This is a genomic window from Candidatus Aquicultor sp. (assembly GCA_036504445.1).
Classification (GTDB): Bacteria; Actinomycetota; Aquicultoria; order Aquicultorales; family Aquicultoraceae; genus DASXVE01.
Window position 1 is genome coordinate 173,015 of sequence record DASXVE010000024.1, and the last position, 95,785, is coordinate 268,799.

Annotated in this window: 99 protein-coding genes, 1 tRNA gene and 1 pseudogene (1 of these 101 only partly in view); 17 read left to right on the forward strand and 84 right to left on the reverse strand. The window is 50.2% G+C overall.

Annotated features, from left to right (window positions below; genetic code table 11):
• Nucleotides 1–738, forward strand: the 3' portion of a protein-coding gene (locus tag VGK02_06960; GenBank protein ID HEY3374785.1) for a hypothetical protein. 192 nt of this gene lie to the left of the window's left edge; only the last 738 of its 930 coding nucleotides appear in the window; its start codon lies beyond the left edge, outside the window; its stop codon occupies nt 736–738.
• On the opposite strand, the gene VGK02_06965 is transcribed toward VGK02_06960, so the two are convergent.
• The 3 genes from VGK02_06965 to VGK02_06975 form a co-directional block, all read right to left on the reverse strand.
• On the reverse strand, nt 701–2,248 hold the full coding sequence (locus VGK02_06965; GenBank protein ID HEY3374786.1) for a radical SAM protein: 1,548 nt from the start codon (nt 2,246–2,248) through the stop codon (nt 701–703). The two genes, VGK02_06960 and VGK02_06965, sit on opposite strands and share 38 nt — an antisense overlap.
• Nucleotides 2,249–2,569: 321 nt before the next feature.
• Entirely contained in the window at nt 2,570–3,847 is a 1,278-nt protein-coding gene (locus tag VGK02_06970; protein ID HEY3374787.1) for an ABC transporter permease, read from the reverse strand.
• Nucleotides 3,844–4,566, reverse strand: coding sequence for an ABC transporter ATP-binding protein (locus tag VGK02_06975; protein HEY3374788.1), 723 nt, complete (start codon nt 4,564–4,566; stop codon nt 3,844–3,846). The genes VGK02_06970 and VGK02_06975 overlap by 4 nt, the downstream gene beginning before the upstream one ends.
• A 434-nt stretch (nt 4,567–5,000) precedes the next feature.
• On the opposite strand from VGK02_06975, the gene VGK02_06980 reads away from it, so the two are divergent.
• On the forward strand, nt 5,001–5,360 hold the full coding sequence (locus VGK02_06980) for a hypothetical protein (GenBank protein ID HEY3374789.1): 360 nt from the start codon (nt 5,001–5,003) through the stop codon (nt 5,358–5,360).
• A gap of 102 nt (nt 5,361–5,462) precedes the next feature.
• On the opposite strand, the gene VGK02_06985 is transcribed toward VGK02_06980, so the two are convergent.
• Complete coding sequence (locus VGK02_06985; protein HEY3374790.1) at nt 5,463–7,049, reverse strand: PASTA domain-containing protein; 1,587 nt, start codon at nt 7,047–7,049, stop codon at nt 5,463–5,465.
• A 462-nt stretch (nt 7,050–7,511) separates the two neighbouring features.
• Between VGK02_06985 and VGK02_06990 the strand changes: the two genes are divergently transcribed.
• On the forward strand, nt 7,512–7,817 hold the full coding sequence (locus tag VGK02_06990; protein ID HEY3374791.1) for a hypothetical protein: 306 nt from the start codon (nt 7,512–7,514) through the stop codon (nt 7,815–7,817).
• Between the two features lie 237 nt (nt 7,818–8,054).
• On the opposite strand, the gene VGK02_06995 is transcribed toward VGK02_06990, so the two are convergent.
• Nucleotides 8,055–8,522, reverse strand: a complete 468-nt coding sequence (locus VGK02_06995) for a NapC/NirT family cytochrome c (GenBank protein ID HEY3374792.1) — start codon at nt 8,520–8,522, stop codon at nt 8,055–8,057.
• Nucleotides 8,523–8,937: 415 nt separating this feature from the next.
• Between VGK02_06995 and VGK02_07000 the strand changes: the two genes are divergently transcribed.
• The 3 genes from VGK02_07000 to VGK02_07010 are packed head-to-tail and all read left to right on the forward strand — an operon-like array spanning nt 8,938 to nt 13,368.
• Nucleotides 8,938–9,462 carry a MarR family transcriptional regulator gene (locus VGK02_07000; protein ID HEY3374793.1) on the forward strand — a complete coding sequence of 175 codons (525 nt, stop codon included), beginning with the start codon at nt 8,938–8,940 and terminating at the stop codon, nt 9,460–9,462.
• A 49-nt stretch (nt 9,463–9,511) separates the two neighbouring features.
• Nucleotides 9,512–11,302, forward strand: coding sequence for an ABC transporter ATP-binding protein (locus VGK02_07005; GenBank protein HEY3374794.1), 1,791 nt, complete (start codon nt 9,512–9,514; stop codon nt 11,300–11,302).
• Nucleotides 11,299–13,368, forward strand: a complete 2,070-nt coding sequence (locus tag VGK02_07010; GenBank protein HEY3374795.1) for an ABC transporter ATP-binding protein — start codon at nt 11,299–11,301, stop codon at nt 13,366–13,368. The genes VGK02_07005 and VGK02_07010 overlap by 4 nt, the downstream gene beginning before the upstream one ends.
• A 256-nt stretch (nt 13,369–13,624) precedes the next feature.
• Here VGK02_07010 and VGK02_07015 read toward each other — a convergent pair whose 3' ends face one another.
• The 3 genes from VGK02_07015 to VGK02_07025 are packed head-to-tail and all read right to left on the reverse strand — an operon-like array spanning nt 13,625 to nt 17,525.
• Complete coding sequence (locus VGK02_07015; GenBank protein ID HEY3374796.1) at nt 13,625–16,162, reverse strand: FtsX-like permease family protein; 2,538 nt, start codon at nt 16,160–16,162, stop codon at nt 13,625–13,627.
• Nucleotides 16,159–16,896 (reverse strand): ABC transporter ATP-binding protein, encoded by a 738-nt coding sequence (locus VGK02_07020; protein HEY3374797.1) that lies wholly within the window; start codon nt 16,894–16,896, stop codon nt 16,159–16,161. The genes VGK02_07015 and VGK02_07020 overlap by 4 nt, the downstream gene beginning before the upstream one ends.
• A gap of 41 nt (nt 16,897–16,937) precedes the next feature.
• Nucleotides 16,938–17,525: a PadR family transcriptional regulator gene (locus tag VGK02_07025; GenBank protein ID HEY3374798.1), complete on the reverse strand. Its 588-nt coding sequence runs from the start codon at nt 17,523–17,525 to the stop codon at nt 16,938–16,940.
• An 863-nt stretch (nt 17,526–18,388) separates the two neighbouring features.
• Here VGK02_07025 and VGK02_07030 point away from each other — a divergent pair.
• Nucleotides 18,389–18,880, forward strand: a pseudogene (locus tag VGK02_07030) (GGDEF domain-containing protein).
• 32 nt (nt 18,881–18,912) lie between these two features.
• On the opposite strand, the gene VGK02_07035 reads toward VGK02_07030, so the two are convergent.
• The 4 genes from VGK02_07035 to VGK02_07050 all read right to left on the reverse strand — a co-directional run bounded on the left by VGK02_07035 (nt 18,913) and on the right by VGK02_07050 (nt 25,529).
• Nucleotides 18,913–20,721, reverse strand: coding sequence for a glycosyltransferase (locus VGK02_07035; GenBank protein HEY3374799.1), 1,809 nt, complete (start codon nt 20,719–20,721; stop codon nt 18,913–18,915).
• 15 nt (nt 20,722–20,736) lie between these two features.
• Complete coding sequence (locus tag VGK02_07040; GenBank protein HEY3374800.1) at nt 20,737–21,948, reverse strand: glycoside hydrolase family 57 protein; 1,212 nt, start codon at nt 21,946–21,948, stop codon at nt 20,737–20,739.
• Nucleotides 21,941–23,197, reverse strand: coding sequence for a glycosyltransferase family 4 protein (locus tag VGK02_07045; GenBank protein ID HEY3374801.1), 1,257 nt, complete (start codon nt 23,195–23,197; stop codon nt 21,941–21,943). Before VGK02_07045 ends, VGK02_07040 begins: the two co-directional genes overlap by 8 nt.
• Nucleotides 23,198–23,570: 373 nt before the next feature.
• Nucleotides 23,571–25,529, reverse strand: a complete 1,959-nt coding sequence (locus VGK02_07050; GenBank protein ID HEY3374802.1) for an FAD-dependent oxidoreductase — start codon at nt 25,527–25,529, stop codon at nt 23,571–23,573.
• A 343-nt stretch (nt 25,530–25,872) separates the two neighbouring features.
• Here VGK02_07050 and VGK02_07055 point away from each other — a divergent pair, with 343 nt between their 5' ends.
• Complete coding sequence (locus tag VGK02_07055) at nt 25,873–26,460, forward strand: hypothetical protein (GenBank protein HEY3374803.1); 588 nt, start codon at nt 25,873–25,875, stop codon at nt 26,458–26,460.
• A gap of 41 nt (nt 26,461–26,501) precedes the next feature.
• Here VGK02_07055 and VGK02_07060 read toward each other — a convergent pair whose 3' ends face one another.
• From VGK02_07060 to VGK02_07090, 7 genes are all read right to left on the reverse strand, one after another.
• Nucleotides 26,502–28,124 (reverse strand): SpoIIE family protein phosphatase, encoded by a 1,623-nt coding sequence (locus tag VGK02_07060; GenBank protein HEY3374804.1) that lies wholly within the window; start codon nt 28,122–28,124, stop codon nt 26,502–26,504.
• A gap of 400 nt (nt 28,125–28,524) precedes the next feature.
• The gene (locus tag VGK02_07065) at nt 28,525–28,653 is read right to left on the reverse strand and encodes a cyclic lactone autoinducer peptide (GenBank protein HEY3374805.1); all 129 of its coding nucleotides are present in this window, start codon (nt 28,651–28,653) and stop codon (nt 28,525–28,527) included.
• Nucleotides 28,654–28,667: 14 nt separating this feature from the next.
• Nucleotides 28,668–29,318 (reverse strand): accessory gene regulator B family protein, encoded by a 651-nt coding sequence (locus tag VGK02_07070; GenBank protein ID HEY3374806.1) that lies wholly within the window; start codon nt 29,316–29,318, stop codon nt 28,668–28,670.
• A gap of 254 nt (nt 29,319–29,572) precedes the next feature.
• On the reverse strand, nt 29,573–30,328 hold the full coding sequence (locus VGK02_07075) for a LytTR family DNA-binding domain-containing protein (protein ID HEY3374807.1): 756 nt from the start codon (nt 30,326–30,328) through the stop codon (nt 29,573–29,575).
• A 69-nt stretch (nt 30,329–30,397) separates the two neighbouring features.
• A complete protein-coding gene (locus tag VGK02_07080) occupies nt 30,398–31,690 on the reverse strand; it encodes a GHKL domain-containing protein (protein ID HEY3374808.1) in 1,293 nt (430 codons plus the stop codon).
• Nucleotides 31,691–32,158: 468 nt separating this feature from the next.
• Nucleotides 32,159–33,484 (reverse strand): MFS transporter, encoded by a 1,326-nt coding sequence (locus tag VGK02_07085; protein ID HEY3374809.1) that lies wholly within the window; start codon nt 33,482–33,484, stop codon nt 32,159–32,161.
• A 460-nt stretch (nt 33,485–33,944) separates the two neighbouring features.
• Nucleotides 33,945–34,142, reverse strand: a complete 198-nt coding sequence (locus tag VGK02_07090; GenBank protein ID HEY3374810.1) for a ferredoxin — start codon at nt 34,140–34,142, stop codon at nt 33,945–33,947.
• A gap of 293 nt (nt 34,143–34,435) precedes the next feature.
• On the opposite strand from VGK02_07090, the gene VGK02_07095 reads away from it, so the two are divergent.
• The gene (locus tag VGK02_07095) at nt 34,436–34,936 is read left to right on the forward strand and encodes a MarR family transcriptional regulator (GenBank protein HEY3374811.1); all 501 of its coding nucleotides are present in this window, start codon (nt 34,436–34,438) and stop codon (nt 34,934–34,936) included.
• A complete protein-coding gene (locus tag VGK02_07100) occupies nt 34,929–35,804 on the forward strand; it encodes a DUF6544 family protein (GenBank protein ID HEY3374812.1) in 876 nt (291 codons plus the stop codon). The genes VGK02_07095 and VGK02_07100 overlap by 8 nt, the downstream gene beginning before the upstream one ends.
• A gap of 243 nt (nt 35,805–36,047) precedes the next feature.
• Here the strand turns inward: VGK02_07100 and VGK02_07105 are convergent.
• Nucleotides 36,048–36,119: transfer RNA gene (locus tag VGK02_07105), tRNA-Asn, on the reverse strand.
• Between the two features lie 360 nt (nt 36,120–36,479).
• On the opposite strand from VGK02_07105, the gene VGK02_07110 reads away from it, so the two are divergent.
• Nucleotides 36,480–38,153 (forward strand): 4Fe-4S binding protein, encoded by a 1,674-nt coding sequence (locus VGK02_07110; protein HEY3374813.1) that lies wholly within the window; start codon nt 36,480–36,482, stop codon nt 38,151–38,153.
• A gap of 133 nt (nt 38,154–38,286) precedes the next feature.
• Here the strand turns inward: VGK02_07110 and rpoD are convergent, their stop codons facing one another.
• Genes rpoD through VGK02_07130 form a run of 4 tightly spaced genes read right to left on the reverse strand, consistent with a single transcriptional unit; the run spans nt 38,287 to nt 43,001 of the window.
• Nucleotides 38,287–39,519, reverse strand: a complete 1,233-nt coding sequence (rpoD, locus tag VGK02_07115) for an RNA polymerase sigma factor RpoD (protein ID HEY3374814.1) — start codon at nt 39,517–39,519, stop codon at nt 38,287–38,289.
• Between the two features lie 35 nt (nt 39,520–39,554).
• Nucleotides 39,555–41,357: a DNA primase gene (gene dnaG / locus VGK02_07120; protein ID HEY3374815.1), complete on the reverse strand. Its 1,803-nt coding sequence runs from the start codon at nt 41,355–41,357 to the stop codon at nt 39,555–39,557.
• Complete coding sequence (locus VGK02_07125; protein ID HEY3374816.1) at nt 41,357–42,403, reverse strand: deoxyguanosinetriphosphate triphosphohydrolase; 1,047 nt, start codon at nt 42,401–42,403, stop codon at nt 41,357–41,359. The genes dnaG and VGK02_07125 overlap by 1 nt, the downstream gene beginning before the upstream one ends.
• Before the next feature lie 10 nt (nt 42,404–42,413).
• A complete protein-coding gene (locus tag VGK02_07130) occupies nt 42,414–43,001 on the reverse strand; it encodes an NAD(P)H-dependent oxidoreductase (protein HEY3374817.1) in 588 nt (195 codons plus the stop codon).
• 314 nt (nt 43,002–43,315) lie between these two features.
• On the opposite strand from VGK02_07130, the gene VGK02_07135 reads away from it, so the two are divergent.
• Together VGK02_07135 and VGK02_07140 are read left to right on the forward strand one after the other, a co-directional pair.
• Nucleotides 43,316–44,131 carry an amidohydrolase family protein gene (locus tag VGK02_07135; protein ID HEY3374818.1) on the forward strand — a complete coding sequence of 272 codons (816 nt, stop codon included), beginning with the start codon at nt 43,316–43,318 and terminating at the stop codon, nt 44,129–44,131.
• A gap of 148 nt (nt 44,132–44,279) precedes the next feature.
• Nucleotides 44,280–44,579 (forward strand): hypothetical protein, encoded by a 300-nt coding sequence (locus tag VGK02_07140; protein HEY3374819.1) that lies wholly within the window; start codon nt 44,280–44,282, stop codon nt 44,577–44,579.
• A 122-nt stretch (nt 44,580–44,701) separates the two neighbouring features.
• Here VGK02_07140 and ppdK read toward each other — a convergent pair whose 3' ends face one another.
• The 4 genes from ppdK to recO all read right to left on the reverse strand — a co-directional run bounded on the left by ppdK (nt 44,702) and on the right by recO (nt 51,407).
• On the reverse strand, nt 44,702–47,353 hold the full coding sequence (gene ppdK, locus VGK02_07145) for a pyruvate, phosphate dikinase (GenBank protein ID HEY3374820.1): 2,652 nt from the start codon (nt 47,351–47,353) through the stop codon (nt 44,702–44,704).
• Nucleotides 47,354–47,388: 35 nt separating this feature from the next.
• On the reverse strand, nt 47,389–49,470 hold the full coding sequence (gene glyS, locus VGK02_07150; protein ID HEY3374821.1) for a glycine--tRNA ligase subunit beta: 2,082 nt from the start codon (nt 49,468–49,470) through the stop codon (nt 47,389–47,391).
• Nucleotides 49,463–50,350 (reverse strand): glycine--tRNA ligase subunit alpha, encoded by an 888-nt coding sequence (gene glyQ / locus VGK02_07155; protein ID HEY3374822.1) that lies wholly within the window; start codon nt 50,348–50,350, stop codon nt 49,463–49,465. The genes glyS and glyQ overlap by 8 nt, the downstream gene beginning before the upstream one ends.
• 307 nt (nt 50,351–50,657) lie before the next feature.
• Complete coding sequence (gene recO, locus VGK02_07160) at nt 50,658–51,407, reverse strand: DNA repair protein RecO (protein ID HEY3374823.1); 750 nt, start codon at nt 51,405–51,407, stop codon at nt 50,658–50,660.
• 362 nt (nt 51,408–51,769) lie between these two features.
• On the opposite strand from recO, the gene VGK02_07165 reads away from it, so the two are divergent.
• Genes VGK02_07165 through VGK02_07175 form a run of 3 tightly spaced genes read left to right on the forward strand, consistent with a single transcriptional unit; the run spans nt 51,770 to nt 55,786 of the window.
• Nucleotides 51,770–53,728, forward strand: a complete 1,959-nt coding sequence (locus tag VGK02_07165) for a carboxypeptidase regulatory-like domain-containing protein (GenBank protein HEY3374824.1) — start codon at nt 51,770–51,772, stop codon at nt 53,726–53,728.
• Nucleotides 53,729–53,747: 19 nt separating this feature from the next.
• Nucleotides 53,748–54,356 carry a prepilin-type N-terminal cleavage/methylation domain-containing protein gene (locus VGK02_07170; GenBank protein ID HEY3374825.1) on the forward strand — a complete coding sequence of 203 codons (609 nt, stop codon included), beginning with the start codon at nt 53,748–53,750 and terminating at the stop codon, nt 54,354–54,356.
• Entirely contained in the window at nt 54,356–55,786 is a 1,431-nt protein-coding gene (locus tag VGK02_07175) for a hypothetical protein (GenBank protein ID HEY3374826.1), read from the forward strand. The genes VGK02_07170 and VGK02_07175 overlap by 1 nt, the downstream gene beginning before the upstream one ends.
• A 6-nt stretch (nt 55,787–55,792) precedes the next feature.
• Here the strand turns inward: VGK02_07175 and deoC are convergent, their stop codons facing one another.
• The 13 genes from deoC to mtaB form a co-directional block, all read right to left on the reverse strand.
• Nucleotides 55,793–56,512, reverse strand: a complete 720-nt coding sequence (gene deoC / locus VGK02_07180; GenBank protein HEY3374827.1) for a deoxyribose-phosphate aldolase — start codon at nt 56,510–56,512, stop codon at nt 55,793–55,795.
• 143 nt (nt 56,513–56,655) lie between these two features.
• Nucleotides 56,656–58,008, reverse strand: coding sequence for a magnesium transporter (mgtE, locus tag VGK02_07185; GenBank protein HEY3374828.1), 1,353 nt, complete (start codon nt 58,006–58,008; stop codon nt 56,656–56,658).
• A 12-nt stretch (nt 58,009–58,020) separates the two neighbouring features.
• Nucleotides 58,021–58,962 (reverse strand): GTPase Era, encoded by a 942-nt coding sequence (gene era / locus VGK02_07190; protein HEY3374829.1) that lies wholly within the window; start codon nt 58,960–58,962, stop codon nt 58,021–58,023.
• 2 nt (nt 58,963–58,964) lie between these two features.
• Nucleotides 58,965–59,423, reverse strand: a complete 459-nt coding sequence (locus tag VGK02_07195) for a GNAT family N-acetyltransferase (GenBank protein HEY3374830.1) — start codon at nt 59,421–59,423, stop codon at nt 58,965–58,967.
• 91 nt (nt 59,424–59,514) lie between these two features.
• A complete protein-coding gene (locus tag VGK02_07200) occupies nt 59,515–59,919 on the reverse strand; it encodes a cytidine deaminase (GenBank protein ID HEY3374831.1) in 405 nt (134 codons plus the stop codon).
• A gap of 26 nt (nt 59,920–59,945) precedes the next feature.
• Nucleotides 59,946–61,223, reverse strand: a complete 1,278-nt coding sequence (locus tag VGK02_07205; protein ID HEY3374832.1) for a hemolysin family protein — start codon at nt 61,221–61,223, stop codon at nt 59,946–59,948.
• A 132-nt stretch (nt 61,224–61,355) separates the two neighbouring features.
• Complete coding sequence (locus VGK02_07210) at nt 61,356–62,060, reverse strand: diacylglycerol kinase (GenBank protein ID HEY3374833.1); 705 nt, start codon at nt 62,058–62,060, stop codon at nt 61,356–61,358.
• A gap of 24 nt (nt 62,061–62,084) precedes the next feature.
• Nucleotides 62,085–62,546, reverse strand: coding sequence for an rRNA maturation RNase YbeY (gene ybeY / locus VGK02_07215; protein ID HEY3374834.1), 462 nt, complete (start codon nt 62,544–62,546; stop codon nt 62,085–62,087).
• Complete coding sequence (locus VGK02_07220; protein HEY3374835.1) at nt 62,527–64,650, reverse strand: HDIG domain-containing protein; 2,124 nt, start codon at nt 64,648–64,650, stop codon at nt 62,527–62,529. Before VGK02_07220 ends, ybeY begins: the two co-directional genes overlap by 20 nt.
• 3 nt (nt 64,651–64,653) lie before the next feature.
• Nucleotides 64,654–65,628 carry a PhoH family protein gene (locus VGK02_07225; protein ID HEY3374836.1) on the reverse strand — a complete coding sequence of 325 codons (975 nt, stop codon included), beginning with the start codon at nt 65,626–65,628 and terminating at the stop codon, nt 64,654–64,656.
• Between the two features lie 72 nt (nt 65,629–65,700).
• A complete protein-coding gene (locus VGK02_07230; protein ID HEY3374837.1) occupies nt 65,701–66,162 on the reverse strand; it encodes a GatB/YqeY domain-containing protein in 462 nt (153 codons plus the stop codon).
• Nucleotides 66,163–66,216: 54 nt separating this feature from the next.
• Nucleotides 66,217–66,564: a histidine triad nucleotide-binding protein gene (locus VGK02_07235; GenBank protein HEY3374838.1), complete on the reverse strand. Its 348-nt coding sequence runs from the start codon at nt 66,562–66,564 to the stop codon at nt 66,217–66,219.
• A gap of 18 nt (nt 66,565–66,582) precedes the next feature.
• Nucleotides 66,583–67,869 carry a tRNA (N(6)-L-threonylcarbamoyladenosine(37)-C(2))-methylthiotransferase MtaB gene (gene mtaB, locus VGK02_07240; GenBank protein ID HEY3374839.1) on the reverse strand — a complete coding sequence of 429 codons (1,287 nt, stop codon included), beginning with the start codon at nt 67,867–67,869 and terminating at the stop codon, nt 66,583–66,585.
• A 204-nt stretch (nt 67,870–68,073) separates the two neighbouring features.
• On the opposite strand from mtaB, the gene VGK02_07245 reads away from it, so the two are divergent.
• On the forward strand, nt 68,074–69,141 hold the full coding sequence (locus VGK02_07245; protein ID HEY3374840.1) for an amidohydrolase family protein: 1,068 nt from the start codon (nt 68,074–68,076) through the stop codon (nt 69,139–69,141).
• Between the two features lie 60 nt (nt 69,142–69,201).
• Here VGK02_07245 and VGK02_07250 read toward each other — a convergent pair whose 3' ends face one another.
• The 43 genes from VGK02_07250 to VGK02_07460 all read right to left on the reverse strand — a co-directional run.
• Complete coding sequence (locus tag VGK02_07250) at nt 69,202–69,630, reverse strand: MMPL family transporter (GenBank protein HEY3374841.1); 429 nt, start codon at nt 69,628–69,630, stop codon at nt 69,202–69,204.
• A 479-nt stretch (nt 69,631–70,109) separates the two neighbouring features.
• Nucleotides 70,110–70,445 carry an MMPL family transporter gene (locus VGK02_07255; GenBank protein HEY3374842.1) on the reverse strand — a complete coding sequence of 112 codons (336 nt, stop codon included), beginning with the start codon at nt 70,443–70,445 and terminating at the stop codon, nt 70,110–70,112.
• A complete protein-coding gene (locus tag VGK02_07260) occupies nt 70,354–71,019 on the reverse strand; it encodes an MMPL family transporter (GenBank protein HEY3374843.1) in 666 nt (221 codons plus the stop codon). The genes VGK02_07255 and VGK02_07260 overlap by 92 nt, the downstream gene beginning before the upstream one ends.
• 650 nt (nt 71,020–71,669) lie before the next feature.
• Nucleotides 71,670–72,413 (reverse strand): RsmE family RNA methyltransferase, encoded by a 744-nt coding sequence (locus tag VGK02_07265; protein ID HEY3374844.1) that lies wholly within the window; start codon nt 72,411–72,413, stop codon nt 71,670–71,672.
• A complete protein-coding gene (prmA, locus tag VGK02_07270) occupies nt 72,406–73,269 on the reverse strand; it encodes a 50S ribosomal protein L11 methyltransferase (GenBank protein HEY3374845.1) in 864 nt (287 codons plus the stop codon). Before prmA ends, VGK02_07265 begins: the two co-directional genes overlap by 8 nt.
• A 110-nt stretch (nt 73,270–73,379) precedes the next feature.
• A complete protein-coding gene (dnaJ, locus tag VGK02_07275; GenBank protein HEY3374846.1) occupies nt 73,380–74,534 on the reverse strand; it encodes a molecular chaperone DnaJ in 1,155 nt (384 codons plus the stop codon).
• Nucleotides 74,535–74,555: 21 nt separating this feature from the next.
• Complete coding sequence (gene hrcA, locus VGK02_07280) at nt 74,556–75,578, reverse strand: heat-inducible transcriptional repressor HrcA (GenBank protein HEY3374847.1); 1,023 nt, start codon at nt 75,576–75,578, stop codon at nt 74,556–74,558.
• Between the two features lie 208 nt (nt 75,579–75,786).
• On the reverse strand, nt 75,787–76,563 hold the full coding sequence (gene truA, locus VGK02_07285; protein ID HEY3374848.1) for a tRNA pseudouridine(38-40) synthase TruA: 777 nt from the start codon (nt 76,561–76,563) through the stop codon (nt 75,787–75,789).
• The gene (locus tag VGK02_07290) at nt 76,563–77,372 is read right to left on the reverse strand and encodes an energy-coupling factor transporter transmembrane component T (GenBank protein ID HEY3374849.1); all 810 of its coding nucleotides are present in this window, start codon (nt 77,370–77,372) and stop codon (nt 76,563–76,565) included. The genes truA and VGK02_07290 overlap by 1 nt, the downstream gene beginning before the upstream one ends.
• Nucleotides 77,363–78,220: an energy-coupling factor transporter ATPase gene (locus VGK02_07295; GenBank protein HEY3374850.1), complete on the reverse strand. Its 858-nt coding sequence runs from the start codon at nt 78,218–78,220 to the stop codon at nt 77,363–77,365. The genes VGK02_07290 and VGK02_07295 overlap by 10 nt, the downstream gene beginning before the upstream one ends.
• On the reverse strand, nt 78,214–79,032 hold the full coding sequence (locus VGK02_07300; protein ID HEY3374851.1) for an energy-coupling factor transporter ATPase: 819 nt from the start codon (nt 79,030–79,032) through the stop codon (nt 78,214–78,216). The genes VGK02_07295 and VGK02_07300 overlap by 7 nt, the downstream gene beginning before the upstream one ends.
• Before the next feature lie 197 nt (nt 79,033–79,229).
• Entirely contained in the window at nt 79,230–79,580 is a 351-nt protein-coding gene (gene rplQ / locus VGK02_07305; protein ID HEY3374852.1) for a 50S ribosomal protein L17, read from the reverse strand.
• Nucleotides 79,581–79,591: 11 nt separating this feature from the next.
• Nucleotides 79,592–80,524: a DNA-directed RNA polymerase subunit alpha gene (locus VGK02_07310; GenBank protein ID HEY3374853.1), complete on the reverse strand. Its 933-nt coding sequence runs from the start codon at nt 80,522–80,524 to the stop codon at nt 79,592–79,594.
• A 24-nt stretch (nt 80,525–80,548) separates the two neighbouring features.
• Nucleotides 80,549–81,166, reverse strand: a complete 618-nt coding sequence (rpsD, locus tag VGK02_07315) for a 30S ribosomal protein S4 (protein HEY3374854.1) — start codon at nt 81,164–81,166, stop codon at nt 80,549–80,551.
• A 4-nt stretch (nt 81,167–81,170) separates the two neighbouring features.
• Nucleotides 81,171–81,566 (reverse strand): 30S ribosomal protein S11, encoded by a 396-nt coding sequence (gene rpsK / locus VGK02_07320; protein HEY3374855.1) that lies wholly within the window; start codon nt 81,564–81,566, stop codon nt 81,171–81,173.
• Nucleotides 81,567–81,645: 79 nt separating this feature from the next.
• Entirely contained in the window at nt 81,646–82,017 is a 372-nt protein-coding gene (gene rpsM / locus VGK02_07325; GenBank protein ID HEY3374856.1) for a 30S ribosomal protein S13, read from the reverse strand.
• 197 nt (nt 82,018–82,214) lie between these two features.
• Complete coding sequence (rpmJ, locus tag VGK02_07330; GenBank protein ID HEY3374857.1) at nt 82,215–82,328, reverse strand: 50S ribosomal protein L36; 114 nt, start codon at nt 82,326–82,328, stop codon at nt 82,215–82,217.
• Nucleotides 82,329–82,475: 147 nt separating this feature from the next.
• Nucleotides 82,476–82,697 carry a translation initiation factor IF-1 gene (gene infA / locus VGK02_07335; GenBank protein HEY3374858.1) on the reverse strand — a complete coding sequence of 74 codons (222 nt, stop codon included), beginning with the start codon at nt 82,695–82,697 and terminating at the stop codon, nt 82,476–82,478.
• A 63-nt stretch (nt 82,698–82,760) separates the two neighbouring features.
• Entirely contained in the window at nt 82,761–83,507 is a 747-nt protein-coding gene (gene map / locus VGK02_07340; GenBank protein HEY3374859.1) for a type I methionyl aminopeptidase, read from the reverse strand.
• On the reverse strand, nt 83,504–84,151 hold the full coding sequence (locus tag VGK02_07345) for an adenylate kinase (protein HEY3374860.1): 648 nt from the start codon (nt 84,149–84,151) through the stop codon (nt 83,504–83,506). The genes map and VGK02_07345 overlap by 4 nt, the downstream gene beginning before the upstream one ends.
• A gap of 52 nt (nt 84,152–84,203) precedes the next feature.
• Nucleotides 84,204–85,472 (reverse strand): preprotein translocase subunit SecY, encoded by a 1,269-nt coding sequence (gene secY / locus VGK02_07350; GenBank protein ID HEY3374861.1) that lies wholly within the window; start codon nt 85,470–85,472, stop codon nt 84,204–84,206.
• Nucleotides 85,469–85,915 (reverse strand): 50S ribosomal protein L15, encoded by a 447-nt coding sequence (gene rplO / locus VGK02_07355; protein HEY3374862.1) that lies wholly within the window; start codon nt 85,913–85,915, stop codon nt 85,469–85,471. The genes secY and rplO overlap by 4 nt, the downstream gene beginning before the upstream one ends.
• A 113-nt stretch (nt 85,916–86,028) precedes the next feature.
• Nucleotides 86,029–86,211 (reverse strand): 50S ribosomal protein L30, encoded by a 183-nt coding sequence (rpmD, locus tag VGK02_07360; GenBank protein HEY3374863.1) that lies wholly within the window; start codon nt 86,209–86,211, stop codon nt 86,029–86,031.
• Between the two features lie 34 nt (nt 86,212–86,245).
• Nucleotides 86,246–86,755: a 30S ribosomal protein S5 gene (gene rpsE, locus VGK02_07365; GenBank protein HEY3374864.1), complete on the reverse strand. Its 510-nt coding sequence runs from the start codon at nt 86,753–86,755 to the stop codon at nt 86,246–86,248.
• 18 nt (nt 86,756–86,773) lie between these two features.
• Nucleotides 86,774–87,142 carry a 50S ribosomal protein L18 gene (gene rplR, locus VGK02_07370; GenBank protein HEY3374865.1) on the reverse strand — a complete coding sequence of 123 codons (369 nt, stop codon included), beginning with the start codon at nt 87,140–87,142 and terminating at the stop codon, nt 86,774–86,776.
• Between the two features lie 38 nt (nt 87,143–87,180).
• A complete protein-coding gene (gene rplF, locus VGK02_07375) occupies nt 87,181–87,717 on the reverse strand; it encodes a 50S ribosomal protein L6 (GenBank protein HEY3374866.1) in 537 nt (178 codons plus the stop codon).
• Nucleotides 87,718–87,732: 15 nt separating this feature from the next.
• Nucleotides 87,733–88,134, reverse strand: a complete 402-nt coding sequence (rpsH, locus tag VGK02_07380; GenBank protein HEY3374867.1) for a 30S ribosomal protein S8 — start codon at nt 88,132–88,134, stop codon at nt 87,733–87,735.
• 184 nt (nt 88,135–88,318) lie between these two features.
• Nucleotides 88,319–88,504, reverse strand: coding sequence for a type Z 30S ribosomal protein S14 (locus tag VGK02_07385; protein ID HEY3374868.1), 186 nt, complete (start codon nt 88,502–88,504; stop codon nt 88,319–88,321).
• 48 nt (nt 88,505–88,552) lie between these two features.
• Nucleotides 88,553–89,095: a 50S ribosomal protein L5 gene (gene rplE, locus VGK02_07390; protein HEY3374869.1), complete on the reverse strand. Its 543-nt coding sequence runs from the start codon at nt 89,093–89,095 to the stop codon at nt 88,553–88,555.
• A 251-nt stretch (nt 89,096–89,346) separates the two neighbouring features.
• The gene (gene rplX, locus VGK02_07395; protein HEY3374870.1) at nt 89,347–89,697 is read right to left on the reverse strand and encodes a 50S ribosomal protein L24; all 351 of its coding nucleotides are present in this window, start codon (nt 89,695–89,697) and stop codon (nt 89,347–89,349) included.
• Nucleotides 89,698–89,711: 14 nt separating this feature from the next.
• The gene (rplN, locus tag VGK02_07400) at nt 89,712–90,080 is read right to left on the reverse strand and encodes a 50S ribosomal protein L14 (protein HEY3374871.1); all 369 of its coding nucleotides are present in this window, start codon (nt 90,078–90,080) and stop codon (nt 89,712–89,714) included.
• A 57-nt stretch (nt 90,081–90,137) separates the two neighbouring features.
• Nucleotides 90,138–90,398, reverse strand: coding sequence for a 30S ribosomal protein S17 (gene rpsQ / locus VGK02_07405; protein HEY3374872.1), 261 nt, complete (start codon nt 90,396–90,398; stop codon nt 90,138–90,140).
• 78 nt (nt 90,399–90,476) lie between these two features.
• On the reverse strand, nt 90,477–90,686 hold the full coding sequence (gene rpmC, locus VGK02_07410; protein ID HEY3374873.1) for a 50S ribosomal protein L29: 210 nt from the start codon (nt 90,684–90,686) through the stop codon (nt 90,477–90,479).
• Nucleotides 90,687–90,688: 2 nt separating this feature from the next.
• Nucleotides 90,689–91,111, reverse strand: a complete 423-nt coding sequence (rplP, locus tag VGK02_07415; GenBank protein ID HEY3374874.1) for a 50S ribosomal protein L16 — start codon at nt 91,109–91,111, stop codon at nt 90,689–90,691.
• Between the two features lie 2 nt (nt 91,112–91,113).
• Nucleotides 91,114–91,890: a 30S ribosomal protein S3 gene (gene rpsC / locus VGK02_07420; GenBank protein ID HEY3374875.1), complete on the reverse strand. Its 777-nt coding sequence runs from the start codon at nt 91,888–91,890 to the stop codon at nt 91,114–91,116.
• Nucleotides 91,891–92,256: a 50S ribosomal protein L22 gene (rplV, locus tag VGK02_07425; GenBank protein ID HEY3374876.1), complete on the reverse strand. Its 366-nt coding sequence runs from the start codon at nt 92,254–92,256 to the stop codon at nt 91,891–91,893.
• Nucleotides 92,257–92,313: 57 nt separating this feature from the next.
• Complete coding sequence (gene rpsS / locus VGK02_07430; protein HEY3374877.1) at nt 92,314–92,595, reverse strand: 30S ribosomal protein S19; 282 nt, start codon at nt 92,593–92,595, stop codon at nt 92,314–92,316.
• Between the two features lie 92 nt (nt 92,596–92,687).
• Complete coding sequence (rplB, locus tag VGK02_07435) at nt 92,688–93,515, reverse strand: 50S ribosomal protein L2 (GenBank protein HEY3374878.1); 828 nt, start codon at nt 93,513–93,515, stop codon at nt 92,688–92,690.
• 121 nt (nt 93,516–93,636) lie between these two features.
• Nucleotides 93,637–93,924 carry a 50S ribosomal protein L23 gene (gene rplW, locus VGK02_07440; GenBank protein ID HEY3374879.1) on the reverse strand — a complete coding sequence of 96 codons (288 nt, stop codon included), beginning with the start codon at nt 93,922–93,924 and terminating at the stop codon, nt 93,637–93,639.
• Nucleotides 93,921–94,544, reverse strand: coding sequence for a 50S ribosomal protein L4 (gene rplD / locus VGK02_07445; GenBank protein HEY3374880.1), 624 nt, complete (start codon nt 94,542–94,544; stop codon nt 93,921–93,923). Before rplD ends, rplW begins: the two co-directional genes overlap by 4 nt.
• A gap of 2 nt (nt 94,545–94,546) precedes the next feature.
• Nucleotides 94,547–95,185, reverse strand: coding sequence for a 50S ribosomal protein L3 (gene rplC, locus VGK02_07450; GenBank protein ID HEY3374881.1), 639 nt, complete (start codon nt 95,183–95,185; stop codon nt 94,547–94,549).
• Between the two features lie 134 nt (nt 95,186–95,319).
• Nucleotides 95,320–95,628, reverse strand: a complete 309-nt coding sequence (gene rpsJ, locus VGK02_07455) for a 30S ribosomal protein S10 (protein ID HEY3374882.1) — start codon at nt 95,626–95,628, stop codon at nt 95,320–95,322.
• A gap of 22 nt (nt 95,629–95,650) precedes the next feature.
• Nucleotides 95,651–95,785 (reverse strand): elongation factor Tu (locus VGK02_07460; protein HEY3374883.1); only part of this gene is annotated, 135 nt, incomplete at its 5' end.

Here is a 95,785-nt window from a genome sequence, read left to right on the forward strand (position 1 = left end):
GGCTCAGTTATCGTGCGGCACGGTGATATGTTTGTCGAAAAGACCGGGTGCATCGGGCACGATGCTGTAGCAATTGGCGGAAAACTGCACATAGAGAAAGGCGCTCAGATTGGGGGAAAACGAGTTGTGGCCGAGCACTCCGTCTTCGGCGGTCCGCTTGGTGGCCACGGTCGGCTGAACGACCCTCACCGATCCGGTGTGAACGGTCCGCTTGACGGGCATAGACCGCCGCCAGGCTTTGGCCCGCGAGGTTTCGGCGTGAGCGGGCCGCCCACATTTATGATCATACAACTGCTTCTGCTCGGTATCTTTATTGGTATTGCCATGCTGCTGGTAAAAGGGAAAAATAGCCTTTTGGACAGTCTGAACACTACCATCGACGATAGAATGCTCGGCGTTATTCTTGCCGGTGTTGTTGCGCATTTCGTGTTGTTGTTCGCATTCCGCTCTGCCGGTGCTTATGTAGGCTTTCCCTTTGCGGCTATAGCCGGCCTTCTTTTAAACGCAATTATGTTGGCTACAGCCATTATCCCCGCCCAGGTGTTCGGGATGTACTTGTCGCGGCTGTGCCGGTTTGATGCAAGCCCAATTCAGAACATCGCGATCGGTGCTACTGCGATCGTCTTAGGCATCTTGCTTCCGTTTATCGGGCGATTTTTCCTCATCGGGTTCTCAACAATCGGCATTGGTAGTTTGATTGTTATGACATCGAGCCCAACCTCATCCGGTACTCACTAAAAGCAGGGTCCTTGAGAAAGTCCCGAACCCGCCTCCTGCCGACGGCGAGCAGGCTCCACTGCACCAATTTATATTCAAGATGGAAGCGCAGCCACCAGTAGAGCCGTTTGCCCAATACCAGCTGTCGCAAATACTGTTTCTGCCCGGGGTTTAAGAAGCGGAAACGAAACAGCAGCCCGGTTATAAACGCTTTTGCTACCCGGCCTGCTGAGTAGAACCGCCGGTACTCTCGAATAACTGCGTTTTGCATCTCAATCGGATCCGTATTGTCGGATCGCAATGTAATATGCATACCATCGTAATAAGATAGGTCTTTAAGATCGGTAAACATAATTCGATCCTCTGCTTCATGCTGCGCCGTCTTTATCGTTCCCGGTAGGGGTGTTTCAAACAGGTATTGAAGCGTCGACAGGTATCTTATCGCAAAATCGCCGTTCTTGCGTATTGTTTCAAGCGTATCATTGGCTAATGCAATGAGCATACCATGGATAATCAAACCGTAGCGGCGCATGATCTTTAGCGCCCGCGCCATCGTCTTAGAATCGATATTTTTATGCATATCATCGAGATTTCCGTCATCGGCAGACTCAACCCCTACACAGACTATCGTTGATGCGGCTACTTTCTTAAGTAATTTGAGCAGCTCCCGGTCGACACTGCCATCCTTATTAAACACAACGTCCGCCCTGAGCTGAACAACAAGATGCCGCATAAAGCCCGCATCAATCGCCATCCGAAGAAACTGCTTGAACGAGGTTTTGTTGCCGGCCGCATTATCATCTATAAGAAAAACGACCGGGCGTCCTGTTTCCTGGGCGTTCATCGCTTCCTGGACGGCCTGCTCGTCTTCCCGCACAACATAGCGCGGCCATATCTGCCAAACTTCACAAAAGTCACAGCGCTGCGGGCACCCGCGCGACCGCCATACCGACCCGACCGTGCATTTTTCCGCCTTGTGGACCAGGGAATGGTCGGTTATCGGGAGTTTGTTCACCGCCTCCTTGGTAAGCTGGACGCTTCGCTCGCAATTGTGCACAACTCCGTCTTCCAGCCAGCTTACTCCTCTAATATCTGAAATCGGACCGCTCTCCAGCGCCTCTAAAAACTCCAAAATCACCTGCTCGCCCTCACCGCGCACCACGTAATCTACGCCGAGCCGTAAGCTCCGTTCAGGGTTACAGGTTGGTTCCGGGCCACCGAGCACTATCACGGCCGATGGATTTGCTTGACGAGCTTTCTCAATAAGTAACGCCGTTCGGGGCAGCGTGCAGGTTATCGAAGAAAACCCGATAACCTGGGCTTCTTTTACATAATCCCAGTCAATAGAATCTTTACCGCTAACGTCTTCGATAAAGGCTTTGACGCTGTAGCCGGCGTTATTGACGACGGACGCCAGAACCGTGACGCCGCGGCCCATGGCAACGTGGGAATAAATGTTAAGGCCCGGGGAGCCTGCCTCGATAAGGGCTACTTGCTTGATGCGCGTTCCTGTTTCAGCTTGCAAGCTCATACTATCCTCCGACTGTATTCCGTAATAATTCGACAGTGATTTGAGTTGTTACTAATATAACCAAGCATCACGCATATTAATCTAATTATTGTAAGCATCTTACTACATGAGCGTATCTTATATAGATACCAGTGGCAAACGAGGGGCTCGAAATAGGATCTAGAGGGATTAAGACGGTGTTTATGGCACGCTCGAGCTATCCAACAGCCGTTCGCGGAACTGCATTGTGTGCAGGTTGAGGCGCACGATAATCGTGTAATGAAAACGCCCCGTGCACGCGCCGGGCTTTTTATTTTTATACGTTAAGCATTTAACCAGCTACTAACGACGTTTCAAAGAGAGCTTCATCGTCAAAATCATATCCGAAGCGAAAATACGGCTTGCGATGTAAACAAGTACGGCAAAGAAAGCCGCCTCGTAAGCAATCCCATATAGAACAGCTAGATAGTTCCCAAAGAAGAGGCTTGGTGTAGCAAGAAACGTATGACTAAATGGGATGGCGTAAACCAGGTACCTAAGCCATGGGGAGATTGTGTTGATATCCATGAAGAGCACTAAGACATAGGGCAGAACGACGACTATTATAAGCGGCATTACCAGAGATTGAGCGCTTCGGACGTTTTCGGCAAGCGCGCCAAGGATAAGGGCTACCGACAGAGCACAGAGTATGCTAAAGAAGAGGGAAACGCCGAGAAGCATATACCCGGTTGGCGTTAAAACAAGCCCCAGTTGTTCGATAGCACGGCTTGCCACCACACCCCCGGAGTTCGCGCCGACACTGCCGGCTATTCCCGTCATGTAGTACCTAAAGCTAAACATATAGATCACGGCAGCAACAAGAGCCAGCAGGCCGGATGCAACCATTTTTGCGAACGCCAGCGTCGCCCTGCTTATAGGCGCCGAAAGCAGTGTCTCAAGCGTCTTATTCTCTTTTTCGGAAGCAACCGCTGCCGCTATCATCTGAGCCGCAAGAATAATAACGATAAAGAGAATCACCGGGATGAAGGTGCTCTGCGACATTATGAAGCCGGTAACCTGCTCAAGGCCGATTGCGGCCGTTTTATCGCCGACAACCACACTCGGCATTACTTTTACCGGGTTCTTAAACCGCTGCGGATCGCTTCGCGGGGCAGCCGAAGCTATGATCTGGTCGCTAATATAGTTATTAATTACGGCCGTGGCTTGCGCTGAAGTACCGGCACCCAAGCGCACAAACGAGAGGCTGCCCACAATACTATAGACCTTAATTTGAGAAAACTTAGCACCGGCCACGTCTTTGCCGAACCCTGCCGGGAACACGATAACAACCGTTCCCTGGTTAGCTTGCGTTTCTTTGATGACCGAATTGACGTCCTGGTTTCTGTAAACACGCACGTTGAGATTCGATTCCGAAAGCGCAGCAATAGCCGCCTTGGAAGTGGCTGAATTATCCTGGTCAAGCACAAAGACGCTTTGTCTGGCTGCCGCCTTCTTTCCTTCTTGGCCGACGACGCTGCCCATAAACATGAAAAGAAGAACCGTAAAGAGCAGCGGAGCTATCGTCTGGAGGGTTAAAAGCTCTTTAACCTCTTTTTTTAAAAGCACTAAAAATTTTCTCATCGGGCAACCTCGGCGAAGACTTCCTCTAAGTTGTTCGCGTTATATTTTTCTTTGAGTTCTGTTGACGTTCCGGTGTCATGAATGATTCCACGGTCAATGATCGCAACCCTATCGGAGAGGTACTCTATTTCGAGCATATTATGGCTTGAGAGCAATACCGACATTCCCATCTGCGTAAATTGCCTGATGGTATTACGAATCTCTAGAGCGTTTATTACATCAAGACCGCTTGTCGGTTCGTCGAGAATGGCGAGCTTTGGCCTGGTCATCAGTGCCCTGGCCAAAAGCAGCTTGCGCATCATGCCTTTACTATACGTACCGATTTTGTTGTTTAGCCTATCACCGAGGCCGGTGATACCGGCCGCCATCTTCATCGCCTCATCCTGGGATTTCTTGTCGGCGATAAAGAGTTCGGACATGAAACGCAGATAGTAACTACCGGTAAGGTTTTTGTATGCCCCCGCGTCTTCGGGCAGGTAGCTTATGGCTTCACGAACCTGCTCGGCATTGTCCACGATATCTAGACCCGCTACCTTTACAGAGCCGGCCGAGGGGTGCAGGATAGTGGCGATGATTCGCAGCGTCGTTGTCTTTCCGGCGCCGTTCGGTCCTATTAAGGCAAAGATTTCATTTTTCTTGACATCAAAGCTAATGCCCATAAGAGCTTCAAACGCGCCGTAGTTCTTCTTTAGGTTTTCAACCTGTAAGACTTCATTCATGCTCTTCATCCTAATAACTGTAGGTTAGCTTTACTGTTAACGCCACGTGCAGTCTTCAATGCACTGTCTGTCTCTAGAAGGTTCTATACAGCACGTAACAATCCCTGTCGCAAATTATAGTCAATCCCAATTGCACGGAAAAGCCAACAGGATTAGGGCTGCAACCGGTAATTAGCCAGGCACCTTTGAGGTGATGGCAAGATGAGACACGGCTTTATGTATATCACGTTCCGGTTACGTGTTTCAGAGAGCCGGGTATCAAGAATGTTGTTGCTTAGCCTTCCCAGCATCGAGACCGGGGGCGGTAGAATCGGCGAATGATACAGGATTTTCACCTGTCTCTCGAATATTTATCGTGACTGCTAGTATCATAATCGTTGGAGCTGGCATTAAAGCTGCAAATCCGGTCCTAGCACCTATAGTTTGGCAGGTTTTTGGCGATTATTATTGCCGCCGTTCTACGCTGGCCGCAGAGAAAGAGCCTCTCATTCTTTGTTTCAGTGCTTCTCTTAATTCTTGGCATTATAATAGTAGGCGTTGTGCTCATATTGTTTCTTTATGCCGAGTTTAACCAAGTCCAGGCTAAACTGCTAAGCCTCACACCTCTTACGGTCATCGTCTCCTTTGTCGTGTGGGCTTACCTGTTTGGCATGCTCGGCGGTCTATTCTCAGTACCGCTTACGCTGGCGGTAGAAGCGGTTCTCGGGGCTTATCCAGGAACACGCTGGATTGCAGATGCGATGGTTGAGGAAGAGGGGGCCCCACACCCGGAAGCTCCTCAAGAAGCTGCGTAAATATGTAAATCGTCCTTGCGGTCTTCACTAGCTCAATCTCGATTATCCTTGCCTTAGCTCTTGCCCTGCAAAAGAGTACTTAGCCCATTATGTATGCTGCGTCTATGTGCTAGATGTTGTGCTCGTCGGGGCCGGGCCCCTCGATACCACTATCGTGGCGGTTGAACCGCTGTTAGCTAAGCTTCCCGCCGTCGGTGCTTGCGTAATAACTCCTCCTGCCGGAACCGTATCGTTAAAGGCTTGGTTGACCCTCACAATAAATCCCGCAGCCTGCAACGTCGACGTTGCAGCAGCCTGGCTCTGCCCGACCACATTCGGCACCGTTACTTGAAGGATAGTTGTGGACGTGGTGCTCGAGGTAGTTGTGCTCGACGGTGTTGGGCCTTCTGATACCGTAATGGTTACCATAGAGCCGGGGTTTGCCGATGCCCCCGCTATAGGCGACTGCGATATGACGCTGCCGGTCGGGACTGTGTCACTGAAGGCTTGAACCGTCTTCACGGTAAACCCGGCAGCCTGCAAACTCGTTGCCGCATCGGTTTCGGTTTGCCCGGTTACATCGGGAACAGCCACCGGTTGTGGCCCCTCTGAGACGGTTAGATCGATCGCTGAACCTAACCGCGCATTTGTACCCCCTCCGGGTGTTTGCTTTAAAACGATTCCCGGCTGAACCGTCGTTGTTGCAAGCTGCGATATGTTGCCAACGGAGAACCCGGCGTTATTGATTGTGCTTTCAGCCTGCGTTTGCGTTTCGCCGATAACGTTAGGTATGGTGCCGGTACGTCCGATTATTGCATACGCTGCCCCCGCGATAAGCAGCACCAGGGCGATTGCCCCAATGACCCACGGCCAGATAGGCCGCCTGGGTGGCGTGCTCGGAATTTCCTGCTCTTCAATAAACCTGTCAAGATCCTGGCGCATTTCCTCGGCCGACCTGTAGCGATCGGTTGGCTGCTTCGCCATGGCGCGCAGGATAATGGCTTCCAGCGTTGCCGGGATACCTGCGTTGATCTGCCGTAGCCTCACCGGAATAGTATCGACCTGCATAGCGGCAGTATCCCTGGCAGTATCTCCTCTAAACGGTACCGTGCCGGTGGTAAGTTCATAAAGCACGACACCGAGTGAATAGACATCCGATGCCGGGGATGGAAGGTACCCTTGTGCTTGCTCCGGGCTGATATAATCAGCGGTTTCTGGCAGTGCGCCGCCAGAAGCAATAGTGTCATATGTTATAGCCCCAAAACCAAAATCAACCACTTTGATATGATTCTGAGGCGTTCGTATGATATTTTGCGGTTTAATATCGCCATGCACAACATCTCTGGCATGCGTAGCGGAGAGGGCGTCACATGCCCGGGCGGCATATGAGGCGGCTGTGACGGGCCCGAGACGCCCATCGTCTACGAGAACCGTCTTTAAATCACTTCCCGGGACGTATTCTCGCGCCACCCAGCACTCAGCGCCTTCCCTGCCGGAACCATACACGCGACCCACGTTTGCGTGAGAAATCTCTGCTAGTACCGCGGCATCCCTCAAGAGCCGGTCCTGGACATCGGTCTGCATGAGCACTATCGTTTTGAGTACAATAGGCGCGCCGCTTTCATCGGCCCCCGTGTAGGTTTCCTTACCGTCAAAAACAGCAATTTTTTCAGTTGCACGGTATCTGCCACCGAATATCACATCATCCATGTGCCACTCCTTCCACCGGCCTCTATTCCACCAGCGCGCTGTGCCGGTCGCTTTTCGAGCGTTATTACTTATTACTACCCAAAAAGACCGTGGGGCCTTAATTGGGTTTGGAAGTAGAATCGAGGCGGAACAGTAGCTATTGGTTTTCTGGTGAGTTTAATTTGATTGACCGAGGTTACCGGCAGCGATCACCGGACTCAGCTACCTCCGATATTCCCATAAAAGGATGCACCTAGCCGCTTCCGCTGTACTCAAGCATAAGTCTGAATTCTTGTACCGATTGGCTACCAACTGTGCGCTTGATACTTAACCATGTGCTGGCTATTCAGTTATAGCTCTTGCCTGATGATCGCATAGAATTTATCTTTCGCCTCACGTTCAAGCCAGGGATAATGCCCGCACTTTTGCAGCAGAGGATAATCCTCTGGCCAGAAAATCATCTTCTACGGATCGGCAAATGAGATGTCCGTTGAGTTTGCGCAGCTCTCGGTCGTCCAAACTGCCGGGATGGATGCGCAGCTCAAGGCAACCGGTTATACGGCCGCAAAGCTGTTCAACGATAGCAAAGCCCAAGCCAAAACCACACAGGATATTCCTGGTATCGGGGATTCCGCTTACTGGTTCGGCAACCTCGAGCAAGAACCGGCCGGCGTTCATGTCCTTAAGGGAGACGTCGAGCTTAATGTAAGCGCAACCTTAAAAGACAAGCAGGCCACACTTGAAGCCGAGAAGAAACTAGCGGCAATAGTAGCCGGGCGGTTGCCGTAATTTGCGTTACAAACGGATAGTTTGCATAAATACAATAGAGACTTAATTAACACAGGGAGGCGTACGCCTCCCTGTGTTGCATCTAATCTTTATCTTACATCGGGTGCATTTGCCCCTGCCTTACGGTGGCGGCAGTGTGGGATGGGTTCGCACGAAATCCGCCGGATGGCACGTATTGCATTTCGTGGAAGCATCTTCGCTTCGTTTATGGCAATCAATGCAAACCGACATCTTGATTCAGGTCCGATATCCATTGAATACCCCGTGGCTGATCCTGTTGTGGCAATACGCGCAGGTGAGGCCCTCCTCAAGGTGTTGCGGGTGCACAAAGATGAGCGTTTTGGTCGTTACGCGTGCCGGGGGCTTATGGCATGGCGTGCAAACAGATGACGGCATCGTCTTACTAAGCTGACTGTCCTTGTTTATCGGTTTCTGGTATGTGTTCGTAAAATGATAGTAGACCTCGCTCAGCGCCTGTACCTTACTGATAACAAAATTAACCGGCCGCGGGTTAAGATAGCACGCTTCACAATCGACTTTACTGTGAAAGGAAACTCGCCAGGCATTATAGCCGCTGTTCATCTCGTGGCATGTGTTGCAAAAGCGTGGGTTCGATGTCGCAAACATAGCGGTGACAAGAAGCGCAACAACCACGACAATTACACTACCTACGATTACTAGTAGACGGCGTGAGCCAGATTTCATATAGCGACCTCACGGGATTAAAGTTACTTATTTTTTACCCAAAACTGCGAAACGCAAAGCGCTTGTATTGTTTGTTGCCGGGCGGAAAGCTAGGTGCCCGTCAAAGAAAAATGCTGGTAACCATGCTGTGTGCTAGAGGCACAAAGCATGGTCGTGGACACGACCATGACTAACAGCTTAAGCCTTGGATTCAATGCTCTACTCTTTTCATACTTCGTCAGTATGGTAATCATACGTGCTTCGATAGATAAAAAAAACGTCTAAAGATTCAATATATGTGCGGCCAGCTCATGCCTCTTGAGCTGATTTGTATCTTGACGAACCGTATCTCTTAAAATATTATTTAAAGACTAAATAGTTTATTTAGTAAATAATATATTAATGTTTCGCATGATATATCTTCAAAGGTAAAAGAGTGAATAAAGAACAGACTATGCAACACGCCTACGAACTTGCACACGCATTAAAAACATTTCGGCGTACAACCTTAATAGTAAGAGATAATTCGGGCTTGAAGAATGCCGAGAAGTTCTTTCTGTTGCTTCTAGCCAGCCTTAACAACGGGGCTCCGGTGAAGCCTTCAGAAGCCGCGAAAGAATTAAATGTGACCTTGGCGGCCGTGACCCATTATATTAATTCGCTCGAAGGACAAGGTTTAGTGGTTAGAACGCCATCGCCCGATGATAGGCGAGTCGTTCTTGTCAGCCTTTCCGAGCGGGGTAAGGAAACCGTCGATAGTCTTAGAAAAATCCACCTAGAAGAAATCCGTGGAATTGTGGAGTATCTCGGTGACAAGGATAGCGCTGCATTCGTCGCCTTAATTACAAAAATTACTGAGTACGTAAAACAAACCGGCGCTGCCAAAGAAAGTTTGGAGCATGAAGGCAAAGTTAAGCAGCACATATGCTCGCACAACAATGAAACCTCTACAATTGGATAACTTATTCGAAGTTGGTAAGCAAGGTTAATTAATAGGAGTAAAGCGCACAATGCTGAGATTAGTAAAATATCTGAAACCATACACAATGGCTGTTGTCGCACTTTTTGTTTTAGTGTTTGCCCAGGTAATGGCAGATTTACAGTTACCGGATTACATGGCCAAAATCGTGAACCATGGTATCGTCGGAGAAAATACAAGCCTTATCCTTACCACAGGCTTTTGGATGCTGCTCATCTCCCTGCTGGGCGCGGCATGTTCTATCGGTGTCGGTTTCCTGGCGGCGCGGATCGCAACCGGCTTTTCGATGAACCTGCGCGAGAAGGTCTTTTCAAGGGTAGAGAGTTTCTCGCTCACTGAATTTGATAAGTTCTCAACGGCGTCCCTTATAACACGCTCAACCAACGATATCCAGCAAATACAAATGGTGCTGATCATGTTGTTCAGAATGGTGCTTGCGGCGCCCATCATGGGTATCGGCGCCATATTTAAAGCGTACGGCATGGCTCCGTCGATGACCTGGATCATCGCTCTCTCGGTTACCATAATTATCGGGATGATGGTGCTTCTGTTCTCTATTGCCATGCCGAAATTTAAGCTCCTCCAAAAACTGGTTGATAAGCTTAATTTAGTGACGCGGGAAAACCTAACAGGGCTTCGCGTCATCAGGGCTTTTAATACCGAAGAACACGAGCAAGAAAAATTCGAGCGGGCCAATACCGAACTTACGAGAATCAACCTATTCGTAAACCGCTTAATGGTCGTTATGCAGCCGATGATGATGCTTCTGCTTAACTTTACCTCGATCGGCATCGTGTGGATCGGATCGCATATGATAGGTACCGGGAATCTTTTGATCGGCGACATGATAGCTTTTATGCAGTATGCCATGCAAGTCATTTGGTCCTTCTTAATGATTTCGCTCATATTTATAATGGTTCCGCGCGCCTCGGTGTCCGGGCAACGAGTGGCCGAAGTTATAGAGACCGAACCGGCCATTAACGACCCGTACAATCCGGTTGCTTTTGCTGAAGATAAAAAAGGCGTTGTCGAGTTTAACAACGTGACATTCTCGTATCCCGGCGCCGATAGCCCGGTTTTACAAAATATTTCATTTACGGCATACCCTGGGGAAACTACCGCATTTATCGGCAGTACCGGAAGCGGAAAGTCGACGCTGGTTAACCTTATCCCCCGTTTCTATGATGTAACCGCCGGCCAGGTGCTCGTGGATGGCGTCGATATCCGTGAAGTAAAGCAAGAACGTCTTCGCGAGAAAATCGGCTACGTACCGCAAAAGGGAGTTTTGTTCTCAGGAACGATAAGCAGCAATATCTCGTACGGTTCGCCGGAAGCTTTGGATGAAGAGGTACGCAAAGCTTCAAATACCGCCCAAGCCGATGAATTCATCGAGCAGCTTGAAGAGCATTTCGAAACGCCGATTTCGCAGGGTGGCATCAATGTCTCCGGCGGTCAAAAGCAGCGCCTCTCAATTGCCAGAGCGCTGATTATAAAGCCGGATATCTACATATTTGACGATAGCTTTTCGGCACTCGATTTTAAAACAGACGCCGCATTACGAGAAGCGCTCAGCGCTGAGACACAGAATTCGACAGTGCTCATCGTCGCGCAAAGGATAAGCACAATCATGAATGCCGACAAGATTATCGTCCTTGACGAAGGCAAAGTCGTAGGCATAGGCCGGCATAAAGAGCTGCTGAAAGACTGCAGCGTTTATGAAGAGATTGCATCGTCGCAGTTATCTGAAGAAGAATTAGCCGGCAGCATAGTTAATAGCGATAACGGCAAACAATCACAGCTTGTGGAGAAGGATTTAGTATGAGCGATAGAAACACTGAAACCACACAACAACCTTTAGGGCCTCGCGGCAAAGGCGGTCCGGGTAGTGCCGGGGCTGGGCCTGGCAGAGGACCATTTGGCGGAGGCTTCGGCGGCGGCCATATGATGGCGGGCGGGAAAGCCAAAGACTTCAAGGGCACTATGGGTAGCCTCATACAATATATGCGGCCATTTTGGGCTTCAATAATTCTTGTGCTCGTTTTTGCGATAGCAAGTACCGGCTTTGCAATTGTGAGCCCCCGAATACTTGGAGATATGACCAACCAGGTCGTCAAAGACTACACCAACATCGTCATCTACGATCAGGTTACCTCGAAGCTACCGAAGGGTGTGTCGATTCCCCCCGGCACAACCGGCGCGGATATCATAAAACAAGCACCACCGGCCGTGCTTAAGAAGATACCGGCCGACAAACTCAATAAAATTAAAACGCTCGATTTTTCCAAGCGTCCGAGTATCAATTTTAATAAAATTGCGGATTACGCCCTGCTTTTGATCGGCTTATTTGTGTTGAGCGCGCTCTTCGGCTACATCCAGGGTTGGATTATGTCGAGCGTGTCGCAGAAAACATCGTATAATTTCCGGCAAGACATATCCGCAAAAATTAACCGCATGCCGCTTAAATACTTCGACACACAAAAACACGGCGACGTGCTGAGTCGCGTTACGAACGATGTAGATACCGTGAACCAGACGCTCAATCAAAGCCTGACCCAGATCGTGACCTCGATCACCATGATTATCGGTATCGTGGGAATGATGTTCTCGATAAGCTGGCTTTTGACGCTGGTCACGTTCCTGATTCTTCCACTCAGCTTCGGCTTTATCGGCGCGGTTGTTAAGAGGTCGCAAAAGCACTTTAAGAATCAACAAGTAACGCTTGGAAAAATCAACGGGCACGTCGAAGAAATGTACGCCGGGCATAAAATCGTTAAGGCCTTTAACGGCGAAAAACGCTCCGTCGAAGATTTTCAGGCTATCAACAAAGAGCTTTACGGCAGCGCGTGGAAATCGCAGTTCCTCTCCGGTCTCATGTGGCCGATTATGAACTTTATCGGCAACCTGGGATACGTCGGCGTTGCCGTGCTGGGCGGCTGGCTTGCAGTGCGAGGCACTATCAATATCGGTGATATCCAGGCGTTCATTCAATACGTGCGTCAATTCAACCAACCGGTAGCACAGATGGCAAACGTTGCCAACGTGCTGCAATCAACCGCAGCTTCAGCCGAGCGCGTCTTTGAGTTCCTCGGCGAAGACGAAGAGATCCCGGAAACCGAAAGGCCTGTTGAGCTTGCAAAAGTTAACGGTGGCGTGGAATTCGACAACGTTGTATTTGGCTATGACCCGGAAAAAACCGTCATCAAAGGCTTCCGCGCAAATATAGAACCGGGTCAAAGAGTGGCGATTGTCGGCCCGACCGGCGCCGGTAAAACAACACTGGTTAACCTGCTGATGCGCTTCTACGATGTCGATAAAGGCTCGATCAAGATTGACGGTGTCGACATCCGCGACATGAAGCGTGCTGATTTAAGAAGTATCTTTGGAATGGTCTTACAGGATACCTGGCTCTTTAACGGCACCATCAAGGAAAACATCGCATATGGCAACCTCAATGCGACCAATGATGAGATTATTGCCGCGGCTAAGGCTGCCCACGTCGACCATTTCGTACATTCGCTGCCGAGCGGCTATGATATGGTTCTCAACGAAGAGGCGGATAATATCTCGCAAGGTGAAAAGCAGCTTCTCACGATAGCTCGAGCCATGCTAGCAGGTCCACCGATTCTGATTCTCGATGAGGCCACAAGCTCGGTCGATACGCGAACCGAATTGCTCATACAAAAAGCGATGGACAGTCTTATGAAAGACAGAACGAGCTTTGTTATCGCACACAGGCTGTCGACCATTAGAGATGCCGATTTAATACTCGTCATTGATGATGGCAATATCGTTGAACAGGGCAATCACGATGAACTGCTCTTAGCAAACGGGTTTTATGCTTCACTGTACAACAGCCAGTTTGCAGTAGCCTCTGTAGCGATGGCGTAACTGCCGTTTCCTGGTTTGTCCTAAGACTCCTGATATCTAAAACAGGCCAGCGACCAGAAAGAAGGCCCGAATACGGTCATATACAGCAGGTACAGCACGTTGTATGCCCGCTCGATGACGTAAATTCCATAAGCATAAGAAGCCGAGGATGCCGAAGATTGCAATTTGTTTCTAACGCAATGTCTCTTAATAAAAGAATAGCGGCTCTTTTAAGCCGCTATTCTTGATCCACCCGTATTTGCTTTTATGTAAACGTTTATTCGTACTGCAGCGCCGAGACAATATTGAGCCGTGCCGCATGCCGGGCAGGCCCGAGAGCCGCCACGACACCAATCAAAAGCCCAACAGCTACAGTAAGCAAAATACCGGCGTACGGAAAGAAGTACGGCAACTGAAAACCGCTGACGTTCATCGCGCTAACCAGTATATAGCCCAACCACAAGCCTGAAAGAATTCCGAACGAAATGCCGACAATCGAGAGCAAAATGCTTTCGGCGACAACCAGCTTCCGCACCTGGCGACGGGTGGCGCCAATAGCGCGCAGCATCCCGATCTCACGCGTGCGCTCCAGCACGTTGATACCCAGTGTATTCAACAGCGCGATGAGCGATGGGACTGCAAACATCAACATTAAAACGTAGAAGGACATGAGTGAGCCGTCTATAGTCCTCTTCTGAGTGGCGCGAAACTCCTTGATGGAGAACAGGGTGAACGCCGGATAATCTTTTACAGTACGCTGCAGGGAGGCCTTCACCTGCGCCGGGTTTGCCCCCGCTTTCCGGTTCGCCATGATGAGTAAATCGGTGATCTCGTTGAAATCGCGCTTAAGGTTAGCCTGCGAAATATAGCCGGTGGCGATCTTGGCATTAAGGTAGTCCATTCCGATTCCAACTACCTTGTACGTTTCGGGCCCCTGCGGCGTTTGTAACGTTACATTCTGGCCCACCTTTACACCCTTCCGGCTCGCAAAAATACCGTTTGCAATCATCGTGCGCCCCGTCGCCAGTTCATGATAGGCAGAGGCGGGGTCGCCTGCCGAAAATTCGAGACCCGACGATTTCGGATACTCAACCGGGTCGACGCCGATGACCTGAAGTTCGGCCGAACCGGCCTTCGCGGTCGCTACACGTATCGTGGTTACCGCCTCGATGCCGGGTACGCTTTGAATTTTCTTTTTAAGGCTGGGTCCGGCCCCAACATTGCCGCTTCCGAGCACCAGCGCTTGCGGCATTAGAATATAATCCGAGCGCAAGCTCTTATCGATATATGTCGTAAATCCCGCCGATAGCGTTGCTATCATGCCGGCAAGCGCAACGATAATCGCTAAACCTATCATCAGTGCCGAAGCCGTAATAGCGGCGCGTTTTGGATGTCGTGCCACATTGCCCTCGGCGATCTGCCCTTCCCGTGCAAAGGCGATTGCAAACAGCCGCGCAAAGAGCGATGAAATAGGCTTTACCAGTGCCGGTCCTACAAGCACCAGACCGGCAAGAAACAACAAGGCGCCTAACGATGCCAGACCGAGGTTCCGTGAAACCAGGCCCACTACGGCGATACCTATTAATACGATACCGGCAATAACGCCCCTGCTAATTTGCTTGCGCTCGGTCTCCGCCGTAGGCGGCCGCAATGCTTCGAGCGGCGCTACACGGCTCGCCGAACGAGCGGGCACGATCCCTCCAAGCACGGTCACACCGATACCCAAAGTGACAGCAGCTACAAACGTAGTCGCTGAAAAGACCGGTCCGCCTACCACGATATGCGTATAGCTCTCAAGGAGCGGCCGCATTGCGGCGAGAATCCCGACGCACATTAGATACCCGGCGACAATGCCGAGTGCCGTTCCGATTACACCCTGCAGCAAGCTCTCGGTAAGAATGAGCCCCAGCACCGTGCGGCGTGATGCGCCAATCGCGCGGAGCATTGCGATATCCCTGCGCCGTTCCGTAACAATCGTGCGGAAGGTATTGAAAATAATAAAGCCACCCATGGCAAGAGCCAGCACGCCAAACATGGTAAACAAGGTCTTACTCAGATTAGCACTGGACAAATACTGGCTACCCGTCTCAGCTCCGCCGAGCTTATACCCACCATCAAGAGCTTTAAGGACTGCTTTTTGCACCGTTTTGCGGTCGGCACCGGGGTTTACCTGGGCTTCGATCACATTGATCCTGCCGGGCTGGTCGAACAGCGCCTGCGCATCTTTAATGGGCACGTATAAATTTTCCGCACCGGGTGACGGAAGCGCCTCCACAAGCCCAACTATTGAGAACTTAGTTTCTCCCGCACCTGAGGGTAACGTGAGTGTATCGCCGGCCTTCAGACCGGTTGAGTCCGACAGGTTGGTTGAAATAAGCATACACTTTCTCGTACTGGACGAAAGGGGCCGGCCTTGCGTGATTCTTAACGGAAGCACGGCTGTAATGCTCTCCGGGTTGATACCGTTTAGCATGAACGAGGCCACCGGTTGTCCGTCTTTGGTGCGCGGCGCCTGAGCCGTGGGCACAATTACCGGCCTAACCAGCAATGACGTGACATGAGCGATACCGGAAACATCGAGAACCTTCTTTGCCACGCTGCTATCGAAGGCGCCCTGCGTCTCGCTCGTGACCGTTATATCCGCTTGATTCGCTGAAGCCGACATATTTTGTAGAAACGCCTGCTCGACGGCTGGCAGCACACCGTTAAGACCAAAAATAATCATTACGCCAAAAATGATTGCAAGCGTTGTCAAAAAGCTGCGTGCCTTGCGCGCAATTAGATACTTAAGTGCGAGTTTAACGGTAAAACTCATAGACGCCCCATCCTTTCACGCACAGTATTTTCATCGTCCTGCTCGTTATGCGACAACCGGGTCTCATCGACGATCGAGCCGTCTTTTAAGAAGATGATTTTATCGGCGTGGGCGGCAATGCGAGGATCGTGCGTTACCATAACGACCGTACGATTCCATTGCTCAGAAATTTGCTTGAGTAAGAGCGCGATTTCATCGGAAGCCCTGGTATCGAGGTTGCCGGTCGGCTCATCCGCTAATACCAGAGCTGGTTCGGCGACGAGAGCGCGGGCAATCGCGGCGCGCTGCTGCTGCCCGCCGGAGAGTTCATCCGGTTTATGGTTGATTCTATCCTCCAGTCCCATACGTGCGAGCCATTCAGCCGCTCGTGTAAGCGCTTCAGATTGCTTGACCCCATCGAGCGTGAGCGGCAACGCCGCATTTTCGAGTGCGCTCAACACCGGTATAAGGTTGAAATACTGGAATATAAAGCCCATCTTGCGACGTCGCAACTCGGTTAGCTGCGTATCATTCATCTGAGCTATGTCGTGCTCATCCACCGTTACCTGTCCCGACGTCGGCTTATCCAAGCCGCCGATGAGATGAAGCAGCGTCGATTTGCCGCAGCCGCTCGGCCCCATAACAGCGACGAATGTTCCCTGTTCTACCCGCAGATTTACTGCGTTAAGTGCAATTACGGCGGTTTCGTCCTTTCCATAGACCTTAGTAAGCTCTGTTGTTTCTACAATTGCCAAGGTATGCACCTCCAAAGAATGGTTGTCGGTTCGTAGAAGAATTATTGTTGCCTTTTACGCGGGCGCCCGCGCGGGCGCGGTTCCGGTTCGGGGAGCGGTTGCCGACGTATCTCTTCAATACGCGCCTCAATCATATCGAGCCACCGCAAATCCGCCTCAAGATGCATGACGGCCTTATCGAGCATCAATATATGCGCCAGCTCAGACGCTGGATCCGCCGTACCTCGTTGCGCGGTCACGTCGTGCAGCTCTTGGTAAAAGCTGGCGCGTTGCGTGTAGATGATCGTGCACGGGTCTACTGCCTTCGTTGCCAAGCCGATCATAAGCTTGACGAAGAATTCATCGCGTTGATGCTTGCCTATAACCGGCGTGGCGAGCCAATTGTTTAACTCCCACTGCCCCTCTGCAGTGATTTCAAAGACGCGTTTTTCCGGGCCTCCGTCTTGATCAATCGCCTTTTCAATAACCAGCCCTGCTTCCTTTAATCGCGACAGCGTCGTATAAATCTGGGCCGGTTTAACGTCCCAAATCTCCTCTCCACCCACCACGGCTTCGAATGCCGCATGAAGCTCGTAGCCGTGGCACGGTCGCTGTCCTAATAGCCCTAGCAGGGCATTTCGTACTGACATAATAAATATTCTACATGTTACTAGATTATAATGTAAGCATGAACCTAGCCCATATCCAAGTCAAGACCATACACTCATGTGCAAGCAGATTAAATATCTTTGGCGTGCAACTTCTCCAGGGATAGCTGAAAACGCCCTCTCGTTGCTTTTTGGATCACCGCGTCTTGACCAAAAGGCGCTTTTCGCTCAAGAAAAGGCAGATAATTAGTCCTCTAGGCTATAGTATTGATAATAAGTTGACGATAAGTATAATACGTAGATAATGTTTGGGACTGATTTAGGTGTTCTCTCAATTCGCTAGCAATATCTTTAAAGTACCACAAAATGTAAGCGTTAAGCACTACCGGTACGTTACGGTAATGCTTGCTTGCTATTTACTTGCTTTCTTAGCACACATATCGTTTGTTATTATATTCTACCTGCTCGGGATCAAGGCATTAGTACTGTTTAACGTATTTGTGAGTTGTCCCCTGTATATAGTAAGTTATTTCATGATTCGCAAAGGCTACGACAACATAGCAGCCTTTGCAGGAATGCTCGAGATAATCGTGCATTCGGCATTGAGTACTTACTACGTCGGTTGGAATAGCGGTTTTCACATCTACGTAATTACGCTTATCCCTCTCATCTTCTATAGTTCCCGTTCGACAATGGCGCAAAAGCTCTCAATATCGGTTTTAGCTGTTGCGGCATATGAAGCAATGTCATTAACGATGCAAGAAGCTACTGCGGTTTATAGTATCAGCACAACGACATTAAGCCTGGTAAACTTCTCTAACTATGCAATATTCTTTATCTTGCTCTCTACCGTAACTCAATATTACTGTAAGGCGGCTGTCGCCGCCGAGGCGAGACTCGATCGTATGTCGCGTGTTGACGAATTGACAAAGCTTTCAAACAGACGTCATATGATCGAGAAACTAAAACACGAACAAATGCGATTCGCTCTAAACCACAAACCGTTCTCTATTTTGATAACCGATATCGATGACTTTAAGCACATCAATGATGAGTTTGGCCACGATTTTGGAGATTTCGTTCTGTCGTCTATCGCCAATGCCTTCTCCTCTGAATTGTGAGGCATGGATTGTGTCGCCCGGTGGGGCGGCGAAGAATTCTTGATTCTCCTTAAGGAGACCGATAAAGAGCTGGCGCAACGTGTCGCAGAGCGGCTTCGCAAAATAATTGCAAGTATGCCTCTGATTTATCAAAACAAGAAGGTGTCGCTGACGGTTACCATCGGCGTCAGCGAATACAATGATGAGAAGTCAGATCTAGATGACATTATCAGAGAAGCCGATATCGCTATGTACAAAGGCAAATCACACGGCAAGAACTGCGTCATATCAGCTTAGAACCCCGAATTTTTAGACCGACCGTCACACTCTTACGCGGCCCCCAGCTTTGTTCCACCGACCGCAAACGCATATGCTTGAAAGTAATACTTCATAAGCAGTCTCCAATCAAAATTTTTGGCGAGCGTCTGAGCGTGAAGACGCAGCTGCAAGCGCTCGGCATCCTCCAGCATAGCGTGTCTATATAAGATCGACGATAGCTCTTTTAGCTGCACTTCGTAATTGCTAGCATCACGGTTCATCACATTGGTGCCGGAGAGCTTCTTGTTCGCTCCATTGTCCGCACCGATACGCTTGAGCGCACGCCCATACCCGGAAAGATCGCTCGTAATCAAAGGCAGCCCAAGCGCACCTGCCTCAAGCTGTGCATAATCCCACGGCTCATAGAGCGATGGAAATACGCCAAGATCCGCCCCGGCCATCACATCAAAAAGCTGCATATCCAAAAGACCGTCTCCGCCTGATAATTGAGCCGGGTAAAATACCACCTTCACCCTATCGCCAGCGGCGTTCAATAATTCTTTTTGCTTAAATGCGCTCAGTATCGCATCCCGATCGGCATCGGGTAGATCGTGCGTAACGAGCGGCGGGTTGCCGCCTCGCTTCAGACGCCGTTGATTCACGGGAACTTGCTCTAGAAATTCTTTGCCAAGAATCCATTCGCTATCGAAAGCATGCTCGCCACCGTAAGCGCGAGCAATACGATTTAAGACCTTTTCTGCTTCCTTACCGATAATCTGCATAATCTGTTGGTGCCTGAATTTGTTTTCGATCACCTGGTCGCTAACACCCGAGTTAGCCGCCGGCATGAACAACATCGCTACGATTGTTGTGTCGCTGTCTTCTTCCTTGAGCCTCTGGTTGAGCGCAGACAGCGCATCGATAAGGAGGTCGATTCCTTTTTCGTGAAACGCATAACGGCCGGCAGTGATGAAAAACAGCGTCTTATCAAGGTCGAACGAGTAACGTGGAAAGAAGTAATACTGCACAAATTCATCCAATTTCGTGCGGTTTTTGTGGTGCGCATTGTCGATCTCTTGCATGCGTGGAAATTCCATCAGGTCTAAACCGTTCGGTAAAACTACATCGGGCTTTCGACCGTAGAAAGCCCCGGCCTCTTTTGTGGTGACTTCGGAGGTTGTAGTAAACACATCCGCGTTGAGCGCCACCGCTTTTTCAAGGGTGTGCCGGCCGGTAACACCAGGGTCGGCTGCGACCCAGCCTTCATCGATGCTATCGATATTTTCACCGAAAGTAGCGCCTGCTAAGGCGAGGCTGCGACCTACACCCGTTGTGTGCACGGTAAACACCGTCGAGCAGTCGAGGCCGGCTGCTTGCGCGTATAAGAGCGCAGCCCCGGCCGCCCACTCGTGCGCATGAACAATAATGCACTCCCTTTTGACCCCCATATGGCGAATCGACTCTATAAGTTTGCCGGCCGCCCACGAGAACGCCAACGGTTCCTCGAAATCAGAACCGGCGAATAAAGAATCGACGCGATGCGTGTCCCACAGCCATGTCTTAAACTGTGCAAGCTGGGCGAGTTCATTCGTAAATTCAATCAGGATGACCTGAGGCTCCGAATCAAGAAGCCAGGTGCCGTAGTGAAATCGCAGCCCTTCGGCCGCAAGGTCGTTCCGGGCTCTCTGTAAGAATTCGGGAGGTTGCCGCCGAATGAACCGGCTTTCGGACACATCTGCAAAATACGGTCCGATTAAGAAATAATAGTCGTTATACTCCTCTTTAATCAAAGCGGATTTTGATGCAAGTATGGTATAGAGATCGCTAACCTTATTAGCGATCTCCCAGGAAACCTCGAACAAAAATGGTCTTGCGCGCATCCCTGCCTCCAGCCACTAAGCAATCTGACCGGTTTCCGATCTTTCCAAAGAATCCTCGATACGCTCGGCGAGATCGACCAGCGCGTTGGCAAAGTACATATACGCATCGTGCGGCCGATCATAGGCGCTAAAATACTTGTGGACGTCCCCATCGCTAAACCATTTGGTGCACATGTAATAAAAGAGGTCTGATATCTGCAGCTGACGCCATACTTTAAGCAGTGCGGGGTCTCGCGTCTCTCTTACGCGTTGCTCTAAATCATAGAGCGCTTGTATCGATGTCCTTTGCATATTGTTTCCCAACCAAGCCGAAAGGTCCCGCTCGGTATCCGCCCAGGAAACCGGGTGCGGCATCGACAGCTCGGAAACCGGCTCATATCTTGACGCTTCCTCACCCACAGTAACGAAATCCATATCCGGGTGCCTTAGAATCGCCTCCGGAAGGTGGCGCAAGAACTCAAAGATGCCGGTATCTTCCCACTGGTGCTCGCCAAGCGTCTCGTAATCCATGAACAAGTTGATTACCTGGCCGTTCCCGTTCACCCTATACACCCAGTGTGAGAATTTATCCACATTCAGAGGCCAACTTTCCCAGCTTTTATTTGAGAACCTGAAGGCGATATCATCAGAAAGCCGGTAGTTTTTCAGCAGAAGCCGTATATCTGTATCCTTAGCTCTGTACACAAAGTTTGGGCTTTGCCAGCCGAGGACAGCATCCCAACCCTCGGCCAGTATAGCCTTGAAGTTAAACTCTTCCACGAGCTTCGTTATGTGGTCGTAATATACCAGCTCGGTATTTCTAAATACGCTCGGCTCTTTGCCAAATAGCACTTTCATCAAGTTAATATGGTCTTGTACCTGCTCGCAGAACTCCTGAGCCGAATAGAGCGAGGCGAGCGAGTGGTAATAGGTTTCCGCAACGAGTTCAACACAGCCGGTGTCAACGAGGCCGCGAAAGCTATCGATGAGTTGCGGTTCGAACCGCATAGCCTGCTCTAACAGAACGCCGGATATCGAGTAACTTACCTTAAACCGGCCATCAAAGCGTTCGATCAGCTCGCGTATGATATTATTTGCCGGGAAATAGCACTTCGTAGCAACTTTATGCAGTATCTCGACATTCTTGGCATCGTCGAAATATTCAGGATTTCTGCCGATACCTATGACATCGTAAGCCTTAAGGCGCATCGGCTGGTGTACATGAAAATAGAGACAAACACTAGGCATGGGCCACTCCCTTTGCCGCCTGATCGTAAATACCGAGCAACTTACGAACGGCCCTATCCCATGTCAAGTATTTGATTTCATCCTGCGCCCGGAGCACCATATCTTTTGCATATTTCTCATCTTCGAGGAGCTTAAGAATTGCAGAAGCCATCTGCTCGATATCCCAGAAATCGACGGCAACACAGTTCTTAACCACCTCAACCACACCCGAATTCTTCGATACAATGACCGGTGTTCCGTTTTGAATCGCCTCCAAGGGGCCGAGGCCAAACGGTTCGGAGACCGATGGCATCACGAATACGTCGGCCATCTGGTACGCCTTATCCGTGTCGTGATCTCGAAGCCATGAATTGAAGAGTAGCTTCCCTGTAAGGTCCATGGCGGCAGCCATCTCCATCATCGAAGCCTGCATATCTCCCGAACCAACCATCAGGAACTTTACTTTTGGATACCGATCGGTAACTTGTTTGGCCACGCGAACGTAATAGTCGGGACCTTTTTGATATGTGACCCGTCCGAGAAACAGGACCAGCTTATGCCGCCGCTTGAGCGCATGTCTCGGCTGAACTGCCGGTTGCCGTGGCTCGATGCCGTTATGCAGCACGCTGATTTTATTGGGGTCGATATCATAGTACGTAGTGATAACCGATTTGGTGTGCTCGCTGACTGCGATAATCCGATCCGCGGCTTGTAAACCCTGTTTTTCGATATTGTAAATAGTCGCCCCGTCGTGCCGGTCGATTTCCGTAGCATGGACATGCGCGATAAACGGCACCTTTCTGCCTTGCCGTGCTGCGACTTCACGAGCAAGAATCGCCGCGGGAAAAGTCATCCATTCGTGAGCGTGAATGGCTGAGAAGCTTTGACGTTCGGCCACGGCCAGCACACCGCGCGCATAAATACCTATATGCGCGAGATGCCCGCTCAACTCACTAAAGCAGCTACTACACAAAGCCGCCCCCGGTACTGCAGCATAGCCACGGGTAAGAGCACACTGCTGCTTAGCAACTGTCTCAAGACACGCTTCAGCACCCGCCGGATTCCCAGGGGGATCACTCATCGCATATTCCGACGCATCATAAACTATCATCCAATCATATTGAGCACCTGGAAGTTTTTTTGGCAAGACAAACGAGACATTAACACCCTGGCCTGAGAGACCTCGTGTCATACCCTCACATGCCCGCCCGAGACCACCTGAATGATATGGGGGTAGTTCCCACCCCAGCATTAAAACTTTAATCGCCAATTCGCCACCTTTTCTTTGAAGTAAACACCCGTGCGCAGACACTGGCCGTAGGTGTATGCCGACATTGAAATTATCAAACGCTGCTGCTTCCCGTCAGTATATTGTTTGGAACGGTGTGCAAGCTAACGCATACACGCAGCTAAGGCCACATGCTATAACAGATTCTTACCACAGACTCGACCGCGTATAGCGGATATAGCAAAGATTTAATAAAGATTTTTAGATTTTTAGAACCCCTTTATTGCGCCGGGCTCGTATACATCTAAAAGCGCTGATTATAAAAGGCTTGTAACAACCTGGAGAAAGAGAAAAGATGACTTGCCGAAGCCATTTTTCGGGCGCTAAGCAATATATATCCCAAGAGGGCCTTTTTTTATGCTGCCAGCTCACCGCCACGCTCCCCTGCCGTAAGGCCGGCACGCGCTCCTTCAATCATTGCTTCCGTTACTTTTCGCGGCTCGACTGCATCACCGATTACCACTACCTGGGGCGCAATTTTGCGCAGCTCACCAACAATCGCGTTATTTGGAACCTGGCCCAAACAGAGCGCCACTGTGTCCGCCGGTAACACCTCCGATCGTGCCGGGGGTTCCACAAACACCTTATCGGTTTCAATTTTCATGATCTTTGTATTTGTAAGCGTCTTAACATCTTTGCTCTGCAAACGCGCTATTAGAAGATCGCGGTCTGCTGCTGCCGCGTCCTTTGCAATGTCTCCGAGCATCTCTACAATAGTTACATTGTGGCCTTGATCGGCGAGAAATTCTGCGGTCTGTGCCCCCGAGCACCCGCCACCCGCAACAACCACGTTTCCCTTGGCGGTCATCGTACCTTCAAGAAGATCGCGATTCGTAATGACATTCTCACCGCTAATACCGGGAATACTTGGCCGAACCGGAGAGGAGCCGGTGGCGACAACAAGCACGTCTGCGCCTTCCTTCTGGACAAGATCGGCGGTTGCCGTTGTCTGCAAGCGCACATCAATCCCGAGGCGATTCATCTCGTGCCCCAAATATTGGCGGAGTTCTTCCCAGCCTGGCCTATGCGGTGGCGCCGCCGCAACTACAAGCTGACCACCCAGGTGATCGAGTTGTTCAAATAGCACAACGTGGTGGCCCCGGCCGGCCGCATATTTAGCGGCTTCCATGCCTGCCGGGCCTCCCCCGATAACCAGAACCTTTCTCTTAGACTCAGGAAAGGGTCGTGCGAATTCCTCTTCTCTCGATGTTTCCGGGTTGACCGTACACCAGACGTCTTGCTGCCCGAACAGCCGTGTAATACACCCCTGGTTGCAGGCAATACATTTATCGATGTCACTGGTGCGGCCTTCTAGGGCTTTATTCGGCCAATCCGGGTCGGCTAGCAGCGGGCGGCCTAGCGCCACAAAATCAGCTTTGCCGGTCTGAATAATGTCATTAGCAAGCTCTGGAGTGCGTATCTTTCCAACGGCAATAACAGGCATTTTAACCGCACCTTTTATGGCCTTTGCCAAGGGCACGAGCGGCCCATCGGGAATTGCCATTGGCGAGATCATAGCTCCCCGGTCAAACGACGCGTAATTTCCAGCCGAAACGTGAATCGCGTTTACGCCAAGCTCTTCTAGCCGTTGTGCTATCTTCACTGAGTCATCGAGCGTTAGGCCGGTTGGAACCTGCTCCTCGCCGGAAATGCGGACGATTACTGGAAAATCGGCGCCCACTGTGGCCCTAATCGCCTGGATTATCTCTGACACGAAGCGCATCCGGTTTTCCAGCGAACCACCGTACTCATCATCGCGCGCATTACTAAACGGTGAGAGAAATTGCGTAATGAGATAACCGTGGGCACCGTGAACTTCCACAAAATCGCATCCCGCTTCTTTGGCACGACGCGCCGCTTGCGCGTAGTCGTTTACGATCGAATGGATCTCATCCACAGAAAGTGCCCTGGGGACCTCATTAACCGTCGGATCGGGAATGGGTGATGGGGCAACCGGCTGCACACCCATTATTGCGGATGCTGTTTGGCGGCCGGCGTGAAATATTTGCGGCCCGATCACCGCTCCGTAGCTGTGCGCTATGTCTGCAAGTTGCCTCAAGCCCGGAATAACATCATCTGTATGTATACTGAGTTCATTAACAAACCCTTTGCCGTCCGGGCGGACATATGAAGCCTCAAGAATCATAGCCCCAACACCACCGCGTGCGATGCGCTCAATGTGCTTAGCGTATTTTGAAGTAACCAATCCATGCTCATCTGCGTAGTTTCGCACCATAGGTGCCATAATCAATCGGTTCTTCGTCGTTAGCGAGTCTATTGTGCCAGTGGAAAACAACGCCGGAAAATTACTCATCTACATCACCTCATCTACTCTGTTGCAATTAATTGCGCTAGACTTTACTAATTAGTTGATTCTCTGCTTCAATAAATTTGACTATACCCAACAAAATTCCATTGTAACTAGGGAATTAGAGTTCCCACGAGCGAAGGTAAGTAAGTTTTGAGGCTGCTGCTCCCGAAAGGTATATGCGTGGAGAAGTACCGTATTCGGCCTCACGCCCCTTTATAAAAATGCGCTTGTAAGAGCTAACGGGATGTGCGAAAACGGGTAAAAACTTAGAGGACAATTCCAACCGAGCTGCTCAACTAATTAGCTTGGATACTTTCGACGCATTAATAAGAAGCAGGGTCAGTTCATGCAGCGGATTTCAAAGAAGCATATATTATTTTTTGTGCGCTGGTTTGTGCGCTATAACGGCAGGCTGTACTATCTGCAAGCCAAGATGCCTGAGCTACCCGACCGGCCCGACCGGCAGCTTGCCCGGTCGCTTGACACTAAACGCAAAGTCGCCCATTCAAAGATTCGCGATATAACCGGGGGTTATGGTAGTCTTTGCAGATCATGTGGCCGTTGCTGCTTGGAAAGAATCGAACGATATACCGATTTCGACCAATTCATCCATGCCGGCATGGGCGAGCCGTTAGATCACTATGATCGGAAAATATTGAATCTCCCGGTAATGCTATCAAATAGCGTAAAACGCGCCTTCGCACATCTGCGTGGCTCTGCGCAAAACAGCCAGAAACCCTGCCGATATCTGGGTAAATCCGGTTGCACGCTGCCACACGAGAAACGCCCGATTCTCTGCGTCTCCTGGTTCTGCCCAAAATATATCTTCGGAATGCAGCCCAGCAGCCTCGATTCCTTAGAGGAGCCATTGACCGAGATACTCTCAATCCACGACGAGATTGCCGAGGCCGTCACATATAAGAAAGGGGCTTAGCGCTCGCGCGGATACTGCTCGGGCGGATACTGCTCGGGCGTTTAGAGGGATACACAAAGAACGGCGAGATCGTCCGATAGCCTACTACTGGTCTGGCTCATAATCTCGTTAAAGATGAGTTGCGGCAGGTTGGCAACACTAATGTCTTTTAGACCTTCAATGAACTGCACTAGCCCCTCTTCACCAAAGAACCGGCCCTCGTGTCTCGCTTCGATAACTCCGTCGGTATAGCCGATTAGAATATCTCCCGGTCTGAGGATCACCTCGTTATTAACAAATGTGAGATTCTGCATCATACCGACAACCGGTGAGTTGGTCTCAAGCTGTATTGTTCTGCGGCTGGGTTTCTTAAGCAGAACAGGTGGATGACCGGCGCTGCAGTACGTCAAACAGCCGGTCTTAGTATCAAGCACCCCAAAGAACAAGGTCGCGAACATCGAATCGGGGATCGATTTTAACACTACGTCGTTCGCTCTTGCCACAATCGAAGCCGGTGAACCGTTTTCATAAGCGTATGCCTGAATGGTGTTCTTGATAAGTGCGGTAAATGCCGCAGCCCCAAGCCCTTTTCCGGATACATCCCCGATAATAATGCCAACGCGCCCGCCATCGAGCTCAAAGAGGTCGTAGAAGTCGCCGCCGACTTTAGCGGCCTCGGTTGCCGAATGATAGAGATGCCCGAATTTGATCCCGGGCACGTGTTCGGGGACCGTTAAGAGTGCCTCTTGCAGGGTATCTGCAATATCACGCTCGATTTCATAACGGCGTACATTTTCTAGAGCAAGCGAGATGGATGCGGATAATTTAGTCGTAAAATCGATTTGATGCTCGGAAAACGCGAGCTGCGCTGAATGGTAATTAAAGATAAGCGCCCCGATAGGCTCTCCCCTAACAATGAGAGGAACAACGATCATTGAACGAATCCGGTAGGTTCGCGCGATATCCGGGTTAACTCGCTCGTCATGGTAAGCATCGCTAATGGTTACGATCTTCTTTATTTTCACGGCAACAGCTATATGCGGAGCACTCTTCTCACTAAACCGCTTGCCCTTAAACTCGTCCGGTAGCCCATAGACATATTTTGCAACCCACCCGTCATTATTGTTCAGCAAGATCGCGGAGCTTTCAGCGCCGATAGCTTTGGTTGCGTCAACGATGACTCTCTTCATCACTTCTTCGAACTCAAGCGTCGAGTTTATCGTAATATTGATATTGTTTAGAGCATCGCTGAATTCCCTTACGGCTGCCAGTTCTACTTCTAGACGTTCTCTCTTTACACTGTCTATAGTTCTGTGGGCTGCCTCATATCGAATCGGATCGAATAGGGTAAGGACGACACCAACTAGCTCACCTGTATCGCCTTTAAGGGGACTAATCGAGGCAGATACGATAGAGGCAGCCCCATCAGATTGTTTTACTATACAACCAATATCATGCACGGGTTTTCCGATAACCAACGATGAAACCAGGGGCGCTTCACCACGAGGTGAATCAAGGTCAAGCACGGTTATCTTAACCGGCAGATCTCTTAACTTGCGGCCTAGGATTTCCATCCCTTGCAAACCTAGAGTTCCCTCTGCCTGGGAATTGGCAAACGCGATACGGCCATTTCTGTCGACAACGATAGCACCACCGGGCATAGCCTCGAGGATGCTATCAACCACATGCTCTCCGAACGTACTCCAGGCGACCGCTCCCAAGCTAGAACTCCTTAACCAAGCATATAGATTGCTTTCAGGTTCATAAAAATCCGGCCAGATTGATTTAATAAATCGCTTTGCCAACATTTATTGCTGTCCTCAAATCTACATTTCGTAGCATGTCTCTTGGTATAGAACGCCAAATAATTTGCCGGGCAAACCCCCTCTTTTCAAGACGCCCTGATTGATTGTAACGCCTGCCCTGTTGAATCGTGTATCTAAAGTAATAATAGGCAAACAGCCACTTAGTTTATACACATCGTGTCTGAAAAGGAAGAATTCGTGTCTGAAAAGGAAGAAAATAAATGAGGGTGCGTCTTGACGCACCCTCATTTATTCTTTAGATGCCTAACATTTGCAGGTTTTAGGCGTCTTTCAAGTGTTCCGGAGTCTCGGGTTGATACCAGATAAAGAAGCTTGCTGATACTTGGCCGAGCCCGGACGCCGCATTAGCTAGATCGGCAATCATTGAAAGAACGTGGTGTTTTATCATACTTACCACTTTTTTCACCTCCCATGTGCGTACAGTGAATCTAAACGGTCTTCCGCCAGCCCACCGAATCGGTAGCTTAAAGGCGAGATACTTACGATCTGCAGAATAAAGCCGCCGATGCTCGATAGACACATCGTCATTGTCATCATGGCGGGTGAGGTTAAGGTTATCAGAATGATAAGGGTCGCCCACAAAACAACAAATAAACTTGAAAGTCGCCGGTACATTGCTTGTTTTGCTTTACCCTTAATAGGCTTCTTAGGGTTATCGGCAGGCGCCCACATATGAATAAAATAGAGCCCGATAAGAGCTGAGAAAGCGATAGTTATTATGATATCGGGAGCATCCATAAAAGGTGCGGCAGCGATAGCGACAAAGCTTATGCATACAGTAGTTACCACGCTGAATGACAAACAGCGCATATACGTCCTAAAATGAGTGCCGCCGGAAAGAATACGCAGGCTAATGGATGTCGCGAGCAGGGCAAAAACATATGGTACTATGCCGAGTATCAAAGAAACCATAAGGATTACCAAAGCCTTGATTAAAGACCCGAGAATAATCTCGAGTCCGTAGCGGACGGTTTCTCTTTGTTCGTGATCGAAACCTAGCTCGCTGCCAATGTAGCGGGAAATATTCGCGGCTACGCTTTGCATGTTGGCCATCTATATCTCCAGTGCAACTCTCCAAATTAAAGGTACTGTGTCTGGCTGAGATGGTTACAGCATGTGCTTACACATGCTGTATATTTGATATGGTATCGGAATGCTCTCAGCAAGTTGAACTGCATTTCTGAGTAAAGATTAAGTTAATAATACGAAGAAACTAATATACCAGTATAAAGTATATCGGGTAAGAGCGGGGTAAGCTTAAGGAATATTTTGGTAATTATTGCGTGCGCGATGTTTCGCCCGGATAATTACATAACAGCGTTGTCATAGCGTGCACGAAATTCTCGAACTTTGTCTAAGGGCATCAAGGCAGTTTTGTCCGTGCCGGCGAACTTTACGATGTATGTCTTATTGCCATACGGAAGAACCTCGGTAACCATATCAGCATTAATTATATAGCCTTTGTGGCAGCGGAAGAATCGGGGGCTGCATAATGCCCGGTCTATATCCTGCAACGTTTGTTTGGTTTCTATAGTCCCTTGCCGGGTATACAGGATAGTCTTTCGACCTACACGCGTTACCAGAATTATGTCCTGATTCTTAATGAAATATTGCTTGTTGTTAGACTTAACGCATACCATAGCATCCGCTTTTTCAGGATTTATAGCCTGCTTATCGGCTAGAACGACTTCTCTGCGCTCATCTTTTACTTTTTTTATGCGTTCGATTGTCTGTTCTATGCGCCCGGCATTAAAGGGCTTGACCAGATAATCAAAGGCATAGACCTCAAATGCCTCGTGGGTGTAAGAATCATAGCCCGTCGCAAAGATAATAAACGTATCGGGCTTGTTGGTGGAAATCCTGCGTACAGCCTCCAACCCATCTGTTTCCGGCATATCGATATCGACAAATATGACATCCGGGGCAGATGTGGTTGCGGCTTGTATGAGCTGTTCACCATTCTCTACCTCTGCAGCTACTTCTATATCTGAGATCCGGGCGAGAGCTTTACGCAAGATGATTCTCATATAAGGATCATCATCGGCTATTATGACTCTTAACATCCTTGCATCCCCTCTACATGGATCGAGTTATCGTTTTGCTCGATATCGGAGCATTATGCTTTTGGTTTTCTAATTTTTAAAGGGTATTTGAACCGTAAACGTAACTTTGTCGCTATCGCTTGCCGCGGAAACCGTCCCCTTGTATGTTTCAATAATCTTTCGTACGCTATAGAGGCCCATGCCTCGCCCTTCGCCTTTGGTCGAAACGTCCGGATCAAATATGCTGTGAATCAGTGTTTTATCTATCGGCTGCCCCGAATTAATAACATCGATTACCAGTAAATTCGTGTTTTTCACCACATTCACTTCTACATAACGCTTATCTACCGGCAAATTGCTTACCGCCTCAAACGCATTATCTATTAGATTTCCAAGTATCGTGTTGATATCCCTCGTTCCCATTGGGAGAGGATTGAGGTTGCTGTCGATGTTTATATTAAAGTCGATACTTTTTGCCTCCGCTAAGCCTGTTTTCGTAAACAGCAGCGCGGTAACACCCACGTTATCGGTCTTGACCAGGTTTAACGATCTCTTAATCTCCGAGACATTTTTCCCGATATATTCCTTTGCTTCATCATGCGCGCCAACCTCAAGCAGCCCATAGGCAACCTGTAGGTGATTGGTAAAGTCATGCCGCTGCGCTCTAATGGTGTTTACCAACTCTTCAACGCGACGCAGTGAATCAAGCTCGGCCCTGGTTTTAGTTTCCTTCTGTATAAGTGCAAACGTCCGCCTGATCGATACGAGCATCAAAATCGCCAACACAACAATTACCGAGATGTAAAGGGCCGAGAAGCCGAAAAAACCGCTTGAGAACACGCGACTATCTTCGCTCACCGCTATATAGCTCGATAAATATAAGACCACCATAAGGAAGCTCTGGGCAAAAAGGAGGCCGACTAAAGGAAACGATGTGTTAGATATAAGCCGCTTATTCGATTCAGGCTTAACAATGAGCTCTCTGAACTTTGTAAATTTATCGCTGAATTTTAGCGCCAAGAGTATAAGAACGACCAAAACGATCGCTTCAGGTGTGAAGAAGGCGACGCGATACCAGCTGTTATTAAAAACCGCGGCAAAAGAGAGCCCTGTTATGGAAAACAAAAGCGGTGCGATAATCGCTTCAACCACGCCGTAGATGATCAATCCCAGCAGCGAAACCAGAAAGCTGAGCCCAAACGGGATGGCAACCGCAAAATAGATAACCGCTGAGAAAGTAACAAACTGAAGCAGGGTATGAAAGCCAAAGGGAATAGGAAGCAATCTAGTTAGATCACCGAGAATTGCCTGTATGAAACCGATAAACAGTACCTGGCTCAGCTTTGGTTTTATCCCAAATATGGATAAACCAAGTATAGCCACAAGCGAGGCTTCCGGAAAGGAAACCAAAAATAGCACTACGGGCGAGAGCGACTCCATTGTTGTCATCCTTAGCCAAGAAACTTCACCATTTGTTAAGAATAATTAATAGATATCAATTAACCTTAAGCATATTTGACTTTCGGTTTGTATGCAAATCTAGGGGATGGTTATACATATGAAAATATAAAAAGCAGAAGTGAATTCGCTTCTGCTTTAATGTACTATAAGTACGCTTATTTGCTATCCGCAGTAGAATCGGTTATGCCACTGCACGTCCGTATGCCCAGCACGCCATGACGAAAAGAGCCAATCCTGCCAGAACCGATGCAACCGATCCTACGTTAATACCCTGGCGCATCACACCTGTGATGCCTCCCTGAATCGAGAGAATTCCTCAGCCAACCCCGACTACTAATAACACCCAATACCACATAGCTTTCTCCTTCTCCTGCAGATATATTTACAACCCTAGGTTCTTTCTCTATATAGCATATACGCTGTCCTAACTCTCTGTCGATTCCTTAGCACCAAAATCCCAAAGAGAAACACAATAATTGCCCCGACCCGCAGGGCGGTCTCAGTGCCCGCCCTCTCGGCCAGCCACCCGATTTCAAAGTTCCCCAGCGGGGCAAGGCCTATAAACATTAGCACATAAATGCTCGCCACGCGTCCGCGAACTTCGTCGGATACCAAGTTCTGAATAGTCGTGTTCACGGTTGAGAACTGAGCTATCAAGCCGAGCCCTGCAAAGAAGAGCAGCACTAAGGCAAGCGAGAAGTTGGACGTAAACGTAAACAAGGCGAGGCTTACTGCGAACAATGTGTTTCCCCCGATAATGGATGCCATCGTGGACACTCTCTCGGAAAAAGCAGATATAAGTACTACCGCCACCAGTGCGCCTAATCCGGATGCCATATAGAGGTAGCCGAGACCGGATGCGCCTACGTGAAAGATATTCCTGGCGATAACCGGCATAATAGTTGTGTACGACCAGCCGAAAATCGAGATTACGCCGGTAAAAATCAGGAGCGTACGTATTATCGGGTGAGTGAACGAGTATGCGATGCCTTCTCTAATGGCTTTAATCGGGTGCGGCACTTCTTTCGGCACATATGGCTCTACGTGTATTGCAAGCAACGCGATTATTACCGCTATATAGCTTAGGCCGTTAACAATAAAAGCTCCCCCGGTACCGACGACCGATATAAGGAAACCGGCAATACCGGGCCCGATGACTCGCGCCGCGTTAAAAGTGCCGGAATTAAGAGCAATTGCGGACGGCAGCACATCCTTCCCTACCATCTCGGGAACAAATGCTTGCCGGGCAGGGGAATCGATGGCGTTTACCGACCCTAAAAGAAACGCCAGCAACCCGATTTCCCAAACGGCAATGACGCCCAGCACCGTCAATATTCCAAGGGTGAAAGCCAAGATCATCGAACTCGCCTGGGTAAAAATGAGGATCTGTCTCTTTGGGAACCTATCAACAATTACGCCGCCAAAAAGAGAAAAGAGCAGCGCGGGCACGGTGGCAAGTGCGGCAATAACACCTATAAGAAAAGCTGAGTTGGTCAGCGTTAAAACGAGCCATCCTTGGGCAACAATCTGAAGCCATGTCCCGATGAGCGACACTAATTGCCCGGCAAAATAGAACCTGTAGTTTCTGTTATCAAGGGCGGGAAACAGCGCGACGAACCTCTTAGGAAATTGAGATTCGCCCATGCTGACTTCAAGGCTCTCGTCAACAATATGTGTTTCCTCGTCGTTGAAGGTCTTTTTGCTTGATGTAGCCATTTTATTCATTTCTTTTTTATCATGTTGATAACTGCAATCTAAGAAAAACGCCAGTAGCGACAACTCCCGCAAATCAGCCGGTATTTTATCACCTTTCTTCTTGCCCGGGTTGTCGTAAACACAATATGCGTTTTTCTCGTTTATCTATTAATATTTCAAGCACGCGGTTGACCGGATTTGCGACAGGTGGTAATCGGCGGTTGAAACTGGAAAATGACTTATTAAAGTCGTTTTCCAGGTGCACTCTTATATTATATCAGACTCTAGCGGAGCCGATAAGGGCTTATTACTGCAGCCGCCTGTTTCCCGGGCTTATAAAAGCGAAAAAGCGTTTTGGGTATAATGCTGCTATAGATAATACTATGATAAACAGCATTGCACACATCACCACCATAGTGGAAGAGAAACCGCCCTATAGAGCGGTTTCTTAAAATATTCAAGATATATGCTCTGGCCGGCGCTACTCTTCTTCTATTGAGATCGCAACCGCCGGGCATTCTTCAATCGCTTCATTAATCTTATCATTGAGGCTCGGATCAGGATCCTCATTTATAACGTAAGCAAGCCCGTCATCGCGTAACTCAAACACCTCCGGGCATATCTCAGCGCAAACGCCGTCACCTATGCATTCATCATGATTAACGATAGGTTTTGCCATACAACAATCTCCTTTCATGATTTAAGGTTCTACACATCCCATTTCATATAAACCATAATTTCGCCTCATCATTATACCCAATAACAATAGTTCGAAATTCCAAACACGCTTTGCCGTGGGTTTTCCAAGCACCGTCCCAATGAGACAATATCCGTACTCTTATGCAACTTGTCTTCTTGCATTAACCCCTGCTGAAAAGTTTGAAATATTTTTATGAAAAAGTGTTTACATCGATGCCTTTAGGTAGTATGTTACCTATTATAGGTAATGCATTACCCAATAGGAGGGTCACTGTGTCAACTCAAACTGAAAGTATCTGGCAGCAAGAGATGAGTGAAATCTTTGGTGAAATCTTTCAATTAGAGCGAAAGCTCGAGTCCTTACTGGATAAGGTGCTTGCGCCATACAATCTTACTACCAAACAATGGCTCGTGCTTGCCGTTATCGAAAACTTATTCCAAAGAAAACCATCAATTAAAGAAGTGGCCCGGCAACTTAACACTTCCCATCAGAACATTAAGGCAATCGCGTTGAATCTCGAGCAACGCGGTTTCGTGACCCTTGAAAGCGACCCAAGCGATAAACGAGTGACCCGCCTTGCAACCACCCTGCAAAGCAAAGAATTCTGGCAGAAAAGAGAAATTGGGGACAAAGCGTATATCGCCGCTCTCTTTCAATATCTAACAAGCCAGGAAACACTGCTTTTGCAACAACTACTCAGAAAGCTATCAGACGGTATTGATGAGCTTTCGCAACAAATCAGCAATGAGACGAAGGAGGACTACGATGGGTAATTTTGCACTGTTTATAAAGCTCGCGCTCATAGGAGTGGGCGTACTGCTAGTATTAGCAGCAGTTGTAGTCGGTATTGGCAATATCAGCTTTAAACGTGCCTTTAACGGCAAAGTCGGACGGCTATTTAAGGACCAACCAAAAGCTGAGCGCGCAGTAATCACAGAAGAAGACATCAAAGACCTGCCTGAGCCGGTGCAACGATTCCTGCGCTACACCAAAGTCATCGGCAAAAAGAGAGTAGCAACCGTAAGACTTAAGCAAAAAGGGTTTATGAGACCAAAACCGGATGGGAACTGGATTCCTCTTGAGGCAGAACAATTCTTTGCTGTGGATAACCCCGGCTTTGTATGGAAAGGGAGCCTCACTATGGCGCCGCTTCTCACAATGTCGGCTCAAGATATGTACCTGAACGGCACAGGCAATATGCATGTGAAGGTAATGTCGACCATCACCGCGGTTAATGCCAAAGGCAAAGACATGGATAAGGCCTCGCTGCTTCGTTACTTAAGCGAGATGTCGTGGTTCCCAACCTCGTTCGTCAGCGACAAGGTCAAGTGGGAGCCGATCGATGCACAAAGCGCGAGAGCTAGTATAACCGATCACGGCATCACGGTTTCCGGGGTTTTCACTTTTAACGATAAGGGAGAGCTTATATACTTTGCCGCTGAACGAGCCCGCGATGTTGGCGGCGGCAAGCTTGTTAAGACGAAATGGATTGCGGACTCACCGGTCCGCGAGTATAGAACAATAAATGGGATGCACATCCAAGTCAAAGGACAGGCGAGCTGGCATCTCGATTCCGGGGAGTATACGTATATTAAATTGGATCTAACGGACATCGAGTATGACAACCCAACCCTCTATTAATTGAAGGTTATCTTGATTTAAGGCACCTGGGCACTGGGCACGTATGATAGAAGTTTATTGCCAAGCTGGATTCGGCGGATGGCATCAGGAAAGACAACATCGCTCCGATCATCGCTTGGGCAAAAGGTCAGGATTAAGTAACTAGAATAGCACCTCCACCGTACCTTTTCCGCCATCGACCCGTACTAAATCACCGGGCTGGAAACAAAAAGTGGCTTTTGATAAGCCACTTTTTCCAATTTGCTCCCCGGGCAAGATTCGAACTTGCAACCCTTCGGTTAACAGCCGAATGCTCTACCGTTGAGCTACCGAGGAACGGGTTGTGACGCAATATTCACTTTTGTGCGCGATGCACACTTTTAGCATTATAAAAGATATTTCCATAAGTTTCAAGCGTGTATGGCAATGACGGACACCGTTTCTGACCATATTGCCTTTAAATGCATAAAGCCATCCCGGGCGTAAGCGCGCGACCAACGAGCAGTTCATCACACCGTCATATTTAGTACATTCCATAGCAATCTCGATACACCGACAACAAGATACTCTTAAACTCACCCCATGCTTGATGTATAATGTTTCCAAGGCGCTTATTACCAAACTATCAGCCGGAACCAAAGGTTGGCGCACATAAGTCGCAGGAATTCGTGCACGTAGGAGGTTGTTACTACTTATATGCGCTTTAAGGTGTCTAATTACCGAAGAGTAATTCAGGCGTTTTTCTTTTTGTTGTTCATCGTATTACTTGGAATTACCGCAAAACAAACAAACCTGCTGTTTCCGACACAGCTTTTTCTTGCTTCTGATCCATTAGTTGCTATCGCAGCAGCATTAGCCGGCTTGCCGGTCGTTGGAATCGCGCTCTACTCACTTATTACTGTCGCAATTACCCTGCTCTTTGGGCGAGTTTTTTGCGGTTATGTGTGCCCGATGGGAACGCTGCTCGATCTTTTTTCACCGCTTGCAAAAGTCGTCGGCTTTAAGCAAAAGCGATTTAGAATACTTAAAGTCGTACCGCTTATCACCCTGTTCTTAGTGCTGGCATTCAGTCTGTTTAAGAGCAGTATTTTGATGGTCTTCGATCCGATCGTGCTCTTAACGAGAACCTTTACGGTCGCAGTATTTCCGGGTGTGAGCGTTGTTATCTCCAAGACTATGTCGCCACTCTTTAACACATCGCTCTCGAAGTTCGCCGATTCGGTAACGACCAGTTTAAACGGCATGGTTGTCTACAGCGACCCGCGGACATTCATTGCAACTTCATGGATTGTTCTACTCTTTATCCTGGTTGTAGGGTTAAACATACTCGGCAAACGATTTTGGTGCCGTTACTTATGCCCGCTAGGCGGTCTTCTCGGCTTGCTGGGAAAAATTCCGTTGTTTCGCAGAAGGGTGGAGGCAACGGCCTGCACTAGCTGCCTGAGCTGCACAAAAGTCTGCGATATGGATGCCGTAACCAAGAAGGGCCTCGCTACCGATGCCGGCAATTGCATGCTGTGTATGAAGTGCCGGAAGAAATGCCCACAACATGCAATCTCTTGGGGATTGAAGCCGGAGCTTTCAACCGAGATTCCATCACGGCGTACTGCCCTACTGGCAATCGGTGGAAGTGTTGCGGCGGCATACCTTGCCTCGCTCGGCGTGAAAGCAAGGGTGCTTCCGCAAAATGCCTTGCTTGTTAGGCCTCCCGGTGTACGCGCCGAAGACGAGTTTCTTAATAAATGCGTGCGTTGCGGGGAATGCCTTAAAGCGTGCCCGACAAATGTTTTGCAGCCTGCGTTGGTCCAATACGGGCTCGAATCGCTCTGGACGCCACATTTAGACTTCACTGTAGCAGGGTGCGATTACTCGTGTAATGCATGCAGCCGTGTCTGTCCGACCGGCGCTATCGAGAGCATAACACTAAAAGAAAAGCAGAAACTTGTCATAGGTAAGGCGGTTATTGACCGGAAACGTTGCTACCCGTGGATTGCCGGCCATGGATGCCAGATTTGCTACAATATGTGCCCGCTTCCAGAGAAGGCAATCTACATGAAAGATACTAACAAATACGATGCGAGCGGAATGATGATCGTGCTGCCGTACGTAATAGAAGACAGGTGCATCGGCTGTGGAATTTGTGAGAACGAGTGCCCGGTTAAATGCACGCAAAAAGGCATAACGGTCTTCCGTCCGGGTCGACCTAAAGATAAAAACAGCATGAAGAGCAGCGACCTGAAAGGCCTGGCTGGAAGTACGGATGCTACCGGTACAGCAAGCCCTGTGACTACATCAACGGCAACAGGAAAGTCACAATCTGCCGGTAATGCGCAAAAGAAAACGCCACAAAAGAAATCACCTAAAAAATAAAGCGGTGAGGCTACGCACAACCTACAAACCGCAAGAACCAAAACCTACATAGTAAAAGGGAGGCTATTGACCTCCCTTTCTTATATCCAATATTTATGAATTACCTGATTACTATATTTACTTTATTTGCGCTCTATTCTAAATAATCCCTGAGCTTAGCGCTTCTGTTTGGATGGCGCAGCTTGCTAAGCGTCTTGGACTCAATCTGCCTGATACGCTCACGGGTGACACCGAAAACACGACCGACCTCTTCGAGGGTGCGCGGATGCCCATCGATCAAGCCGAAACGAAGCTCGATGACTTTCCGCTCGCGCTCGCTTAACGTATCGAGCACTTCCTGCAGTTGTTCCTGTAATAGTGAGAACGATGCCGCATCAGCCGGAACTTCTGCTTCCTGATCCTCGATAAAATCACCGAGCTGGCTGTCCTCTTCCTCGCCAATCGGCGTTTCAAGGGATACCGGTTCTTGGGATATTTTGAGAATCTCGCGTACTTTCTCCGGTGTTAAGCCCATCTCATCACCGATTTCTTCCGGCATAGGCTCGCGCCCCAGCTCCTGCAAGAGCTGGCGCTGGATTCGAATTAGTTTGTTTATCGTCTCAACCATATGGACGGGAATTCGAATGGTACGCGCCTGGTCGGCAATCGCTCTCGTGATCGCCTGGCGAATCCACCACGTCGCATAGGTACTGAATTTAAAACCCTTGCGATAGTCGAATTTCTCAACGGCACGAATAAGGCCGAGGTTTCCTTCCTGGATTAGATCAAGGAACAACATACCGCGACCGACGTAGCGTTTAGCGATACTTACAACGAGGCGCAAGTTCGCTTCGACCAGCTTTTTCTTGGCATTCAGACCATCGCGCTCAAGCCGCCTGAGCTTGCGGATTTCATCGCGTGCCAAGTTCGCTTCTTCATTCTCCAGTCTATCGGCAGCTTTTTCGCCTTCCTCTATACGTAAAGCCAAATCGACTTCCTCTGCTGCGGTTAGCAGCGGTACTTTGCCGATCTCTTTAAGGTACATACGTACCGGATCATTTGTCGGCGATTTAATGGAGAGGTCGATCTCACGAACGGGCTTCTCCTCAGTCGGTTCTTCCTCTTCAGCTTCAGGTTCAATGATCGGTGCTTCTCCATCCAAATCAACTTCGAGCTCATCTTCGACTGCGCCCTCATCCGCCATATCAACTATCTCAACACCGGTATTGAAGAGGTAAGTATATATGTTGTCTATTTGCTCGCTTGTAAGATCAAGCGTTTCAAGGGCGTTATTAATCTGATCGGCTGTGAGAATACCCTTCTCTTGACCTGTGGCCACCAATTGTTTTACTTCAGGAATTTCAAGCTCATTAATGCGAGCATTCACTCTAGACGTTCCCCCAATCAATTTACGACAGGCCGTTAACGTAGATCCCGTCGTTTTGCTTCTAACGCGATGAGCTCCTCAAAGAGCTCATCGTAGTATCCTTTTGATTGCTGGACCTGCGTTGACTCCAGCTCTCTCTTAATTTTATTAATTTGACGTTTATAGTGAAAATCCTTGAGAGATACCAAAATATCCTCAAAAAATTTAGATAATTTTTCCTCTTCACATTCCGAATCGGCTAGGAGCAGCTGTGTTGCATATGATGCGAGCTTTGTGTCGAGGCTCTCCAATGTACCTGCATCAAATTTACCCCCGCCCATTTCCTTTAAAACAGTAAAAAGGCGTCCGTGCGCTGAGGCAACAAAATAGCTCTCATCCATTTCAGCAGGTATCTTCGCTCTGACCTCTGGATATTGAATTGCCAGCTGGAGAAACGATCTCTCTGCTTTCTGCTGGGGATTAAGCATTGTCGCCTTAGCTTCAACCCGCGTCGACATTTTTCGTTTATACGTTGCGTTGAATTTTACTGTGAGAGCTTCTTCATCGAATTCGAGGTGTTGTGCGATTTTGCTTAAATATGCTTTCTGCGAAGCCGGATTATCGAGCGTTGCGATAAGTTTAAAACCTGCCAGTGCAGCGTGCTCTTTTTGCCGTATCTCACTAATATTATGCTTATCGAGCTCACGCGTCAAGTAAAAATCGAAAAAAGGTTCGGCATTATCGATAAGTACGCGAAAATCATTTATATTGTTCGCTCCGATAAAATCTGCAGGATCTTGTTTGTTGGGCAAGATAACAACCCTTACATCGATACCTGCTGCATTTTGTTCCAAATCCTTTAATGCCTCCATTTTCGGGAGCCGGAACTCCGAAAGATATGAACTTGCGCTCTCCGCGGCTTTTATACCGGCCGCGTCTGCATCAAATACAAGTACTACCCGCTCGGCGAATCTTTTTAAAAGTTCGACGTGCTCATGGGTAAATGCGGTTCCCAGTGTTGCAACCACATTGGTGATGCCTGCCTGTGCGAGCGCAAGCACATCGGTGTAACCTTCAACTACAATGACCGCGCCGTCACGAACGACATCGCCCTTGGCGTTGTTGAGCCCGTAAAGCAATGAGCTCTTGTGATACACCGGCGTTTCCGGCGAATTGAGGTATTTGGGCTCGCCGGTACCAAGCACCCTGCCGCCAAATGCTACTGCACGTCCCCTGGTATCAGTAATGGGAAAGATAAGTCTTCCCCGAAATCTATCGTAGAAGCCTTTCTGTCCCTTGATCATAATACCCGCTTGCACCAGCTCTTCTCGGGAAAACCCCTTTTTAACGAGGTAATTGCCGAGCGAACTCCATGATTGCGGCGCAAGTCCCAGGCCATATCTTTTTACAATATCGTCACGTAAACCGCGTTTCTTTAAGTAAAAGCGTCCGCGCTCACCCTCTTTTGTTTTATGAAGTACGTACTGATAATAAAGCATGGTCAGACGATTGGCTTCAAAGATGCGCGCACGCTTCGACTGCTCGGGGCCATACTGCTTCTCAAAGGTAAGCGTATAGCCGATTCGCTCTGCCAGCGATTCAACTGCTTCGGGAAACTCCAGGTGCTCGACCTTCATAATAAAGCCAAATACATTGCCGCCCTCACCGCAGCCGAAACAATGGTAAAGCTGCGATACCGGATCGGCCTTAAACGATGGCGTTTTTTCCTGGTGAAACGGGCATAAGCCCCAGTAGAGCTTGCCTTTTTTCTTCAAAGAGACGTAGTCGGATACAACATCTACGATGTTGTTCCGTTCTCGGACGATCGTTATGTCCTCGTCTCTAATCCTGCCTTTCATTACACCATCCAGACTTTCGGCACAAAGTACTCGTCGTAGGTGCGAATCGCAAACCTATCGGTCATTCCGGCAATGTAATCGCATACTTTGACCGGCACCTCGGCTCTGTCGCTCATGCTGAACTCTTCGGGCAAAAGCTCCGGCTGCTCTAAAAAGAGGAAGAATAAGCTATGGATAACGTTTTTCGCCTTTGCGTTCTCCGACTTTGCGTCTGAGCCATGATACACGTTCTTAAAGAGGAACGACCGCAAACCCAGCATAGCATCCATATATTCGGGACTCATCGAGATGGTATCTTTGCCACGACTGTATTCAACGAGATTGCACACCATACTGTTGATTCGCACGCCCTGATGTGCGCCAAAGACGTCGATAAAATCACTGGGGATATCTTCTATGCGAAGGATCCCGCCGCGCACGGCGTCATCGATATCATGATTTATATACGCTATGCGATCGGCAATTTTGACGATTTTTCCTTCGAGCGTCGCCGGGTCGGTTTTACCGGTATGGTTTAAGATGCCGTCCCGCACCTCCCAGGTCAAGTTCAACCCCTTGCCATTGTACTCAAGGATATCGACAACGCGGAGGCTCTGCTCGTTATGGTTAAATTGCTCCGGCACGCCTTCAAGCCCGCGGGTTTTAAACATTGTGAAGACCTCGGTAATCGCCTCCTCACCGACATGGCCAAAAGGAGTGTGCCCGAGGTCATGCCCGAGCGCAATGGCTTCGGTAAGGTCTTCGTTAAGGTTGAGCGCACGTGCGACCGTGCGCGAGATTTGGCTTACTTCGAGCGTATGCGTTAAACGGGTACGGTAATGGTCTCCTTCAGGTGCAAGAAATACTTGAGTTTTGTTCAATAACCGGCGGAACGCCTTGGAGTGAAGGATGCGGTCGCGATCCCGCTGAAAGCATGTGCGCAGCTCACAGGGGATTAGCGGCTTCAGCCTGCCCTTTGTATTGACGCTACGCATAGCATTCGATGCTAACGTTTCGACTTCCGCCTTCTCTATGGTTTCTCGCGGTGTGAGACCGTTCTGTTTCATCTATAACCACCTATTTTTTACATTCTTCGACTAAACGAACACCAGTAATGCGAGCGCTTCTTATTGCCTCGGCATCATCCTGCGCGGGCTTTTGCGCGCACACGCCATGGTGCCCGATCGTCATCGAGATTGAAGAGTCGGATACAACGCTCATTCCATGAACCATCATAATGTCATGCAGTGCACGAACGGTTGTCTCCTGGCCCCCGTAGCGTGAAGCGCCAACGGAAACCGCTGCCCCGACCTTGCCCGCAAGCCCCTTTTCACTTCTAAGTTTTCGGCTCTTATCGAAGATGGCTTTAAGCTGGGCTGAGACCGTACCAAAGTAGACCGGGCTGCCTAGTACAATCGCATCGGCATCCACAAGCGTCTTAAACACGCTCTCGAGCTCGGTATTCTTAAAACACGTACCGACGCACGGGGTGCTACAGGCTGTGCAGAACGGGCGCTGCTGGTCCGCCAGGGCATCCATAGCGTGGATAAACTTTGTTTTCGCTCCAGCCTCTTCAGCTGCTCTTAATACTTCTTTAAGTAAGAAGGCGGTATTGCCGCCCACGTTGGGGCTCCCGTTAATTGCAACTACAACGATATCGTTCATTTCATCACCTCGAGATTTTTGATAGTTGGTACGCAGGTAAAAGGTTACTTTACTTAGGTATTGTAGCAAACTTACCGCGGTTTTTTGCGCTCGTTCTCACGTAACATATAATATTCGACGGATGTCATAATTTTCCTGCAAGAAAAATAATTTATATGAGAGAATCAAATCATCGGCTCGTAATATAATGCCGGGCGAGCACAGCATATCCAAGGCTCTGCACCCGCCACGTGCTACCGTTAGTTTTTACAGCTGACATGCTCTTGTGCTACTGTTAACCTTAAGCAATTATCCGGAATGAGGGCTCAACTAAAATGGTAACCTTTGATTTTCACGCACATGCGTTTACAGATGATATCGCCGAGAAACTCATCGGCAAAATGGAGCAAATATACGGCATCAAACGACGTCATAACGCAACAATTACAGAGCTACTAGCATCTGCACACAATGCCGCAATCGATAAGGTTATCGTACTCCCCATCGCCAACCGGCCTGAGCATATCCGCTACAACGACTGGTATGCAGAGCTTGGGGCAACACACGAAGCCATCATCCCATTCGGGTCGATTCACCCGGATAATAGCGCTGCTGAGCTCGACCGCTTCCCCGCACTGGGCTTAAGGGGTATTAAATTTCAGCCCAACGCTCAGAAGTTCTACCCCGACGATAGGCGCATGTTTCCAATCTATGAGCGGGCTGCCGAGAACAACCTTATTGTGGTGTTTCATGCCGGCCACGAGGAAGGCGGCGTCGAAGGTGAGTTTAGCCAGCCCGAGCGCTTTGTCGACGTTATCACGTCATTTCCTGATCTTACCATCGTTCTCGCGCACTTTGGCGGGTACAAAGTATGGGACAAAATCAAGCCTGTGTTGGGTTTCGAGAATGTGTACTTCGATACCGCCCACATGCCCGGGGTAATAGATGAACAACTGTTTCTTACGTTAGCGAGCGAGATCGGGTTCGATCGCATTGTCTTCGGGACGGATTTCCCGTTTCACGACCATGCAACCGAACGGGCATATATCGAGCGCGTTTTTGGCGAAAAGGCATCTAAGCTCATCAGTGAAAACCCCGCACGGATATTAGGAATGGACGCGACCGCGTCCGGTGAACCATCCACTGTCTAAAAACAACCTCTTAGCAGTATAAGCGCACGCTAACGGTAATTAAGTTAATCTTGTTGATAAGTTTTTCTACACTATAAGATAGGGAAATCTTCAAAAATCACGGTAAACGATTACACCGATTGTATGCTCTAGGATTATGAGGTGAATCATGGGTTCTTTATCAAACGACGTTACCGAAAACGGCAACGCGGTACTAGTGAAGCGATTAGACTCATTAAGCACTACTAAAATCAAAAGACTGCTGGATAGCCTTGGGATACACGATTACCGAGTTGCGGATAATGCCAGGGTCGTAAGCCTTACAAACAAAAACGATCTTCTGAAACTATTTGTCAACTTGGCTCCATTCGAACCGTCCGACGCGTATGATCTGTGCCTCTGCAAATCAAGTGAGAGGGAAGTACTTCAAGTTGGGGCATGGGAATTCGAGGTACGGGCACACGTATAATCGTTAGCAACTATTAACCATTGATTAGTATGGTAAGGCGGCATTATAAGCGAAAAGGCGGGCGCATACGCCCGCCTTTTCTTGTTATCTCTTAAGCTCAATCTCTCAAGATACTCTTTATACTATGCGGTTGAACCGCTGTCACCAAGAACCGCTTGTGCGGCTGCAAGGCGTGCTAGCGGCACGCGATACGGCGAACAGCTCACATACGATAAGCCGATCTTGTGGAACTTCGTGACCGATGCCGGATCACCGCCGTGCTCACCGCAGACGCCGAGCTTAATGCCCGGGTTTGCTTGGCGACCCTTCTCGCACCCCATGGCAACCAACTGCGCAACACCATCATCGATGGTCTCAAACGGGTTGCTCGGCAAAATCTTGCGGGCTAAGTACCGTGGTAAGAACTTCGCTTCGATGTCGTCACGGCTAAAGCCGAACGTCATCTGGGTAAGGTCGTTCGTGCCGAATGAGAAGAAATCGGCAACTTGGGCAATCTCATCTGCGGTAACCGCCGCGCGCGGGATTTCGATCATGGTACCGATCTTGTAGTCTACATCAACACCACATGCGGCGATGACCTCTCCGATTACTTCTTCGCTCTCTTTACGAAGCGTCTCAAGCTCGGTGACAATACAAACGAGCGGAATCATGATCTCAACCTTCGGGTCGCCGCCCTGTTTCTTAAGCTCGCAAGCTGCTTCCATAATGGCACGAACCTGCATTTTGTAGAGCTCAGGGTGCGTAATACCCAAGCGGCAACCGCGAAGACCCAGCATCGGATTCATTTCGGCCATTTTCTCGACACTCTCAAGAAGTGAGCGTTTTGGCGCAAGCTCAGCTTCAGACACGCCGCTCATCTCCATCTTGGTTATTTCAACCCTTAGGTCTGATGGGCTTGGCAAAAACTCGTGGAGCGGCGGGTCAAGCAACCTGATGGTAACCGGCAGCCCGTTCATCGCCTTAAAGATGCCTATAAAGTCCTCTTTCTGCACTTTGAGGAGCTTCTGGAGCGCATCGTCTTCCTCTTCCTTGTCCTTAGCCAAGATCATCTGCTGAACGATCGGTAAGCGATCGCCGAGGAACATGTGCTCGGTACGCGCAAGACCAATACCTTCGGCGCCGAACTGACGGGCTTTCTCCGCATCCTCGGGTGTATCCGCGTTGGTGCGAACACCAAGACGCCTAATATTATCGGCCCAGCCGAGAATCAGGTCGAACTCTTTGGTCGGCTGCGGTGGAACAAGCGAAACCTCGCCCAAAACAACGCGACCGGTCGTCCCGTCGATAGAAACGATGTCGCCCTCTTTGACCTGGGTGCCATCCACCGAGAATATTCTGTTTTTGGCGTCGATATGCATTGCGTCGGCGCCGCAGACACACGGCTTGCCCATGCCGCGGGCGACAACCGCCGCGTGGCTGGTCTTACCGCCGTGGCTGGTTAGAATTCCTTGGGCGGCAACCATACCGTGTAAGTCATCCGGTGTGGTTTCCCACCTGGTTAAGATAACTTTTTCGCCCTTCTCGGCCATATCTACGGCTGTGTCGGCGTCGAAGACGACTTTACCGACCGCCGCGCCGGGAGAGGCGTTAAGGCCTTTGGTAAGCACATCGAGTTTTGCTTGCGGGTCAAACTGGGGGTGAAGGAGCTGATCGAGCTGTTCCGGCTCGATCCTCTGTACCGCTTCTTCTTTCTTTATCAAGCCCGCTTCAACCATTTCAGCCGCAATTCTAAGCGCGGCTGCGGCTGTTCGCTTGCCGGTCCTGGTCTGAAGCATCCAGAGCTTGCCCTGCTCGATCGTAAACTCGGTGTCGCACATATCGCGATAATGGTGTTCAAGCGTCTTCAAGATACCAAAGAGCTGGTCGGCAAGCTGCGGCATATCGTTTTTCAAGTTTAATAGCTGTTGTGTGACCCTGATGCCGGCGACAACATCTTCGCCTTGCGCGTTGATAAGGTAATCACCGTAGGGTACATTCTCGCCGGTTGCGGCATCACGGCTAAACGCAACGCCTGTCGCCGAATCTTCACCCTTATTACCGAAGACCATCGACTGCACGTTAACAGCAGTGCCGAGGTCATCCGGAATCTTATACAGGCGCCGGTAATCAATCGCCCTCTTATTGCCCCAGCTCTTAAAGACGGCCTCGATAGAAAGCCTGAGCTGCTCTTTCGGATCGGTCGGGAAATCACTGCTTGTTTCTTTCTTAACGATGCCTTTAAATGTTTCGACGAGCTCTTTCAAGTCGCCGGCACTAAGGTCGGTATCGTATTTCGCGCCTTTTTGCGCTTTGATCTCGTTGATCGCCTCTTCAAACAGTTCACCATCAATTCGCAAAACGACTTTGCCGAACATCTGGATGAAACGGCGATATGAGTCATATGCGAAACGCTCGTTATTGGTCTGCTTCATAAGGCCTTGCACCGCAGTATCGTTCATACCGAGATTCAAGACCGTGTCCATCATACCCGGCATAGAGAACGGCGCACCGGATCGCACTGATACGAGAAGCGGGTCATTTGGGTCGCCGAGGCTCTTACCCATCTTCTTTTGTAGCTCTTGAAGATGCTGATCTACCTCATCGAGCAGCCCATCGGGGAACTTGTCTGTCTGATAATACTCATTACAAGCTCCTGTTGTGATTGTGAAACCTGGTGGAACCGGCAAACCAATGCGCGTCATCTCGGCGAGGTTTGCACCTTTACCGCCGAGGACGTACTTCATGTCTGCAGATCCTTCTTCAAAATCATAGACGTACTTTGGTTTTTCTGGCATTTCATCACACCCCGTGTAAAGTAATAAATAGATATCTAAACCGCCGGTGGGTTTATCTGTGAAAAATCAGCCACTCTTTGGAACATGGCTTTAGCGTAGTTCAGTAGTCGTAGCCTATTGTTTTTAATTGCTTCGTCCTCTGCCATTACAAGGACTTCGTCAAAAAATGTATCTACCAGGCCCCTTAAGCGTGCGAGAATATCGATGCCTAAAGCATAGTCCCGACCGGCTTTCTCTATGTCACTATCTACCCCAAGCAGGCTCTCATAAAGCTTCTTTTCAGCCTCCTCCTGCAAAAGATTTTCATCCACATTCGTTCCAAGCTCAAGCTTCGCCAGGTTCTTAACCCGCGTGTAAGCCGCAAGCACATCAACTATCTCCGGGCTTGCGAGTTTGGCGGCAATCGCCTCGGCCCTGGTTCGGATATCCACCATGTCATCAATTGAGAATACTGAAACGGCCTCGACCACGTCAATCGGCAACCCCTGTGCAAGCAGGTACGCACGTAAACGTCCTCTAATAAAGTCCTCAACCAGGTCGGAGGTCGCCGCAAAATCAAATTTCACGCCCTGCTCGGCATAGAGGCCGAGCGCGAGCTCAATCATCGCTTTTATTGGAATCTTCAAATCGTGCTCGAGCACTATCGAGACGATGCCGTACGATTGTCTGCGAAGCGCATACGGGTCTTCCGACCCGGTTGGAATGAGCCCCGCCGCAATAATGCCCGCAATTGAATCGAGCTTATCGGCTATGCTGACGATCTGCCCGGCGACTGTCTGTGGTAGTATGTCTCCCGCCGAACGCGGCAGGTAATGCTCGAAAATCGCTACGGCAACGTCGTCAGGCTCGCCGGATACGAGTGCATAATAGCGGCCCATAACCCCCTGTAGCTCAGGAAACTCAAATACCATCTCGGTCATAAGGTCGGCTTTGCATAGATACGCCGCCCGCTTCACATGTTCGATCTCTTGTACGGAAAGGCCAAGGTTTTCTGCGATCTCACCGGCAAGTTTAACGTTACGCTGCGTTTTTTGGTATACCGTACCCAACCTAACTTGGAACGTCACACCGGTAAGCCTATCTACAGATGACTCCAGCGGCTTTGAGCTGTCCGCCTCAAAGAAATATTTTGCATCGGCAAGACGCGCCCGGATAACTCGCTCGTGGCCTTTGCGGATAATATCGGTAAACTCCGGATTGCCGTTGTTTATCACGATGAAGTTAGGAAGGAGCTTACCGCTCGCATCCTCAATAGGGAAGTAACGCTGGTGCTTCTCCATGGCGGTTACCAGCACCTCACGGGGAAGCTCCGCAAACTCCTGCGAGAAACTCGCCCGAATCGCGTGCGGATACTCGGTAAGTTCAAGCACCTCATCAAAAGTGTGCTGATGAACGACCGCCCGGCCGCCGGTATCTTGCACCGTGCGCTCGATGCCCTCCCGGATAAGTGCAGCTCTTTCGCCCTGATCTGCAATAACGCTGTTGACCTTCAAATCCGTAAGGTAGTCGGTAGGTTTTTCGATGACAACGGGGTGGTTTGCCAGCAATCGGTGCCCCATGCTCGCATTACCGGAGGCAACGTCACCGACCGTAAACGGGACAATATCCTCCCCGAAGAGCGCGACAATCCAGCGAATCGGGCGCACGAAACGAATCTCACCATCACCCCATCGCATAGCTTTTGGAAACGAGAGCGAAAGAATAAGCTCGGGCAAAATGGTTTCGAGAATCGCGGTAGTCGCCCTGCCCTCTTCCTCTCTTACAGCAAACACATATTCGCCGCCCTCTATCGAGCGGACTTCAAGTGAATCAACGGATACGCCTTGCGACTTCGCAAAACCTTCGGCCGCTTTTGTCGGCGTACCATCTTCGGTAAACGCCGCCCTCTTGGCCGGCCCTTTTATTTCATGAACCATTCTTGACTGGTGCTCGTCCAGCCCACGCACAAGCAGCGCAAGCCTACGCGGAGCCCCATAAGTGACGATATCCTCAAACCCAAGACGATACCGGTTTAAAAGAACCATCGCCCGCTCTCTAAGCTGATTAGAGCCGACAACGACAGATGCAGCCGGTATTTCTTCGGTTCCAATTTCTAATAGTAAATCTTGCTTACTCAACTGTTGTCACCGCCTTTTTGCAAAGTGGGAAACCCAACTCCTCGCGATGAGCGAGGTAAGCGCCGGCAATAAGGCGGGCCATATCGCGGACCTTGCCGATAAACCTGGTGCGCTCGGTCACGCTGATTGCTCCACGCGCATCGAGCAGGTTAAACGTATGCGAACATTTCAAAACATAATCGTATGCCGGCAGCACCAGGCCCGCATCCAGCGTACGCTTTGCTTCCGTCTCATATATATCGAAAAGAGTGAGGAGCATCGGCACATCGGCGACCTCGAAATTATAGCGAGAGCCCTGTATCTCGTTTTGGCGGTGCACCTCGCCGTAGGTAACCCCATCGACCCATTCCAGGTCGTAGACGCTTTCCACTTGCTGAATGTACATCGCAAGCCGTTCGAGGCCGTAGGTAATCTCAGCGCAGACCGGTTTTACATCAATGCCTCCGACCTGCTGGAAGTAGGTAAACTGGGTAACTTCCATGCCATCGAGCCAGACTTCCCAACCTAAACCCCAGGCGCCGAGCGTCGGCGACTCCCAATCGTCCTCAACAAAACGGATATCGTGCTTCGATAAATCAAACCCGATCCGCTCGAGGCTTTTCAGGTATATCTCCTGCACATCATCGGGAGAAGGTTTTAAAATGACCTGGTACTGGTAGTAGTGTTGAAGCCGGTTCGGGTTCTCGCCGTAACGACCGTCAGTCGGTCGCCGTGAGGGCTGAACGTAGGCCGTCTTCCAGGGTTCCGGCCCGAGCGAACGCAAAAACGTCGCCGGATGGAAAGTGCCGGCCCCAACTTCGCTATCGTAGGGTTGCACAATGATACACCCGTAATCAGCCCAGTATGCCTGAAGGGTTAAAATCAATTGTTGAAAATTCACGTTCGCTTCCTCTTTCCTTACATGAACATGCTTGCCAAACTGCACTATTTCACAATATACGTTGATGTAGCGCCATCAACCTTCGCTATGGCGTAAGCCGTGTATCTCTATAACACATTAAACTATACTGTAATCAAGCTAAAGAAGTGGTGCGCTTCTGACCCGCCTACACGCAGCACTGCGAAGGTAAGCGATGCATATGGCCGAGTATGAATGTATTAATTGTAGCAAACAATACTACACGACCGCTACAGTATCGAGCGGATTCAGATAACCGGTTCAGAGCCTCCATAATGACCTAGCAATATTAATTGCAAATGAGCTGGTTTAAGCAATCTCTACTTTTAAGCTTTGATTGAATATAATACGTTACGTAATCTCGCATGAGAAGGTATAACTCATCCTCAATGCGTGCGATTACATCCAGGTCAACGATAGCATCAAGCGGCAGCCGCAAGAGCCTTATAAACAGGTCGACCGTCGCCGGGGTCACAGCGATACTATTCCGGTCGGCCCCGGCGCACTCGCTACAGGCAAGGCCTCCCCATTCAAAGCTGAAGCGCATACTAACCCCCAGCTTCGCTTCACAGATGACGCACCGTTCAAGCTTCGGCTTGTACCCGGATATCGCCATGAGTTTAATATCAAAAGCTATTAAGAGAAGCCGTAGATTCTTATTCGACCTGGATAAGACTTGTAACGATTTAAGCAGCAAATTATACAGCGGGATATCCCGCTCTTCCTCAATCGCTACTTTATTTACCAGATCAAGCATAGCCGAGCCATAACTGATACGCTCAAAGCTATCCCGAATGCCTGCGAAGGAATTGATAATTTCTGCCTGCGTGACAATATCAAGGTTCCGGCCTTTGTATAGCAGCAAGTCGACATGAGTAAAAGGTTCAAGTCGACAGCCGAATTTACTTTTCGTTTTCCGAACGCCCTTGGCAACCGCGCTGACCCTACCGTGTGTACTGGTCAAAATTGTGATAATGCGATCGGCCTCACCAAGTTTGTGCGTTCTTAAAATAATACCTTGGGTTTTATAAAGCGACAATGGGCCTCCAATAGTGTGATTTAACTGCAGTTCTTACTGTGTTCTTCCTATTATTTTGCGCCGTTTACGATTATTTAGCAAACCCCAAGCGCCAGGTGATGATGCCTCACCGATCCTCATTATTGTACCCTTTCGTACCGAGTACATCAATAATTTAGCATATTAAATTACTAAAACCTGTTACCACCTAGACGACCCATTTTCTGCATTATAAAAATAGCGTTAATTACGCGTATTTTCCCCCTTTAACCCTAAAGTAAGCACTGGAAAAAGCCGATATTTTGATTGTAACTATATAGTGAGTGAGCTTAAAAAGGTAGGGTACGGTGCAACGCTTTTTTTGTTTTAACCAAAAAGGTTCAATGATTATTGAAAGCCTTATAGCGCTTTCAATCGTTTGTGTTGCCCTGATATCGCTCGTACCGATGATGGTCTCCGCAACACGGACCGCTACCTTTAACGAACAGCGCACCAAAGCATACAGCATCGCAACCAAGAAGATCGAAGCGATTAAAAGCCTGGCTTACGAAAGTGTCGGCGTCCAAGGCGCGTATCCACCGGGGGTTTTACAACGTGACGAAGCGGTGCCATCCGACAATATTACGTTTAATGTGCAAACTGTTGTGTCCTGGGTGGATAACCCGGATGATGGAATCTCACCAACCGATCCCGATGGTCGTGATTACAAGCAGGTAACCGTCACCGTCTCGTGGACAAGCGAGTTTGGACCGGGTTCCGTCAAAGCAACCACAAATATTACCCGTGAATCGGACGAGCAATTAATCTTCGGCGGCAATATTAAAGTTATCGTGAAGACACTTGGCGGTCAGGTGGTCGAGGGTGCTAAAGTCGATATCTTGCAAGGTCCCGGATCCCCTATGACCGGCTACACCGATGGTGACGGTAAACTCATTTTTTACGCATTAGTGGAGAGCGTTACCGAAAAAGATTACGCGATTACCGTGTCGAAAGCGGGTTATGTATGCCAGCCTAAGTTAGCCGTCCAGCATGCAACCTCGAAGAGCGGCCAGATGGATGTTCTTGAGTTTATCATTTCACAGCCCGGACAACTTACGGTTAGGCTCGTCGATCAGGCCGGTACCCTGATAACCACCGATTCAACAATTACGATAACCGGCTCTGAGGCAACCGGTACGTCCGTCTATCATCAGATTAACAACGGATGTTATCAGATTGATAACGTCTTCCCCGGAGGTTGGCAGATAGCGCCGACCGCCCGTCTTTACCTTGCACCGAGCCAACCGGCAAGCGTACAAGTTGATGCCGGCAAGACAACAAGCGTCAACATAACAATGTTGCCGCCGGCGCAGGGCAGACTGCATCTTACCGTACGCGATGCAACGACACTGGTTGGGATCGGCAGTGCAACCGCTATCCTAACCGGAATATCAGCAACCGATACCGCTAATATGACAACGAACGTGCAAGGAACCGCCGATGTAACGATAACCGCCGGTACATATCGCCTGCAGGTCTCTAAAGCCAGTTACACAGGATTCGACCAGCAAATTACGATTGATTCTTCCGGAACAACAAACTACACGGTCGACCTTGCCCCGGTGCCACAATATGGAACGCTAGCCTTAACCGTTCGCAATTCGCAAACATCTGCTCTTATCGGCGGGGCACAAGCCACACTTACAGGCCCGACGCCAGCTAACGCAACAACCGATGCAAATGGAACCGCAAACATGAGCGTACAGGTAGGCACATATACCTTGACGGTGACAAAGAGTGGTTATACTGACTACAGCCAGCAGGTCACAATAGTAGCGGGCGCAAACAGCCTGACGGTTAATCTCGTTCCTACGGCAACGCAAAACGGGACGTTCGCCCTAACCGTTCGCAACTGGTATACACGCAGCACAGTTAGCAGCGCACAAGTCACCCTTGCGGGCCTCAGCTCGGCGAGTGGTACAACAAATTTATCAGGCCAAGCCAGCTTCACCGTACCGGCAGGTACGTATACCTTGACGGTGACAAAGAGTGGTTATACTGACTACAGCCAGCAGGTCACAATAGTAGCGGGCGCAAACAGCCTGACGGTCTATATCGTTCCGTTCGGATCGTTAAAGGTTTATGCAAGTGCCAATACTAAGATCCGCGTAACCGGACCAGGCTATAGCCGCGATCAAACTGTCGGCTGGGATTGGACGGTAACGTTTAGCAATCTGTCTGCCGCCACAACAGGAACAATATATACTGTGAGAAGATATCGTAACGGTAGCTGGACTGATTCAAAAACAATTACGATCAATCCTGGGCAACAAGGGTCGGTGGATTACACTGGCTGGCATTAATAAAAGGCGCACGACGTCAATGTCACAACCAATACTGAACGACCGCGGTATGACGCTCCCAGAGCTGCTTATCGGGATGAGCCTTATGCTTTTGGCGCTTACTCTTGTCTACATGCTGTTCCAGCTCGCACAGGTCAATTGGCTGAATGATACGCAAAGAATCAGTGCACGGGACGAAGCCGCTCGTGTTATCGATGCAATTCCACGGAAATTGCGTGGTGCCCAGGCCATTAGCGAAGGAGCGCCAATTATAGCCGCAGCCGATAAAAACGATATCACCTTCTATACAAACGTCGATACCGATACTGCCCCTGAGAAGGTTCGCTACTATGTACAGAATAAATCGCTGCAACTCGTAGTAACGCAACCGTCGACTACGACGGAACCGTGGCAATACAACAATCCGGGCCAAACGAGCATCGTGGCAAGGCTTCTGCAAAACGACATGACTAATCCTTTATTCATATATCTCAATGCGTCCAATGCAGAAGTTACCGGATCGCCGGTAGGGCAAAGCGACCTACCAAATATCTGTTCTGTTAAGATACGTGCGATCGCCGATGATGATACTAGCACCGCGCTCGGTCGGATTGACATCGACACCGTTATATATTTAAGGAACAACTAATGGGTAGACTATATAAAACCAAGCAAGCACTAAATAATATAAGAAATTATCCCTTGAACGATAAGGGTTTTGGGATGATGGCTATTATGCCGGTTTTAAGCATCATCCTCATTCTCTCAATCCTCGGATTTGGCCTGATGTATCGCACGGGGAATGCTACGCATTCAGCCAGCCGTGAAACCGCATCTATGCGGGCGTTTTATGTGGCTGAAGCCGGTATCAACGACTATCTTTGGCATCTTAATAAAAACAACGACTATTATATAACGACGGTACACCCTGCGCAGGGTTTAGATGGGGGCGGCGCTAAAAAGTGGATAACGCTCGACTCCACGGATACGGCATTCCACCTGGAAGTTGCCCAAACCACCGACACACCGGGTGTGGTCGTTACCGCGACAGGGCGCGCGACAAGCGGTGATGCCGACGCTGAACGCACCATACAGGCGATTATAAAAAAGAAGAGCTTTACGCGGTATATCTACTTTACAAACTACGAAACCGATGAGCTTTCAGGTCTAAGCATAGTATTTACTACCGGTGACACTATACGAGGCGCGCTCTTTTCGAACGACACAATCCACATCAACGGTAATCCGACCTTTGAAAAGAAAGTCACCACTGCGGAAACAATTAGCAAAACATACAGCAGCCAACCTACATTCCAGCAAGGATACGAGGAGCAGGCGCCAGTGCTTGGAATGCCACAAACCAACACAAGCTTAATCAACTGGTCGAAGAGCTTAGCCGGTGGTTATTACTATTATGGCATGACGACTATCATTTTGAATTCAAACGGAACGATGTCGATTACCAACACTAACCCCCTCTCAGAAGCGCCGACCGGCACTGCCACAGCCCCTGTGACGCTTCCCATACCGGCAAGCGGTGTCATCTATGTGAACGGAACGGGTACGACAAAGGGCGGCGCCAATACCGGGGATGTTTACGTAAAGGGTCAGCTTAAGGGCAGACTTACGATTGCAGTGAAAAACAACATATATGTCTTTGGCGATATCACATACAATACGACGGGCGAGAACCCGCCAACCACCATGCTCGGATTGGTTGCAGAGAATTATGTCTACGTTATGCGCAAGTGGAGTGGCGGAGGCAGCCAGCTACCGCCGAACGGCTCAGCCGGGAGCACCGATATTGCACAATCCAATATCACAATCAATGCCGCGATACTGGCGATTAATCATTCATTCGGCTTTGAAGATGCGGCACATAGTTCTACGGAAAATGCGCTTACGGTAAAGGGCTCAATCGCTCAGATGTATCGAGGCATCGTAGGTTACCTCGGATCTCCACGAATCGGTTATTTAAAAGACTATTCCTACGACGATCGTATGCTCTATCAAGAACCGCCCCATTTCATTAACCCGCTCGGGGCGGGCTTTGGAGTCGTCTCCTGGAACGAACTCTAAAGATTTCTATCTCCATGGGTTTGCAGCCGGCGGCACATATCCTTCGCCGAAAGCATCCTCAATAATCTGAACGCTCGTGCTTGTACCGATCCGGTTCGCACCGGCGTTAAGAAGTGCGATAGCCTGATCGGCGGTTTTAATGCCTCCAGCTGCTTTGATACCCATCTCGAATGGCAGGTTTGCCCGAAGCAGCTCAACATCATCGATGGTGGCACCGGTTTTTGCAAAGCCGGTGCTTGTTTTTACGAAGTCGGCACCCGCGCGCTCGATTATATGTGCGGCCCGGATCTTTTCCTCATCGGTAAGGAGCGCCGTTTCGATAATTACTTTTACGATGATATCGCGGCCAGCTTCGACCTCACCGCGACGCGCCGCTTCGACAACCGCCCGGACATCGTTATACACCTCGTCGTAAAGGCGCGATTTCATCGCGCCGATATTCATGACCATATCGATCTCATCGGCGCCTTCGTCGATTGCTTCTCGCGTCTCGTGCACTTTCGCCCCGGCCGTAACCGCCCCCAGCGGGAACCCCGAGACGGTGCAGACCTTTACGACGGAGTCGCGCAGCAACCGAGACGCGATATTAACGTAAAACGGATTCACTACTACCGAGGCAAAATTGTATTTTACGGCCTCCTGGCAGAGTTTCTCAATATCTCTAACGGTCGCCCCTGGCTGCAAGTTTGTATGATCGATGCTTTTCGTCAGCTCTTCCATTCTCATCTGATATTCTCCTCCGATCACGGCCTTCGTCTAACCCGGCGATAGCCTATAAAGCTCTTCTTATATCGTAAGCACAGCGCCACCTTGGGGCTTCTGTACTTATAAATATTGCCAAATTCCCTTGTGAAAAAACGTAAATGGGGCTATACCAAAAAACGGATTAACAGCGTGGCTATACCCAGGAAAGTCAAGAACCCAAACACATCGGTAAATGTTGTAACAATTACACTTGAGCCAAGCGCCGGGTCCTGGTGTAAGAAGCGCAAAATAATCGGAATGCCCGCCCCGGTTAGGCCTGCAACGGCCATGTTGATCGTCATGGCGGCGAATAAAGCAAAGCCAAAATATACGTTACCCTGGGTAAAATATGCAACCAATCCACCAAGAAAACCGGTTACAATGCCGATGGTAAGTCCTACGGCAACTTGTCTGGCAATAACTCGTAAGCCCTCCCGGAACTCGAGTTGCCCGAGCGCGATACCACGCGTTGTTACAGTAAGTGTTTGCGTTCCCATGTTACCGCCCATACCAGCGACAATCGGCATAAAGGCGGCCAGGATGACAATTTTATCGAGCGTTCCCTGAAAGCGGGAGATAACCAGGTAATCTAGAAAAGCGGTCCCCAAGTTCAGCGTCATCCACGGCAGCCTGTTTCGAATCGATTCCAGCGTTGGGCTGTCGAGCCGCTCTTCGCGAGTAACACCACCGAGGCGGTAGATGTCTTCGTTGGCCTCTTCCTCGATAACATCGACGACATCATCTATGGTTACGATGCCGAGCAGGTGGTGCTCGGCATCGACGACAGGAAGCGCTAACAGGTCGTAGCGCGACATAATATTAGCAACTTCTTCCTGATCGGTGTCGACGTCGACGAAGATGACATTTGGGTTCATGATCGCTTCAATGCGCTGGTTAGGCTTGGCTATTATGAGGTCGCGAAGCGATATCACTCCGACAAGCTGACGGTCGCTGTTTATTATGAATATGTAATAGATGGTTTCGGCGTTTGGCGCCTGCTCGCGCAGTAGATCAATGGCTTCCTGCGCAGTCATGTCCTTCTTAAGCGCAACGAACTCGGGGGTCATGATGCCGCCGGCGGTGTTCGGCTTGTATTGCATGAGTTTCAGCACTTCGGCCGCATCTTCACGATTCATAGTTGCGAGAATCCGTGCGACTTCTTGCTGCGGAAGACCGGCAAGCAAATCAGCGACATCATCAGCAGCCATCTCTTCCAATATGTCGGAGACTAAGGGGGTGCTTAGAAGGTCAACGATATCGGCTTGCTCGTCTTCATCCATCTCCTGGAACGCATCGGCGGCATGGGGAATGTCCCAGGATTCAAAAACTCTCTTTTGGTCATCATCGGGAAGCGCTGCGACGATTTCGGCGGCATCAGCCGGGTGAAGTTTGTCGAGTAGTGCGATTACTTGCTTCAAGCGGTCTCTTCTGAGGAGACTTTCCGCCGCGACAAGCAGTATTCTGTTTCTCTCTTGCATGGTTCCTCGCCCCTATTCTATATAGCCGAATTGCCGTATATAGCGCTCCTCCTTCCGCCAGTCTTTCTTGACCCTGACCCGCAGGTCGAGATATACCTGGCTTCCGAGCAACTGTTCGATTTCAGCCCGGGCTTTTGAGCCGATATCGTGAAGCATCCGGCCGCCTTTGCCGATGAGAATTCCTTTTTGCGATTCCCGCTCGACAAAGATGATTGCAAATATGTCGACAATCTCGCTCTTTTTTCGGGGTTTCATCTCTTGAACCTCGGCGGCGACGCTGTGCGGTACTTCCTCTCGGGTAAGCTCAAGCACCTTTTCACGGATAAGCTCTGCCACAACGATTCGTTCGGGCTGATCCGTTACCATATTCAGCGGATAATACTGCTGTCCCTCAGGTAGAAGTTCGAGCAGCTTTCCGGTTAAGGTGCCGACATTTTCACCTGTTGCCGCCGATAGCGGAATAATGCCATCGAAATCGCCCAGCTGACGGGCGACCTCGAGCTGAACTTCGATATCGTGCGGAGATAACTTATCTATCTTATTAAGCACCAGAATCTTTGGTGTCGCAAGCGTTGAAAGCTCATTAGCGATATAAAGATCGCCGCCGCCGATCATCGTTGAGGCGTCTACCATGAATATTATCGCGTCGACATCCTGCAAAGTGTTGCGAGTCGTCTGATTAAGGTGCCCGCCGAGCGCGTCTTTGGGTTTATGAAGCCCCGGCGTGTCAATCAGGATGATCTGAGCGTTCTCGAAGTTCAGAATCGCCCGGATGCTGTTTCGCGTCGTCTGCGGCTTATCTGAGATAATCGCAACCTTCTTGTTCGCCAAGAAATTTAGCAGTGTCGATTTACCGGTATTAGGCCTGCCCACGATTGCAACAAAACCCGACCTAAATGGGATTTTGTGCTCTTCGGTGCCACCCTGTCTATCACCTTGCGTATCGTCGCTCATTATCATTGTTCCAATTCTCGTTCAAGTAGCAGCCTGTCGTCTCCCGGTCCATACTCCTCGGAAAGATATGCGACCTCGTGAAAAGCTGCCCGTTTATATACCCATGTCGCCCGCTCGTTTTTCGGATCGACGGTAAGCTGGACACGGCGAACACCTTCATTATGAAGCGTATCGATGACGGCGTTTAGAAATAACGTGCCCAAGCCGCAGCCCCTCTTATTCTTTATTACGACAAAATTCACAAGGAAAGCAAGCCCTGGATTAGACCAATCCCTAATAATGTCGGCGACACCGCATATCGAACCCTCATGTTTTAGCACGTAGACGGCGCCGTGACGAATAAAAACGGGGAAGGTCCAGCGATTAAGCCCGCCATCACCGAACGGTTCGGCTTCGATTTCGGTGAGCTTCTCGATTAGCTCGGTATTAAACTCTTGAATGCGCTCTACAGATACGTCCATTAGTTTTTGGTCTGAATTAACGTCATGCTAATTATAAAGCGCCCGGCAGTTCGACGGGTCGTAGTAGAATGTTTTGCTCGTAATGCTTTCATCAATCATTTGTGTCGATAAACCGGTCACCGCTAAATGCGTGGGGAAGAAGTTCCTGTGCAGTGGCTTTCGCGATATCACCTTTTGCCGTGGCCATGATGATAAGCGTATCGGGGCCGAACTCGGCAAGCACTTGCCGGCAGCCGCCGCATGGGTATGTCGGCGATGGGCTGTCGGTTGCAATTGCGAGTGCAGTAAATCGCCGGCAGCCTTCCGCCACGGCTTGAGCGAGTGCGGCGCGCTCCGCACAGAGCGTAAGCCCATATGATGCATTTTCAATATTTACGCCGGTAAACACCCGGCCATCGTCGCTGAGTACGGCCGCACCCACACGGAAACCGGAATACGGCGCATACGCTTCCAGCCGGGCTTCAAATGCGCGTTGTATAAGCATAGTTTCATCCATAGTGACTCCTTGCTTCAAAGCTTGTGTTAACCGGCTTCCTGGCCTTCTTCCGTCGGCGCTTCTTCTTTTGTGATAAGCACCTTTGAAATTCGCCGGCCGATGACTTTTTCAACCCTGAAGGTAAGCCCGTTAAACCGGGCTTCCTCGCCGGAGCTGGGGATTCGACTGAACAGACCATAGACAAAACCGCCGATAGTGTCGACATTGTCCCCGGAAAGATTCGCGTTCAGAAGCTCGTTCGCTTCGTTGATGTTGACACGGGCGTCCATCCTGATTGTGCGCTCGTCTATAATCTCGATGAGCGTCTCTTCGAGGTCGTACTCGTCGAATATCTCACCAACGATTTCCTCGAGCAAGTCCTCGATGGTAACCAGGCCCGCCGTCCCGCCGTACTCGTCCACGACCACGGCCATATGAAGCCGCTTCTTCTGCAGCTCACGCAACAGTTCGTTGACTTTTTTCAATTCCGGCACGTAGTAGACCGGGCGCATAAGCTGCCTGAGCGGTACGTCGATCGTCCCCTTGCTCATCTGAATGAGAATGTCTTTGGCATAGATAATGCCGATAATGTTATCGACCGTGTCCTCATACACCGGTATTCGTGAGTGCCCCTCGTGAATAATGATCGCGAGCACTTCCTCGATCGGTGCGTCGACATCGACCGCCACCATATCGATTCGCGGCACCATGACCTCGCGAACAATCGTATCGCCGAAGACAAAGATACTATGAATGAGCTCTTGCTCTTCAAATACGCCTTCTTCTTCATTGTGGGAAAGCCCCATCTCCTCTTCAATTGCGACGGGGATCTCTTTGATGGCTTTGCCGCCGAAGAGACGTACAAATACGTTCGCTATTGCAATGAACAGCCTGCTAAACGGACTTAATATTACCGATAGCATATTTAGCAACCCCGCCGAGCGAAGCGCCAGACCCTCGGCGTTTCGGACGCCATATGTGCGGGGGACGATCTCGCCGAACACCAGAATGAGAAATGTCATAATGATTGTCGAAATCAATACAACATAAACGTGAAGATATATATCGACAAGCAGCGTAGCGGTGGCGACCGCACCGATATTGGCTGCGTTATCTATCAAAATAAGCGACGACATAAAGCGGCTGGGGTGCGCGAGCAGCTTCTCAAGAGTTTTAGCGGATGGATTATCCTGCTCGACAAGATATCGTATACGAAGCCTACTCACGGCGCGAACTGCGCTTCGAATTGCGGTTAAAACCGCCGAGATGCCGACTAATACGATGATAAGAATAATGTATAACCAGTAAAAAGATGGGTCTGACAAGAAATATGTCCTCCTTAAGGCAACTTAATATATATAATTATCGGAATGATAACGCAAGTTCTTCGCTTTTGCCAGGTCATGCTCTATGTTAACGCATATGTCCTGTTGGCTGCAGGCGTGAGCGTATCTTACCTACACATAGAATACCTGGAATATCAGTATAGTAATCAGTATGCCTATCACGCCACCGGAAACGATCTCGAGTGTCGTATGGATGCCGGCATCCGCCCGGCTATGGAACACCAAAAATGCGAGCGCCAATCCCAGTGTTGCGATAAGCGGCGATTGACTGATGAACGCGATCGCGGTAAAAAGTGCACCGGCGAGAGCGCTGTGCCCGCTCGGCCATCCGCCCCGCAAGAAGCTTCCGCCGCCGATCCATGCTTTCGCAGCGATTACGGTTAACAGTACCAGTATCAACGCTATCACAGTTAAATGCGATGGCGATTGACGTACTGTTTGCAGCAGATTTAAACCGTATGGGCTCAGCTTCGAGAAAAAGACGAAGTAGGCAACGATAAGCGCGTTGATGCTTGCCAGCAACACCGCACCCGCCGCCACGTCCTTGGCGATTTCGGCGATTGGATCGTATTCGTTGGTAACCAGATCAATTGTCGCTTCAATCGCGGTGTTGATCAATTCCGCCACCATCACCAACGCGGCCGCGAAGATAAGTGCGACAACCGCCCAGGTCTGGAGATGCAGAAATAGCGCCAAACCAAGCGCAAGAGCGGCGGCTAAAAAATGGATTCGCATGTTGCGCTGCGTGCGCAGCACGTACACTAACCCGTCGATTGCATAATTGAAGCTTTGAAGTAGCGATCTACTTTTCTTCATCTCTATCGTTGCATCCCATGTAATTTATTCATTCTCAGAAGACGTCGCCGGACCGGCGAGAATGTCGTGCTCGTGCGCTTCCATCTCTGACGCATCCTCATCGGTTTCATGGTCGTAACCGAGCAGGTGCAGTATTCCATGAACTAAAAGGAGCGCCATTTCCTGTTCGAATGTTTGGCCGTACTCGGCGGCTTGTTTCGCGGCAATTGCCGGACAGATAACGACGTCGCCTATCAGATACGGCTCATCGGGCATAGTAGCAGGAGTCTCTTCAGCTTCGCCCGTTGCAAATGAAAGCACATCGGTGGGCGTGTCTTTACCCCGGTACTCAGCGTTAAGCCTCTGCATCTGTTGCTCGTCAACAAGGGCGATGCTAAGCTCTGAATTCTCAGGCGCTGCCTCAAACTCGAGCGCGTGACGTCCTGTTCGTATCAATGGTGCTTCGTTGACAGCGACAAGCTGCTCGTTACTTATGAGGATGTCCATGGCTGACTAGGCTCCTTGTCTGCGGTACCTGTGCGGTCGGATACTCTATTCGCGTGTGATAGAGGCTGCTTAGTACCTGGGTGAAACTCTTAATAATCTTCTCTATATCGTTGAGCGTGAGATTGCTTTCGCTTAATTGTCCGTCATCGAGCTTGCTCTGAACGATACGTTTGATAAGTTGTTCGATTCTTCCGGGTGACGGCTTCGTGATTGTACGAGCCGCGGCCTCAACGGAATCGGCAAGCATAACGAGTGCAGCTTCTTTTGAGCTTGGCTTGCGCCCCGCGTATCTAAAATTCTCTTCGCAAATCGTCTCTTTGGCGATGTTTTCTTTTGCTTTATGGAAGAAATATTGCACGACGCTGGTGCCGTGATGTTGGTTGATAATATCGACAATCTCGTCCGGCAGGCGATACTTCTTCGCAAGCTCGACGCCCTCTTTGACATGCGAGGTAATAATCAAGCAACTTAAAGACGGGTTCGTGTGGTCATGCGGGTTGTCGCCGCCGATCTGGTTCTCGACGAAAAACATCGGCCGCTTGGTCTTACCGATATCGTGATAGTAAGCGCCCACACGTGCCAAGAGCGGGTTTGCTCCGATTTCCTCGGCAGCGGTCTCGGCCAGATTGCCCGTCATAACACTGTGGTTATGCGTGCCGGGAGCTTTCATCATCATCTCACGCAAGAGCGGTTGATTTGGGTAGGAAAGCTCAACTAGCTTGATGTCGGTGGTAATGCCGAACACCTTCTCTAGAAAAGGTAGACCGCCGATAGCCAACACGGCCGTCGAAATACCGCCGACCAGACCCCACCCGAGGTTTTTAAAGACATCTACCCAGGCAGCGCCGGAAAGCAGCGTGGTAATGAGTGCGACCATCGTGCTCGCAGCCGTTACCCACGCCCCCGATAGAACTAAGTCGGTTCGATGACGGATGTTATTAATAGCGAATATCGCAAAAAGGCCGGTAAAGAGGCCATATAGTGCGTACTGGTAGTTTTGCCCGGCCAGCAGCCCCGAATAAATGCTTAACATAAGCGTCATAAGGACCGCTGTCTGGCTGTTAAAGAGAAGTGCGGTGAGCATCGCCGCCGCCCCGACCGGGATCACAAAGAACGAGTAAAACGGGCCCACGAACTTGGCGGCAAGTACCGTCACCAGGAATATTATGCCAAGCACCGCTATCAGGCGGTCGCTTTTAAACACCTTCGGCTCGTAATGGTAGAGATACAGACCAAATGCTAGAAATGATACCAGCGCAAAGAGCGTAAGACCGGCAAGACGCATGAGATCGATACCGCGGGTCATGAGCCCCAGCTCGCGCAGTATTCGTACCTGGGAGCTGGTTACGATTTCGCCTTCTCGGACAACGGTTTCGCCCTTTTGCTTATTAACGATAACCGGGGAAACACTAGCCTTGGCATCCTTTTTAAGGTTCTCGGTTACATCTTTATCGTAGAAATAGTTCGCTTTTAGATAGAGCTTACCGACCCCCACAACGAGCGCATTCTTATTAGAGTCTGAAGTAAGCTTTCGCACCGAATCTTCAAATTCGCTTCTTTTGCTTCCAAGATTTTCCACGGTTATACGGTCGCGATAAACCTGGTCGATTTGGTTTGCCGTCATGAGCTCGGTTGCACTTAAATCAGCGTCAGGCATCGCGAGCGCTGTTTGCAGTATAGACCGGTCAAAATCGGGGCCGACCTCTTTGCTTAAGATATCGAGCTTTGCGGCAGGTAAAAGTACCTGGTTATCACGTGTCTGCCGCACTGAGCTGTAGAATTTGTGAATTAGGTCGGTAGCTTGCGACTCAACCGTCCAATCCCTGCTGTACATTTTCTGGATATGGGTTGCGGCTTCTTTTCGAAGCGCCTCGGTCTTTTCGACATCGATAAACTCGATGTCGCGGGTTGCTTTGACCGTTTTCGTGCTGGGTTTGCCAACCTGGACTCCGGTCAAACGATCGGGAAGAAAATCAATGGTTAAAATGGCAAGAATAACCGTAAAAATGAAGAAAACAAGGATAGATCGACGAAGACCCGTACCCCGCCAATCAACCTTAACGCTTAACTCTTTTAGCTGCTTGAGGCCAAAATCGCCGCCCATGGCTTATTTCTTTGAACCTCTTTCTTCGTCATACCGCTTATAAGCTTCAACAATTCTTTGGACAAGCTTATGACGAACCACGTCTCGCGCGGTGAGATGAATAAAACAGATGCTATCAATATCGGCAAGGATATTCTCGACAACGAGAAGGCCCGAATGTTGTCCTTGCGGCAAATCGATCTGCGTCGTATCGCCTGTAATAACTACCTTCGAACCAAACCCTAGCCTGGTGAGAAACATCTTCATCTGCTCCGGCGAGGTATTCTGGGCTTCATCCAATATAATGAACGAATCATTTAAGGTGCGACCTCGCATGTAGGCAAGGGGTGCGACCTCGACCGTACCTCTCTCCATCAAATGCTGGAATTGCTCCGCATCCATCATATCATAAAGCGCATCGTAAAGTGGACGTAAATATGGGTCGACTTTTTGATACAAATCGCCCGGTAAATATCCGAGTTTTTCGCCGGCTTCTACCGCCGGACGTGTGAGGATAATGCGGCCGACCTCTTTATCTTTAAGTGCCTTGACCGCCATCGCCATAGCTAGATAGGTCTTACCCGTTCCGGCAGGACCGACCGCAAAAGTCGCGGTATTGTTGCGAATCGCGTCAACATACTGCTTCTGTCCTGAGGTTTTAGGCCCAATGACTTTTCTGCGGTGCGTGATAATAACATCGGAATAGATGCTCGATGGGCTGACCTGATTAGCATCGAGCACCAGATCAACCGTATGCTCGACTTTCTGTTCCGTCAGTTTCTGTCCATGCTCCAGCACTTTAAGCAGTTCGGCGAATATGGTGGAAGCGGACTCCACATCATCGGGAAGCCCCGTCATCGTTATTTCGTTGCCTCTTACGAGGATCACGGCATTTGATCGTGCCTCAATAATACGTAAAAACAGGTCGCGTTGGCCGAGTAATTCAACCATCGGCTGCTCAGCCGGGACCGTAAGCTTAATTTCTACTGACTCTGTCAATTTTAAGCTAACTCACTCCTTTAAGTGAGAAAATTATACCATATTTATGTAGTAACAGCGACTACCAGCGGCTTAGCCACTCAAGAACTCCGAGGCTACCTCGTTGACGCGCCGTCCGTCGGCCTTGCCCTTAACCTGGGGCATGACAATGGCCATAACTTTACCCATTTCACGCTTCGTTGACGCGCCGGTTTGCTCGACGGCACCTTTAATGATCGTGCGAAGTTCGTCATCCGAAAGTTGTTCGGGCAGGTAGCCGGCCAAAACGGCACTCTCTTTTTCCTCTTTATCGGCGAGGTCGTTTCTGCCGCCTTTTCTATACTGCTCGATCGATTCGCGCCGGCGCTTGATTTGGCGCTGGATCACCTCGAGAATCTCTTCGTCGCTGAGCGGCTCCTTCTTGGTTATTTCGGCATTTTTGAGCTCGGCGTTAAGAAACCTAATGGTTCCCAGCCTGATTTTCTCATCAGGATTGCCCGCCGCAGCACGCATCGCTGATTTCATATCTTCGTTAAGCTGGTCTTTAATCGGCATGTAAGCCTCCTTTGCGCGTAACACTCTATGGAATTTCGGTTAGTTCTTGCACTCCTACTTACACAGCAGCGGGCCGAGTTCTTTGCCGCCGAGCACGTGAAAGTGCACATGCATAACCTCTTGGCCTGCATTAGCGCCGGTGTTTGCGATCAGACGATAGCCGCTCTCTAATATACCTTCTTTCTCGGCGATTTTATTCGCCGCAAGCACTATCTTGCCGAGCAGCACGGCGTCGGCCTCCGTCGCATCCGAGAGCTTTGCAACATGTTTTTTCGGTACGATAAGCACATGTACGGGTGCCGCAGGGCTAATATCGCGAAAGGCGACCACGTCGTCATCCCGGTACACGATATCCGCCGGAATCTCACCCTCAACGATCCTGCAGAACAGGTCTTTCTCCATACGCGTCCTCCTCCATTGTCAACGTTTCCATACTAATCTACCATATAGGGCCGTGTCTTCCTGTTCGATTATCTCAATATCCGCTAATGTACCGATTATTTCACGGGGGCCGTGCGCATAAACCCTGACATAATTATCGCTTACGCCGGAGAGGCGATCCCCGACACCGCGCTCGATGAGCACGCTTAAGCGTTTTCCGACATAGCGAGCGGCGAAATCCGCCGCAAACGTATGGCCTGCATTGATAAGCGCCATCGAGCGAGCATCCTTAGCGCTGCCCGGGATTTGATCGTCGTAGGTTGCCGCAGGCGTACCTTTGCGCAGCGAGTATTTAAATACATGGAGCTTACTAAACCCGACTTCTTTTACTACGCGCAAGCTTTCCGCAAAGTCGGCATCGGTCTCACCGGGAAACCCAACGATAATATCGGTTGAAATCGCTACGTTTTCGATCTTCTCTTGTAGCTCACGCGCGCGTGCAATGAATTCTTCGGCGGTATAATGCCGGTTCATTCGCTTCAGAATCGCATCGCTGCCGCTTTGCAGCGGGATATGCAGGTGATTCGCCATCTTGCCTGAAGTTGCCATAAGCTCGATAATCTGCGGCGACACCTCGTTGAGCTCAATCGAGCTTAAGCGAATCCTGCCGAGGTTGGGAACCTCAACGAGGCGCGCCAGTAAGCCGCCAAGATCGGTATCTATTCCCGCGCCGTAAAGCCCCAGGTGGATACCTGTTAGAACAATCTCCTGCGTGCCGCCGTCGGCCAAAGCGCGTACTTCGGCAACCACGTCATCTGCAGGGCGACTCCAAAGGTCACCGCGCACATACGGAACGATACAGTAGGTGCAGAAATTATCGCAGCCGTCCTGTACTTTAACAAGCGCCCGCGTATGCCCATGCTGACCTGCTTGTATGCTCTGCTTGTCGCCGTTACCATCTAACGCTATACCAAGATGCGCCGTGATTAGCCGGGGAATCCGATCCTTCTGCCCGTTGCCAACAACCAGGCCGACACCGGCGATTTTCTCGATCTCGGCGCGGTCGGCATCGGCGTAACAACCGGCGACAACGACGAGCGCTCCAGAGTTGCCTTTAATCGCACGCCTGATAAGCTGCCGGGATTTATGACTGGCGACCGAGGTCACGGTACAGCTGTTAATAATAAAAACATCCGGCTGCGCTGCGAAGTCAACAAATTCCCAGCCCATACCGATAAGATTGCTTGTGATTTTCTCGCTCTCGTATTGGTTGACCTTACAGCCAAGCGTATGTATTGCAAAACGCATTGTCTTTTCCATAAGCATGAAATATGGCCCGCCGGGCCACGATCCTTCCTAATGTTTTATGTATATTGTACTATTTTGTCGCGTTTGAGCAGCTATGGCAACAGCCTTGAGCTTATTTAGCAGCAAAACGGCAGGATAGTAGCCGCTCTTTATGCGATGCAATGGAGAGGGTGAGGCTATTGATTGAATGACAACAACAAAGATTGAACGTAGAATAATACCATGTTTAAACGTCGAAGAACTCTCGTGCGGGCAGACAGCATATTTGATCCCGCGCATGGTTACACTGCTGATCGATTTATACTGGTAGAAGATGGCGTGATTCAGCAAATCACGCCTCACTTTGATATGAGTAGGGTTGATACCCAAGATATCGAAGTTGTTGACTGCACCGGATACACGATTTCCCCACCGTTCTCTGACTATCACCTGCACTTTTTCACCAAAGACGAGACAGTGCTTAGCAAGATTGCATCCGGCCTTGCAAGCAGCGGCATCACAAAGGTTTATGAGGCGGGCGATATCCGCCTCTCCGGCCTCGAGGCAAAAAACCTTCTCGGTTGTAACATTAGCGTTATGGCCTCGGGATATGCAATATATAAGCGAGATGGTTACGGTGGATTTCTTGGCCGCGGCGTTGCCGATGCGGCGGAAGCCGAAAGGGAAATCGGTACCCTCATCTCGTATGGCGTTGATTATATTAAGATCATCAACTCCGGCATCTTCATACCGCAAAGTGGTTCCGTTTCAGCAGGGGAGTTCGAGAGGGGAGAGCTCGCTGTAATTATCGATTACGCGCACCGGATGGGCCTACCTGTCGCTTGCCATGCAAATACCGATGTGCGCGTACGCGATGCTGTTTATGCGGGTGCGGATATGATCGTGCACGGGTTTTTTGCAACGGCTGAGACGCTCTCATTGATGGCGGAAAGGGGAACGAGCCTCATCCCCACCGTCACTGCCCTTTCCTACCTTAAGAAGGCAGAGACTAGCCCTGAGGCCGTTCGTTCAATAGATACATCGGTCCGCGAACATCTAGATATGGTAGCACGAGCCAAAGATATGGGCATCAGCGTTCTCCCAGGCAGCGACGCCGGCTCCGCCTTTATCCCCTACGGCACGACGTTTTTGCGAGAGCTTGGTTATCTTGCCGAAGCAGAGTTCTCCGTTGAAGAGATTCTGAAGGCTGCAACCGCTGAGCCGCTTAAGGAAGGCGCGCCCGCCGGCTTTTTAGCAGTCGATGGGTATCTGCCGCAACGAGTGTTTATCGACGGTGCCGAACTCGCATAATTTAAACCGCACCGAATGCGATATACGGTCCTAGCGCACACCTGCCTAAGTAGCTATCCTTCATGCGACGTCGGTATGCTTGGATGACGGCTTGAATGCCTCAACGGGAGCCCCTGATAAATGTACCGGCCACCAGTTTGCATCGCCGGCAATTGAGGCGATAGCAGGCACGAGAATCGCCCTGATGATAAACGTATCGATAAAAACCCCGATGGCAACCGCGATTCCTATTTGAAACAGACTCTGAAGCGGCGAGAGGGCAAGCACCGCAATCCGTAAGAAATCTCTGTTGATCGTAGCCTGAATATCCGCCGATTCGCCTGTCGGACCGCCGGCAAGAGCATCGCGATACCGGAGTGCCTGGTTGTTGCCATCATAGCTTGTCACGCCGCTCCGAAGCCTCGTTATTGTAGTAAGCGCGGGGGCGAAAACGGTTCGTCCTTCAGGACGAGAGTGAACTGCATCGTGCTTTTGTCTTTGGATATGCATCGCCAAGCTCTTTAAAGTACCTGCCTAAAACCGCAACCTGTGCGTCCAGCTGCGCCTGAGACGTCAGAGGCGCGGTTTCTTGAGCTGCAGCGTTTGCCGACGAGCTGGGGGCTGCCTGGCTCGGCGAGCTTGACGATGATCCACCGGTTGATATGCCAGGCGCCGATGATGCTTGACCTGCACTAAGGCTTTTGCTGAGCGCGCCGAGCTCCGACCGAACGAGGAACGGCGATAAACTATTAATACCGGCGGGGTAACAGGCTTCGAACGTTGGCGATTCCGGATATCTTGGGCATTCTCAGCTCGGAGGCATTGACCTGCGACAACGATGTTGGGCTTAAAACATCGACACTATCCCGAACCGGCGCCAATACCGTTACTGGTGTTATATCCCCTTTGCTGAACTGGCGCTGCAGCAAATTGAACCCTTGCACGGAATCGCTGTTCTGGGGCAATTCTTAGCGTATCAAATGAGCTGTTTAGTCTTGGTAGCTGTGTGTAGAGCGAGCCCGGAGCCGCACAACAACCACGATTGTTACAATAACCGGATAGGTGGTGGTAATGCGGGCAAGGCGCGTCCAAACGCTGGGCCGTCCGAAGTCGATTCTGTTGCCAAACGGCCAAAACAGGTACCGCCCGAGAATCGACATAAGCGCCGGGGCAACGGTCAGTGCTGCGAGCAGCGTAATTGCAATCGACAATGCGAGCGCCGGACCCATCGTTCTAAACATCCCAAATTGGGCGATCGACGTTCCTAAGAATGCGATAATGACCGTGCCCGCCGAAGCTGCGATCACGCTTCCTATCCGCTGCATGGTACCGGAGAGAGCAACATGCGGTTTGTTCCCCTGCACTTCTTCCCTGAAGCGTCAAACTAAAATCATCCAAGATCGGGGCCTGACCGGTGAAGTGCACTTCAAGCCCGTTCGGCTTGCTTGTGTTGATAATCTTGCGGATATCCGTTACCGCTTGTTGGCTTTTGCTATCAAAGCCGGCGGTCGTGAGATTGACCTGCATGAGCTCGGTAGAACCGTCATTACTGATTAGCTGGTCTTTGAGTTCCGGCCGGTTAACTACCGAGGTCGCTGATGCAACGCTAGGCGGTTTATCTTTTCCGGTTAGTTTATGCGCAACATTGGTGACATAGGCAGTGTCTGCCCTTGTCAAACCGCCTTTTCTGTAAACGATTATCGTTCCCGATGAAGCTGCCTGCTGGCCCGGAAACTTCTCCTGAATAAGGTCTCGAAACTGCACCGATTCGCTGTTTTTCGGTAAGAAGGTCGCCGTATCTGTAGTTCCGACCTTCGACAGCGAAGGTGCGCGTACGGCGAGAAATCCGGCAACACCTACCCATGCCAGGATTACGAAAATACGGTATTTAATAATCAGATAACCAGTCTATTGAACATATTCTTTTCTCACGGTTTTATAATCCAGTAATTGCTTTACTCTAATTACCCATAAATGCTGCTTGCTACCTTCAAGCTCAGCTACCGGGTAGTAAGCCAAATAACCAGCGAGTGTCTGAGCGCACACCAAAACAACACGCCCTTTACTCACTTTCCTCACTCACAATTACCTTCCTGCTTGTCGGTTTACTTGCCATTATTACCGCACTTTCCGACTGCCAATTATATGCTTCTAAGAACACAAAGGAAGCTGCTGCTAATCAACCGGCTTATTTTAAGGCAGGTGACCTGGATGTGGTCGTCGCCGGACCGTTGCCACCGGTAAATGCTAAGATACGGTTGCTTAAGATGCGTGAGGAGTCTATCATACCGGTATGGCGCTTGCGATGTTTGGCTTCGACTAAAAGGTAGTACGCGCCCTGACGTATATAGCTGGGGCGGCGTTACCGTTGGAGCCGGGGGAAGGTACTGACCGCAAACAGCAAAGTGTTCTCGGAGCCTACGCGCACAATGATGAAACTTATGATGGCAGAGGATGCGACTGCCAGGATGAACGTCGTCCCGCGCTCAAGCAATGCTGATTTTGCCTTGAACAAGGCGGGGGCGCTACCTACTAAAACAGTTACCCGATTACAGGTTACCCGCTTTCCTTGCCTTGCGTAAATCGTAGAAAACCAGGGCGGTTGCAACCGGCGCGGCGGTTTCGACCCGCAGGATAGTTTTCCCCAGCGTAACGACATCTGCCCCGATTCTTTTTAGATCGGCAATCTCGCTATCGGCTAGGCCGCCTTCCGGCCCTATAACCAGAGCTACGCTGCCGACGGTAGGGTTAAGGGCCTCATACGGGAGGCGTGCTTGTTCTTCCTCCCAAAATACTACGACTTGGTCGTAATGTGCCAACTCGTCTAACGCTTTATCCCACGAAAGTATCTCGCTTACGAATGGGATCGATATGCGATGCGATTGCTTTGATGCCTCAGCCGCGATTTTCTGCCAGCGCTCACGTTTTTTAGGGGCCTTGTCCGGCTCGATTTTGACGATCACTCGCTCCGTTAGAATAGGAACGATGCCGGTAACCCCTATCTCGGTTACCTGGCGGACAATGTCGTCCATTTTTGCCGCTTTGGGGAGCGCTTGGAAAAGGTACACTTTAGGAAGTGTCTCGGCGTTCTCGTAGGTTTTCACCACGCGCCCGCTGACATTAGAAGCGACATCGGTAAGCTCTATGTCCGCAAGATTGCCTTCGGGATCGACCACTTCAATTATATCGCCGAGTTTGAGGCGCAATACATCACGTATATGCTTAGCGTCTGGACCAGCTATTTCTATCGCATTATCGACCGATCGGTCGATAAAGAAGCGGGGTTTAGCCACGCCTACTCACCACCGTAACCCATGCGTTTTTCTCGAAAACATCATCAACAACGAAGCTGTAGTCGCTAAGCGCTGTGAGCACACCGTCTTTTTGCTCGGCGGTAATGCCCGAAGTTATCAAGACTTTAACACCCGGAAATTTGTTTACAATTTCCGGCAAGAAGGCGATAACCAACGGCCCGGTGATATTAGCGACAACCACATCAGCATGGGTGGGTTCGACATCCGCAAAGCCCAAAACCTTGAACTCGATTTTGTCGGCAACACCGTTTATTCTAGCGTTATCTTGGGCAACATCGATCGCCACGCCGTCATTGTCGATTGCAACAACGCGGCTCGCACCGAGTTTTGCAGCAGCGATCGACAGGATTCCTGAACCGGTGCCTATATCAAAGACCATCTCACCGCCGTTGAGAGCCTCTTGTAAAAATAACAGGCAGCCCTCGGTGGTCGCATGCGAGCCCGTGCCAAAAGCAAGACCGGGGTCGAGCTGGATGACAGTATCGCCGGGATTGGTTTCGACGGATTCCCAGGATGGTTTAATCAGCAATTTACCAATGCGCAGCGGATGAAAAAACTCTTTATAGTTTTCGGCCCAGTTTTCGTCGGTTATGGAGTCGATCTCGACCTGCGCCGGCTCGACTTGGAGACCCTGCGCGCGGGCCGCATCGATCGCGCTGCGCACAAGTGCACGAATTTCATTGGTAGGGAAGGATTCCGGGGCATACGCTGTAAGGACGGAAATACCTTCCCTATCGTCGATCTGGATACCCGAGGGGGTAAGCTGCATAAGCACCTCGCCCGCTATTTCGGCCGCCTCGGTTGATACAATAACGTCGACTTTGAGCCAGTTCATGTGCTCTCCTATCGCTAATAGAAAATCGCTACTACGTAACCTTTATGTTACGTAGTAGCGCCCCTCTTCCCGATCCCTTAAAACCCTATCGCGGATACAGTAACCGCCTGCTATTTGGTATGAAATGCGTCTTTTATCTTATCGAAAATTCCGCCGTTTTGCTGGCCGCTTGCGTGTGTATCGTCGCCCGACTCGTGCGCGAACTCAAGCAAGAGTTCTCGCTGTCTGTCGGTGAGCTTTTTCGGTGTCTCTACCACCGCCTGCACTATTATGTCGCCTCGCACGCGGTTGTTATGAAGCGACGGGACGCCTTTTCCGCGTAGCTTAAAGGTTGTACCCGTCTGCGTACCGGCCGGTATTTTGATTTTATCAAAATCTTCCAGTGTCGGAACCTGGACATCGGCCCCAAGCGCCGCCTGTGCAAAAGTGATAGGGAACTTGCAAAACAGGTTTATACCCTGGCGTTCGAAAATCGGGTGCGGCTTTACGTGAAGCGTCACGTAAAGATCACCGGTCGAACCACCACGAACGCCCGCTTCACCCTGCCCGCTAAGCTTCAGCGTCATGCCATTATCGACACCGGCAGGAACATCCACTTTGATCTTCTCATGAACAGGCTTTCTCCCCTGCCCTTTGCATCCCTGGCAAGGATTGGAAATTATCTGTCCTATTCCCTGGCAGCGCGGACACGTGGCCGTTCTCACGAACGTGCCGAATACGGTGTTTTGCTGGCTATGTATCTCCCCAGCCCCTTGGCAATCCGGACATATTTCCGGTTGCGAACCGGGTGTAACGCCGCTGCCGCCGCATACCTCACACCCTACTAGACGGGCGATCTCAACTTCCTTCGCGATGCCAAAAACAGCCTCTTCGAACTCCGTCGTGAGATCGAGGCTTAAATCGGAACCCCGCTGAGCCGTACTGCTTGTGCGCCTGCCCTGGTTTGCAGCACCGCCGAAAAACATATCAAAGATATCGCCAAACGCCGATTCGAAGCCGCCAAAACCAGAAAAATCGCTTCCGCCGAAGCCGCCAAACTGCGGGCCTCCCTTAGCGGAGCCAAACGTATCGTAGTTACGGCGCTTTTCCGGATCGCTTAAAACGTCGTAGGCCTCGTTGACCTCTTTAAACTTGGCCTCGGCATCCGGATCGTGCTGGTTAACGTCTGGATGATATTGCCGGGCCTGCTTGCGATATGCTTTTTTAATCTCGTCTTGCGACGCATCTTTCGACACGCCGAGTAATTCGTAAAAATCTTGTGCCATATCTCTTTTCTACCTCGGAATCTATGATCTTAGTTCGCGTAACGCTTTAGTCAGGTTGCCGGCGATGAACTCGACGGCTGAAATGGCCCGCGCGTAGTTCATCCTGGTCGGCCCAATAATACCGATCGTACCGAGAACCTCACCGTCTACCTCGTAGCTGCTTGCTACTAGGCTACAATCCTTGATATCTTTATCGGTGTTTTCAGAACCGATGCGCACGAAAACCTTGTCGCTCCTGTATGGATCCTCAAGCCACTGCAATAATCGATACCCATGTTCGAGCGAGCTTAAAAGCGATTGCACTTTATGTAAGTCCTCAAATTCGGGCTGATAGAGGATGCTCGATGTGCCGCTTAGAAATACTCGTTCTTTATCTTCACCACTCACAATATCGATTATCTCATCAATGAGCTTGTGTACCAGCTTGGCCGATTGCGGGTCGAGAAGCTCAAGCGTATCTTTAACCGTCGCAATCTCAGATGATCTCAAACCCTGGAGCGCTTCGTTAAGTACTCGCTCTATTATATCAATAGAACCGCCAACCATCCCGGCTGCAATCGTACGTTTTAAAACCTGACCTTTGTCGGTAATAAGCACCAGCAGCACATGTCGCGGCGAGAGCGTTATGACGTCGATGTGTTTGATGGCGCTTTGCGTAAACGCGGGAGCGAGCACCACCGAAACCTGTTTAGTCAAATCCGAGAGAACTTTGGTCGTTTCGCGAAGGAGCTGCTCCATCTCCTTATTTAGCGCTGAGAACAGCTGCGTGATCGACTTTTCCTCTTGCCCGGTCAAACCCGGCTTGCTTGAGGTGGAATCGACGTAATAACGATACGCGATATCGGTCGGAATACGTCCGGCTGATGTATGCGGCTGGTGCAGATAGCCGAGCTCCTCGAGTTGCGAGAGCTCATGCCGTACCGTCGCCGAACTGATACCCAGCTGGTATTTCTCGACAAGCCGTTGCGAGCTCACCGGCTCGGCACTCAGGATATATTCCTGAACCGCCACAAACAGAATTGCCTTTTTTCTTGCGTCTAGCATGTGTACCACTCCTAGCACTCTCACTCGTAGAGTGCCAAATACAACGTATCATCGCGACTGCGACCGTGTCAAGAAACTTCGTGCCTTATTCAACCAATACTTGCTGATCAAGTGCTATGTTCTGGAAAGACCGAGTACACTTGCGCCGCGCTTTTCTTACAGCTGCACTAGTATTGCCGACAACCCGCTTCGGCGATAAGCTGCTCGCTTAATACTCAACGTGAACCAGTGTCAGGCCGCGCGCCGGGGCGGTTCGACCGGCTCTCGATCTATCCTTTGCCACAAGTATCGACTCAACTTCGGTGGGGGTTAATATCCCTAAACCCACCTCGATTGCGGTTCCGGCTATAATGCGTACCATATTGTGCAAAAACGCGTGCGCGCGCACGTGAATAGCAAGGAGACCTTCAAGCGGTTTGCCCGCCCATACGATATCGGCGGACCGCCTACATGATATCTCAAGCACCGTCCGCTCGGTATTGTCGAGCCCGGCTGCGCTTATCGCGTTGCAAAAGGATGTGAAATCGTGCCTCCCGTGAAGTATCTGTACCGCCTCATCCATTTTCTCCACATCAAGCGGCTTTGCTTCGTGATGAACAAAGCGCGGTACGAATACCGAACGCTCCGAGCGATTCAAAATATAGTAATGGTATTCACGCCACCGCGGGTCGCGGCGCGCATCAAAGTCTGGATCGACTTCCTCGGCTTCTTTAATCGCGATATTGTTGGGAAGCATTGCGTTCATCGAGTACGGAATGCGGCGCGTGGGCATGTCTGAGGTCGTCCGAAAGTTGACCACCTGCCCGAACGCGTGAACGCCGGCGTCTGTCCGCCCGGCAACCGTCGAGTCTATGGGCTCGCCGAGAAGTGTGCTCAGCGTAGCGTCGACTACACCCTGCAGCGTGGGCACTCCTTGCTTTTGTTGCTTTTGCCAGCCGCTATATTTCGAACCATCGTATTCTAACGTTAATTTAATATTTCTCATTAGATGAGTGGCATCCTCCCTATCGCAATTATAGCAGCAAATATGAGCGCCACAGCACTGAACGCGTAGATATCGGAGGCTTTTAGGGTGAGGCGACGCATCCTGGTGCGCCCTTCCCCGCCGCGATACGCTCGGGACTCCATCGCTTCGGCAAGTTCGTCCGCACGCCGGAATACGTTAACCAGCAGCGGGATAAGCACTGGAATATAGCTATTTGCCCTGGTGAACGGATTTCTTGCATCAAATCTGGCGCCGCGCGACATCTGAGCGCGAACGATTTTGTCAGCTTCTACAGCAAGTATCGGGATGAAACGCAGTGCTATTGTCATCATCATTGCAAGTTCGTGGGCCGGCAGCCCAATCCGCTTAAGCGGTGTCAGAAGCGACTCGATGGCGTCGGTAAGCTCGATAGGTGTCGAGGTAAGCGTTAAAAACGACGCGCCTGTAACTAATGCGATAAAGCGCACGCCAAGCAGAAGCCCTGCCCAAAAACCGGTTACGCTTATATAGACGGGACCAAGATGCAGCCACGGCCCGTTATCGGTAAAAATATGTATGAGTACGGTAAAAACCAGCACAAAAAGAAGCGGACGCACCCCCTGAACGACGAAGGCTAGCGGAAGCTCAGCTATTAATGCAATGCAAACAATCGCCGCGGCCACAACGAGAAAGCCGGTGAAATTGCCGATCAAGAACACGGCGATCGAAAACAGCAATACGAGCACAAGCTTCACTCGCGGATCGGCATGATGTACGATTGAATCTCCTGGATAGTACTGACCGATGGTAAAACCGCTCGCTACCGACATTGTTTCTCCTTTAACGAGGCGCAAACCGCCTCAACCGTAGACGCAACCGACGGTGACGCCGGTACTACGTTAAGCCCTCTTCCCCGCAGCTTTGCGACAAGCTCGACGGTATGCGGTATGCCTAAACCAATGCGGGTAAGCGCTTCGTGCCGGTTAAAGACATCGGCAGGCGCCCCGTCGAATATAATCTCCCCGTTATCCAACACGACTACGCGAGAGGCGTTTTCGGCAATTTCGTCCATGTCGTGGTTAACCATCACAATTGTTGTACCGGTACTATTGAGACTGCGTAACAGCGCTATGAGATGCATGCGTCCGTTATGGTCGAGACCGCTGGTCGGCTCATCTAAAACCAGCATTCGAGGCTTCATCGCTAACACGCCAGCTATCGCGACCAGGCGTTTTTCCCCGCCGCTTAAAGCTAACGGAGACCGTTCGCTATAGCGAACATAATTAAGGCCAATACATTCGAGCGAATCACGAACGCGTGTGTCAATCTCCCCTTTTGAGAGCCCCATATTTTTTAAACCGTAGGCCACATCGCGTGCAACGGTTTCTTCGAAGAGCTGATTCTCCGGGAATTGAAATAGCAGGCCAACATCACGCCTAACCTCATGCGGCTGGATATCGATACCGATTTGTTTACCGGAAAAGAAAACGGTTCCTGTGGTTGGCGTTAAGAGCCCATTGAAATGCTGGATGAGTGTCGATTTACCGGAGCCCGTCGCCCCGGCAATCGCAACAAATTCACCTTCAGCTATACTGAAGTCGATGCCATGCAGCGCATTCCGGGCAAGGTTTGTGCCTGCCAAATATGTGTGGTGGACATTACGAAGCTTAATTAGCATATGGCATCCGCCAGCTCATCTATTGTGTGCGGTATATGCGGCAGCGTAAGCCCCGCATCGATCAATGCCCGGGCTATCAACTGAACCTGCGGTACGCCAACACCGATTCGGTATAGCGCCTCCGCATCGGCAAAGATATCGCAGGGCGCCCCATCCATAGCTGGTTCACCGCGTGACAGTACGACAACACGATCTGCGAGCAAAGCTTCATCGGGTACGTGCGTAATAAGCACTACCGTGATACCGCACTCGCGATTGAGTTTTTGTAGGGTTGCGATAACTTCATGGCTTCCCTTCGGATCGAGCATCGACGTCGCTTCATCGAGCACCAGATATTGCGGGCGCATAGCGAGCGCCCCGGCAATCGCGACGCGTTGTTTTTGCCCGCCGGAAAGTAGATGAGGGTCGTGCTGGGCAAAACAGCTCATATCAACAACCTCCAGCGCCTCATCGACGCGAGCACGAATCTCACCGGGTGGCAAACCGAGGTTCTCCGGACCGAAAGCGACATCTTCCCACACGCGTGCGGCAATGATCTGGTTATCCGGATTTTGAAATACCAGGCCGACCCGCTCACGAATAGTCCATATGACTTTAGGGTCGGCCGTTGAGAGACCGTCGACGACCACCGTGCCTGCCGACGGAACCAACAAGCCGTTTAGGTGGCGCGCAAATGTTGATTTACCCGAACCGTTCGCACCCAACAGCACCACAAATTCACCCTCGCGAATCGTAAGAGTGATATCGTTGAGCGCTTCTATTGCGCCATCGCCGGTATCGTACCGGTATGATACCTTATTAAACTCGATCATCTTTTACCAAACCAAACATATAAGATACAGGCATGCCGGCGTCATGCGTCACGCCCCAATGTAAGTGTAATATCTAGAGCAACGCCCCCCATACCATACCTGCAAACACAGCAAAGGCAAAAGCCGATACCGGCTCTTGCCTTTTAAATTGTAACGCTTATAAACAACGTCTTTAAGAATTTCTGCTGCGGGTTTTGCTAAACCAGCTCGATTAGTGCCATAGGGGCAGCATCGCCTTGGCGCGGGCCAAGCTTTAAAATTCTAGTATAGCCGCCATCACGTTCAGCATAGCGCGGGCCGATCTCAGCAAACAGCTTATGTACGGCTTCGCGGTCGCCAATAACCGCCAGAGCCTGGCGCCTCGCGTGAAGGTCGCCCCTCTTACCAAGGGTGATAACCTTCTCAACCATCGGCCGCAGCTCTTTTGCCTTAGCCTCGGTCGTCTGAACGCGCTCATGGATGATGACCTGGCGTGCTAAACCATTAAATATCGCTTTTCTATGGCTGGCACTCGTGCCAATTTTTCTACCCTTTTTTGCGTGCCTCATGTCTTCTCCTACTAACTCTGCTTCAGCGACAATCCAAGTTGCGCTAACTTTTCTTTAACCTCTTCAATCGACTTTGCGCCGAAGTTTCTAATCTTCATGAGCTCTTGCTCACTGATATCAACAAGCTGCTGAACGGTGTTAACACCCTCACGCTTCAAGCAGTTGTAAGAACGAACTGAAAGCTCGAGATCCTCGATTGGTGAATCGAGAGCTTTATCTCGCTCGCTCGCGCTCGATGCGAATATCGGTGTCGCTGCAAACTCGCTGGCCTGCTCCATGAACAAGCTCATGTGTTCGTTTACAATCTTGGCACCGATGCTAACAGCCTCAAATGGTGTAATGCTGCCGTTCGTCGTAACATTGAGAACAAGGCGGTCGAAATCGGTTCTCTGACCAACACGCGTATTCTCTACTGCATACGTCACGTTTTGCACTGGGCTGAAGATCGAATCGATCGGAACAACGCCGATGGCATCGTTCGGATTCTTATTACGCTCTGCGGTTACATAACCGCGCCCCGGCTCAACGGTCATTTCCATCTCAAGCTTACCGTCAGCATTTAAAGTGGCGATGTACTGGTCAGTGTTTACAACCTCTACTTCGGCCGGATACTCGATATCGGCAGCCGTAACTGTTGCTGGACCCTGTACGTTGATTCTGATGGTTGCCGGCTCCTCGCCATGTAGTCGTAAGACTATCTCTTTAAGGTTGAGGATGATATCGGTAACATCCTCTTTTACACCAGGTATTGTCGCAAACTCGTGCGCAACACGCTCGATTTTAACTGAAGTGATTGCGGCACCCGGTAGTGACGATAATAGTACTCGTCTTAGGGAATTACCTAAGGTGTAACCGAAGCCTCTCTCCAGCGGCTCAACCCTAAAGCTGGCCGTGTTGTCTTTTTGCTCCTCTACGGAGATACCCGGCTTACGGATATCTAACATTAATGAATTCCTCCTTAGCAACCATTACTTAGAATATAGCTCGACGATCATCTTTTCCTGAACAGGAATGTCGATGTCCTCGCGAGCTGGAACGCCGACGACTTTAGCGGTCATCGATCCCGCATCAGCGTCAAGCCAAGACGGAATAGCGGCTTTGTTCGCCGATTCTGCCGCCTCTTTCATGCGGGCGATGTCACCGAGAACGGTAACAACGTCGCCTTGTTTTACACGGAATGAAGGGATATCTACCCTTCTACCGTTAACGGCGATATGCCCGTGCCGGACCTCTTGCCTGGCTTCAGGCCGTGAGTTGGAAAACCCGATCCGGTAAATAACGTTATCCAGACGTGTCTCCAGAATCTGGAGCAAGTTCTCGCCGGTAACGCCTTTTCTTTTTGTCGCCAGCTGATAGTAGTTGGCAAACTGCTTCTCAAGCACACCGTAAATGCGCTTTGCTTTCTGCTTTTCACGCAGCTGCATATAATATTCCGATGGTTTATGCCGGCCGCGACCGTGCTCACCTGGTGGGAACGGGCGCCTCTCAACCGGACATTTATCGGTTAGACACTTATCGCCTTTAAGAAAGAGCTTCTGTGTCTCTCTCCTGCATAGTTTACAAACAGGTCCTGTATATCTCGCCATAGCCTTACACCCTTCTCCTCTTCCTCGGGCGGCAGCCGTTATGCGGAACCGGTGTTACGTCGGTGATACCGGCAACTTCAAGGCCGTTGGCCTGCAACGTCCTAATTGCCGTCTCACGACCCGCACCTGGACCCTTAACGTACACATCCACCCTCTTCATACCGTGCTCTTGCGCTTTCTTCGCACAAGACTCAGCTGCAACCTGAGCTGCAAACGGGGTGCTTTTACGAGATCCTTTAAAGCCTGAAGTACCTGCGCTCTCCCAGGCTATCGTGTTGCCCTGCTGGTCGGTTATTGTGACGATCGTATTATTAAACGTGCTCCTTATGTGGGCAGCCCCATGAACAACGTTCTTGCGCTCTCTGCGCTTTACTCTGCCCGTAGCTTTCTTCTTAGCCAAAAAGCCGTACCCTCCTTTGACAATAAGTCATAATCCTAGCCGTTATTATCTAAACTAAAATCCAAAATCTAGCGTTATGCTATCTTTTCTTCTTCGCACCAACGGTCCTACGTGGACCTTTTCTTGTGCGAGCATTCGTATGGGTGCGCTGACCCCGAACCGGAAGACCCCTGCGATGCCTCAGGCCGCGGTAACATCCGATCTCCATGAGACGCTTGATGTTTTGAGATACTTCGCGACGCAGATCTCCTTCGACTTTGAGGTTCTTGTCGATATAATCCCTTAAACGCATAACCTCATCTTCGGTCAGATTGCGAACCCGTGTATCCGAGTTTACCCCGGTAGCAGCAATAATCTCTTGCGCTGTTGAAAGACCTATCCCGTAGATATAGGTCAAACCAATCTCTACCCTTTTCTCTCTGGGTAGGTCTACACCGGATATACGTGCCAATTCTCTTCCTCCCTAACTAACCTCTTAAATATCGTGACGCTGTGCGTTTTAACGCACGAGCGATTATTACAGCGAGAGCTCATTTGTCAGAATTCAGAATCCAGAATAACTACAGAACTGCAGAATTCAGATACACTAGCTTACAGAGCTTGTCCTTATTCTGAATTCCGGCTTCAGGCTTCTGACCTCCGACTTAACTAACCCTGGCGCTGCTTGTGGCGCGGATTCTCACAAATAACGAGAACTTTTCCGTGCCGCTTGATAATCTTGCATTTCTCACAAATGCGCTTTACTGATGGACGTACTTTCATCGTTCTCTCCTACATAAATATATTCTATGATACAAAGCTTACGCTGCTGGTTCGATGTTCGACACTCGAACATCTGCTTTAGGCCCGCCACACCGCTTACGGCCTGAAGCCTGCAACGTTTGCTCGGCTCTCCTGAGCTTACCTGCACTACTTAAAACGGTACACGATCCTGCCCCGTGTTAGGTCATACGGGGATAATTCCACGACAACACGGTCTCCAGGCAAGATTCGGATATAATGCATACGCATCTTCCCGGAAATATGAGCTAGAACCTTATGCCCGTTGTCCAATTCAACCCTGAACATCGCGTTTGGCAAAGGCTCTATGACCGTACCTTCTACTTCTATTGCGTCTTCTTTTTTAGGCACCGTTCACTATCCTCCACGGAGTAGAGTCCAAAAGTGTATTATATCAAAATTAAATTATACCGTCTACAAGGTCGTTAATATGTACGGCCCCTCATCGGTAACAGCCACCGTATGTTCAAAATGGGCCGACAAACTCTTATCGGATGTAACGACCGTCCAGTTATCTGCAAGGATATTTACTTTGTAACCGCCGACGTTTACCATCGGCTCTATCGCAAGAACCATCCCTGGCTCCAATTTCGGGCCTCGTCCCGGATGCCCATAGTTGGGGATCTGGGGGTCTTCATGCATTGCCCGGCCTATACCGTGCCCCACAAACTCTCGCACTACCGAATACCCGGCCGATTCCGCTGTTTGCTGAATCGCGTATGAGATGTCGAACAGGTATTTTCCCACAACACACTCATCGATTCCGTCGTATAGCGAGCTTTTAGTAACATCGATCAGGCGTTGCGCTTCAGCCGAAATCTGCCCCACCGGGAACGTCGCTGCCGCATCGCCGAAATACCCATCAAGCTCGACACCGACATCAATACTGATGATGTCGCCCTCTTTAAGTATCCGCTTACCCGGAATGCCGTGAACGACTGTCTCGTTCGGTGAGGCGCAGATACTTCCCGGATATCCTCTATACCCTTTAAATGCCGGTATGCCCCCGGATTTGCGAATAAAATCCTCGGCAACCCGATCGAGCTTAATCGTTTCAACGCCCGGCTGTACCGTATTTTCAATGAGCTGTAATGTTTCAGCTACAATGCGCCCAGCTCGACGCATTGTAGCGATTTCATCTTTGCTTTTTCTAATAATCATACTGTCGCCGATAACACGCCCTTTACATCATCAAATACGGCATCAACCGATTTGCTTCCATCAATATCAATGAGCACGCCCTTATTCCTGTAATAGTCGATAAGCGGCGCCGTCTGGTTGTGATATACATCCAGACGGTTCTTGACCGTCTCTATCGTATCGTCGGCTCGCTGGTAGAGCTCACCGCCGCAATCGCATGCGCCCTCTTGCGCCGGTGGGTTAAACACCATATGATACGGCCGCTGGCACGTTTTACAGATGCGCCTGCCCGTAAGCCTGTTCAATAGCTCCTGGTCATCGACGGCGATGTTGACCACCGCATCGATATGCCTGTCGAGCTTTTGTAAAGCCTGGTCGAGCGCATCGGCTTGCGCCACCGTGCGCGGGAATCCGTCAAGCAAGAATCCTTTCTCGCAATCCGGTTCCTGGATGCGGTCGCGGACAATTCCGATAACCACTTTGTCGGGCACAAGCGCGCCTTGTGTCATGTACTCCTGAGCCTTGAGACCGAGCTCGGTCTTGTTCGCTACGGCTGCCCGCAGCATGTCACCGGTCGAGATATGCGGCAGCCCGTATGTTTTCACAATCCGCTCTGCCTGCGTACCTTTACCTGCGCCAGGAGGACCTAGCAAAATTACGTTCACGGTTTTGCTCCTTTCGGTCAAAAAACCTACTTTCGACAAACAAACCTCAAACCTATTTCAGGAAGCCCTCATAGTGCCTCATAAGAAGCTGAGATTCGATTTGCCTCATCGTCTCTAGCGCCACGCCGACGATAATGAGCAATGATGTTCCACCAAAGTTACCGCCCTGGAAGAACGGAATATTCAAAAATTTACCTAGTATTTGCGGAATTATCGCTATGAGCGCAAGGAAGAACGCACCCGGCAGCGTAATCCTGGTAAGCACCCTGTCAAGGTAGCCTGCAGTTGGTTTACCCGGTCGCACACCAGGGATAAACCCGCCGTACTTCTTCATGTTGTCCGATATGTCGATCGGATTGAAGATAATTGCCGTATAAAAGTAGGTAAAGAATATTACCAGCAGTGCGTACAGTGACAAGTATATTGCACCGCTCGGATCGAGTAACCTAGTAACCGTGGTCGAAAACCCGCCCTTAAACATCTGTAAGATTGTCGCCGGGAAAATCAATACCGACGAGGCAAAGATGATCGGGATAACACCCGCTGAGTTTACCTTAAGCGGGATATAGGTGCTCGAACCACCATACACTTTACGCCCGACAACACGCTTCGCGTATTGAACCGGGATTCTTCGCTGTGCTTTCTCAACAAAAATAATCGAGACTATGATTGCAAACAGCACAACAAGCAGGCCGACGACTGTAACCGCTCCACCGGTTACACCAGTCTGGTAAATTGCCTCCGGCAGTCGCGAGATAATACTTGCAAAAATCAAGATCGACATACCATTACCTATGCCGCGCTGGGTAATGAGCTCACCCAACCACATGATAAACGCGGTACCAGCTACGAGCGTTAGCACGATAAGGGCATTGGTTGCCAGCGTAAATGAACCGGCTGCGCCGAGCGCCCTAAGCTGATTCTGGAACAGTACCGTTAAGCTGACGGATTGTACGAGTGCCAGCATAAGTGTGAGATACCTGGTCCACTGCGTAATCTTGCGCTGCCCAACGTCCCCTTCTTTCGACCATGCTTGAAGCGTCGGGATAACAATCGTCAAAAGCGATAGAATAATCGATGCCGTAATGTACGGCATGATTCCTAGCGCGAAGACCGCGAAGTTTGAGAGTGCGCCTCCGGCAAATAGGTCGACAAAACCAAGAAGCGGTGACGATTCAAACAAACTCTTCAGGGCATCTACCTTAACGCCGGGGACCGGAACATGGGCACCTAACCGGTAAATACCAATCATGGCGAGCGTAAAAAGTATCCGGCGCTTCAAATCGGGTACTTTAAATGCGTTTGCTAATGCTTCAATCATTTACGACTCTCTACCTTTCCGCCAGCGGCCTCGATTTTCCTGACCGCAGATCCGCTAAACTGATCTGCTTGTACGGTAAGTGATTTCTCAACCTCACCGCGGCCCAGTACCTTAATAGGCATGGTGGCTTTCTTAATGATGCCGGCTTGCTGCAATGCCTGAGCATCAACAACGCTGCCCGCATCAAAGCTGTTCAACTGATCGACATTGACCAGCTCAAATACTTTCTTAAACGGGTTCTTGAATCCCGGTAGTTTTGGCAGACGCCTGTAAATAGGAGTCTGGCCTCCCTCAAACCCTGGGCCCTTTCCACCGCCTGAACGGGATTTCTGGCCCTTCGTACCACGGGTGGCTGTTTTGCCATGCCCGGATCCGGGTCCACGGCCAACTCTCTTTTTCTTCTTAACAGCACCCGGAGCGGGTGACAGTTCATGTAACCGCATTCGTCCTATCCTCCCTCAAAACATCAGAGAAAAATCCATAATCTCATACATTGTATACTGTATTAACAACTAAATACTAGACCATTATCCTCGACAAATCGCGAGGTAGATGCTTAGCCGACCTCTTCTACCTCAACCAAGTGAGATACCTTTGCGATCATACCGCGGATCTCAGGCCGGTCTTCCTGCTCGACAACATGGCGTATCCTTTTAAGGCCTAGTGCGCGCAGCGTTCGCTTTTGATCTTCTTTGCGACCGATACCGCTCCTGACCTGCTTAATCTTAAGCTTAGCCAATTCGCTACCTCCTCATCAACCTTGTCCCTGCTGCTTACCTCTTGCTTGCGAGCTCTTCGGTCGTCATACCGCGAAGTTTGGCAACTTCTTCCGGTGTCTTGAGCGACTGAAGCCCTTGAACGGTGGCCCGCAACATATTGATCGGGTTTTGGCTACCCAGGGACTTCGTCAGGATGTCCCTCACACCGGCGAGCTCCAGAATTGCTCGAACAGGACCGCCAGCGATAACACCGGTACCTTCTGATGCCGGCTTTAAGAGAACGCGGCCAGCGCCATACTGGCCGACAACCTCGTGCGTGATGGTCGATCCCGCAAGCGGGACATAGAACAGGTTCTTTTTCGCATCCTGTATGCCCTTCTGGATTGCGATCGGGACCTCGCCGCCTTTGCCAAAGCCGATGCCAACATGGCCATTGCGATCGCCGACAACTACAAGCGCGCTCAAACTAAACCTGCGTCCGCCTTTAACGACTTTCGCGACCCTGTTAATATTAACTAATTTTTCTTCGAGCTCTAGCTCGTCCGGATTAATTCTTTTGCTCACGCGTTTCCCCCTACTCCTTTAAAATTTCAGGCCCGTCTCACGCGCTGCATCGGCCAATGCCTTCACGCGCCCGTGATACAAAAACCCGCCTCTATCAAATACAACCTCTATGATGCCCTTATCCTGTGCCTTCTTGGCGACAAGTGCACCAACCATTTTGGCGGCTTCTACATTACCACCAGTACTAACCTTGGACTTAATATCCGCATCCAAGCTCGATGCGCTAATCAGGGTCGTGCCCTTTGTGTCATCGATAACTTGCACGTATATGTGATTAGTGCTTCGAAAAACAGACATGCGAGGCCTCTCAGCTGTGCCAGATAATTTCTTACGCACTCTGCGGTGCCTTCTAAGCCTTGCTATCCTTTCCTGAGCTGTCTTTCCCATCGTATCCTCCACAACCTGCTATCTAAACTAGCGGTTTACTATTTCGCAGTCTTTCCAACTTTTCTTCTGATGTGCTCGCCCTCGTACTTGATGCCTTTGCCCTTATAGGGTTCCGGTGGGCGGACGCTGCGGATGTTAGCCGCAACTTGGCCGACTCTCTGCTTGTTCGCACCCCGTACAACGATTCTATTCGGGGCCGGTACCTCGAACTCGATACCCGGCTCTGCGACAACAGGGACCGGATGCGAGAAACCCATGGCAAGCTCAATGTCATTGCCTTTTTTCGTTGCCCTGTAACCGACACCTACGATCTCTAGGGTTTTTGCATAACCATCGCTCACACCGACAACCATATTGTTGACGAGCGTGCGCACGAGACCATGAAGCGATCTGTGAAGCTTACTCTCTGATAGGCGCTGTACCAGCACCTGATTATCTTCTTGTGAAATTTTAATACCCTGCGGGATCTTCTCCGACAGCTGGCCTTTAGGCCCTTTTACTACGACCTCAGCCGGCTGGATTATCACTTCTACGCCCGCGGGAACATTAATCGGTAGCTTACCAATTCTTGACACGTTTTCCCTCCCGTGTTACCAAACATAGCAAAGTACTTCGCCGCCTAAGCCGGCTCTCTTTGCTGCGTTGCCAGTCATGATGCCTTTCGAAGTCGACATAACCGCTATACCAAGGCCGCCGAGCACCCGCGGGATCTCGTCTTTCTTAGCATAAATTCTCAAACCAGGTTTGCTGATTCTCTTAATACCGGTAATTACACGCTCACGATCAGGACCATAACTCATCTTAACCCTAATCATTTTGAAACCGCCGTTTTCTTGAACGACCTCGAAATCCTGTATGTATCCCTCTTCTTTGAGGATCTTGGCAATCTGTTCTTTCATTCTCGAATCAGGGATATCAACTGCCCCATGATAGGCCCTGTTTGCATTGCGTATACGCGTAAGCATATCTGCAATAGGGTCCGTCATTGTCATAACGCTTCCTCCTTATCAAACCAGTATCTGCGTTCCTCAAGGTGTTCGCGGTCCGTGTAGCATCCCACGGAAAAGCGCATGAGTTCTAATGCTTTCACGCATTCATGCCTTCAAACCACGATCTTATGCCTCGAGACTACAGACTTAGCTGATCTACATAAAATCTATTTACAGCTTACAGCTCTTACCAACTAGCCTTTGTAACACCCGGTATTTCACCACGGTGCGCGAGTTCTCTCAAGCAAATACGGCACAGGCCGAATTTGCGGAAATACCCGCGCGGCCTACCGCATCGTGAGCAGCGATGGTACGCACGTGTTGCGTATTTGCTTCTGCGCTGCTGTTTTGCGATCATCGATTTCTTAGCCAATTGAACCTCCATCCTTACATTCAAAGAATGTTTGAATATATCTAATATCTATCTTTCTTTGAACGGGAAGCCGAACTTCTTTAAAAGCGCACGGCCTTCCTCGTCTGTTTTCGCTGTAGTTACGATCGTAATATCCATACCGCGGATCTTATCGATCTTATCATAGTCTATTTCAGGAAAGACGAGCTGATCGGTTATACCGAACGAATAGTTTCCGCGCCCATCAAACGACTTTGGCGAAATCCCTCGAAAATCCCTAATTCTTGGGAGCGCCGTCGAAAGCAGGCGGTCTAAGAACTCGTACATCCTGTTTCCCCGGAGCGTAACCTTAACGCCGACCGGCATGTTCTCGCGGAGCTTGAAACCTGCGATAGATTTTTTTGCCCGGCGGATAATGGGTTTTTGCCCGGCGATGATAGTCATGTCCGCAATCGCACCGTCGAGTGCTTTTGAGTTCTGCGCCGCTTCGCCGACACCCATGTTCAAAACGATCTTTTCAACTCTTGGTACCTGCATCACATTCTTGTAATTTAGCTCTGTCTTTAATGCAGGCAGAATCTCCTTATTATAGGTTGCTTTAAACCTCGGCATCGGCTGTGCGCTGTTACCAGCTGCCTTTTTTTCGGCCGCAGGCTTTTTCTCAGCTGTTTTCTTTTCCGCCGCAGGCTTCTTCTCGTCAGCCTTCTTGCTTTTACTCTCTGCCATTTAACCTCTCTCCTAGTTACTGGTACTGGTTCCTAGCCTGTTGTCTCATGCGGTTCGCGCCGATTTCCGACCGGCACTCACCAGGCACGAGAAACTAGTTGCCAGTTACTAGCCTGACTTCTAACTTCTAAGCATACTTACGCTTTATCAATATCGCCTTCGCAGCTACGGCATATTCTTACCTTTATGCCGTTTTCTGCTATGCGATGACCGACTCGTGTCGGCTGACCACAGCTCGGGCAAACCAGCATCACGTTTGATACATGAATCGCTGCTTCTCTCTCCTGGATACCGCCCTGCGGTACCTTCTGGGTTGGGCGCATATGGCGCTTTACCATCGCGAGGTGCTCAACGACAACCCGCTCTTCTTTCGGCAGCGCAAAGAGCACTTTGCCTTTCTTGCCTTTTTCTTTGCCAGCTATGACCTGTACCCTATCGCCTTTTCTGATTGATAGTTTTGGCACTTTTCGCGTGCTTTTATTGGCCATTTTAACTATTCCTCCTACAGTACTTCTGGAGCCAATGAAACGATCTTCATATAGTTACGATCCCTGAGCTCCCTAGCAACCGGCCCAAAAATACGCGTTCCGCGTGGGCTTCCATCGTCCTTGATGATAACGGCCGCATTGTCGTCAAAACGTACATAAGACCCATCTTTACGGCCTATCGGTTGCTTTGTGCGAACAACTACGGCCTTTACGACATCGCCTTTTTTTACTGTGCCGCCGGGAATCGCTTCTTTGACAGCGCCGACAATCGTATCGCCAACAGACCCGTAGCGCCGCATCGAGCCGCCGAGAACCCTGATGCACAGGATCTCTCGTGCCCCGGTATTATCAGCAATTTTTAGTCTTGATTGCTGTTGGATCATGCCTTCTTCCTTCTTTCCTCAACGGTCTCTATAAATACGGTTCTTATACTCACGGTTCTATTTAGCCCGCTCAAGAACCTCTGATACGCGCCACCGCTTGGTCTTACTCAAGGGACGCGTCTCGGTAATCTGTACGGTATCGCCAAGCTTTGCGTCATTGGTCTCATCGTGCGCTTTGAACTTGGTGGTTCGCTTTATCGTCTTCTTGTAGAGCCGGTGTCTTACGGTTGTCTCGACTGCTACTGTAACGGTTTTGTCCATTGCATCGCTTACAACCTTACCGACTCTTGTCTTCCGGCTTCCTCTCTTTTCTTCCATGTAACCCTCCCATCTAGAAACTAGCTACCCGCTGTGTGCCGTAAAGTTTATCTGCTTGCTACTTCTTAGCCCTAGCTTCTAGCTGCTTGCCAGCTTGACCTCGATCTCACGCTCACGACGTATAGTTTGAATACGTGCGATATCCTTCTTGATCTCTTTAATCCGTTTTGGATTGTCGAGCTGACCGGTAGCGAGCTGAAAACGCAGGTTAAACAGCTCCGCTTTGGCTTCTTTGATTCGCGCTTCCAACTCATCATCTGTTAAATCTCTAAACTTCTCTGCCTTCACGCTTACTCACCACCCAGCTCTTCTCTTGTGATAAACCTGCACTTAATCGGCAGTTTATGAATCGCCAAACGAATCGCCTCGCGAGCGACCGACTCAGTAACGCCGGCGATCTCAAACATAACCCTACCGGGCTTAATAACTGCAACCCAGTGCTCTGGCGAACCCTTACCGGAACCCATACGGGTCTCTGCCGGCTTTTCTGTAACCGGCTTGTCCGGGAAGATGTTGATCCAGACTTTTCCGCCCCTCTTAATATAGCGGGTCATAGCGATACGGGCCGCTTCAATCTGCCGGTTTGTTACCCAGCCCGGCTCGAGTGCCTGCAAACCGTAATCGCCGAAATATATTCTATCGCCGCCTTTAGCGCGGCCTTTCATGCGACCTCGCATCTGCTTGCGATGCTTAACTCTCTTTGGTAAAAGCATTGCTACGACCCCTTCCTTGGCCCGGCGCCTTGCTTCCTGCCCTGGCCCTGCCCTGGCTTGTTATCGCCTCGCGGACGACGTGGCCTTTCGCCTCGCGGCCGCTCTGGTCTCTCCGGACGCTCGCCTGCTGGCGCCTTATCGGCTACAAACTGACCAGGCATGATATCGCCTTTATAAATCCAGACCTTCACGCCGATTCGCCCAAAGGTTGTGAGCGCTTCGGTAAAGCCGTAATCGATATTGGCACGAAGCGTATGAAGCGGCACGCGGCCCTCACGATACCACTCGGTACGAGCCATTTCAGCACCACCCAAGCGACCTGCGCTTTGAACTTTAACGCCCTGAGCACCGCTCTTCATAGCCTGCGTGACGGCTTTCTTCATGGCGCGTCTGAAACCGACACGAGCCTCAAGCTGCTCGGCGATCGACTGCGCTACCAATGTTGCGTCGAGCTCCGGCCTTCTTACCTCTTCGATATTAATCTGGACCTGCTTGCCGGTCATTTTCTCGAGCTGGCCACGAAGGATTTCGACCTCTGACCCGCGCTTGCCAATGACGATGCCCGGGCGAGCGGTATGAATGTCGACCTTAACACGGTCGCCCGCGCGCTCGATAATAATCTTTGAGATCGCCGCGCGTGCGAGTTTCTTTTCGAGAGTCCGTCTAATCTCTATATCTTCATGGAGAAGCTTATCGAAGCCCTTGCTGGCAAACCAGCGCGACCGCCAGGGTTCGATGATACCGACTCTGAGGCCCCGGGGATGAACTTTCTGCCCCATTTAACCCTCCTTCTCCGTAACAATTACGGTAATGTGACTTGTTCTTTTTCTAATCCTAAACGCCCGCCCCATTGCTCGCGGACGAATCCTTTTCAATGTTGGACCCTGGTCCACATGCGCCGCCGATACATACAGCCTGCTGCGGCTGATATGCATGTTCTTCTCAGCGTTTGCAATCGCTGAGTTGAGCACCTTTAGAATCAACCGAGCAGCTGATTTTGGTGTAAATGTGAGTATTGCAATTGCATCCTCGACATCTTTACCTCGGATAAGGTTGATAACCTGCTGCACCTTAAGTGGCGATATCCGCACATATTTTGCAACGGCTTTGGTAGACGCTCTCTCATTCTCTAACGCTTTAGCCATTTTACCTCCTCGTTCTAGAAACTAGGTCTGAAACCGCTAGCTTCTTACTCCTAGTCTCTAGCGTAACCTCGTTGACCTTTCCTGGCCCGCGTGGCCTCTAAAGGTCCGCGTCGGTGCAAACTCGCCGAGCTTATGTCCAACCATACTCTCAGTAACGTACACCGGGACATGCCTGCGTCCATCATGGACCGCTATCGTATGCCCAACCATCTCCGGGAAGATAGTCGAGGCTCTAGACCAGGTTTTAATAACCCGCTTCTCGTTTCTCTTGTTCATATCTTGAATCCTGCTGAGAAGCCTTGTCTCAACAAACGGCCCTTTTTTTAGTGACCTTCCCACGTTTCAGCCTCCATTCCAAAAAGCTTCTACTTACCACGCCCTCGGGCGTTCACTTAAAATTTACAAGCGTTTAACGCTATACAACACCGCACTTATTTTGACCTGCGGGATTTTACAATATATTTGTCAGATTGCTTTTTGCCGCGTGTACGATACCCAAGCGTCGGTTTACCCCACGGTGTAACCGGGTGACGACCTGGTGTCGCCTTACCCTCGCCACCGCCGTGCGGGTGATCGACCGGGTTCATCGCGGTACCGCGAACCGTCGGCCTCTTGCCCAACCAACGAGAGCGACCGGCTTTGCCGATGCTGATAAGCTCGTGCTCCGGGTTGCCGACTTGCCCGATTGTCGCATAACAATCCATATGGATCATACGCACTTCATTCGATGGCAAGCGCAGATGTGCGTAGTTGCCCTCTTTTGCCATGAGCTGGGCTGATGTACCTGCTGAACGCGCAAGCTGGCCACCCCTACCCGCCGTAAGCTCAATGTTGTGCACGATCGTACCGAGCGGGATCTTTCTCAGCGGCAGAGCGTTGCCTATCTTGATATCTGAATCCGGGCCCGCCATAATCTGGTTTCCGACCTTAAGGTTGATCGGCGCAATAATATAGCGCCTCTCACCATCGGCATACTTGATGAGCGCAATCCGCGATGAGCGGTTTGGATCGTACTCGATGGCTTCAACGGTTCCGGGAACGCCGTACTTATTGCGCTTAAAATCGATAATACGATAGCGCCTCTTGTGGCCGCCGCCCTGATGACGCGTAGTGATGCGGCCGTTGTTATTGCGTCCCGCGTTGTTCTTTAGCGGCGCCAACAGGCTTTTTTCAGGCTCCTTTTTCGTAATGTCCACGAAATCGGAGACGGTTTGAAAACGCCTTCCAGCCGATGTCGGTTTAAACTTTTTGATTCCCATGTACTTCTTCTCTCCTCGTCTCACAACCGGCTCTTATCGCTTGCCGGCAGCATATTTTCTCGGTGCCTTTTCGCTTAACTAAGCCGGCACCGGCATTACAGCCTCTGGTTCACCCACAGGCCTATCGCGCTTCGAAGAATTCGATTCGATCGCCCTCGCGGAGTGTCACGACAGCCTTCTTCCAGCTGCGGGTTCTGCCCGATGTATAACCGCGGCGCTTCATCTTGCCGCGCATCGTAATCGTATTAACTGCTTCAACATGGACCTTAAAAATCTTCTCGACCGCCTGCTTAATCTCTTCCTTACGTGAATCTTTCGCAACTTCAAAGGTATACTTCTGCTTGTCGATTTGAGCGTAGCTTTTCTCCGAGATTACCGGGCGTATAATTACATCTTGCGGTGTCTTCATCTGGTTAGACCCTCCTCTACTGAACTCAGAGCGGCGCGAGTCATAACCAAATACTCGTTATTGAGCAAGTCGTAGGCGTTAAGCTCGGAACTATAGATAACCCGCACTCTGTCGAGATTGCGTACCGATTTTACTGCCATGTCCTGCTCGTCGCCAACGATAACAGTCGCCTTTTTGTCGACATTGATATTTTTCAGTATCTTTGCCGCTTCTTTCGTTTTTGGCTCATTCAGACCGAAATCATCGAGGATGATCAAGCGGCCGTCCCGTGCCTTTGATGATAAGATCGAGCGCAGCGCTAGGCGACGCATCTTCTTAGGAACGCTAAATGAATAATCACGCGGCGTTGGGCCGAAGACCGTACCACCGCCAACCCAGTGGGGTGCACGGATACTTCCGATTCGAGCCCGTCCGGTGCCTTTCTGGCGCCAAGGCTTCTTTCCACCACCGCGTACTTCGGACCGTGTCTTTGTCTTTGCTGTGCCTCTTCTTGCTGCTGCAAGCTGAGCGCGCACAACTTGATGAACTACGGCCTCGTTCGCTTCTACCTCAAAGACTGCAGGACTAACGCTGATTTCCTCTATGGTTTTACCTTCTCCATTAAGAACTGGTAGTTTCACCGTTACTCCTTCTTCTTTGCCTTCTTGGATTCCTTGACCATAATCAGACTGCCCTTGGCCCCAGGTACAGCCCCCTTGAGTAGAATGATATTCTGCTCCGGATCAACCCTGACGATTTCAAGGTTTTGTGTGGTCACTTTATCGCTTCCCATATGACCTGGCATGCGCATACCCTTTACAACCCTTGACGGGAATGAGGACGCGCCAACTGAACCCGGTGCCCTATGGAAGTGCGATCCGTGGCCACCAGGACCTCCACTGAAGTTATGACGCTTCATAACGCCCTGGAAGCCCTTACCCTTTGAGACACCGACAACATCGGTTTTCTCGCCAGCCGCAAAGATGTCAGCCGTAATCGTATCCCCCGGCTTGTAATTATCAGGATTATCAACCCTGATCTCAGCCAGGTAACGCTTCGGCGCGACTTTTGTCTTTGCAAAATGCCCTTTCGAGGGCTTATTGGCCTTTTTCTCCTCGACGTCCTCGAACCCTATTTGGATTGCGGAGTAGCCATCGGTTTTTTGTGTTTTAACCTGTGTAATAACGCAGGGGCCTACCTCAACAACGGTTACCGGAAGTAAACGGTCATCGTCACTGAATATCTGCGTCATTCCAAGTTTCTTTCCTAGTAACGCCTTCATCTTCTACCTCGCACTAAAAATTATCCACTGTGCTACAAACTAACCACATACCACGGCTTGTGCGCACCTCCCATGCAACCTTACAATCACAGGTAAAGTGCGCATGCCGTTTAACTTACCTCTGCTTACTAGCTCTAGAGCTTTATCTCGATATCGACACCTGCCGGCAGGTCGAGCCTCATTAATGAGTCAACCGTCTTCGGTGTCGGGTCGAGTATATCAATCAACCTTTTATGCGTGCGCATCTGGAAATGCTCGCGCGAATCTTTGTTGACGTGCGGGGACCGAATAACTGTATACAGACTTCTCTCTGTAGGCAGAGGAATTGGTCCCGCAACTCTAGCACCTGTTCTCTGTGCCGTATCAACTATCTTCTTCGCTGACTGATCGACAACCTCGTGATCATAAGCTTTGAGCCTGATACGAATTTTTTGTGTTGCCATGCTTCCTCCACGCAAAATTTATTTACTTCGTAATCTTAATAACACGCCCGGAGCCAACCGTGCGTCCGCCTTCACGAATAGCAAGGCGCAGCCCCTCTTCCATGGCGATCGGAGTGATGAGCTCAACGGTAATCTCAACGTTATCTCCCGGCATAAC

Coding starts and splice junctions, on each gene's coding strand:
- rplO (HEY3374862.1), bottom strand. CDS start 85,915: ATGCGGTTACATGAACTGTCACCCGCTCCGGGTGCTGTTAAGAAGAAA.
- VGK02_06990 (HEY3374791.1), top strand. CDS start 7,512: ATGTCCGTTGAGTTTGCGCAGCTCTCGGTCGTCCAAACTGCCGGGATG.
- era (HEY3374829.1), bottom strand. CDS start 58,962: ATGAGCGACGATACGCAAGGTGATAGACAGGGTGGCACCGAAGAGCAC.
- VGK02_07130 (HEY3374817.1), bottom strand. CDS start 43,001: ATGAACGATATCGTTGTAGTTGCAATTAACGGGAGCCCCAACGTGGGC.
- rplP (HEY3374874.1), bottom strand. CDS start 91,111: ATGCTTTTACCAAAGAGAGTTAAGCATCGCAAGCAGATGCGAGGTCGC.
- VGK02_06985 (HEY3374790.1), bottom strand. CDS start 7,049: ATGGATGATGTGATATTCGGTGGCAGATACCGTGCAACTGAAAAAATT.
- mgtE (HEY3374828.1), bottom strand. CDS start 58,008: ATGCAAGAGAGAAACAGAATACTGCTTGTCGCGGCGGAAAGTCTCCTC.
- VGK02_07015 (HEY3374796.1), bottom strand. CDS start 16,162: ATGAGTTTTACCGTTAAACTCGCACTTAAGTATCTAATTGCGCGCAAG.
- VGK02_07175 (HEY3374826.1), top strand. CDS start 54,356: ATGGGTAGACTATATAAAACCAAGCAAGCACTAAATAATATAAGAAAT.
- mtaB (HEY3374839.1), bottom strand. CDS start 67,869: ATGCTTATGGAAAAGACAATGCGTTTTGCAATACATACGCTTGGCTGT.
- VGK02_07195 (HEY3374830.1), bottom strand. CDS start 59,423: ATGGACGTATCTGTAGAGCGCATTCAAGAGTTTAATACCGAGCTAATC.
- VGK02_07010 (HEY3374795.1), top strand. CDS start 11,299: ATGAGCGATAGAAACACTGAAACCACACAACAACCTTTAGGGCCTCGC.
- rplE (HEY3374869.1), bottom strand. CDS start 89,095: ATGCCGAGGTTTAAAGCAACCTATAATAAGGAGATTCTGCCTGCATTA.
- rpsC (HEY3374875.1), bottom strand. CDS start 91,890: ATGGGGCAGAAAGTTCATCCCCGGGGCCTCAGAGTCGGTATCATCGAA.
- VGK02_07090 (HEY3374810.1), bottom strand. CDS start 34,142: ATGGCAAAACCTATCGTTAATCATGATGAATGCATAGGTGACGGCGTT.
- ppdK (HEY3374820.1), bottom strand. CDS start 47,353: ATGCCAGAAAAACCAAAGTACGTCTATGATTTTGAAGAAGGATCTGCA.
- hrcA (HEY3374847.1), bottom strand. CDS start 75,578: ATGCTAGACGCAAGAAAAAAGGCAATTCTGTTTGTGGCGGTTCAGGAA.
- rplC (HEY3374881.1), bottom strand. CDS start 95,185: ATGAAGGCGTTACTAGGAAAGAAACTTGGAATGACGCAGATATTCAGT.
- VGK02_06975 (HEY3374788.1), bottom strand. CDS start 4,566: ATGAATGAAGTCTTACAGGTTGAAAACCTAAAGAAGAACTACGGCGCG.
- dnaJ (HEY3374846.1), bottom strand. CDS start 74,534: ATGGCACAAGATTTTTACGAATTACTCGGCGTGTCGAAAGATGCGTCG.
- VGK02_07245 (HEY3374840.1), top strand. CDS start 68,074: ATGTTTAAACGTCGAAGAACTCTCGTGCGGGCAGACAGCATATTTGAT.
- VGK02_07005 (HEY3374794.1), top strand. CDS start 9,512: ATGCTGAGATTAGTAAAATATCTGAAACCATACACAATGGCTGTTGTC.
- VGK02_07070 (HEY3374806.1), bottom strand. CDS start 29,318: ATGGCCAACATGCAAAGCGTAGCCGCGAATATTTCCCGCTACATTGGC.
- ybeY (HEY3374834.1), bottom strand. CDS start 62,546: ATGGACATCCTCATAAGTAACGAGCAGCTTGTCGCTGTCAACGAAGCA.
- rplW (HEY3374879.1), bottom strand. CDS start 93,924: ATGAAGACACCGCAAGATGTAATTATACGCCCGGTAATCTCGGAGAAA.
- deoC (HEY3374827.1), bottom strand. CDS start 56,512: ATGAGAATGGAAGAGCTGACGAAAAGCATCGATCATACAAACTTGCAG.
- rplB (HEY3374878.1), bottom strand. CDS start 93,515: ATGGGAATCAAAAAGTTTAAACCGACATCGGCTGGAAGGCGTTTTCAA.
- VGK02_07300 (HEY3374851.1), bottom strand. CDS start 79,032: ATGATCGAGTTTAATAAGGTATCATACCGGTACGATACCGGCGATGGC.
- VGK02_07210 (HEY3374833.1), bottom strand. CDS start 62,060: ATGAAGAAAAGTAGATCGCTACTTCAAAGCTTCAATTATGCAATCGAC.
- VGK02_06970 (HEY3374787.1), bottom strand. CDS start 3,847: ATGAGAAAATTTTTAGTGCTTTTAAAAAAAGAGGTTAAAGAGCTTTTA.
- VGK02_07135 (HEY3374818.1), top strand. CDS start 43,316: ATGGTAACCTTTGATTTTCACGCACATGCGTTTACAGATGATATCGCC.
- VGK02_07065 (HEY3374805.1), bottom strand. CDS start 28,653: ATGATAAAACACCACGTTCTTTCAATGATTGCCGATCTAGCTAATGCG.
- rpmJ (HEY3374857.1), bottom strand. CDS start 82,328: ATGAAAGTACGTCCATCAGTAAAGCGCATTTGTGAGAAATGCAAGATT.
- VGK02_07085 (HEY3374809.1), bottom strand. CDS start 33,484: ATGGCTACATCAAGCAAAAAGACCTTCAACGACGAGGAAACACATATT.
- VGK02_07255 (HEY3374842.1), bottom strand. CDS start 70,445: ATGCAGCGGATAGGAAGCGTGATCGCAGCTTCGGCGGGCACGGTCATT.
- VGK02_07025 (HEY3374798.1), bottom strand. CDS start 17,525: ATGTCAGTACGAAATGCCCTGCTAGGGCTATTAGGACAGCGACCGTGC.
- VGK02_07140 (HEY3374819.1), top strand. CDS start 44,280: ATGGGTTCTTTATCAAACGACGTTACCGAAAACGGCAACGCGGTACTA.
- prmA (HEY3374845.1), bottom strand. CDS start 73,269: ATGAACTGGCTCAAAGTCGACGTTATTGTATCAACCGAGGCGGCCGAA.
- VGK02_07295 (HEY3374850.1), bottom strand. CDS start 78,220: ATGCTAATTAAGCTTCGTAATGTCCACCACACATATTTGGCAGGCACA.
- VGK02_07220 (HEY3374835.1), bottom strand. CDS start 64,650: ATGGGCGGCGATTTTGGCCTCAAGCAGCTAAAAGAGTTAAGCGTTAAG.
- VGK02_07100 (HEY3374812.1), top strand. CDS start 34,929: ATGGGTAATTTTGCACTGTTTATAAAGCTCGCGCTCATAGGAGTGGGC.
- VGK02_07110 (HEY3374813.1), top strand. CDS start 36,480: ATGCGCTTTAAGGTGTCTAATTACCGAAGAGTAATTCAGGCGTTTTTC.
- VGK02_07235 (HEY3374838.1), bottom strand. CDS start 66,564: ATGGAGAAAGACCTGTTCTGCAGGATCGTTGAGGGTGAGATTCCGGCG.
- truA (HEY3374848.1), bottom strand. CDS start 76,563: ATGAGAAATATTAAATTAACGTTAGAATACGATGGTTCGAAATATAGC.
- rpsH (HEY3374867.1), bottom strand. CDS start 88,134: ATGACAATGACGGACCCTATTGCAGATATGCTTACGCGTATACGCAAT.
- VGK02_07040 (HEY3374800.1), bottom strand. CDS start 21,948: ATGCCTAGTGTTTGTCTCTATTTTCATGTACACCAGCCGATGCGCCTT.
- VGK02_07200 (HEY3374831.1), bottom strand. CDS start 59,919: ATGGATGAAACTATGCTTATACAACGCGCATTTGAAGCCCGGCTGGAA.
- VGK02_07125 (HEY3374816.1), bottom strand. CDS start 42,403: ATGAAACAGAACGGTCTCACACCGCGAGAAACCATAGAGAAGGCGGAA.
- VGK02_07170 (HEY3374825.1), top strand. CDS start 53,748: ATGTCACAACCAATACTGAACGACCGCGGTATGACGCTCCCAGAGCTG.
- rplR (HEY3374865.1), bottom strand. CDS start 87,142: ATGGGAAAGACAGCTCAGGAAAGGATAGCAAGGCTTAGAAGGCACCGC.
- VGK02_07055 (HEY3374803.1), top strand. CDS start 25,873: ATGCAGCGGATTTCAAAGAAGCATATATTATTTTTTGTGCGCTGGTTT.
- VGK02_07250 (HEY3374841.1), bottom strand. CDS start 69,630: ATGCATATCCAAAGACAAAAGCACGATGCAGTTCACTCTCGTCCTGAA.
- map (HEY3374859.1), bottom strand. CDS start 83,507: ATGATTATTAGAAAAAGCAAAGATGAAATCGCTACAATGCGTCGAGCT.
- dnaG (HEY3374815.1), bottom strand. CDS start 41,357: ATGAAAGGCAGGATTAGAGACGAGGACATAACGATCGTCCGAGAACGG.
- VGK02_06995 (HEY3374792.1), bottom strand. CDS start 8,522: ATGAAATCTGGCTCACGCCGTCTACTAGTAATCGTAGGTAGTGTAATT.
- VGK02_07290 (HEY3374849.1), bottom strand. CDS start 77,372: ATGTCGGTAGCGAGCGGTTTTACCATCGGTCAGTACTATCCAGGAGAT.
- rplN (HEY3374871.1), bottom strand. CDS start 90,080: ATGATCCAACAGCAATCAAGACTAAAAATTGCTGATAATACCGGGGCA.
- VGK02_06965 (HEY3374786.1), bottom strand. CDS start 2,248: ATGAGCTTGCAAGCTGAAACAGGAACGCGCATCAAGCAAGTAGCCCTT.
- VGK02_07165 (HEY3374824.1), top strand. CDS start 51,770: ATGATTATTGAAAGCCTTATAGCGCTTTCAATCGTTTGTGTTGCCCTG.
- rplX (HEY3374870.1), bottom strand. CDS start 89,697: ATGGCCAATAAAAGCACGCGAAAAGTGCCAAAACTATCAATCAGAAAA.
- rpsQ (HEY3374872.1), bottom strand. CDS start 90,398: ATGGAAGAAAAGAGAGGAAGCCGGAAGACAAGAGTCGGTAAGGTTGTA.
- rpsJ (HEY3374882.1), bottom strand. CDS start 95,628: ATGGCAACACAAAAAATTCGTATCAGGCTCAAAGCTTATGATCACGAG.
- VGK02_07310 (HEY3374853.1), bottom strand. CDS start 80,524: ATGTTAGATATCCGTAAGCCGGGTATCTCCGTAGAGGAGCAAAAAGAC.
- rplQ (HEY3374852.1), bottom strand. CDS start 79,580: ATGAGGCACGCAAAAAAGGGTAGAAAAATTGGCACGAGTGCCAGCCAT.
- rplV (HEY3374876.1), bottom strand. CDS start 92,256: ATGGCTAAAGCGTTAGAGAATGAGAGAGCGTCTACCAAAGCCGTTGCA.
- secY (HEY3374861.1), bottom strand. CDS start 85,472: ATGATTGAAGCATTAGCAAACGCATTTAAAGTACCCGATTTGAAGCGC.
- VGK02_07050 (HEY3374802.1), bottom strand. CDS start 25,529: ATGAGTAATTTTCCGGCGTTGTTTTCCACTGGCACAATAGACTCGCTA.
- VGK02_07075 (HEY3374807.1), bottom strand. CDS start 30,328: ATGTTAAGAGTCATAATAGCCGATGATGATCCTTATATGAGAATCATC.
- VGK02_07035 (HEY3374799.1), bottom strand. CDS start 20,721: ATGCGCGCAAGACCATTTTTGTTCGAGGTTTCCTGGGAGATCGCTAAT.
- VGK02_07230 (HEY3374837.1), bottom strand. CDS start 66,162: ATGCCGATTAAAGACCAGCTTAACGAAGATATGAAATCAGCGATGCGT.
- rpsD (HEY3374854.1), bottom strand. CDS start 81,166: ATGGCGAGATATACAGGACCTGTTTGTAAACTATGCAGGAGAGAGACA.